The sequence below is a fragment of the Flavobacterium araucananum genome, from assembly GCF_002222055.1.
In the GTDB taxonomy this organism is placed as follows: Bacteria; Bacteroidota; Bacteroidia; order Flavobacteriales; family Flavobacteriaceae; genus Flavobacterium; species Flavobacterium araucananum.
On record NZ_MUGS01000044.1, the window covers coordinates 1 to 115343 of the forward strand.

The 115343-nt window shown below is 35.2% G+C and carries 87 protein-coding genes and 1 tRNA gene; 24 read left to right on the forward strand and 64 right to left on the reverse strand.

The annotated features are described in order from the left end of the window. Positions 1-16 precede the first annotated feature (16 nt). Positions 17-89 (reverse strand) — tRNA-Met (locus tag B0A64_RS18405). A gap of 116 nt (positions 90-205) precedes the next feature. Between B0A64_RS18405 and era the strand changes: the two genes are divergently transcribed. From era to B0A64_RS18425, 4 genes are all read left to right on the forward strand, one after another. Continuing rightward, entirely contained in the window at positions 206-1087 is an 882-nt protein-coding gene (gene era / locus B0A64_RS18410; protein WP_089480967.1) for a GTPase Era, read from the forward strand. 28 nt (positions 1088-1115) lie between these two features. Next, on the forward strand, positions 1116-2114 hold the full coding sequence (locus B0A64_RS18415; protein ID WP_089480968.1) for a hypothetical protein: 999 nt from the start codon (positions 1116-1118) through the stop codon (positions 2112-2114). A 368-nt stretch (positions 2115-2482) separates the two neighbouring features. Beyond that, positions 2483-3793 carry a ribosome biogenesis GTPase Der gene (gene der, locus B0A64_RS18420; RefSeq protein ID WP_089480969.1) on the forward strand — a complete coding sequence of 437 codons (1311 nt, stop codon included), beginning with the start codon at positions 2483-2485 and terminating at the stop codon, positions 3791-3793. Positions 3794-3947: 154 nt separating this feature from the next. Further along, on the forward strand, positions 3948-6701 hold the full coding sequence (locus B0A64_RS18425; RefSeq protein WP_089480970.1) for an outer membrane beta-barrel protein: 2754 nt from the start codon (positions 3948-3950) through the stop codon (positions 6699-6701). Between the two features lie 258 nt (positions 6702-6959). Here the strand turns inward: B0A64_RS18425 and B0A64_RS18430 are convergent, their stop codons facing one another. From B0A64_RS18430 to B0A64_RS18460, 7 genes are all read right to left on the reverse strand, one after another. Continuing rightward, complete coding sequence (locus B0A64_RS18430) at positions 6960-9506, reverse strand: TonB-dependent receptor (RefSeq protein WP_089480971.1); 2547 nt, start codon at positions 9504-9506, stop codon at positions 6960-6962. A gap of 250 nt (positions 9507-9756) precedes the next feature. Then, positions 9757-10170, reverse strand: coding sequence for an RrF2 family transcriptional regulator (locus B0A64_RS18435; protein WP_041517419.1), 414 nt, complete (start codon positions 10168-10170; stop codon positions 9757-9759). Between the two features lie 111 nt (positions 10171-10281). After that, a complete protein-coding gene (locus B0A64_RS18440) occupies positions 10282-11106 on the reverse strand; it encodes a TPM domain-containing protein (RefSeq protein ID WP_089480972.1) in 825 nt (274 codons plus the stop codon). A 3-nt stretch (positions 11107-11109) separates the two neighbouring features. After that, positions 11110-11547 (reverse strand): TPM domain-containing protein, encoded by a 438-nt coding sequence (locus tag B0A64_RS18445; protein ID WP_089480973.1) that lies wholly within the window; start codon positions 11545-11547, stop codon positions 11110-11112. Between the two features lie 80 nt (positions 11548-11627). Then, entirely contained in the window at positions 11628-12209 is a 582-nt protein-coding gene (locus B0A64_RS18450; protein WP_089480974.1) for a LemA family protein, read from the reverse strand. A 41-nt stretch (positions 12210-12250) separates the two neighbouring features. After that, positions 12251-12583 (reverse strand): MerR family transcriptional regulator, encoded by a 333-nt coding sequence (locus B0A64_RS18455; RefSeq protein WP_059115957.1) that lies wholly within the window; start codon positions 12581-12583, stop codon positions 12251-12253. Positions 12584-12630: 47 nt separating this feature from the next. Beyond that, complete coding sequence (locus tag B0A64_RS18460) at positions 12631-13608, reverse strand: M23 family metallopeptidase (RefSeq protein WP_089480975.1); 978 nt, start codon at positions 13606-13608, stop codon at positions 12631-12633. Positions 13609-13879: 271 nt separating this feature from the next. Between B0A64_RS18460 and alaS the strand changes: the two genes are divergently transcribed. Together alaS and B0A64_RS18470 are read left to right on the forward strand one after the other, a co-directional pair. Then, positions 13880-16528 (forward strand): alanine--tRNA ligase, encoded by a 2649-nt coding sequence (alaS, locus tag B0A64_RS18465; RefSeq protein WP_089480976.1) that lies wholly within the window; start codon positions 13880-13882, stop codon positions 16526-16528. Positions 16529-16663: 135 nt separating this feature from the next. Further along, positions 16664-17041: a GxxExxY protein gene (locus B0A64_RS18470; RefSeq protein WP_089480977.1), complete on the forward strand. Its 378-nt coding sequence runs from the start codon at positions 16664-16666 to the stop codon at positions 17039-17041. 164 nt (positions 17042-17205) lie between these two features. Here the strand turns inward: B0A64_RS18470 and B0A64_RS18475 are convergent, their stop codons facing one another. Beyond that, positions 17206-18951, reverse strand: a complete 1746-nt coding sequence (locus B0A64_RS18475; RefSeq protein ID WP_089480978.1) for an ABC transporter ATP-binding protein — start codon at positions 18949-18951, stop codon at positions 17206-17208. A 377-nt stretch (positions 18952-19328) separates the two neighbouring features. Between B0A64_RS18475 and B0A64_RS18480 the strand changes: the two genes are divergently transcribed. Further along, positions 19329-20108, forward strand: a complete 780-nt coding sequence (locus B0A64_RS18480) for a hypothetical protein (protein WP_089480979.1) — start codon at positions 19329-19331, stop codon at positions 20106-20108. 124 nt (positions 20109-20232) lie between these two features. Here the strand turns inward: B0A64_RS18480 and B0A64_RS18485 are convergent, their stop codons facing one another. Next, a complete protein-coding gene (locus tag B0A64_RS18485) occupies positions 20233-21372 on the reverse strand; it encodes a M12 family metallopeptidase (protein ID WP_089480980.1) in 1140 nt (379 codons plus the stop codon). Positions 21373-21528: 156 nt separating this feature from the next. Between B0A64_RS18485 and B0A64_RS18490 the strand changes: the two genes are divergently transcribed. The 5 genes from B0A64_RS18490 to B0A64_RS18510 all read left to right on the forward strand — a co-directional run bounded on the left by B0A64_RS18490 (position 21529) and on the right by B0A64_RS18510 (position 31971). Next, the gene (locus B0A64_RS18490) at positions 21529-22317 is read left to right on the forward strand and encodes a hypothetical protein (RefSeq protein WP_089480981.1); all 789 of its coding nucleotides are present in this window, start codon (positions 21529-21531) and stop codon (positions 22315-22317) included. 94 nt (positions 22318-22411) lie between these two features. Beyond that, positions 22412-23368 (forward strand): GSCFA domain-containing protein, encoded by a 957-nt coding sequence (locus B0A64_RS18495; RefSeq protein WP_089480982.1) that lies wholly within the window; start codon positions 22412-22414, stop codon positions 23366-23368. 383 nt (positions 23369-23751) lie between these two features. Continuing rightward, a complete protein-coding gene (locus B0A64_RS18500; RefSeq protein WP_089480983.1) occupies positions 23752-28842 on the forward strand; it encodes a translocation/assembly module TamB domain-containing protein in 5091 nt (1696 codons plus the stop codon). Further along, positions 28826-31144 (forward strand): translocation and assembly module lipoprotein TamL, encoded by a 2319-nt coding sequence (gene tamL / locus B0A64_RS18505; protein WP_089480984.1) that lies wholly within the window; start codon positions 28826-28828, stop codon positions 31142-31144. The genes B0A64_RS18500 and tamL overlap by 17 nt, the downstream gene beginning before the upstream one ends. A 197-nt stretch (positions 31145-31341) precedes the next feature. Further along, complete coding sequence (locus B0A64_RS18510; RefSeq protein ID WP_089480985.1) at positions 31342-31971, forward strand: DUF4230 domain-containing protein; 630 nt, start codon at positions 31342-31344, stop codon at positions 31969-31971. Between the two features lie 217 nt (positions 31972-32188). On the opposite strand, the gene B0A64_RS18515 is transcribed toward B0A64_RS18510, so the two are convergent. Further along, positions 32189-33946: an aromatic amino acid hydroxylase gene (locus tag B0A64_RS18515; protein ID WP_089480986.1), complete on the reverse strand. Its 1758-nt coding sequence runs from the start codon at positions 33944-33946 to the stop codon at positions 32189-32191. 329 nt (positions 33947-34275) lie between these two features. Here B0A64_RS18515 and B0A64_RS18520 point away from each other — a divergent pair, with 329 nt between their 5' ends. After that, positions 34276-35256, forward strand: a complete 981-nt coding sequence (locus tag B0A64_RS18520; protein ID WP_165769846.1) for a DKNYY domain-containing protein — start codon at positions 34276-34278, stop codon at positions 35254-35256. Positions 35257-35260: 4 nt separating this feature from the next. On the opposite strand, the gene B0A64_RS18525 is transcribed toward B0A64_RS18520, so the two are convergent. Continuing rightward, positions 35261-35641 carry a group III truncated hemoglobin gene (locus B0A64_RS18525; RefSeq protein WP_089480988.1) on the reverse strand — a complete coding sequence of 127 codons (381 nt, stop codon included), beginning with the start codon at positions 35639-35641 and terminating at the stop codon, positions 35261-35263. Positions 35642-36051: 410 nt separating this feature from the next. Here B0A64_RS18525 and B0A64_RS18530 point away from each other — a divergent pair, with 410 nt between their 5' ends. Continuing rightward, positions 36052-38193, forward strand: coding sequence for an RICIN domain-containing protein (locus B0A64_RS18530; RefSeq protein ID WP_089480989.1), 2142 nt, complete (start codon positions 36052-36054; stop codon positions 38191-38193). A gap of 82 nt (positions 38194-38275) precedes the next feature. Here the strand turns inward: B0A64_RS18530 and ilvA are convergent, their stop codons facing one another. Continuing rightward, positions 38276-39520 carry a threonine ammonia-lyase IlvA gene (gene ilvA / locus B0A64_RS18535; protein ID WP_089481049.1) on the reverse strand — a complete coding sequence of 415 codons (1245 nt, stop codon included), beginning with the start codon at positions 39518-39520 and terminating at the stop codon, positions 38276-38278. Between the two features lie 195 nt (positions 39521-39715). Then, positions 39716-41143, reverse strand: a complete 1428-nt coding sequence (locus B0A64_RS18540) for an L-serine ammonia-lyase (protein ID WP_089480990.1) — start codon at positions 41141-41143, stop codon at positions 39716-39718. Between the two features lie 319 nt (positions 41144-41462). Between B0A64_RS18540 and B0A64_RS18545 the strand changes: the two genes are divergently transcribed. Genes B0A64_RS18545 through B0A64_RS18555 form a run of 3 tightly spaced genes read left to right on the forward strand, consistent with a single transcriptional unit; the run spans position 41463 to position 44779 of the window. Beyond that, complete coding sequence (locus B0A64_RS18545; protein WP_089480991.1) at positions 41463-43610, forward strand: cation:proton antiporter; 2148 nt, start codon at positions 41463-41465, stop codon at positions 43608-43610. A gap of 28 nt (positions 43611-43638) precedes the next feature. Beyond that, positions 43639-44382, forward strand: a complete 744-nt coding sequence (locus B0A64_RS18550) for a DUF2625 domain-containing protein (protein WP_208863551.1) — start codon at positions 43639-43641, stop codon at positions 44380-44382. Positions 44383-44416: 34 nt separating this feature from the next. Continuing rightward, positions 44417-44779, forward strand: coding sequence for a VOC family protein (locus B0A64_RS18555; RefSeq protein WP_089480992.1), 363 nt, complete (start codon positions 44417-44419; stop codon positions 44777-44779). Between the two features lie 117 nt (positions 44780-44896). On the opposite strand, the gene B0A64_RS18560 is transcribed toward B0A64_RS18555, so the two are convergent. From B0A64_RS18560 to B0A64_RS18575, 4 genes are all read right to left on the reverse strand, one after another. After that, positions 44897-45577 (reverse strand): 2'-5' RNA ligase family protein, encoded by a 681-nt coding sequence (locus B0A64_RS18560; RefSeq protein WP_089480993.1) that lies wholly within the window; start codon positions 45575-45577, stop codon positions 44897-44899. A 63-nt stretch (positions 45578-45640) separates the two neighbouring features. Further along, positions 45641-45946, reverse strand: coding sequence for an SRPBCC family protein (locus B0A64_RS18565; protein WP_244285448.1), 306 nt, complete (start codon positions 45944-45946; stop codon positions 45641-45643). 45 nt (positions 45947-45991) lie between these two features. Next, positions 45992-46942: a polysaccharide deacetylase family protein gene (locus B0A64_RS18570; RefSeq protein WP_089480994.1), complete on the reverse strand. Its 951-nt coding sequence runs from the start codon at positions 46940-46942 to the stop codon at positions 45992-45994. Between the two features lie 4 nt (positions 46943-46946). Beyond that, a complete protein-coding gene (locus B0A64_RS18575; protein WP_089480995.1) occupies positions 46947-47339 on the reverse strand; it encodes a DoxX family membrane protein in 393 nt (130 codons plus the stop codon). Between the two features lie 86 nt (positions 47340-47425). On the opposite strand from B0A64_RS18575, the gene B0A64_RS18580 reads away from it, so the two are divergent. After that, positions 47426-48259 carry a helix-turn-helix domain-containing protein gene (locus B0A64_RS18580; protein ID WP_089480996.1) on the forward strand — a complete coding sequence of 278 codons (834 nt, stop codon included), beginning with the start codon at positions 47426-47428 and terminating at the stop codon, positions 48257-48259. 15 nt (positions 48260-48274) lie between these two features. Here B0A64_RS18580 and B0A64_RS18585 read toward each other — a convergent pair whose 3' ends face one another. From B0A64_RS18585 to B0A64_RS18640, 12 genes are all read right to left on the reverse strand, one after another. Continuing rightward, positions 48275-48856: an LOG family protein gene (locus B0A64_RS18585; protein WP_089480997.1), complete on the reverse strand. Its 582-nt coding sequence runs from the start codon at positions 48854-48856 to the stop codon at positions 48275-48277. 75 nt (positions 48857-48931) lie between these two features. Continuing rightward, positions 48932-49471 carry a GNAT family N-acetyltransferase gene (locus B0A64_RS18590; RefSeq protein WP_089480998.1) on the reverse strand — a complete coding sequence of 180 codons (540 nt, stop codon included), beginning with the start codon at positions 49469-49471 and terminating at the stop codon, positions 48932-48934. 68 nt (positions 49472-49539) lie between these two features. After that, a complete protein-coding gene (locus B0A64_RS18595) occupies positions 49540-50664 on the reverse strand; it encodes a lactonase family protein (protein WP_394338355.1) in 1125 nt (374 codons plus the stop codon). Positions 50665-50837: 173 nt separating this feature from the next. Continuing rightward, a complete protein-coding gene (locus B0A64_RS18600; protein WP_089481000.1) occupies positions 50838-51935 on the reverse strand; it encodes an MBL fold metallo-hydrolase in 1098 nt (365 codons plus the stop codon). A gap of 112 nt (positions 51936-52047) precedes the next feature. Then, positions 52048-53094, reverse strand: a complete 1047-nt coding sequence (locus B0A64_RS18605; RefSeq protein WP_089481001.1) for a serine hydrolase domain-containing protein — start codon at positions 53092-53094, stop codon at positions 52048-52050. 170 nt (positions 53095-53264) lie between these two features. Continuing rightward, positions 53265-53633 carry a nuclear transport factor 2 family protein gene (locus B0A64_RS18610; protein ID WP_089481002.1) on the reverse strand — a complete coding sequence of 123 codons (369 nt, stop codon included), beginning with the start codon at positions 53631-53633 and terminating at the stop codon, positions 53265-53267. Positions 53634-53813: 180 nt separating this feature from the next. After that, a complete protein-coding gene (locus B0A64_RS18615; RefSeq protein WP_089481003.1) occupies positions 53814-54494 on the reverse strand; it encodes an aspartate/glutamate racemase family protein in 681 nt (226 codons plus the stop codon). A gap of 34 nt (positions 54495-54528) precedes the next feature. Then, complete coding sequence (locus tag B0A64_RS18620; protein WP_089481004.1) at positions 54529-54945, reverse strand: hypothetical protein; 417 nt, start codon at positions 54943-54945, stop codon at positions 54529-54531. Positions 54946-54991: 46 nt separating this feature from the next. Continuing rightward, entirely contained in the window at positions 54992-55906 is a 915-nt protein-coding gene (locus tag B0A64_RS18625) for a helix-turn-helix domain-containing protein (protein WP_089481005.1), read from the reverse strand. Between the two features lie 12 nt (positions 55907-55918). Then, the gene (locus tag B0A64_RS18630) at positions 55919-56815 is read right to left on the reverse strand and encodes an NAD(P)H-binding protein (RefSeq protein WP_089481006.1); all 897 of its coding nucleotides are present in this window, start codon (positions 56813-56815) and stop codon (positions 55919-55921) included. Positions 56816-57634: 819 nt separating this feature from the next. After that, entirely contained in the window at positions 57635-57976 is a 342-nt protein-coding gene (locus B0A64_RS18635) for a nuclear transport factor 2 family protein (RefSeq protein ID WP_089481007.1), read from the reverse strand. 18 nt (positions 57977-57994) lie between these two features. Continuing rightward, positions 57995-58774, reverse strand: a complete 780-nt coding sequence (locus B0A64_RS18640; protein ID WP_208863552.1) for a hypothetical protein — start codon at positions 58772-58774, stop codon at positions 57995-57997. A 232-nt stretch (positions 58775-59006) separates the two neighbouring features. Here B0A64_RS18640 and B0A64_RS18645 point away from each other — a divergent pair, with 232 nt between their 5' ends. After that, a complete protein-coding gene (locus tag B0A64_RS18645; protein ID WP_089481008.1) occupies positions 59007-61514 on the forward strand; it encodes a M14 family zinc carboxypeptidase in 2508 nt (835 codons plus the stop codon). Positions 61515-61569: 55 nt separating this feature from the next. On the opposite strand, the gene B0A64_RS18650 is transcribed toward B0A64_RS18645, so the two are convergent. From B0A64_RS18650 to truA, 9 genes are all read right to left on the reverse strand, one after another. Next, positions 61570-61974: a hypothetical protein gene (locus B0A64_RS18650; protein ID WP_089481009.1), complete on the reverse strand. Its 405-nt coding sequence runs from the start codon at positions 61972-61974 to the stop codon at positions 61570-61572. 75 nt (positions 61975-62049) lie between these two features. Further along, entirely contained in the window at positions 62050-62481 is a 432-nt protein-coding gene (locus B0A64_RS18655; protein ID WP_089481010.1) for a GNAT family N-acetyltransferase, read from the reverse strand. 133 nt (positions 62482-62614) lie between these two features. Next, positions 62615-63259 (reverse strand): suppressor of fused domain protein, encoded by a 645-nt coding sequence (locus B0A64_RS18660; protein WP_089481011.1) that lies wholly within the window; start codon positions 63257-63259, stop codon positions 62615-62617. Between the two features lie 143 nt (positions 63260-63402). Further along, positions 63403-64080 (reverse strand): carbonic anhydrase, encoded by a 678-nt coding sequence (locus B0A64_RS18665; RefSeq protein ID WP_089481012.1) that lies wholly within the window; start codon positions 64078-64080, stop codon positions 63403-63405. Positions 64081-64439: 359 nt separating this feature from the next. Continuing rightward, positions 64440-65186, reverse strand: coding sequence for a DUF2314 domain-containing protein (locus B0A64_RS18670; protein ID WP_089481013.1), 747 nt, complete (start codon positions 65184-65186; stop codon positions 64440-64442). A gap of 212 nt (positions 65187-65398) precedes the next feature. Next, entirely contained in the window at positions 65399-66787 is a 1389-nt protein-coding gene (gene lpdA, locus B0A64_RS18675; protein WP_089481014.1) for a dihydrolipoyl dehydrogenase, read from the reverse strand. A gap of 395 nt (positions 66788-67182) precedes the next feature. Further along, positions 67183-67767 carry an NUMOD4 domain-containing protein gene (locus B0A64_RS18680; RefSeq protein WP_089481051.1) on the reverse strand — a complete coding sequence of 195 codons (585 nt, stop codon included), beginning with the start codon at positions 67765-67767 and terminating at the stop codon, positions 67183-67185. A gap of 143 nt (positions 67768-67910) precedes the next feature. Further along, positions 67911-69665 (reverse strand): ABC transporter ATP-binding protein, encoded by a 1755-nt coding sequence (locus B0A64_RS18685; protein WP_089481015.1) that lies wholly within the window; start codon positions 69663-69665, stop codon positions 67911-67913. 149 nt (positions 69666-69814) lie between these two features. Then, positions 69815-70555, reverse strand: coding sequence for a tRNA pseudouridine(38-40) synthase TruA (truA, locus tag B0A64_RS18695; protein ID WP_089481017.1), 741 nt, complete (start codon positions 70553-70555; stop codon positions 69815-69817). A gap of 591 nt (positions 70556-71146) precedes the next feature. On the opposite strand from truA, the gene B0A64_RS18700 reads away from it, so the two are divergent. Together B0A64_RS18700 and B0A64_RS18705 are read left to right on the forward strand one after the other, a co-directional pair. Continuing rightward, positions 71147-73063, forward strand: coding sequence for an SPFH domain-containing protein (locus B0A64_RS18700; protein WP_089481018.1), 1917 nt, complete (start codon positions 71147-71149; stop codon positions 73061-73063). Between the two features lie 366 nt (positions 73064-73429). Then, positions 73430-73924, forward strand: a complete 495-nt coding sequence (locus tag B0A64_RS18705) for a metallophosphoesterase family protein (RefSeq protein ID WP_089481019.1) — start codon at positions 73430-73432, stop codon at positions 73922-73924. 7 nt (positions 73925-73931) lie between these two features. Here the strand turns inward: B0A64_RS18705 and B0A64_RS18710 are convergent, their stop codons facing one another. From B0A64_RS18710 to B0A64_RS18720, 3 genes are all read right to left on the reverse strand, one after another. Further along, positions 73932-74858, reverse strand: coding sequence for a sensor histidine kinase (locus B0A64_RS18710; RefSeq protein WP_089481020.1), 927 nt, complete (start codon positions 74856-74858; stop codon positions 73932-73934). A 45-nt stretch (positions 74859-74903) separates the two neighbouring features. Next, positions 74904-75569, reverse strand: coding sequence for a response regulator transcription factor (locus B0A64_RS18715; protein WP_089481021.1), 666 nt, complete (start codon positions 75567-75569; stop codon positions 74904-74906). A gap of 162 nt (positions 75570-75731) precedes the next feature. After that, positions 75732-76145, reverse strand: a complete 414-nt coding sequence (locus B0A64_RS18720) for a DUF4293 domain-containing protein (RefSeq protein WP_089481022.1) — start codon at positions 76143-76145, stop codon at positions 75732-75734. 183 nt (positions 76146-76328) lie between these two features. Between B0A64_RS18720 and rho the strand changes: the two genes are divergently transcribed. Next, positions 76329-78206 (forward strand): transcription termination factor Rho, encoded by a 1878-nt coding sequence (gene rho / locus B0A64_RS18725; RefSeq protein ID WP_089481023.1) that lies wholly within the window; start codon positions 76329-76331, stop codon positions 78204-78206. 209 nt (positions 78207-78415) lie between these two features. Here the strand turns inward: rho and B0A64_RS18730 are convergent, their stop codons facing one another. From B0A64_RS18730 to B0A64_RS18750, 5 genes are all read right to left on the reverse strand, one after another. Further along, a complete protein-coding gene (locus B0A64_RS18730) occupies positions 78416-79432 on the reverse strand; it encodes a M28 family peptidase (protein WP_089481024.1) in 1017 nt (338 codons plus the stop codon). Between the two features lie 56 nt (positions 79433-79488). After that, entirely contained in the window at positions 79489-80262 is a 774-nt protein-coding gene (locus B0A64_RS18735) for a dienelactone hydrolase family protein (protein WP_089481025.1), read from the reverse strand. Positions 80263-80362: 100 nt separating this feature from the next. Beyond that, entirely contained in the window at positions 80363-82564 is a 2202-nt protein-coding gene (locus tag B0A64_RS18740) for a penicillin acylase family protein (protein ID WP_089481026.1), read from the reverse strand. A gap of 2 nt (positions 82565-82566) precedes the next feature. Continuing rightward, entirely contained in the window at positions 82567-83430 is an 864-nt protein-coding gene (locus B0A64_RS18745) for a cyanophycinase (RefSeq protein ID WP_089481027.1), read from the reverse strand. A gap of 78 nt (positions 83431-83508) precedes the next feature. After that, complete coding sequence (locus B0A64_RS18750; RefSeq protein WP_089481028.1) at positions 83509-83961, reverse strand: Lrp/AsnC family transcriptional regulator; 453 nt, start codon at positions 83959-83961, stop codon at positions 83509-83511. A gap of 1703 nt (positions 83962-85664) precedes the next feature. Between B0A64_RS18750 and rocD the strand changes: the two genes are divergently transcribed. Continuing rightward, a complete protein-coding gene (gene rocD / locus B0A64_RS18760) occupies positions 85665-86918 on the forward strand; it encodes an ornithine--oxo-acid transaminase (protein ID WP_089481030.1) in 1254 nt (417 codons plus the stop codon). A gap of 260 nt (positions 86919-87178) precedes the next feature. Further along, on the forward strand, positions 87179-87640 hold the full coding sequence (locus B0A64_RS18765; RefSeq protein WP_089481031.1) for a DUF1810 domain-containing protein: 462 nt from the start codon (positions 87179-87181) through the stop codon (positions 87638-87640). Between the two features lie 96 nt (positions 87641-87736). Here B0A64_RS18765 and B0A64_RS18770 read toward each other — a convergent pair whose 3' ends face one another. The 17 genes from B0A64_RS18770 to B0A64_RS18850 form a co-directional block, all read right to left on the reverse strand. Then, the gene (locus B0A64_RS18770; protein WP_089481032.1) at positions 87737-89131 is read right to left on the reverse strand and encodes a RagB/SusD family nutrient uptake outer membrane protein; all 1395 of its coding nucleotides are present in this window, start codon (positions 89129-89131) and stop codon (positions 87737-87739) included. A 10-nt stretch (positions 89132-89141) separates the two neighbouring features. Continuing rightward, the gene (locus B0A64_RS18775) at positions 89142-92141 is read right to left on the reverse strand and encodes a SusC/RagA family TonB-linked outer membrane protein (protein ID WP_089481033.1); all 3000 of its coding nucleotides are present in this window, start codon (positions 92139-92141) and stop codon (positions 89142-89144) included. Between the two features lie 399 nt (positions 92142-92540). Next, a complete protein-coding gene (locus B0A64_RS18780) occupies positions 92541-94478 on the reverse strand; it encodes a family 2A encapsulin nanocompartment cargo protein cysteine desulfurase (RefSeq protein ID WP_089481034.1) in 1938 nt (645 codons plus the stop codon). Beyond that, entirely contained in the window at positions 94462-95382 is a 921-nt protein-coding gene (locus tag B0A64_RS18785; protein ID WP_089481035.1) for a family 2A encapsulin nanocompartment shell protein, read from the reverse strand. Before B0A64_RS18785 ends, B0A64_RS18780 begins: the two co-directional genes overlap by 17 nt. A gap of 133 nt (positions 95383-95515) precedes the next feature. Beyond that, positions 95516-96436: a cysteine synthase A gene (cysK, locus tag B0A64_RS18790; RefSeq protein WP_089481036.1), complete on the reverse strand. Its 921-nt coding sequence runs from the start codon at positions 96434-96436 to the stop codon at positions 95516-95518. Positions 96437-96581: 145 nt separating this feature from the next. Next, positions 96582-97406, reverse strand: coding sequence for a serine O-acetyltransferase (locus B0A64_RS18795; RefSeq protein WP_089481037.1), 825 nt, complete (start codon positions 97404-97406; stop codon positions 96582-96584). A 609-nt stretch (positions 97407-98015) separates the two neighbouring features. Further along, the gene (locus tag B0A64_RS18800) at positions 98016-99668 is read right to left on the reverse strand and encodes an arylsulfatase (RefSeq protein ID WP_089481038.1); all 1653 of its coding nucleotides are present in this window, start codon (positions 99666-99668) and stop codon (positions 98016-98018) included. A 56-nt stretch (positions 99669-99724) separates the two neighbouring features. Then, positions 99725-100987 carry a YeiH family protein gene (locus tag B0A64_RS18805; RefSeq protein WP_089481039.1) on the reverse strand — a complete coding sequence of 421 codons (1263 nt, stop codon included), beginning with the start codon at positions 100985-100987 and terminating at the stop codon, positions 99725-99727. Between the two features lie 241 nt (positions 100988-101228). Continuing rightward, positions 101229-102845, reverse strand: a complete 1617-nt coding sequence (locus B0A64_RS18810) for a sulfatase-like hydrolase/transferase (RefSeq protein WP_089481040.1) — start codon at positions 102843-102845, stop codon at positions 101229-101231. 5 nt (positions 102846-102850) lie between these two features. Further along, positions 102851-103570 (reverse strand): rhodanese-like domain-containing protein, encoded by a 720-nt coding sequence (locus tag B0A64_RS18815; protein ID WP_089481041.1) that lies wholly within the window; start codon positions 103568-103570, stop codon positions 102851-102853. 96 nt (positions 103571-103666) lie between these two features. Beyond that, on the reverse strand, positions 103667-104737 hold the full coding sequence (locus tag B0A64_RS18820) for a sterol desaturase family protein (RefSeq protein WP_089481042.1): 1071 nt from the start codon (positions 104735-104737) through the stop codon (positions 103667-103669). Between the two features lie 273 nt (positions 104738-105010). Further along, on the reverse strand, positions 105011-105604 hold the full coding sequence (locus B0A64_RS18825; protein WP_089481043.1) for a DUF1214 domain-containing protein: 594 nt from the start codon (positions 105602-105604) through the stop codon (positions 105011-105013). A 247-nt stretch (positions 105605-105851) separates the two neighbouring features. Then, a complete protein-coding gene (locus tag B0A64_RS18830) occupies positions 105852-106403 on the reverse strand; it encodes a DUF1254 domain-containing protein (RefSeq protein WP_089481044.1) in 552 nt (183 codons plus the stop codon). A gap of 191 nt (positions 106404-106594) precedes the next feature. Continuing rightward, a complete protein-coding gene (locus B0A64_RS18835; RefSeq protein WP_089481045.1) occupies positions 106595-108541 on the reverse strand; it encodes an arylsulfatase in 1947 nt (648 codons plus the stop codon). A 247-nt stretch (positions 108542-108788) separates the two neighbouring features. Continuing rightward, the gene (locus B0A64_RS18840) at positions 108789-110357 is read right to left on the reverse strand and encodes an arylsulfatase (RefSeq protein WP_089481046.1); all 1569 of its coding nucleotides are present in this window, start codon (positions 110355-110357) and stop codon (positions 108789-108791) included. A gap of 4 nt (positions 110358-110361) precedes the next feature. After that, positions 110362-111834, reverse strand: a complete 1473-nt coding sequence (locus tag B0A64_RS18845; protein WP_089481047.1) for a RagB/SusD family nutrient uptake outer membrane protein — start codon at positions 111832-111834, stop codon at positions 110362-110364. A gap of 16 nt (positions 111835-111850) precedes the next feature. Further along, entirely contained in the window at positions 111851-114982 is a 3132-nt protein-coding gene (locus tag B0A64_RS18850) for a SusC/RagA family TonB-linked outer membrane protein (RefSeq protein ID WP_089481048.1), read from the reverse strand. Positions 114983-115343 lie beyond the last annotated feature (361 nt).

Genomic DNA, 115343 nt, shown 5'->3' on the forward strand with positions numbered 1-115343 from the left:
TCTTTGTCCCATGTAGTAGCGGGAACAGGACTCGAACCTGTGACCTTCGGGTTATGAGCCCGACGAGCTGCCTACTGCTCTATCCCGCGATGTTTCGGGTGCAAAGATACGCCGATTTTCTAGAAATCCAACGAAAACTTTAAAAAATGTTTTATTTTCTGTATTGAGTTGATATGACTACCTTTGCAAATTAAATAATACACAAATGTCACATAAAGCAGGTTTTGTAAACATCATCGGGAATCCAAACGTTGGAAAATCAACATTGATGAACGCCTTTGTTGGAGAAAGATTATCAATCATTACATCAAAAGCACAAACAACTCGTCACCGTATTCTTGGAATCGTGAATGGCGAAGATTTTCAACTTATATTATCGGATACTCCCGGAATCATCAAACCAGCCTATGAAATGCAGGAATCGATGATGAACTTTGTAAAATCGGCTTTTGAAGATGCTGATATCTTGGTTTATATGGTCGAAATAGGAGAGCAGGACTTAAAAGATGAAGCTTTCTTTAATAAAATTATCCACGCCAAAATTCCGGTTTTGTTGTTGTTGAATAAAATCGACAACTCAAATCAGGAACAATTAGAAGAACAAGTAGCATTCTGGACAGCAAAAGTGCCAAATGCTGAAATTTTCCCAATCTCGGCTTTACAGAATTTTAATGTACCGGAAGTTTTTGGACGTATCATTGCATTACTTCCAGAATCTCCTGCATATTATCCAAAAGATCAATTGACAGACAAGCCGGAACGTTTTTTCGTAAACGAAACAATCCGTGAAAAAATCTTGTTGAACTACAGTAAGGAGATTCCGTATGCAGTTGAAATTGTTACAGAAGAGTTTTTTGAAGATGACGCTATTATCAGAATCCGTTCGATCATTATGGTAGAACGCGAAACTCAAAAAGGAATCATCATTGGGCATAAAGGTGCAGCTTTGAAAAAAGTAGGTATGGAAGCCCGTGCCGATCTGGAGAAATTCTTCGGAAAACAAATTCACATTGAACTAGTTGTAAAAGTGAACAAAAACTGGAGAAGCAACGCTAATATGTTGAAACGTTTTGGATATAATCAATAATTTTTTTCAAAAGATTAAAAAGTAATTTATGCAAGTTTCGACGAAGTATTCAATACCAATATGTTGCGGACTTATATTGATTGTGGGTATAAATTACTTTTTTAGTTCAAAAGAGAAAACGGTTGTATCTAAACCTGTTCTTAAAAAGACAGAGTTGATTCAAAAAAAAGAATCAGTTCCTTTTGACACAACAGCCTGCTCTGATGCTGATGTCAAATTGTTTTTAAGCAAATTCATAAAACAATTTAGCACCAATAAAGCTTCAAATATTAATCAATTCGTAAATAAAACTAATGGATTAGCAATATTTGTTAAAGATGGATATTATCCTATTTTAAGCTTTTCTGATCGAATTGATGATTGGATTGAATGGTTTAATTTTAAAATCTATGAGAATGTAGAATTTGGAAAATTTCCTAAATATCTGGGCGATGGAGAATTTGAAAAGACCGGTTTTTATTATGCGAACTATCAAAATAAATTTCGTCTGGATGATTTTGATGATACGTACAGTAATCGGTCGAATGAAGATAAAAAACCATTTCGTCAACTCGAAAAAATATGTAATTACAGAGCCGATGTAATGTCTATAGATAAAAGCAGGGTTTTGACATTGTATTTTAGTATTTACAAAAACAATAAATATTTGGTTGGGATTACTCAGGATGCTGTAGAGGATGTTTTATACACAGATCAGGAAAAAGAGTTTGTGCCTATAGATACAGAAGAGCAAGTCGAAGAGTTTTTATTAAACAATAGAAAGTTTTGTGACGTAGAGAATAAGGCATATATTGATTTTGATAAAAAAGAACTTATATATTATGATTTTGGCGATAAACCTTTTCAGTTTAGTAACTATAAGATAGGTCCTGTAGCTGTTATTTCAGGAAAAATCAAAATTCGCGATATTAAGTTTTTTAATTCAGATGAAGAGGAAGGATTTACTTTGAAATTATCTAATAAAGGTGATTTTAGTTCTTACAGAATGGGGGCAAGACCTCAATATATTTATGAAAAGTGTAAATAATTGAAAAACAATTATTGAAAATCAAGAAGGTTAAAGGTTTGTAATCAGGTTAATAAAAGGATTTTTAGATAATACAAAATTGTGATTTTTGATATTGACTGAAGTTCTTGTAACCCTGAAGCCCTAGCCCTGATAGAAGTGAAAATCCTTTTGTGACGCTTTTTTAGCGGAACAAAAGATTGAAACGAATAGCAGGAAATAGCTCCTGAAAAATATAAAAACATAGGTACTTAGAAACTTAGCAACTTAGCCACTTTTTTAACTACCTTTGCAAAAAATTAAAATAAAGCATTTTGGATTACAAGTGATTAGGTTTTTAGGAAACTAAAAATCTGAAATCTAAAATCTGAAATCTAAAATTTACAAAAATGAATAACATTGTTGCGATAGTAGGAAGACCTAATGTAGGGAAATCAACCCTTTTTAATAGGCTGATACAAAGAAGAGAAGCTATTGTAGATTCGGTTTCTGGAGTTACCAGAGATAGAAACTACGGTAAAAGCGAGTGGAACGGAAAAGAATTTTCGGTGATTGATACCGGCGGATACGTTCGCGGTTCTGATGACGTTTTTGAAGGAGAAATCCGCAAACAAGTAGAATTAGCTATTGATGAGGCTGATGTTATTATTTTTGTGGTTGATGTTGAGGAAGGAATTACACCTATGGATGACATCGTTGCCCGTTTATTGCGCAAAGTGACTAAGCCAGTTTTATTGGCCGTTAATAAGGTAGATAATGCCATGCGTGAGAAAGATGCGATTGAGTTTTATAACCTTGGTTTAGGAGAATATTATACGTTTGCAAGTATTTCAGGAAGTGGAACAGGAGATTTATTAGATGCTTTGATCGAATCTTTTCCGGTAAAACCAGAACCAGTTCAGGAAGAAGTAGTTTTACCTCGTTTTGCTGTTGTAGGACGTCCTAATGCTGGTAAATCTAGTTTTATCAATGCCTTAATTGGCAAAGAACGTTTCATGGTTACAGATATTGCAGGAACTACACGTGATGCAATTGATACAAAATTTGACCGTTTTGGTTTTGAATTTAATTTGGTTGATACTGCGGGAATCCGTCGTAAAGCCAAAGTAAAGGAAGATTTAGAGTTTTACTCCGTAATGCGTTCTGTTCGTGCAATTGAGCATGCAGATATCTGTATCTTGATTATTGATGCTACCCGTGGATTTGAAGGTCAGGATCAAAGTATTTTTTGGTTGGCAGAGAAAAACCGTAAAGGTGTTGTAATCCTGGTAAACAAATGGGATTTGGTCGAAAAAGATACTATGTCGACCCGTGATTACGAAGCTAAAATCAGAGAAGAATTAATGCCTTTTACTGATGTGCCTATTTTGTTCGTTTCGGCTTTAACCAAACAACGTTTATTAAAAGCATTAGAAGCTACCGTTCAGGTTTTCGAAAATAGAAAACAAAGAATCCCAACCTCTAAGTTTAATGAATTTATGTTAAAGGTGATCGAAGCATATCCGCCACCGGCAACAAAAGGAAAATATGTAAAAATTAAATATTGCATGCAGTTACCAACCCTAACACCTCAGTTTGTGTTTTTTGCTAATATGCCACAATACGTTAAAGAACCATATAAGAGATATCTTGAAAATAAGATTAGAGAAAATTGGGACTTTTCAGGAGTACCAATCGATATCTATATCAGAGAAAAATAAAATTAAAAGTCCTCATAATGAGGACTTTTTTTATGCCCTTTTTTAATTGTAGTTTTTTAGGCTGAGGTTAGTGGCATGCTATTTGAATAAATGTTGGATTTACAATAAACCTTTTGGCTCTTTTAGAGTCTTACTGTTTCTAACGAACCATCTTATGACCAAATTTTTCTCTTTTTTAGTGCTTTTCCTTTTTTGTTATTCGGCGGCCAATGCCCAGAATGACATTGTTCTTAGAGGAACCGTTGTGGATATTAATACACAACTTCCGATGGAAATGGCAACCGTTTATTTTTCTACTGTCAAAGATTCTACAGTAATAGAATATGCAACGACGGATAAAAATGGTGTCTTTAGAATAAATACTAAAAAGATAGATAAACCCGTTTTTCTGAAAGTAAATTATATGGGATATCAGCCCTTGGTTGAAGAACAAAAAGGACTTATGGAAAGCAAGGATTTTGGTAAATTATATTTGCTCGAAAGCGTAAATGCTTTAGATAATGTAGTAATCAAAAGTGAAGCTCCACCCATTACAATCAAAAAAGATACTTTAGAATTTAATGCCTCTTCGTATAAAGTTCGTCCCGATGCAAATGTCGAGGCTTTGCTGAAACAATTGCCAGGTGTTGATGTTGATAATGATGGTAAAGTTACCGTGAACGGAAGGGAAGTTACACAGTTTTTAGTAAACGGTAAAACTTTTTTTGATAGAGATGGTGCTTTGATCTTAAAAAATTTGCCCGCAGAAATTATAAAAAAAGTTCAGGTTTCAGATTTTAAAACCAAGAAAGAAGAACTCGCAAAGCAGGAATCGACATCAGATTATTCGAGTATAAATCTAACCATTGACGAAAAGAAAAATAAAGGATTTTTTGGTAAAGTACTTGGCGGATATGGCTCTGATGATCGATACGAAAGTAGCCTGATCATGAATTTTTTTAAAGATCAGCAAAAAATAAGTATTCTGGCTTCGTCTAATAACATCAATTCTACAGGATTTTCGATGGATGATGTATTTGATAATATGAGCGGAGGAAGAAATAGCAAGACAAGCAGTCAAAGCTCAGGAGGAGGCAAAGGAATTACACAATCTAATCTGGCAGGAATTAACTATTCTGATGCCTGGACTAAAGATTTTGATGTTTCGAGTAGTTATAATTTTTCAAACACCATTAATAATAACGAAAGCAAGTCGAACCAGACTAATTTTTTGCCAACAGGAAATATTTTAACTTCATCAGATTCTAAAACCAGAAATGAAAACACAGGTAACAAAGTAAACTTAGAATTAGAATATAAAATTAATCCAAGTACACGACTTTTTATTACGCCAAGATTCAATCAAACGCGATCAAACAGTACATCAAACTCTTCGACATCTTCTGAGGATGAAAATGGGCAGGCTTTGAACGAAAGTACTTCAGAATCAAAAAATGAAAACACAAGTACCAATTTTGCCAATACGATCAATTTTAATAAAACATTCGAAAAAAAGGCCCGTAATCTAAGTTTTGTTTTTGATAACAACAATACAAGAAGCGATGCAAATGCGCTTAACCTCTCAGAAACTATTTTCTATCAGGATAACAAACCAAATGATGAGAGAAATCAAAACAGTAAAAATAATACCAGCTCAGATATTTACTCGGCAGATCTTGAGTATACAGAACCTATCACAGATTCGTTACGAATAAGATTTGGTTCAGATTTTAACTGGACAAAAACCATAAACGATCAAAAAACATATAATTTTGATTCGAATACTGATTCTTATTCAGACTTAAACGAATCGCTGACAAACTATATTACTTCTACTCAGAATTCTGTTAGTCCGAAAATGGGGATTACTTTGCAAAAAAATAAATACACAATTAACCTGAATACAAAGACGTCTATTGTTGATTATGACAATCACTCTTTGTATTTAGGCAATTCGACTGATTTGAATAAAAAATATGCTTTGCCTTTTGCAAGTGCTCAAATGCGATATAAATTTAGTCGCTCTAAAAATCTGACTTTAAAATACGATTATTCAAACGCACTTCCCAGCGCAACCCAACTATTGCCGGTTTTAAATTTGACAAACCCATTGAATACCGTGATCGGGAACCCAAATCTAAATCCTATCGAAAAGAATAGTGCAGGTATCGATTTTAAAAACTTTGATTTTCGTACCAGATCAGGTTACAGTATGTTTGTAAAAGCAGATTACTATAACAACGATGTGGTTTCGACTTCAATTTATGACGATAGCGGGAAAAGAACAACCACTTATGCCAATATATCAGGAACTTATATTGCGTCTGTTGGCGGAAATTGGAACCAATCTATAAAAAAAGATGCACATGTTTTAAGATACGGTTTAGGGATAAATGGTAGTTACTCTTTTGATAAAGGGTTTACCAATGCCGTTTTGTACAATGCAAAGTCAGCAGCAATAACCCCCAAACTTTACCTGACTTATGAGTATGGAGAATTGCTTAGCGTTTCGCCGTCCTATAGTTTAACTTACAATGAAACCCAATACGAGAACTACACGCGCGACGCAAGTTCAAATGTAGTACACAGAATCAATTTGCAAACGACAAGTTACTGGCCTGCAAATTTTATTTTTGGAAATGATTTCGGATATACCTACAACTCTAATATTTCTGATGATTTCAAGAAAGATTTCTACCTCTGGAATACCAGTTTGTCGTATGGTTTTTTTGATAAAAAAGTATATGCAAAAATAAAAGTTTACGATGTTCTAAACCAGAATCAGAGTGCTACAAGAACGATCTCGGCAACTTCGATACGCGATGAAGAAAACACCGTTCTTAAGCGTTATGTAATGTTTTCAGTAGCCTATAAAATTGGAAATTTTGCCGGTACCGAAAAAGGAGGGAAGAGAAGGCAAAGAGAGTAAAAAAGGTTCAAAGATGCAGAGTTACAAAGGCGCAAAGGTTTTAACGTAGAGGCGCACAGCAGTACGTCTTTTATTATTATTATTATTGAATTTCAAAATTGAATGGGCTCCTGTTTAGCTGGAAGAAAAAAAAGAAGAGTTTGCAATGGCTTTCGCAAATTTTAATAATCTCACATCTCAGAAAAAAATCTGCAATAAAAAAACGAGATAGATTTAAAAACCTATCTCGTTTAATGTATTTAGATTAACGAATTGTATTTACAACGAATATTTTAAAGTTATACCATAAGTTCTTTGATCACCTATAACGCCAGCATATTGACCTGTATTTCCACCTGCAGGCAATAATTGCTCGTAGTAATCTTTATTCAGAAGGTTACGTCCCCAAAAGTGAATCGATAAACCCTGAGAAGCACGGAAACCTAAACGAGCATTAAAAATAGCATAACCGGGAACAACTAGGTATTTTGAAGCCGATGGGCTTGATGAAAATTCAGAACGAGCATAAGAATCAAGAGCTATAAAAGCTTTTCCTGAGTTTCCAAAGAATTTTGCATGATTAGAAAGTTCACCTCCTAAAGATCCTGCCCATTTTGAAGCACCTGGTAATTCAGTTCCTGAAACATCCTTGAACGCTACCGGAGCTCCGGTTTCTTCTAATGGAAGTGGTGCATTTGTAAATTTTACATACTTACCATCTGTATAAGTGGCAGCACCATTTATAGTCAAATGCTCACTTACAACAAAACTTGCATCAAGTTCAGCACCTCGTACACGTACTTTATCAGCATTGGCAAGATATCCACGATTTACACCCAACTCAGCAGCCTGAACGTTCGTTTGAAAATCTTTGATGTCTGTATTAAAGAAAGTCAGGTTAAAAACGGAGTTTTTAAAAGGCGACGTTTTTACTCCAATTTCATAATGGTTTACTTTTTCCGGCTTGATTACCGCAAGATCAAGTAAAGGCAATCCTTTTGAATCTGTTGGAAGTCCTGCAACATTTACACCAACCGGTTTGTAACTTTTTGCATAAGTAGCATAAGCATTAATTCTGTCCGAAGCTTTATAAGACACCGTAATGTTTCCTGAAAAATCAGTATTATCAGTACTGGAGTCAAAAGCCTGATCAGAATAAACCAATTTTTTTAAAGCAAGCAATGCCGGATCAGTAGTTTGAAGTCCTCCGTATGTAGTACGCGCATAATGTGCATCTTTTTTGTCGAAATTATATCTCAAACCCGGTAAAATATGCAAACGATCCGTCACAGCCCAATCAATTTGACCAAATACCGCAGCACTTGATGATCTTATATTTGCATCAGTTTTAATTCCGTATCCTTCAAAAAGACCCGGAGTTTTCCATAAGGCACTGGTAGTACTTTGTGCAAATCTCCACTGTGCATTACCGGATTCTTCTGTACCATCTGTTTGAGAAGTCTGGTCGATAAAAAACGCGCCTACTACACCACTTATTTTAGAGGTAAGCTGACCTGCATAACGTACTTCTTGTGTAAATTGTGTTTGTCTTGTTGGGTTTTGAGATAATGCCAATACCTGTAGTCCTGTAAAATCTCTGTCATTTGATGGATCCCAGTTCCAAAAACGCCAAGCAGTTGTTGAGGTAAGTGTTCCTGAACCAATTTTGGTATCAATGTTTAGAGAGATACCACCCATATCCTGTCCCGAACGCCATGGAGTATCATGATCGATTTTACGGTCAAAAGCATTTAAACTAGGCAGTTGATAATTGAAATCTTTAATAATAGCATCAAACTGGCGATAAGCAGGTCTTTGTGTAGGAGCAACCCCTGCAACAACCTGTGCATACCCGTCCGGACGTTGTGTTGTAATATCTGCAGCCAAAATAATATTGGTATTTACAGTAGGTGTCCAAAGTAACTGACCTCTAATTCCCTGATTGTTCAATGTATTTGTAGGTCTTCCTGTTGCAACATTATCAATTAAACCATCACGTTGTGTACCTGAAAAGGATAAACGACCTGCAACTTTTTTTCCTAAAGCTCCCGTTACAGATGCTTTGGCTTGCAAGAAATTATAGTTTCCGTAACTTACTTCAAAATCTGCACCTGAGGTAAAACTAGGCTTACGGGTAGTAATATTAAACGCTCCTGAAGTGGTGTTTTTACCAAACAATGAACCTTGTGGTCCGCGCAATACCTCGATTTGTTCAACATCAATAAAGTCTAATGTAGTTGCTGCCGGACGAGCATAATAAACACCATCTACATAAAAACCAACTCCGGGATCGATACCGTCATTAGTAAGCCCAAAAGGAGAACCAAGACTACGAATGTTGATTCCTGTATTTCTTGGGTTTGAGGAATAAAGCTGTACGGACGGAACCAGTTCCTTGATACGGTTAACATTAAAAGCTCCTGTTTGTTCTGCTTGTTTACCAGTAATAACGGATATCGCAATAGGCACATCCTGAACTTTTTCGATTCGGCGTCGGGAAGAAACTACAACTTCTATAAGTTCGTTTTCTTCCTTAATTGTTAATTGTAGCGGGGTCGATGGTAGAGCAGTAAGTTCTACTTCTGTAGTTTTGTATCCTACATATTGAATCAAAAGTGTTACAGGAAGTTTCCCTTTACTGTCGATACTAAATTTTCCGTTATTATCTGTAGTAGTGTTAGAAGTCGTTCCTTTTATAACAACGTTTGCAGCTTCTAGTGGTATGTTTTCGCTGGTTTTAACTACACCTTCGATGTTTTGTGCAAATGATATTGAGAAAGTTAAAACAGATAGAATTGTAAATATATTTTTTATAGAATTTTTCATTTTTATAGTAAGTATATGTGATTAGTAGAATTTAAATTAAATTTTTTTTACCAGCACATACACATCATAGAAGAATTGTTTTTTACGGTTGTGAATTGACTATTTTGATTTTTTTGCAAAAGGTTTTTAGATACACCCGATCGATTGTAATTTACTTTCATGTGGTTAAAATTTTGTAAATTGGTTTGTTGATTTTTTTTGCAAATATATGTAAATTCTATAGATTTACTAGGAATTAGAAAATATTTTTTTATTTCTTTACCAGTGAGGCGATTGTGATGCCTTGCATCGCTTTAAGAGTTTCATCTCGAATGATCATTAAGCCATGTCTTAAGCTGCATTCTTCCTCAGTTTTACAATCTGAGCATGGTTCGTAGAAGTTTAACGAAGCACAGGGTAAAAGCGCAATTGCACCGTCGAATAAACGGTGAATTTCTGCCAGAGTAATATCATTTTTGGAGCGTATCAAATAATATCCGCCAAATTTTCCTTGCTTACTACTCACAAAACGTCCACGTTTTAGATCTAATAGAATTTGTTCTAAAAACTTTTTAGGAATATTGGCGCCATCAGCAATTTCTATCGTTCTGGAAATGTGATTTTCGTCTTGTTCTGCTAAATAAAGTAAGGCCTTAAGGGCGTATTTTGCTTTATGTGATAACATCTGTTTTTTAATTATTAATTGTAAATTATGAATTATAAATTTTTAGTTTAGAATGTAAAACTAAACAAAACCTGAAACAAAAAAATGAAAACTGCGACTGAAAACTGAAACTTACCAGCCTCCGCTGGAACCTCCGCCAGAGAATCCGCCACCACCAAAACCACCGCCAAAGCCACCGCCTCCGCCAGATGATCCGCCGCCAAAACCTCCGCCAAATCCGCTTCCGCCACTTCTGCCAAGACTACTTAACAGGATTACGTCAAGAAGGCTTGGACCACCGCCGCTATTGTTGCCAGAATTGCCTCCACCGCCTTTGTTTCGAGACAGTAAAATTAATACAATTACAACAATTACAATAAAGGGCAGTATCGGAAAATTATTTCCTTTGGTTTGCTTGCGTTCCCCTTTAAACTTGCCTTTAAAAACATCAATTATAGCATCTGTTCCTTTGTCAAGCCCATTGTAAAAACTTCCTGCTTTAAATTCAGGAATAATAATATTTCTGATTATTGTTCCGCCAATTCCGGCAGTCAGACGATCTTCGACTCCGTATCCGGGATTTATGGCTATTTTTTTCTCATTTTTTGCGAGTAAAATAATAACGCCATTGTCATCTTGTTTTGTTCCGCCAATTCCCCAGGTTTGTCCCCATTTTGTGGCCAGTTGGCTAACATCTTCACCTTTTAAGCTTTCGATCGTGATCACGACAATTTGAGTTGTGGTAGAATCGGAATATCGAATTAGCTTTTCTTCCAGTTGTGCTTTTTCAGACGCACTTAGAATGTTGGCATAATCGTATACTGAAGTTTGTAGACTTGGTTTCTCCGGAATTGTAAATTGTGCAAAAATACAATTGGTGGTAAGAAATGCTAGTAGCAAAAAAGTAAACTGAAAAATTCTTTTAGAATTTGAAATTTTATTTTTGGAAATTTTCATTGTTTATCCTTTTGATATTTCGTTTGATAATTCGTTGGTATCACCTTCAAACCACGGAAAATTAGTTTTTAATTGATTACCGGCACTTAAAATTCCGTCAACGATTCCTTGCTTGAAGTTTCCGGATTTAAATTGTGTTACCATTTTCTCTTTGGTCGAATCCCAAAAATCTGCGGCTACCACATCATTTATGCCTTTGTCTCCGCAAATGGCAAAAGTTTTATCCGCCACTGCAAAGTAAAATAAAACCCCATTTTGAAGTTGGGTTTCGTGCATTTTTAATTCATGAAAAACTTCTAAAGCCCTGTCAAAAGGAACTTTAGAAGTTGTTTGTTCTATATGTACTCTAATTTCGCCAGAAGTATTTTTTTCGGCTACGCGAATAGCTTCAACAATATCTTGTTCTTCTTCTTTGGATAAAAAATCTTCTACTTTTGACATTGAAATAATTTTAGAGTTTAGATTGTTGATTTTAGATTTCAGTTTTATCTGAAATCTAAAATCATTAATCGGAAATATTTTTAGAATTTTACTTCAACCGGTTTATCAGCACCTGCAACAGCCTCAAAGTATGGTTTTTCTTTATAATCTAAGAACCATTTGTTTGGGATAGCAAGTACATATCCGTTGTAATCTTGTACAGCTTCGTTAAAACGGGTTCTTGCTGTCAAAATTTGATTTTCTGTACTAGCCAACTCATCCTGTAATTTTAGAAAATTTTCGTTTGCTTTTAGGGTTGGGTATTGCTCAACAGAAACTAATAATCTTGACAAAGAAGAAGATACTCCACTTTGTGCCTGGTTAAATTGAGACAGTTGTTCCGGAGTTACATTGCTTGGATCGATTGTTACAGAAGTAGCTTTTGCACGAGCTTCGATAACCGCCGTTAAAGTTGATTTTTCGAAATCAGCAGCCCCTTTTACGGTGTTTACTAAATTCCCGATAAGGTCATTTCTTCTTTGGTAAGTCGTACTCACATTTCCCCATTCTTTGTTAACTGCCTGACTTTTTTGCAAACCGGTATTTTTAATTCCAATTGACCAAAAAGCAATAATAGCGATTAATACTACTATAATTCCTACGGGGATTAACCATTTTTTCATATTCGTTTTAATTTAAGTTTGTTTTTAATGTAATAAATATACTATAATTCGTTCTTAATTTCGTTCAACTGTGTTTTTATGGTCTCTAATTTACGTATTATTTCGAATTTATCTAATGTTTTCTTTTGTCCCTCTTTCAAATGTGTTCTGGCACCATCAAGTGTAAAACCTCTTTCCTTGACCAGGTGATAAATTAACTGTAGGTTGGTAATATCATCCGGAGTAAACATTCTGTTGCCTTTGGCATTCTTTTTAGGTTTTAAAATATCAAATTCGCTATCCCAAAACCTTATCAATGATGCATTGACATTAAAAGCCCTGGCAACTTCGCCAATACTATAATACCTTTTATCCTTTGAAAGCTCAATATGCATGATTTTTAATTTTCTATTTTATTCCAAAAATACGACTTTTTGGAGTATTAATCTAATGACTGATTTTCCTGATTTGCCATTTGCGAAATCAATACATATTCTACCGCAGAAATATTTCCGTAATAAAAGTTCAGCGGATTTACAACTTTTCCGTCTTTGTGTACTTCATAATGACAATGCGGACCCTCAGATCTACCGGTACTTCCTACGTATCCAATTACATCACCGCGTTTTACATGTTGTCCCGCCCTGCAATTGTATTTGCTTAAATGGGCATACAAACTTTCGTATCCAAAACCATGACTGATTACCACATGATTTCCAAATCCCGAGGCAGAGTTATCTGCTCTTTCTACAACGCCATCGCCCGTAGCATAAACAGGAGAACCGGTATTAGCAGCAAAATCCATACCGTTATGCATTTTTCGCACTTTTGTAAAAGGATCTGTTCGATATCCAAAACCGGAAGCCATTCGTTTTAAATTCTCATTACGAACAGGCTGAATGGCAGGAATTGCCAATAGTAAGTTTCCTTTTACACTCGCCAATTTCAAAATTTCATCTAATGATTTTGACTGAATTGCTAATTCTTTCGATAATCTGTCAATTCTTTTCGTAGTATTTAATACCAGTTGCGAATTGTTATAACCTTCTAAATCTTTATACCGTTTAGAATCTCTAAAACCTGCTTTACGAATCGAATCCGGAATTTCGGTTTTATTAAAATAAACCCTGTAAATATTGTTATCCCTATTTTCTAATGCCGCGGTTACATCATCAATTTCGTCCATTTTCTTGTTCAGAATAGAATATTGTAACTTCAAATTCTCAAGTTCCCGGGTTTGTAACCGATCTTTTGGCGTTTCAAAGTAAGGAGTGTTGATTAAAAGTACAAAAACCAAAAAACCAAAGAGTGCAGCAGCCAGCAAAAACAGTAATGCGTAACCGATTTTGATTCTTTTTCTGGTTTTTATTTTCGTATAAGCCAGATTTTCTGAGTCGTAATAATATTTTACTTTCGCCATATTTTAAAATACCCTATTTTTGCAGCTTGTAAAATTAGTTAGTCGAACAAATTTAATAAATGTTTCAGTTGTTCTAAGTTTTTTTTCAAGAATAAAATACAATTAGATAATGTGTCAATTTGATAATTAGATAATGTATTTAAAGTGAAATTTATTGTCTGGAATAGTAAGTTTCTACTTAAAAAAATAACATTAACATATTTTCAGATGAAGTAAATTATCTAATTGACAGATTATCAAATTATCACATTATTACATTTCTAATTATAACATGAAATCACAAGACGTACGTAAACAATTTTTAGACTTTTTTAAAAGCAACGGGCACTTAATCGTTCCGTCGGCTCCTATTGTACTTAAAGACGATCCAACCCTAATGTTCAACAACTCGGGAATGGCCCAGTTCAAAGAATATTTTTTAGGAAACGGAACGCCAAAAAGCAAAAGAATAGCCGATACGCAAAAATGTCTTCGTGTTTCAGGAAAACATAATGATCTTGAGGATGTAGGTTTTGATACGTATCACCATACGATGTTCGAAATGTTGGGGAACTGGTCTTTTGGAGATTATTTCAAAAAAGAAGCAATCAATTGGGCTTGGCAACTTTTGACCGAAGTTTATAAAATCCCGAAAGAGAATCTTTATGTTTCTGTTTTTGAAGGAAGCAAGGAAGATAATGTTCCTTTTGATCAGGAAGCTTGGGATATCTGGAAAACATTGATTGATGAAGACCGAATTATCCTTGGAAATAAAAAAGATAATTTCTGGGAAATGGGAGATCAGGGACCCTGCGGACCTTGTTCTGAAATTCACGTAGATTTACGTTCAGATGAAGAAAAAGCTTTAGTTTCTGGTAAAAGTTTAGTAAACAATGATCACCCGCAAGTTGTTGAAATCTGGAATAATGTATTTATGGAATTCAACCGTAAAGCTGATGGTTCTCTGGAAAAACTTCCGGCACAACACGTAGATACCGGAATGGGTTTTGAGCGTTTGTGTATGGCTTTGCAAGGAAAAACATCAAATTATGATACAGATGTTTTTACACCACTTATCGAAAAAGTAGAACAAATTACAGGTTTAAAATATACTCCAAACGATGTCACTCTGAGCGGAGTCGAAGAGTCAGAAGAACAAAATAAAACCAATATTGCGATTCGTGTAGTAGTAGATCACGTTCGTGCGGTTGCGTTTGCAATTGCCGATGGTCAATTACCATCAAACACAGGAGCAGGTTATGTAATACGCAGAATTTTGCGTCGTGCAATTCGTTACGGATTTACATTTTTGAATACCAAAGAGCCTTTTATTAATAAATTGGTAGAAGTTCTGGCAAACCAAATGGGAGAATTTTTCCCGGAAATCAAATCGCAACAACAGTTGGTTACCAATGTAATTCGCGAAGAAGAAGCTTCTTTTTTAAGAACGCTGGATCAGGGATTACAATTGTTGGATAATGTAATTGCTCAAACTAAGGGATCAGAAGTTTCTGGTGCAAAAGCATTTGAATTATACGATACTTTTGGTTTTCCTAAAGACTTAACCGCTTTGATCCTGAAAGAAAAAGGAATGTCTTTAAACGAAGCAGAATTTGATGCATCGATGCAGGAACAAAAAAATCGTTCACGCGCAGCATCAGAAGTTTCAACAGAAGACTGGTCAGTTTTGATTCCTGGAAATGTAGAAACTTTCGTTGGTTATGATAAAACAGAAAATGATGTAAAAATTACCAGAATTCGTAAAGTTGATTCTAAAAAAGATGGGATTTTATATCAAATCGTTTTAGATAATACCCCATTTTATCCAGAAGGAGGAGGACAAGTGGGTGATAAAGGAACATTGGTTTCTGCAAACGAAACGATCGAAATTATTGATACGAAGAAAGAGAACAATTTGATTTTGCATTTTGCAAAACAATTGCCGGAAAATATTGAAGCTGGTTTTGTGGCAAAAGTAAATGCTGATTTAAGAGGTTCAACTTCTAAAAATCACTCTGCTACGCATTTAATGCATTTGGCTTTGAGAAACCTTCTGGGAACTCACGTAGAGCAAAAAGGTTCATTGGTAAACCCGAACTATTTACGTTTTGACTTTTCGCATTTTTCTAAAGTTTCTGATGATGAATTACGTCAGGTAGAAGCAAATGTGAATGCACAAATTGAAGCACAATTGCAATTAGTAGAACACAGAAATATCCCAATTAAAGAAGCATTAGACAAAGGTGCAATGGCTTTATTTGGAGAGAAATACGGCGATAATGTCCGTATGATTGAATTTGGTGAAAGTAAAGAACTTTGCGGAGGAATTCATGTGAAAAACACAGCAGAAATCTGGTATTTCAAAATCATCTCTGAAGGTGCAGTAGCGGCTGGAATTCGTCGTATTGAAGCCATTACAGGCGATGCGGTAAAAGATTTCTATCAAAATCAGGAAAATACTTTATCTGAAATAAAAGAAACATTAAAAAATCCACAGGATATTTTAAAATCAGTAGCTTCTTTACAGGATGATAATGTTAAATTGAAAAAGCAAATCGAGCAATTACTAAAAGAAAGAGTAAATGCATTAAAAACAGAATTAGAGAAGGATTTCCAGGAAGTAAACGGAGTAAATTTCCTTGCTAAACAGGTAGATTTAAGCATGGCTTCGACTAAAGATTTAGCTTCGGCTTTAGGAAGTTCAAAACCAGATTCGTTTGTGTTTTTAGCTTCGATAGAAGATGGTTTGCCAAATATTCATTGTTATATCGCTAAAGAATTAGTAGCTGGGAAAAGCTTAAATGCAAACGCTGTTATCAAAGAATTAGGAAAATATATTGAAGGAAACGGGGGAGGACAGCCTTTCTTCGCATCCGGAAAAGGAAAAAATGCTACAGGAATTACTGAAACGTTAGTTCACGCTGTTGATTTTGTAAAATAACGGCTTAAGAATTTTTACAAAACGTTCTTTTTATATTTCGCGCAAAGACGAAGAGTCGCAAAGTTTTTAAAAGCTTTGCGACTTTTTTTATTTTATCGAAATTAAATTTGTAAGTTTATACTTAATTTTGCAAGTATGAATGAAAATGAAATTTCAGCTATCGTAGTTGATATCTGTTATAAAATGCATGTGAAACTTGGTCCCGGTTTATTAGAATCGGTTTATGAAGCAATTTTACATTATGAATTAACTAAAAAAGGATTATTCGTCGAAAGACAAAAAACGCTTCCAGTTATCTGGGATGAAATTAAACTCGATATTGGTTTTCGAACTGATTTAATAATTGAGAACAAATTGATTTTAGAAATTAAATCAATTGAAAAAATAACAGAGGTTCATGCAAAGCAAGTTATGACATACTTAAAAATCACAAAAATGAAATTAGGCTTGCTGATAAATTTTAATGTGCCTTTAATCAAGTTTGGTATTACAAGAATTGTTAATAATCTTTAAGTTAGCTCAATATTAAAAAACATTATAAAAGATACAGAATCAAATACTTTTCGACTTTGCACGATTTTTTTCTTTTTATTATATTGAGATAGAAACTTATTTATAAAAGAAAGCCGCAAAGCTTTTAAAAACTTTGCGACTCTGCGTCTTTGCGCGATTAAATATTACTTTCTTTCCCCAATTTGCTGACGCCACATCGCATAATACAAACCTTTCTCTACAATCAAATCTTCATGTTTCCCTGATTCAATAATCTTACCTTGTTCAAGTACAAATATTTTATCAGCATGCAGAATAGTAGATAATCGGTGTGCGATTAAAACTGTAATTCTGTTTTGGTCAGATATATTTCTAATCGTAGTATTAATTTCTTCTTCGGTAATAGAATCCAATGCAGAAGTAGCTTCATCGAAAATCAATAAATTTGGATTTCTTAAAATAGCGCGAGCAATTGATAAACGTTGTTTTTCGCCACCGGAAACTTTTATTCCGCCTTCACCAATTGTAGTGTTTAGGCCATCTTCGGCGCGTTGTAACAATTTCTCGCAACTTGCACGTTTTAAGGCATCGTATAAATCTTCGTCTGTTGCATTTGGTCTTACAAACAATAAATTTTCGCGAATCGTTCCTGAGAACAACTGAGCATCTTGCGTAACGAATCCTAATTGTTTTCTTAAATCAAGCAAATCAATATCAGTAGAATCAATTTCGTTGTATAGTACCTGACCTTCAGCCGGTGTATACAATCCCACTAATAATTTTACCAGAGTTGTTTTTCCGGAACCCGAAGGTCCAACAAAAGCAACGGTTTCGCCTTGTTTAATTTCAAAATTAATGTTTTCTACCGCTTTAAATTTTGCTGTTTTATGTTGAAAACTTACATTATTAAAAAGCAAAGATCGAATAGCTCCAACATGTTTTGGATTTTTTGGACGAAATTCTTTTGGTGCACTTAATAAAGTTTTAAAGTTTTCCATCGAAACTTTAGTTTCATTCAGTGCAATAATAAAATTCCCTAACTCTTGTAGAGGGCCAAAAATAAAGAAAGTAAAAAATACCATGGTTAATAAATCACCAACGATTATTTTTTGTCCAAACAAGAAATAGTATAACGTAAATACCACACAAGTTCTTAAAAAGTGAACGGTTGTTCCCTGAATAAAACTCAAACTTCTGATAAAACGAATTTTCTCCAATTCAAGTTGCAGAATTTTAAACGTGTTTAGATTTAGACGCTTTTCTTCCTGATACGTTAATCCCAGACTTTTTACAAGTTCAATGTTTCTTAAACTCTCAGTCGTAGAACCTGCCAAAGCATTGGTTTGATTGACAATTTTTCTAGAAACGATTTTTATTTTTTTACCCAGATACGAACTAATTAAGGCAATAATAGGAGCAGTAACCAAAAAGATAAGCGAAATGCGATAATCGATTCTGGCAACGTAAACAATTACAAATATGAAACCAATGATGGTTTGAAAGATTAATGAAATCGAAAGTGTAATTAATTTTTCAGAGTCAGAACGTACTTTAGTCAGCTTACTTAAAGTTTCGCCACTTCGTTGATCTTCAAATTCAGCATAAGGCAAATCGAGGGATTTTTTGATTCCGTCCGTATACATTTGGGCTCCTGTGCGCTGAATTACGACATTGGTAAAATAATCCTGAAAGTTTTTGGTAATTCTGGAGATCATTGCGGCACCAAGAGAAAGCCCGAGCCAGAATGATAACGATTTTATAAAACCAATTTCGTTTCCTTCGTATTTATGCAGACCAACACCGCAATCCTGCATTAATTTACCCGTAATTATTGAGTCTGATAAGCTGAAACAAATGTTTATAGAGGCCATAATCAAAGCAAAAAGCAACAGCATTTTATGTTTGATTATATAAGAATATAATAATTTCATGTGTGAGTTTAATTTATAGAAGATGCAAAAGTAATGAATAGTTTGCCTTTGTAAAGATGGTTTTTGTTATTAAAAATGTAATTTTTTTTACAGCAGAAATTATTGGTATGTTTTTTTAAGTCTTGAATGTTTGAATTTTTCAGGAAACGTATTTCTTAACATTGAAACAGTAAATTAAAGTAAGAAAAAAACTAATATAATATGAGGTATTTTGCTTTTGGATATTTTTTTTCTAAGATAATTAGTAGTTATTTTATTTGTAATCAACACATTAGTGATTATTGTAAATTGCATTATTTGTTTTATTGTGGAATCCCGTAAGGTTTTGATTTGGGGTTGTATTACGTTTGCATTGATAACAAATTTAACCAATCAAAATGAAAAAAATTTTATGCCTTTTTAGTGCTTTATCAATGGTACTAATCTCTTCTTGTTCTAGTGATGATTCATCATCTGATAACGCATCTGGAACATTATTACCTACAAAAATTACTGAAACAACTGTTGAAAACGGAAAATCAGGAAGTCTTACTTACACATTTACTTACGACGGTAATAAATTGAAAGAAGTTGGAGCTACTGATGCTTCAAGATCTGTTTATACTTATACAGGAGATGTTATAACAAAAGTGGAGTCTTATAAATCAGGTATTTTGCAAGTTACAGACGTTTATACGTATGAAGCTGGAAAATTAGCTACTAGAATTACTGTAAGAGAAGCAAATAAAACTACTCAGGATAAACTGACTTTCGTTTATAATGCAAATGGTACGGTTACTACAAAATCTTCTTCGATAGAAAATAAAATAGAAACTAAATACGACACTACTACTACTTATACTTTTTCGAACGGGAATCTTGTTACTACAGAATACCTTGACGGTGTAAAAGAAAAAATTACAAGTACATTTGATGATAAGAAAAGCCCTTTTACTAATATTACAGGAGCAAAATTGTTGTTAGATTTAGATAATAATTTTGATTTTTCTTCAGTAAATAATACAGTTACAAACGTTACTACAAATTATGATGGTGACGGAAAACTGACTCAAACAGCAACTGTAACGACTACTAACAAATACAATGGCAGTAATTTCCTTACTGAGGTATTTTCAGGAGATGCAAAAGATTCTGAAAAACTTGAGATTGCTTACTAATTAATTTTAAGTAATAATCGAAAATCCCCAATCATCTTAACAGTTGATTTGGGGATTTTTTTAATAGAAAAAATTGACTTTTTGTTAGATAAAAAGATTTTGTTTTTTTTGAAACTTTTATCCCTTAAAACTTACCTGATTTAGAAGACCATTTTATAGTTTCATTGAATATTAAGACAAGACTACCGTCATCTTTTAGGTGTAATTTTGCTCCGGGAAATTCTGAAGTATTACTGGTCCATGTTGTGACTAAAGGTGAGCCAATTGAAGTAGAACTTTTGCCTTTTATTACAATGTTTCCATTGTTTTCTAAATAACATGAAGACATTTTATCATATCTTTTATTTCCTACCTGCCATATCAAATTATCATTTGTATCAAGGATAGACAGAGTACCACTATAAAAAGCTAGTCTATATTTTCCATTAGGCGATTTGATAGCTTGTGTCCATGGTATATAATCAAGTCTTTCTTCAGGTTCTACAATTGATCTAATAGTGAAGGGATACCAATTATTTATAGAATGCATGTCAACCGATGATAATCCATACGTTGCACTTACACCCACACCATTGGTTGTAAGAGATGAAGGTATAAGATAATGCATGATAGAAAGAGGATCATATTCGCTATAATTAGTACTACTTTCTTTCTTGATGACCCATCGATCTGTTTCTTCATTTGACCACCCCATAAGTTCGCTATAATATTTATAAACCTTTGGTAAATTCCATTTAATATTTGCAGAAGGATTTTGTGTCTCATGATGTAAGCCTAATGCATGTCCAAATTCATGTAATATTGTTTGAGCTGCCCATTCTTCTTTTGCAACTTTTAGAGTTCCTAAGCGCATTGTTTGAGAAGATGTTTCACTACCAGGGCTTTTTCCCAATTGCGACCAAGCACCAGGGCTGCCCACATCAAAACCAATTCGAATATGGGCATATTGATCTTTAGAGACATATTCAAATTTTAGATTTGCGTATTTTATCCATTCAGCTGCATATTTTTTTACTATTTCATGTTGCCAGCTTTCGCCATCTAAGAATTTAATTTTTATAATCTGACCAGTTTCCCATCTGGGCCAATTTATAATCGCTGCACTTGATTTTGAAGTTACATTCTTTTGTGAATTTTTTAAATCAAATGTACAGATTTCTGTTTCGTCGGCAGAAGAGAATGAGTTTTGTGTAGTTTCGTTATTCTTATCACAAGAGAAAAAAATAAATGTAAAAGCGGCAATTACGAATTTTAGTTTTTTCATTTTATATCGATTAAGTTAGCTTGCAATTTACATGTAAAAAGACTACAGAAAAAGGATAAATCTTTAATATGTCTTAAAGTGTTGTAATTAAAACTTATTGTGGATACGGTGCTTTTGGAAAAAGATTTCTTTTGTGTAAGACCTAAAACAGATATTATGAAAAAGAATTTATTTTATTATTTACCGTTACTGCTTTTGCTTTTGAATTCTTGCTCTAGTGAGGAGAATAATGATTATCCTAATTTAATTTTACCAAAAAAAATAATATATAAAGATCAAAATAATAAGATTTATGAAACTACAACTTTTACTTATGATGGTAATAAAATTGTAAGTGTTGTTAATTCAGATTTATATATTGATTTTACTTATGATGGCAATCGAATAGTAAAATCAATTCAATACCGCAATTATGGCGAAAGCTATACTGAAAAATTATATAGTTACTCAAATGATAAATTACATAAAGTAAATTTATCTTATTCTGATAGAGAACGTGAATATATATACACTTATAATAATGACATAATTACAAAGCAAATTCACAACGTGGATAATAAAATTGGATCAGATGAAAATACTGAAGATGTATTTATTGTCTTGAATGGGAATATAGTTAAATCAAAATGTAATTTTGGAAACGGGTATGATGTTATTAGTAATTCTTATTATGAGTATGATACAAAAAACAATGCTTTTAAAAATGTTACAGGATTGAATTTACTGATCGATCAATTTAATTTTGGTGATGAAATAAGTTCTCCTTCAGTAAATAATATAACAAGATACAAAGTTTATTATATTCAAGGTTCAAAATCAACAATTGTATTTGAGCCTTCCGGGAATGTTATGAAATATGAATATAATTTGGAAGGGTATCCAATAAAAAAAACAACTTACGATTATGCTGATCAAATAATTGAAATAATAGAATATACCTATTAAGCAAATATTCTATTTCTTATAAAAACCAAATACTTCTGTGTTTGGTTTTTTTTATTGGTAAAAATTGGTGAAATTCGTGTTTAAAATAAAAACCATGCAATTCAGAACCCAGATTCCAATTTCTAAAGCCAATAATCCTATTGATTACAATTCGAAATTAATTTCGATTGGTTCTTGTTTTGCAGAAAATATGGCAGAGAAATTCGATTATTTTAAGTTTCAAAATACTACGAATCCTTTTGGGATTATTTTTAATCCGGTTTCGATCGAAAAAATAATTAGCCGGGTAGTAAAGCAGGAATGGTATACAGAGAAAGATGTTTTTTTTTATAACGAACGTTGGCACAGTTATGAAGTTCATTCGGATTTAAGCAATTCTGATAGGCAGGAATTGCTGGAAACATTAAATAAAGCTGTTTCAGAAACCTATAATTACTTACAAGAAGCCACTCATATTATCATTACTTATGGAACTTCCTGGATTTATAGAAACATAGAAACTGACGAAATTGTTGCCAATTGCCATAAAGTTCCTCAAAAGCAATTTTTGAAAGAATTAGTATCAGTCGAAATAATTCAGAAAAGCATTCAAAGTACGATTGGTTTAATTGAGACCTTAAACCCAAACATAAACTTCATTTTTACTGTTTCGCCGGTACGACATATAAAAGATGGCTTTGCAGAAAATCAATGGAGTAAATCAAATCTGTTTGCAGCACTTCATTTTAATCTGAAATCTGATATTAACAATCTAAAATTAGAATATTTTCCTTCGTATGAAATCATGATGGATGAACTTCGCGATTATCGTTTTTATGCCGAAGATATGTTGCATCCCAACCAAATTGCGATCGATTATATTTGGAAACTTTTCAGTGAAAGTTATGTTGCAGAAAATAGTATGTTGACGATGCAGGAAGTCGATGAAATTCAAAAGAGCCTTCGCCATCGAAGTTTCAATCCGGAATCTGAGCAACATAAGAAATTCCTAGTTAAACTTCAGCAAAAAATAGCGCTTTTAGCAAGCAAACAGCCGCACATTAAATTTTAAATTGAATAGCCGTTGGTTTTAACCAACGGATTAGAAAAGAAAATCTCTTTGGCTTTAGCCAAATCAACTTTCTATTTCGGCTAAAGCCAATTTAATCATAATTTGCTTTCCGTTGGTTAAAACCAACGACTACTCAAAAAAAGATAAACTTAATTTATTGTTTTTTTTATTGAATTTTTGCGATAGTTAAAAAAGAAAAACTTCGTGTCTTCGCGCCTTCTTGGCAAAATAAAAAGTAAGAAAATAATTATTTGTCCGTAAAATTTTAGAATAATTGCGTGTAATTATGTAAATTGTTAAGGTTTAAAATTCACAATTTTGTAGACTGTAGCAATACACTTTTATAATACCGCAACTTTAATCTAAACGTGTTTTATTGACTTATGAATAAGAAACCAATTCATTTTCTTAAAAAAACACTACGTATACTACTTTGGTGCGTGGTTTCTATCATTGCACTTTTATTGCTTCTAATTGTACTCATACAAGTTCCGTCGATTCAAAATTATGTAAAAGACAAGGCGATTACCTATTTGCATGAAAAGATAAAAACGAAAGTTTCCCTGGATCATATTTCGATTAAATTCCCGAAAGATGTAGTTCTGGAAGGTTTTTATTTTGAAGATCAGAAAAAAGATACTCTACTTGCAGGTAAACGTTTAGAGGTCGATGTCGATTTGTTTAAACTCGTTAGTAGCGAACTGGAGATCAATTCGGTTTCGCTGGAGAATGTTACCGCAAATATTTCGCGAAATAAAGATGGCGCATTCAATTTTGATTATATCATAAAAGCTTTCGAATCAAAAGAACCAAAAGTACAGGATCCGGATAGCAAACCCTTTAAAATATCTGTTGTAAAAGTAAATCTTGATAAAGTTAAATTCAACTTTAAAGATGATTTTTCTAAGAATGATATCAAAGTAAATCTAACGCATTTTGATACCAAATTTAAGGAATTCGACTTGGATAAAATGAATTTCGATATTCCGAATATTAATCTAAACGGATTAAAATTAGTGCTGGACCAGGATGTTGTCGAAAAAATTGCCGAAGTATCGGTAAAAACCGTTGATACTATTTCTAAGCGAAAAGACTTCAATTTAAAACTCGCAAAAATCAGTTTGTCTAAAATTGATATTGCTTACGACAATAAAGATTCGAAACTTGATTCAGGAATTAAATTAGGAAATCTTGATCTTACGGTCAATAAAATAGATCTTAATAATCAGGTATTGGATTTTGACACATTCGAACTAAAAAACCTTAGAGGAAATCTGCGATTAGGTGCAAAAGACAAACAAATTAAAACACCAAGTTTAGATTCAACCGCAATAAAACAAGCGGGCTGGAAAATAAAACTGAATGATGTTGATATACAAGACATCGCTTTTAGATTTGATGATATGCAATCAAAACCGGTTTTAAAAGGAATTGATTACAGCCATCTTGATTTGGATAAATTCAACTTCAAGGCACAAAAACTATATTATGGCAACGATACCATTTCTGGAAATATTAAAGCATTAGCAGTAAATGAAAAAAGCGGATTAGCGGTTGAGTCTTTAAAAACCAATTTTTTTTACGGACCTAAAAATGCATATTTGAATGATCTGTATTTAAAAACACCACAAACACTTTTGCAAAATAAGATTAAACTAGCATATCCGTCGCTTAACGCATTAAAAAAAGATATTGCAAACCTGACTTTGGATGCGAATCTAAATCAGTCTAAAATAGGTTTTAAAGATATTTTGCTTTTTGCCCCTGATTTGCAAAAAACAAATCCGTTTAAAAGTAATCCAAATGCAATTTTGTATTTGAATACACGATTGACCGGAAAAATAAAAGACTTAACTATACCGCAGTTCGAAATGAGCGGAATAGGAACAACAAAAGTTGCGCTTTCAGGAAAAATAACTGGTTTGCCAGATGCTAAAAATGCTTATTATGATTTGGATATCAAGAAGTTGTCAACTACTTCTAAAGATATTTATTCGTTTATTCCCGCAGGAACAATCCCTAAGAATATTCAGTTGCCATCTCAACTGAATTTGCAGGGAAAATTTAAAGGATCACTTCAAAATTTTAAAACAAGTCTGGCTTTAAACAGTAGTTTCGGAAATGCAAAAGTGGATGGTTTATTTGATCAGCGTGTTAAGAAAAAAGAGAAATATGATGCGACCGTTTATTTGTTGGATTTTGATTTAGGGCGATTGATCAAAAATGATTCAATCGGAAAAATTACGCTTAAAGCCAAAGTAAAAGGCAAAGGTTTAGACCCAAAAACAGCTCAGGCACAATTTGACGGACTGGTTCAGAAAGCAGTTTTTAATAGATATACATATCGGGATTTAGCTTTGAAAGGAAATATCGAAAACGGATCCTTTGACGTAAAATCAGGAATGAAAGATCCTAATTTGCATTTTGATCTTGTTGCCAGCGGAAACACAAAAGACAAATATCCGTCAATACAATTAAAATTAAACCTGGATATTGCCGATTTAGAAAAGCTAAATCTTCATGCCGGACCAATGAAGTTACGAGGTAACATCGACGCAGATGTTGCAAATAGCAATCCTGATTTTCTAAACGGAAAAGTGTTTCTTTCGAACATTCAGATTTTGCAGGACGCAGAACCTATTGTGCTGGATTCTATAAGAGTTGTAGCTTTTGCAGATAACAATAGAAATAATATTAAAATTTCGTCTCAGTTTTTAAAGGCAGAAGTAGACGGAAAATATAAACTGACCACACTAACGGCGGCAATAAAAAAATCATTGTCAAAATACATGGATCTAAAAAATCCAAAGGTAAATGGAGAGTCTGATGAGCAACGTTTGGCTTTTACGCTAAAAATTGATAATGACCCGATTCTTTTTAAACTGGTTCCAAAATTAACAGGTTTAGAGCCTGTTACGATTACCGGAAAATATAATAATACAACAGATTCACTAGAAGTAAAAGGAACGATTCCGAGGATTGTGTATGCAGATAATACTATTGCCGACGGAAAAATAAATATCGAAGCAAAGGAAAATGCATTAGAATATTTGGTTTCTGTAGCGACCATCGAAAGTGGTTCTCTCAAAATTCCGTTTACGAGTTTATCAGGAAAAGTCGAAAATAATCTTTTGACGTATGCACTTGAAGTAAAAGATGTAAAAGACAAACAACAGTATTTTATTGCCGGAGAATTTAAAACTGAAGATTCTAAAAACATTTTCAAAATTGACGCAGAAAATTTTGTGCTTAATTATGATAAATGGAGTATTGATCCTGAAAATGCAATTGAATTTGGAGCGAAAAGGCTTTATATCAATAAATTTTATTTAGCAAATTCAGGAAACGAATTAAAAATTCAGTCTCAGGGAGATCAGGATAATGCACCATTAAAAGTTGATTTTGTAAACTTCAAAATCGAGACGATTATGAACATTGTAAAAAAAGATAAACTCTTAATGCAAGGTTTGATTAATGGAAATGCGGTGGTCGAAAACGTAATGATGAAACCAACTTTTACTTCTGATTTAAAAATAGATCAATTTGCGTTTAGAGGAGAACCGGTTGGAGATATTGCGATAAAAGTAGATAATAAAACCAATAATTTATTGGCGGCAAATGTTATCCTGAGCGGAGAAGGAAATGACCTGAATCTTACAGGGAATTATAAAATTGACGATAGTAATCTGGATTTTAATTTAGATATAAACAAACTGAACATTAAAAGTATTCAGGGTTTTAGTATGGGTAATATTACTGATGGAACCGGATTTTTGGCGGGGAACTTTAAAATTACGGGAAAAGCATCTGAACCAAAAGTCAACGGAGAATTAAACTTTAAAGAGACCGGTTTCAGAGTAACGAAACTCAATTCTTTTTTTAAAACCCAAGACGAAAAAATCACGCTTCAAAATGAAGTAATTACATTCGATAAATTTACTTTTCATGATGAAAATGATAACGAATTAACCATAAACGGAACGATAAAATCAGCTGATTATACCAATTTTGATTTTGGTTTAACGGTTGTGGCAGACGATTTCAGAGCCATACATTCTAAAGAAGCAGACAATGATTTGTTTTATGGAGATTTGATCCTGGACACCAAACTAAACATTAAAGGAACTCTTGAGAATCCTGTTGTTGGCGGAAATATAAAAATAAACAAAGACACCAAGTTTACGGTTGTTTTACCACAATCTGATCCTTCGATCGCAGATAGAGAAGGTATTGTAGAGTTTGTCGATGAAGATAATATGTATCTGAAACAAACAGTTGCAATGGAGGACAAACTAAATCAATCTCAGCTTATTGGTATGGATGTTAGTGTTGAAATCAATATAGATAAAGAAGCTGAACTTACCTTGGTGATCGACAAAGGAAACGGGGATTATCTGAACCTAAAAGGGGAAGCGCAACTTACAGGAGGAATAGATCCGTCCGGAAAAACGACTTTAACCGGTAAATATGAGTTTTCTGAAGGAGCTTATGAAATGAACTTTAATATGATTCGACGCAAATTCGATATTCAAAAAGGAAGTTCTATCACCTGGAATGGTGAGCCTACAATGGCGAGTTTAAACATCACGGCTGTTTATAAAGTAAGTACCGCACCAATAGATTTATTGGGGAACCAATTGCCAACAGACAACCCTACGGTTAGAAATACATACAAACAAAAAATTCCGTTTCAGACCTTATTGAAAATGAATGGGGAACTTTTGAAACCGGAAATTACTTTTGATATTGTGCTGCCTGACGGAAATTATGATGTCTCTACAGATGTTGTCTCGCTTACACAAACAAAGCTGGAACAATTGCGACAAGAACCGGCAGAATTAAACAAACAGGTTTTTGCTCTTTTATTATTGAACAGATTTATTGGTGAAAATCCTTTTTCGAGCGAGAGTGGCGGAACAAGTGCAGAATCTCTGGCAAGACAAAGTGTGAGTAAAATACTTTCGCAACAATTAAATGATCTTGCGGGAGAATTAATTACAGGGGTACAGTTAGAATTTGATCTGGAATCGACAGATGATTATACTACAGGGACAATGCAAAACAGAACCGATTTGAATGTTGGTGTTTCTAAAAAACTATTAGACGACAGACTAAAAGTAACTGTAGGAAGCAGTTTTGCAGTCGAAGGGCAGGAACGAGCCAATGAAGAAAGTACCAATATTGCAGGAGATGTGGCATTAGATTATCAACTAACCAAGGACGGGCGATATATGGTTCGTGCGTATCGAAAAAATGAATATCAGGTTGCAGTAGAAGGACAGGTTGTAGAGACGGGAGTTGCTTTTATTATTACCATGAGTTACAACAAATTCAGAGAGCTTTTTCATCGTAGTGCAGCCGAAAAAGAAATGATCAAAGAAGAAAAGCTACGCAAAGAAAAAAGAAAACTCAAAGAAAAAGAAGAGAAGAAAAAAGAAGAAAATCAAATAGAAGGAAATGAGCAAAAGACATAGCAATATAAAGATCAGATATGTAAAATATTTTATAGCGCTATCCTTGTTTTTTACTTTTGGATGCAGCAATACAAAATATTTACCGGAAGGAGATTTATTGTACACAGGAGGTTCTGTAACAGTAAAGGATTCTATTATCAAAAAGAAAGACAGAAAAGCGCTGGAGAAAGAACTGGAAGATTTATTGCGTCCTAAACCTAACAAACAAATACTGGGGTTACGACCTAAATTATGGATTTACAATCTTGCCGGTGAACCCAAAAAGAAAAAAGGAATTCGCTATTGGCTGCGCAATAAAGTGGGTGAGCCCCCAGTACTTTTCAGCAAAGTCGATCTGGATTATAATGCATCGGTTTTACGAAATTTTACAGAGAATCGTGGTTATTTTAAAACCCGTGTCAGCGCTGATTCGACTGTGAGAAACAAAAGAGTCACAGCAGAATATACGGTTATACCCAAAAAGCAATACATTATTAAAAGTGTCACTTTTCCTGATGATTCCCTGGCAATGTCAAGGATAATTGGACGATCAAGCCGAAGAAGTTTATTGAAAGTTGGAAAGCCGTATGATCTCGAAATTATAAAAGCAGAAAGAGAAAGAATTGATGCAAGGCTTAAAGAACGAGGATATTTTTACTTTAACCCTGATTATATTTTAGCACAGGTCGACAGTAGTAAAGGCGATCATGAAGTAAAAGTGAGGTTGGTAATAAAAGCTGATACACCGCCAAAAGCCCTAACGGCTTATAAGATTAATAAAATAGTGGTATATCCAAATTTCACTATTTCAAAAGACAGTACAAAATACACCAAAAAAGATATTGTTCAGTATAAAGACTTTACAATTATTGATACCGCAAATACGTTTAAACCAAGAGTTTTTGACAGGGCAATCTATTTCAAAAAAGGGGATTTGTACAGTCGAAAAGATCATAATCTGACTTTAAATCGTTTTGTGAACCTTGGAACTTTTAGCTTTGTAAAAAATGAATTTAAACCATCTGACAGCTTAAAAAACACGTTAGATTCATATTACTACCTGACACTTTTGCCTAAAAAATTTATTCGTGTTGAAGTTTTAGGGAAAACAAATTCAGCAAGTTATACCGGAACAGAAATTAATGTAAATTGGAACAACCGGAACTTATTTCGTGGTGCCGAATTGTTTACGGTATCTGTTTTTGGTGGTGCCGATTTTCAGCTTTCAGGAACAAATAATGGGAAGAATATTTATAAGTTGGGAGCAGAAACAAGTCTGACCTGGCCAAGATTTATCGTTCCGTTTTTTCATGTCGAAGGTTCCAGCGAATATGTTCCAAGAACCAAAGCAACATTGCGATATGAATTTCAAAACAGGACACAATTGTATGCTTTAAATTCGTTTAAAACCTCTTTTGGTTACCAATGGAAAGAGAATATTAGAAAAGAACATCAATTCAATATTATTGATATTACTTATGTGAGCCCAAATAATGTTACGGCAGAATATAAACAAGATATTCTTGCAGATGCTTCACTAGGAAAAGTCATTGAAAAACAATTGATTTTTGGACCAACCTATTCGTATACCTACACCAACACCATGCAAAAACGTAAAAAAAATACGTTCTATTTTAATGGCGAATTAGATTTGGCTGGAAATATAACAGGTTTGGTTACGGGTGCAAATGCCAAAAAGAACGATACCATAAAAATATTTGATGTTCCGTTTAGTCAATTTGTAAAAGTTAAAGCAGACTTTAGACATTATTTAAAATTGAGTAAAGAAAGCGAGTGGGCGAGCAGAATTATTGTTGGTGCAGGACTTCCTTACGGGAATTCAGGTGCTTTGCCAACATCCAAACAATTTGTTGTGGGAGGAACCAATAGTATTCGTGCCTTTAGAGCAAGATCTCTGGGACCTGGAAGTTACCTTAATAAAGAAACAGATAATTCGTATTTACCGGATCAATCAGGAGATTTAAAATTAGAGTTTAGTACAGAATACAGGGCAAAACTATTTAGTATTGTTCGAGGTGCCGTATTTATTGATGCTGGAAACGTCTGGCTTTTAAATGCGGATAAGGATAAACCCGGAGGAGAAATCACTAAAGATTTTATGAAAGATATTGCAGTGGGGGCAGGAGCGGGATTACGTTTTGATTTGTCTTTTCTGGTCTTAAGAACCGATTTGGCATTTCCGCTAAGAAAACCTTATTTACCACAAGGCGAAAGATGGGTAATAGACGATATTAATTTTGGAAGCGGACCGTGGAGAAAAGATAATCTGATATTGAACATCGCAATTGGATATCCATTTTAGTTTTGCCACGAATTTCACGAATTTACACTAATATATATTTTGCGCATAATATTCAATTTCACAAATTTATAATTCGGAAAATTCGAATTATAGATTCCTAACATTAGTGTAAATTCGTGAAATTCGTGGCGGAAAAAAAACTTCTTGGCGAAAAAAACTAAAAAAAAAGAAGTAAATTGCTCTAATAAAATAATAGAATGCAAAATTTAATAAAAAGAATAATAGTTTTAGCTGCGGTCGTACTTATTATAGTTTTGGCTTTTAAATACTGCGAGTTCAAAAAAGACGACGATTCTACAATCGATTATAACACCAACCTGATTCAGCAACAAATCCTGAATGTTGGTAAATTGGTCGTTACCGAAGGACATTTTTCAGAAGTCATAACCTATAAAAACCAACAGAAATATTTGATGGATATGGTTTCTTTTGAGAAAAAAGCATTGGTTGTAGTCAATGCAAATGTTACCGTTGCATACGATTTGCATAAAATGAAGTATGATATCGACGAAAAAAATAAAACAATCACCATTCTTAATATCCCAAAAGAAGAAATTACAATCAATCCCGATATTCAGTTTTATGACGTAGAGCAAAGTAAACTGAATCCGTTTACGGGAGAAGATTACAATAAAATCAACAAATCTGTAAAGGCAAATTTGGCTAAGAAAATCGAAAAATCGACCTTGAAGACAAATGCCCAAAACAGATTAATAAGCGAATTGTCTAAGATTTTAATTCTAACCAATTCAATGGGTTGGAAATTACAATACGAAGGAAAAACAATCGAATCTGATAAAGATTTTAATGAGGATTTGAAGTTGTAAGTTGAGGAAGGTTCAAAGGTTCAGAGAGGCAAAGGTTCAAAGGTTTTGTTTCTCGCAGATTTAGCAGATTTTAATATCGCAAAGGCTCAAAGTTTTTTATTTAAAAATAATCCAAGAAAGATTAAAAAAATAAAAATCTGCTCAATCTGCCAAATCTGCGAGAAAAATTCACACAGTATAAAAAACTTTGCGACTTAGTGCCTTCGAGGCAAATGTCTTAAACCGCTTCTTTATCAAAAATCAAATCCAGACCACCAACTATTAAATGTGCTACTTCTGGACGTTTTACTTTCAATTGATCCAGATAAACCAATACTTGCTGCAAAAGTTGCTCGTCATTTGATTCTTTCAAAAGCTCTGCAATTTCAATCGTTAGCAACCAATCGTTAGAGTGGTTTTTTTGAAGTTTTTCAAAGACAGATTTTAGTTCATTTTTAGAATCTTTATTCTCTCTAATCATACGAACGGTTTGATAAAGAACTTCAAGATCATCACGTTCGTCTGAATGTTTTGCTTTTATGGTAGTTGTTTTGGGTACTGTGTCGATCAAATCAAAACTATTAACATCGGCAGGTCCGGAAAAAGCAGAAACTACTTTTTTACCAATCGCCATATCATAATTTCCCCATTCAGGCTGAAACAAAATCGTTTCGCCATGTGTTACAGTACAATTTCTAAAACTAATCAGGATAATTTCTCCGTGTAAGTTTCGTGAACCCGTAATAATTTCACCCTCAACAATAATATTACCTTCAAACTCTAATCTTACAGTTTCATTTTCAACTATGCTGTACGCTTGCAAGTCTTTAGGGCTCATATCTTCGATTGCTAAATTAAAGCCTTTTAGTTTCCCAATCGGACTTCCAAATCCTTCCGGATGTGTCAAAGTTCCGTGACCAACCAATTCTTTTTCGCGATACGATAAAGCCGTTTTTCCGGTGGTTTGTATGTAAACCGGCTTTCCTTCGTCTTGAATAACATTTGTAAAAAACCCTGAAATTTGTAAACCGGTACTCAGTTCAATTGTTCCTAAAGCATTTGAATGTATTAGTTTTTGAATCCCTGAAAGTCCTCCGGTTCTTAAAGCCATTTTATTAGCAAATTCTTCTAAAATTAAGCTTAAATAAGCAAAATTAGGCGTTACATATAGTTGAGGTTGCAATTGTGTGATATCAAAATTTTGATTGGCAGCCGAGATATCATAAGGAATTTTCTTTACGTTATCTGTCATACACCACGCACTTTCCCCGATAGATGAAAGTAATCCGGCGCCATATATTTTTGGATTTTCAACCGTTCCAATCAAGCCATATTCAACCGTCCACCAATGCAGATTTCGAATTTGCGCCATTTCAGATAATTCACCCATATTATTCTGTAAATCGGCAACCGCTTTTTCGGCTTCGTCTATTTTTTCCTGTGGTGTATCTTCGGCTTCTTTTAAGATTGAAAGCAATCGAATCGCTTCATACATCTGATAATCTTTGTGGGAGGAGATTGCTTTACAGCCAATTTCACCAAACCTGCGTAAATATTCGGCATATTCAGGATTGGCAATAATAGGAGCGTGTCCGGCACCTTCGTGAATAATATCCGGTGCAGGAGTATATTCTATGTGTTCTAACTGGCGAATATCTGATGCGATCACCAAAACATTGTACGCCTGAAATTCCATAAAGGCATTTGGCGGAATAAATCCGTCAACGGCAACAGCAGCCCAACCAATTTCAGTCAGGATTCTGTTCATACCATACATACTTGGTATAGCATCAATTTCGATTCCCGTTTTGCGCAAACCGTCTAAATAAGAATGATGAGCAACTTTTGATAAATAATCTACATTTTTGCGCATTACATAACGCCAAACCGCTTGATTTATAGGAGTATAATCGCTATAATCCTGAGGTTTAATAAATTGCTTTAAATGTTTAGGCAATCGCTCTAATAATGGATTTGTTTCAATACTTGCATTCATTTCGAAAACGTTGTAGATTAGAATGTAAAATTACGAATTTAGACCGCTAAAATAATTTTTTTTACGATAGATTTTTAATAATAAGATCGTTTTATTACACAATCTTTAATTTAATTCTGTCCTGCCAAAATTCAGAATCAACCTTATTTTTTGTTTTTTATATAAAATGCAACTACAAAATAATAATAAAAATAGTTAGTTTTACAATTAGTATCATTTGGACTCATACAAACATGAAAATTTTCTTTATCGTTTTAGCAATAGTTATTTTAGGCTTTTTAAGCATTCGGTTTTTTCTATTTAAAATAGGGAAACCGGTAAATCTAAAAGTGTCAAATTCATATTTTCATCATTACAGAAAAAATCTAATTGTTTATTCGCCTATGGGCAATTGGTTTGAATTAGGATATTTTGAATCTGAGGCAGATGTTGCTACTTTTCAACCTATTAATGAAGATTTTGGAAAAGATAAAAATACTATTTTCTGGAAAGGAAAAAAACAATGGGTTGATTATGATACTTTTAAAATCGATGCTTCTGTCATCAAAGACAAAAATCATGTGTACAATAGCAATGGTAAGAAATTTGACGTGCTCGAAATTATTGAGGATGCTGATCCAAAAACATATCAGTTATTAGATCCATCGATTAAAGATTACCAAAAATATAATTGGTTTAAAGATGTAAATGCTGTTTACTATAAAAATAAAAGAGTAGAAGGCGATCCTGCTACTTTCAAACCTTTGAATGATGCAATTGCTGTTGATGCCAATTTTATTTATGCTATTATTACTTATAGAGGTGAAGGTCTTGAAGTGATGGAAGTAAATGACGTTGTCCGCAAACATAAAAGGATAGATGGAGAAATTCATTCTATAAACGAAACGTATGCTCAGATTGGCAATTCTATTGTTTCTGCTTTTACGAAAGCTGAATTTGAACTTAACACATTTGACACGATTGCAACAGTAAAAAAGATAGATTATTGGAAAATAATTGTGAATGATGTTTTAATCAACAAAGGCATAATAGTCCCTGAAATTGATGTAAAAACTTTTGAAATATTAGATTACAATTTCTCAAAAGACAAGAACCACGTTTATTATGATTGCAAAAAAATAAAGGAAGCCAATTATTCAAGTTTCAAAATTATTTCAGAAGAATATTCGAAAGATAGTAAGCATGTTTATTTTAAGGATGTTATTATAAAAGAAGCAAATCCTGAAACGTTTAAAGTGACCTCGCAATATGGTATTTGGGAAGATGGAGAAAATCAATTCAAAAATGGAGAGATTTTATCTTCAAAATAAAAATCTATTTCTCTAAATTTCTAAAATATTCAATTTTATAATTGAACATATAAGCCATATTTGCAGCGCGTATTTTAGCTTCTTCGGCTATTGTGCCAACAAATAAACCATCAACCGTTGAGGTAAAAATTTCCATCCAATGGTCAAAATGCAGTTGATTTACAGGCAATTGTTTGTGCGGAGGGAATGGGCTTCCGGAATACGTGTGCTCTTCTAAAAGAATGGTTTGCCAAAAACGATACATTTTTTCCAAATGTTCCGGCCATCTTCCTAACATCCTTTCGTTGAATATTGGACCAAGTAAATCGTCCTTTTGTACTTTATCATAAAAAGTATTTACTAAAAGTTTTATATCGTCCAGTTTCGAAATATCTTGAAGTGCCATTTTTTTATATTTAAAATCAACTGCAAAAATACAATTTAAGAACCTTCTTAAGTACTGATAATTATCATTTTCTAAATATTCATTTTCTAAATATTCATTTTCTAAAGCCTATTATAAAAGCAGCGCTATTAATGTACCAGAGCATTGGAAATTAAGACTTGTATGTTTTTTTAGAAAGCAATAAAAAATAAAGTAAGATTTTTAGTAAATTAAAAGAATTTAAGACGTTGTTAATCAGTTATTTGAAAAATATATAGATAAGTTTTTGTAAAGGTGAAATTTTGATATGATGTGTATTTGTAAAGCTTTAAAATTATCAATTCAGAGAAAATTAACATAATATTGATGTGAATTAGTAAAATTAATCTTAAAAAATAAGAAAAATTTAATTATCAAAACCTCAAAAAAAGATGAAAAAAACTACCCAAAATCGAACCACACCATTAAATGTTACTATAATGATGTATGTCATTATTATGATTTCGTTTGCTAAGATGAATGCTCAAACGGTTACTCCATGGATTACCAGCGGAGATCAGACAAGATTATTGCAACAACAGACCACTGTTAATTTCGGTTCTAATTCAGGAACGAATCCTTCGACGATAACGATTAATGCCGGAACAACTTATCAAACCATGGACGGATTTGGTTATACCCTTACCGAAGGAAGTTGCGAAGTGATTAGCGGAATGGCAGCAACTCAGCAAAATCAATTGTTAAATGATTTGTACAATCCTGCCACAGGTCTAAATGCCAATGTGGTTCGTATTAGTATAGGGGCTTCTGATTTAAGCAGCTCTTCGTACAGTTATAATGAAACTTCGGGAGATGTTAATATGAATAATTTTAGTCTTAACGGACCAGATTTGACATATTTAGTTCCAATCCTAAAAAAAATTCTGCTTATTAATCCAAATATAAAAATATTGGCAACCCCTTGGTCAGCTCCACGCTGGATGAAAACCAATAATTCGTGGGTTGGTGGTAGTCTGCAAACACAATATTACGCTGCCTACGCAAGATATTTTGTAAAATATTTTGCAGCAATGCAGGCGCAGGGAATCTCAATTTGGGGTATCACACCTCAAAACGAACCAGAAAATCCAAATAATGAACCAAGCATGTTGATGAATTCTACAGAACAAAAGAATTTTATAAACACTCAACTTGGACCTCAAATGGCAACTGCGGGTTATGGAAATATAAAAATCATAGCTTTTGATCATAATTGTGATAATACTGCTTATCCTATAGATGTCTTAAATAACAGCAGCTATGTAGATGGAGCAGCGTTTCATTTGTATTTAGGAAATATTTCGGCAATGTCTACAGTTCGAAATGCAACCAATAAAAATGTTTATTTTACAGAACAATACACTAGTTCTGGTGGCAGTTTTGGTGGAGATTTTGGCTGGCACATGCAAAACGTAGTGATTGGAAGTACAAATAACTGGGCAAAAACTGTGCTGGAATGGAATGCAGCAAATAATTCCAGCTTAGGGCCACGCACTCCTGGCGGATGTACAACCTGTTTGGGCGCGGTTACGGTGAACAACAGTACGAGTTATACTAAAAATGTGGCGTATTATATTATTGGGCAAATATCAAAATTTGTAAAACCGGGTGCCGTAAGAATTGCTTCTTCCAGCACAAGTGGTACTATACTTTCTACAGGATTTAAAAATCCTGACGGATCTATTGCACTGGTGGTTTATAATTCAGGATCTGCAAATACAATTAGAATCGTTTCCGGAGCAGCTGCATTCGATTACTCAGTTCCGGCTTCGTCAGCCGTTACATTCAATTGGGCATCAGGAACGCCATCATCATCATTTCCGGGATACTATAATATTATATCAAGAAATAGTAACAAAGGATTGGATGTGGCAGACAATTCGACAACAAGCGGAGGCAGAATTCAGCAATATGATATTACCAATGGAGGCGGAAATAACCAACGCTGGAAATTTGTTTCTGACGGAAGCGGTAATTATTACATCATCGTAAAATCGACCGGAATGTACTTGGCAACTGAAAACAATAGTACTGCTGATGGCATAAAAGTACAGCAAAGAACATTCTCTGCTTCGAATGAATTTAAATGGACGGTTACAAGTCTTGGTGGAGGGTATTATAAAATCATTAATCTAAATAGTGGAAAATCATTAGATGTAGAAAATGTTTCGACTGCAAATGGTGCCAATATTCAGGTTTGGGCGTATACAGGAGGATTAAATCAGCAATGGCAGTTGGTACAAGTCGAAACTTCGACAGCAAAGAAAGTAGCCGTAGAAGAAGTTAACACCACCAATGATTTTTCTCTTTACATCAATTCTACAAATGATTATTTAAAAATTAATACACCAAACTCAGGTTTGGGACAAGTAGAAGTTTACTCGGTTACCGGTCAAAGTATTTTAAAAAGAAACATTGATTTTATAAATGGAAATGAAGCCGAAATAGAAATTTCTAAATTACCAAAAGGACTTTATGTTGTTAAGGTTATTGACAGTAAGAGATCGTATTCTAAAAAAGTGCTGAAGCAATAAGCTGGAAATCGGAAATTCAATTAGTAATTTTATTTTTGATTTTAAAAGGCTGTCTGATTTAATTCAGGCAGCCTTTTTGTTTTTATCCTATCAATTGGGTAAATAAATCCTGATTGTCGTTCAGGTATTGAAACTCAAAACCATTTTGGGTCATATTCATTTTAATCGCCAGAATATCATTTTTATTTTTAAGTTCTAATCCAACCACAACAGAACCTACTTCGCGACTATTTTTCTTGGCAAACTGAAAATAAGTGATGTCATCATCCGGCCCTAAAATATTGTTTACAAATTCTTTTAAAGCTCCCGGACGTTGCGGGAACTGAATCATGAAGTAATGCATCAAACCTTCGTAAAGTAAAGAACGTTCTTTTATTTCGGCAGTTCTTTCGATATCATTATTGCTTCCGCTCACTATGCAAACAACATTTTTGCCTTTAATTTTGTCTGCATAAAAATCTAAAGCAGCAATTGTCAAAGCTCCCGCAGGTTCAACAACCATTGCTTCTTCATTGTATAAACGCAAAATTGTGGTGCAAACTTTTCCTTCAGGAACCAGAATAATGTCTTCGAGATTGTATCGGCAGATTTCAAAAGTTTTGTCGCCAACTTGTTTTACAGCAGCTCCATCTACAAATTTATCGATTGTTTTTAAGGCAGTGTTTTTATTTTCTTCGATAGACGTTTTCATTGATGGCGCCCCTTTTGGTTCAACACCAATGATTTTAGTAGTAGGGCTTAAATGCTTAAATACTTCAGATAAGCCGGAAGCCAGTCCGCCACCACCAATAGGCACAAAAACATAATCGATAGGTTCTTTATAGCTTTCAAGAATTTCTAAACCTACCGTTCCCTGACCCGCAATTACTTTTTCGTCATCAAAAGGATGAATGAAAATTTTATGATTTTTGATGGCATCTGCTGTAGCCGATGCATAAGCATCATCAAATGTGTCTCCCGTTAGTACAATTTCTACAAATGATTTTCCAAACAACTGAACCTGTTTTACTTTTTGCTTTGGAGTTGTTTTAGGCATATAAATTTTGCCCTGTATTTGCAAAAGATGACAAGAGTATGCAACACCCTGAGCATGGTTTCCGGCACTTGCACAAACAATTCCAATAGCTTTTTCTTTTTCGTTCAACGAAGAAATCTTGTTATAAGCACCTCTGATTTTATACGAACGTACAATTTGTAAATCTTCTCTTTTTAATAAAATAGTAGATTCAAATTCTTCCGAAAGATTCAGATTTTGTGTAAGCGGAGTAGCGGCAACTACATTTTCGAGTTGCTTTTTGGCAGCAAGTACTTCGTTAAATAGATCCATAATTTTTAAATTGTTTGTTGCCACAGATTAATGAATTTAAAAAGACTTTTAATCTGTGAGAATCTGTGAAATCTGTGGCAAAAAATATAATGTTTGTTTTTTTGCCACGAATTCCACAAACTTTCTCTAATTTTTATTGCTTTCAGCTAAAAGATTAATTCGTGAACATTCGTGAAATTCGTGGCAACTTTTTTTTTAACAATCCGCCATATTTACAGCAATTGCCAATCCGCCTTCAGAGGTTTCTTTGTATTTAGAATTCATGTCTTTTGCCGTTTGCCACATCGTATTGATAACTTTATCGAGTGGTACTTTTGCATTTTTAGAATCAGTTTCAAGAGCTAATTCTGCAGCATTTATAGCCTTGATGGCGCCCATTGTATTTCTTTCGATACACGGAATCTGAACTAAACCGCCAATTGGGTCACAGGTTAAACCTAAATGATGCTCCATAGCGATTTCGGCAGCCATTAAAACCTGAGCAGGAGTTCCGCCCATTAATTCGCAAAGTGCTGCTGCTGCCATTGATGACGAAACACCAATTTCGGCCTGACAACCGCCCATTGCAGCAGATATAGTGGAACCTTTTTTGAAAATACTTCCAATTTCGCCTGCAACCATCAAAAATTGTTTGATTTCTTTTTCGCCTGCATTATGGTTTTCAATAACCAGATAATACATTAAAACAGCCGGAATTACACCAGCACTTCCGTTTGTAGGAGCCGTAACAACACGACCTAAAGAAGCATTTACCTCATTTACGGCAAGTGCAAAACAACTTACCCATTTCAGGATCTGACGAAATTTTACTTCGGTTTTTCTAATCTCTTCCAACCACGTCTGAGGGTTCGAATAGTTTGATAAACCTATTAAGTTTTGGTGCATATCAAAAGCCCTTCTGCGAACATTTAATCCGCCCGGAAGTATACCTCCGGTATGGCAGCCAATATACATACATTCTAACATTGTGTTCCAGATTCGCATTAATTCAGTGTGAATTTCCGGCTCTGAACGCATCGATTTTTCGTTTTCGTAAACAATTTCAGAGATTGTTTTGTTCTCAGAAACCGTATAATTTAACAGCTCAACAGCATTTTGAATGGGGAAGGGGAATGCACATTTTATTTCCTCTTTGATCTTGGCATTTGTACGTTCTTCTTTTACGACAAAGCCACCACCAATAGAATAAAAAGTAGATTCGTATTCAGAATCATCCGCTTTAAAGGCTGTAAATTTTAATCCGTTTGCATGAAAAGGTAGAAACTCTTTATTGAAAACAATATCCTGAAGAAAATAAAACGGAATTTTGTATTCGTTTGCCAGGACAATCTCATTGGTGTCTTCGATCGTTTTAATGATTCCGGCAATATTATTGACCGGAATATATTCAGGATCTTGCCCGCTTAAACCTAACATTACAGATAAATCAGTAGCGTGGCCTTTTCCGGTTAAAGAAAGGGATCCGTATAAATCGACTTTTACTCGTTTTATTTGTTCTAAAATTGATTCGTTTTTTAACTCTTCTAAAAAACGTTCTGCGGCTCTCCAAGGCCCTAAAGTATGCGAACTTGAGGGACCAACGCCAATTTTAAGCATATCAAAAACAGAGATACATTCTTCCATTGTGCAATATTTATTAAGACAAAGATAATTGAATAATGCAATGAACATTTATTTTCGTTTGTTAATGTTGCAGTTTTGTTAAAAAAAATATTAAATTTTAATAATTTGACAACGAAACAAATTTTATTGCTTAATATGCGGTTTTCGTGAGAAGTTCGCATTTTTTTTAGGTATTTTTGTAATGAAGCAATCACTAAAGAATCCGATTTTTTTTAGCTTTAGAATAAATCGGTCAACCATAACTTCTGAGATCTCATTTTAATTGAAATACCACTTTTTGCGAAAAATTAAAATACCACAAAGAAGATAAAATTACATTATGATAGAATTTTTCAAGCATTTTTTACAAGAATTCGAATTACCACTTACAAACCCAGTATTGATTTTTTCGTTAATACTTTTCATTATTCTCTTGTCGCCTATTTTACTTAAAAAAATAAATATTCCGGGGATTATCGGTCTTATTATTTCGGGCGTAATCATTGGGCCACATGGACTTAATATTCTGGCAAAAAACTCAGCAGTAGATTTATTTTCGACAATCGGACTTTTGTATATTATGTTTATTGCAGGTCTGGAACTGGATATGAATGAATTTAAGGCCAACAGAAATAAGAGTTTACTATTTGGTTTTTTTACTTTTATTTTTCCTTTATCGATTGGATTTCCGGTTTGTTTCTATTTATTAAACTACGATTTTAATGCCAGTTTCTTAACCGCAAGTATGTTTGCAACCCACACTTTAGTAGCATACCCAATTGTGAGCAAACTGGGTATCGCAAAAAATCAGGCAGTTGCTATAACGGTTGGAGGAACTATCTTGACAGATACAGCTGTTTTGATTATTCTGGCGGTAATTATGGGAAGCAGTCAGGGAAATCTGAATCAGGCTTTCTGGATAAAACTAACGGTTTCATTGGCAATTTTCTCCGCTATTATGTTTTTGGTGATCCCAAGGATTGCAAAATGGTTCTTTAAAAAACTCGAAAGCGAGAAACACGCTCATTATATTTTTGTGCTTTCTGTAGTTTTCTTCGCTGCATTTCTTGCCGAAGTAGCAGGAGTAGAGCCTATTATTGGAGCTTTCGTTGCCGGTTTAGCGCTAAATCCTCTAATTCCGCATTCATCTGCTTTGATGAACAGAATTGAGTTTATCGGGAATTCATTATTTATCCCTTTTTTCCTGATTTCTGTAGGGATGCTGGTAGATATTAGTGTAATTTTAAGCGGACCAACAGCATTGATCGTTGCAGGAACTTTGAGTGTTGTTGCTATTTTTGGAAAATGGATTGCAGCCTTTTTTACTCAGATTGTTTTTAAATATACAAAGACAGAAAGACAACTTATTTTTGGATTAAGCAGTGCACACGCAGCGGCAACTCTGGCCGTTATTCTGGTGGGATTTAAAGCTAAGATCCTGGACGAAAATATCTTAAACGGTACGATCATCTTAATTTTAATTACTTGTATTGTGGCTTCTTTTGCTACTGAAAAAGCAGCTAAAAAAATTGCGATTTGCGAAGAAGAAGTGTCACATGAAGAAGCAAATAGCGACCAGATTTTAGACGAACATATCATGATCCCGTTAGCCAAAACTTCGGCAACAGCCACTTTATTAGATTTTGCGCTTTTGATAAAAGATAAAAAATCAGCTAATCCGGTAACCTTGTTAACGATTGTTCCGAATAACGATCAGGCCGAAAAAAATATTTTAAAATATCGAAAAGCAGTGGATAAATTTGTCATTCAGGCATCGGCTTCAGAAGTTAAGATCAATACGATTGCCAGAATTGATCATAATCCGGCGAGCGGAATTGCCAGGACTTCAAAAGAAATCATGTCGGATATTGTGATTGTAGGATGGCCTAGAAAAACAGGTTTTCTGGATAAAATTTTTGGAGAAAACGTAGATTCAATTATCAACAATGTCGATAAAAGTTTATTCATTTGCAGATTTCAAAAAACATTTATAGAAGAAAAAAGACTGGTTTTTATATGTCCGCCATTTTCTGAAAGAGGAGTAGGATTTCATCTTTTGCTACAAAAAATCTGCCGTTTGTCGCAGGAATTAAGTATTCCGATTGTGATTTATGGTGAATATAAAACGCACCAAACGATTCAACAAATTGCTACAAATTTAAAATTAAATCCAAAATTAGGCTTTAAAAGCATTATGGATTGGGATGATTTTGAAGCTATTTCAGACGAGATTAAACCAACCGATTTGATCGTTTTTAATTTATCCCGAAAAGGTTCTGTTTCATACCAATCTATTTTTGATAAATTGCCTCAGAAATTCGAAAAATCATTCAGTGAAAACAATCTGATTTTGGTTTATGCACAAGACGACCGCAAAGGAACTTCGATGGATGCTTACGAAGATTTTACGGCAACTCCATTGACAAAAGGTCTTGAAGCCATTGAACAAATTGGTAGAGGTTTGGGGAATATTTTGAAGAAAAACTAGTATAAAATAATTATTTACAATTGAATTAATGACACTCAAGTTTCCCTTAATTACATTGCTATTTTTAACTTTTACAATAACGGCACAAAACAAAATGAAAACCGCTGAAGAACTTATTGACAAAAAAGACCCCGCTTGGGCAACTGTCGAAGACTGGATTAAAACGGCAAAAAACAAAGTAGAAGTTTTACCCGTTGATGCTGTAAAAGCAAAAGACGCCTTATATAAAACACAAGTTACAACCCATTCGCCAATGGGAGCAATTATTTTTATGACAGGAGGTCTTTTAGTCGATGATGGCTGGATTCGAATCCTGGGTTCCGGAAATTCAAAATTTGACCGTACACTTCCGGACTGGAACAAAGGAAAATCATTTAAAGAATTTGGCGAAACGCCATCCTTTTTCTTAATTGCAGATGACGCAATTGGAGGTTTTTATCTTTTGAACGGTGGTGGATTAGGAGCTGATTTAGGGAAGGTTTATTATTTTTCTCCTGATAATCTGGAATATGAACAACTCGATATTACGTATTCTGAATTTTTGGAATTTTGTTTTAATAATGATTTAGATAAGTTTTATCAAGGCAACAGATGGAAGGGGTGGAGAGAAGAGGTTTCAAAATTAAAAGGGGATGAAGTTTTTAATTTTTTCCCGTTTCTCTGGACAGATGAAGGAAGTGATATTAATAAAAGTTCCAGAAAAATAATTCCCATTCAGGAACAATATAGTTTAAATCTGGACTTGAGAAAGCAACTTGGTTTTGATAAATAAAACTTGGTTTTGAGATTTGATAAATTTGAAAATTATGAAACACAAAGCAACATCAATCAGACCTTTTATTGGAGCTAAAGATTTTGAGATCTCCAGAAGTTTTTATCGCGATCTGGGCTTTGAAGAAGGCGTTTTAGAACCCAACTTTTCTGTTTTTAAAACCGGAGATTTGGCTTTTTATCTTCAGGATTATTATGATAAAAGCTGGAACGAAAACACTATGATTTTTCTGGAAGTCGAGGATGTTGACTACTACTATAAGGAACTTTTGAAACTCAATCTAACAGAGAAATACGGTGTAAAATTAACGCCAACACGCCATCTTGATTGGGGAAGTGAATGTTTTTTGCACGACCCATCCGGTGTATTATGGCATTTTGGGAAGTTTAATAAATAATTTTTTGTCACGAATTTCGCAAATGAACACGAATTTTGTTCAAATTGACATAAAATTTAAGCGTATTTCAATTAATGGAAATTAGTGAAATTCGTGGCAAAAAAAGGTAAAAACAAATCATATCATAAACTTTGCTAAATGAATTGTATTACTTTCACGCTGATACCAATCATTATAAACTAATTCCAGATTTTCGACGGTGAATTCTCCAAAATTATAATCGCGAAATTTTTCGACAACTTGTATTAATTTGGCAGAATCCTGAATTTTTTCCTGAAATCTTAAAACAGTAGAATGTGCTGTTGCAATGGCATAACGGCTATCGATACTTTGTTGTAAAGCTGATTTTCTAAAATTCTCTCTCAGTTTATTTCTAAAATTATCCAAAGATTTATTGGTTGGAAAACCTTGAATCATTACCGCAGAAGGCGAAGCTGTAACGCCTCGAAATTCAATTTTAATTTTATCTAAATGCACCAGACTTTGCTGAATTACATCTGTATAGTCCCTAATATTGATTTTGTCTAAAGTAAAATCCTTATAACAGGAAATAATCGACATTACGGTAATATGCAGGTCTGAATCCGGATAATAATACTGATTGGGATCAATTGCTTTTAACTCTTCTAGAAACAACTGAATATTTGCTTTAATACTTTCGCTTGGGCGAATGAGCAACGTGATTCCAAATCGGGAATCTGATGCATCATTTATTTGTGTATCAACGTTATAATTCCCTGCTAAAATTGCTTCAGAAGATGTTTTGTAAAGTTGCTTATAATGTTCCGTTAAATCCATATCAAATTAGTGTTTTTTTTACAGGTTTGGCGGCGAACTTGAAATATGAAACAGGAAACGTTTCTATGCCAATCCTTTTGGGAATCTATCCAGAACCAAATTCAATTGAATGTTATGCTCCAAATATGCTTTTGCTCCAGCTAAAACTAACGTAAAACCTTCTGTTGAATTGCGTACCTGATCGATTATTTTGTCTGAATCTCCTTTTAAACCGGAATTGGTAATGCTTACAAAAGTTTCATTTTCGTTTAGCGCAGTAAAAACCCATTCGACTATAGTCGTTTCATCAGGATTTCCCCATTCGATTACAATCTTTTTATTTTCCTGCAATACAGTAGTCGTTGCTGTTAGTAAAATAACATATTCCATACAAGTTTTTACCTGTATGGAATTTAAAATCTAAAAAGAACATTGTTATTCTCTTATAGTTGTTTTATCGTTCAGCGCCATTTCGGCAATTTCATCTTTACGTTTAAAGCTCACACCTTTATGTTGTTGCATGTATCGAACAAGATTGTTTGCTGCTTTTACCATTTGTGGAGTTCCGCCAATACGATCGTGAAAACTAATCGACATTTGTCTGCGTTGTGTTTCACTTTCTGCATACAATTGGTCAAATTCCATTTTGACCTGATTTAAAAACTGATCAGCCGAAAAGTTTTTTCCCTCGATCAAAACGATATCATTACATCGGAGCGTATAGGGAACTACGGCAAAATCTTTATTTTTTACCTGAATAATAAAAGGTTCATCTCGGCTTATATCGTCGATATGATATTTAAACCCAAGTTCCTGCAGGATATTGAGCGTGTTTGTGCCGCGGCGCAGCCAGTTTGCATTATAACCAACAGCGGTAAATCCTGTTACATTTTTGATGGCATCGACACCATCTTTTATAAATTTCTTTTCTTCGTCGTAGGGCATTGTATATTGAGTGCTCCAATTCATGCCGTGCGCTGCAGCTTCGTGTCCTCGTTGTACAATTTCTTTGGCGAGTTCCGGATTTTTCAAAACGGCGGTTCCTACCATGTGCGAAGTCACTTTTATGCCCAGTTTATCCCAATTGTCCAGCATACGCGGAATCCCTTCTTTATAACCGTAATTATACCACGTTGCAGCAGGCAAATCGATATATCCTTTTTGGATGTTTTGAGGAAACGGACTTTCGGCATTTTCCGGTTGTCCGCCAGCTTCAAATTGCATCGAAATCGAAACTACTAATCGTGAACCATCTGCCCATTTTGCTTTTTGGGGCGTTAAAAATGATTCTGTTTTTGATACTTCAGAGAATGTTTCTATTGGATTGATCATTCCCACCATTCCAATAATTCCTGTTTGTTTTATAAAATTTCTTCTGGAACTCATGTTCTTATTTTTTAATTAATAAATCAATTGCCCAACTATTCGAATCAATAAAATGTAGTAATAAGGCAAAAAAAGCAATATGAATTAATTGCGAAGGAACTGCTTCCCAGTTCTCTATCATAGCGGTCCCAAATAATAAAGCCAGCATGACAAATCCTCCGGCTATCAGGGAAGGTTTTGTAAATAAACCTAATAAAAGTAGTAAACCAATACTAAATTCTGCTATTGGTAAAATGTAGCTAAAAGGTGTTACGATGAATTTAGGCAGCATAGAATTTTTGAAACTGCCAATCATCCAATTGCTAAAAGTGGTTAATTTAGGGAGCCGCACAAGCCCGTGCCCAAACATGCTTATGGCAATAGCAAGACGTACTAATAAAAAGGAGGTTGTTTCCATATTTTGTATGATTTTATAATACAAAGTTGAGAAGAATGCCTTTTTTAAATTTGTACAATCATTGGAATAATTTGTATTTTTGAATTATGGAAATTAGAAACTTATACCATCCTTTCGAGCTTCAGTTTTTAGAAGTTCTTGAATATGAACCTAAGGAGCGCAAGAACACGTTTTTTGAAATGGTTTTTATTCTGGAAGGAAAAGGAGTTCAGATTATTAACGATCATAGATTGCCTTATGCCTGCGACAAACTGTTTTTAATTTTCCCGCAGGATACACACAGTTTTGAAGTTATCGAAAAGACTAAGTTTTTCTTTATCAGGTTTCAGGACAGTTATCTTAAAACGCAAAGCAACAATTGGATTCAGAAATTAGAATTTATTTTTCATAACCACAATCATCTGCCGGGTTGTATTTTGAAAACCGTTTCGGATAAACCTTTGTTACGAGCCATGATCGAAGCTTTGATTCGAGAAGAGAACACTAATTTTCCGCAGCAGCAAGAAGTAATCAGGCAAATTTTGAATACTATAATAACCATTGCTGCCAGAAATATATCGCTTATTGCACCGCTGGCAGTTGCTCCGGCGAATGCAGAACCAAGTTTGGATTTACTTAATTATGTGCACCAGAATATTTATCGACCGGAAGCCTTAAAAGCACAAAAAATGGCAATGGAATTTAATATCTCACCTACTTATATCAGTGAATATTTTAAGACTAAAACCGGACAAAGTATCCAACAATATACGATTGCCTACAAAATTAAACTCATCGAAACGAGATTAAAATTTACCAATATGCAAATCAATGAGATCGTTTATGAATTTGGTTTTAGCGATGCAAGTCACTTGAATCGGTTGTTTAAAAAATATACAGGATTGAATCCAAGTGACTATAAAAAACAGTTTAAAAAATAGAATAATCAGGTAGTTTTAAACTTTTTTGGTATCAATCCATTTTCCAACGGTTGGCGGAACATAATTTTTCATTTGATTCAATAAATCATCAATATCATCACTTACCAAAAGCATTTGTTGATTAACATCTTTCAATAAACCTTTTTCGACCATAACTTTGGTTAATTCGATCAGAGAATCATAAAATCCATTAATGTTCAATATAGCGATTGGTTTTTTGTGTAAGCCTAATTGTGCCCAGGTCAGCATTTCAAAAAGTTCTTCGAGTGTTCCAAAACCACCAGGAAGAGCAATTACACCATCGCATAAATCATTCATTTTGGTTTTTCTTTCGTGCATACTTTCCACCAAAATTAATTCGGTTAAACCAAGATGTGCAATTTCTTTTGATCTTAAAAAGTTGGGTAGAACCCCAATTGCTTTTCCGCCATTGTTTAAAACTCCATCAGCTACAGCACCCATCAAACCTACGTTTGCTCCGCCATAAACCAGTTCTATATTTTGTTTGGCAAGTGTTTGCCCAAGTAAAGTCGCTTGTTCTTTGTAAATTTCTTCGGTACCAAAACTTGATCCGCAAAAAACGGTTATTCTTTTCATTGTTTAATTTTTAAAAGTAAAATGCATATTAATTATGAATTATGAATTATGAATTATGAATTATGAATGGATTTTTTATAATTCATAATTTTCAGCCTTCAACTCATATTCAAAATGCGGGATATCAACGCCATTGCTGGTAACATTCATTTCGGCAACTTTTAAACCGCCCAGTTTTGCTACTGCTTTTTGCGAACGAATATTATCTGCACCAATATGAAATAATATCGAATCGACATGTTGAAAAGCATAATCTATCAATAGTTTTTTATTGGATTTATTGTATAATCCGCCCCAAAATTTTCGGGCAATAAAGGTAAAACCAATTGCAATGCTGGATCTCTCCGGATTGTAATCATAATAACGGGTGTTGCCAACAATTTCATTTGTTTTTTTATCTAAAATCAAAAAGGCACTTTTTGAGTTGATGGCCGCATCAAAAAAAGAGCGGAAAACTTCTATTTTATATCGGTCTTTCATGGGGTGTTGTTCCCAAATCAAGGGGTCTGAAGCGACTTTATAAAGGGCATCAAAATCACTTTCCTGCAACGGAACTAATTTTGTAATTTCGTCTTCGAGAAGCGCAGGTTGTAAGTTAAATTCAGAATTATTCATTTTTCAGAGTTTTTATAGTTTTTGTTTGCCATGAATTGCACGAATGGCCACGAATTTAAAATAAAAATTTAAATCCTTTTGATCTGCACACAGGAAACATTCTCCATTTTAATTTCATTTCCCACTTTTTTAAGCAATCCTGTTTTTGTATTTCTTTCAAAGACTATTACGTTTCCGGAAATGACATTGGTTGCAATTAGAAATTTTCCACTTTCATCAATGGCAAAAATTCTCGGATGATTTCCTAAAGTCGATTGATAGCCAATATTTTTCAAGAGACCATTTTTGGCAATAGAAAAAATAGCGATATTGTTTTCTTTTCCGCGATTTGTAGCGTACAAAAATTTTCCGTCCGGCGAAATATGAATATCTGAACTTTCAAAACCCGTTGTTATAGTATCGGGATGCGTATTTATGCGCTGGATTTGTTTTAAGGTTCCGTTTTGGTATTGATAAACACTTATGGATCCAGTCATTTCTTCGATGCAATACCCGAATTTTTCATTAGGATGAAAAGTAAAATGCCTGGGTCCGGCTTCTAAATCGGTTTTTGTAAACGGAATATTCGTTTCTGTAAGAGGTTGCTTTAAAGTTTCATCAAAATGATAACAGCGAATTTTATCAGCACCTAAATCAGGCAGAAACAAGTAATCGTTTTGAGGCGAAAATACGGTCGAATGCACGTGTGATTTTGTTTGTCGTTCTTTATTTACGCTCCCGTCTGCATACTGAAAATTTTGTGTAAGCGAATCAATCTGACCATTTTCGAGTAATGGATGAACGGAGACACTACCTTCAGTATAATTACCATTTACAAGCCATTTGCCGTTTTTATGAACAGACAGATAAACCGGATTTTCTCCACCACTGGATTGTTTGTTTAAAAAAGTAAGGGTTTTATTTTTGGGATTAAATTCAAAACTACTCACACTTCCTGCATTTGGCGTTTTGGTATCCGTACAGGCATAAACATATTTTCCGTTGGGTGATAAAGTCAGATACGATGGATTGATACTATTCGTTGCCGAAGTTACTTTGGTCAGGTTACCCTTTGACAGATCCAATTGATAAACCTGAATAGATTCTGCCGCTTTATCACGGTTATACGATCCTAAAAATACATAGGTCTCTTGTGCAAACATATTGAATGTGAACAAAAAAGCAATCGCAAAAAAAGTTGTTTTTAGTTTCAAAGGTTTATTTTTTAGTTTCGGTTTTCAGTTGCAGTCCCAGTTGCAGTCGCAGTCGCAGTCCCAGTTTTCAGTTATTCAATCTATAATCTTTCCTCTTTATTCTATACTCTTTACTCTTTATTCTATAATCTTTATTCTATACTCTTTAATCTTTATTCTTTCCTCTTAATTCTTTATTCCACCCCATTCCACCATTGTTCAAATTTCTGGTTTTCGTTTTTAAGTTCGACTAGTTGCCCAATCATTGGTGTAATTAGCGGAATTGGGTTTGCTGAGGCTGCGTTTAATTCAGTTACTTTTTTTAGAGGTTCGTCCCAAGAATGAAGTGACAGTGAAAATTTTGAAGAATGAACCGGAAACACTCTTTTTGCTTTTATATCTGTCATGGCTTTTATAACATCTTCGGGTAGATTATGAATGTATTTCCAGGCAGGATTATATTGTCCGTTATCGATAAGTGCAATATCAAAAGGACCAAATTTAGTACCTATTTCTGCATAATGAGTATCGTAACCGCTATCACCGCCAAGGTACATTTTAAAATTTTTGGTTTCCAGCACAAAAGACATCCAAAGGGTATTGCAGCGTTTAAAACTTCTGCCGGAAAAATGTCGTGACGGAGTGGTATAAAGTGTTAAGTTCTGATCGAGTTCTATTTTTTCATGCCAGTCTTTTTCTATGATGTTTTCAGTTGCAAATCCCCAAAATTCAAAATGAGAACCTACACCAAGGGCACAGATTATTTTTTTTGTTTTAGGCTTTAATTTCAGGATTGTTTTATAATCCAGATGGTCATAATGATCGTGTGTAATCAGTAAATAATCAATTTCCGGCAGATCATCGACAGTATAAATATCAGTTCCTTTAAACGATTTTGTAGTACCTGGAACAGGTGAGGCGTTGCCGCTAAAAACGGGATCGATTAAAAAACGTTTTCCCTCAAGCTGAATGTAATATGACGAATGTCCAAACCAAACCAGAATATCCTGATCGATAGAAAGTTCGAGTAAATTGGTTTTTTGGGACGGAATCAGGTCTGTTGGAATTTTTCGTTTTACTTTTTTAAACAAAAAATCAGAAATTACCGTAAAGTAGCTGTAGCCTTCTGCAAGTTCTGGTGTAGCAGAGCTGTTTTCGAATTTTCCGTTCTTGAATTGTGGTGATTTTTGTATTAAGGCTAATCGTGCTCCGGAAGGTTTTTTACCAAATTGCGGATGCTGTAAAAAGAGAATAAGGCTTGCAACTAAAAGTAGTATAAGGGTAATAATCATGATAATTTTTAATTTGAGGAATGTGTTTTTTTTGTTTCATCATCGACAGCATTAATAAAATCAGCAACACTGTTTTGGGTTTTGGTAGTTTTATTCTTTGCCAATGTCTTTTTTATTTTTGAGTTAACAAATCGCTTTTCAATAAAATATTTTTAATTTTAAATTCTGAAGCATAGAACAAATCCGGATTCTCGTTCATTTGATTTTCTAAAACAATCAGACTTACATCGCTTTCCGGAAAATACAAATTTACAGAAGAAAATCCATCGCCCAGACCTGTGTGACCTATATATTTGAAGGTGTCTTTTTCGATAATCCGAATCCCGTAACCGTAACCTTCTTTTTCTTTACCAAAGAAATTATGTTGCGACAAAACATTATATTTTAGCATTAACTGATACGTTTCAGGTTTCAGAATTTTTGCTTTATGAAGATTATTATTCCAAATTGCCAAATCCTTTACAGTCGAAACAATCCCATCTCCGCCTAAAGTTTCGGGTGTAATCTGAGAATCTTTTTTTACTTCAAAAATACCTTTAGAATTATAATGCCCTGAAACCAGATTTGAAGCTTTTGCGGGAGAATAGGCAAAGGTATTTTTCATGTTTAACTTACTGAAAAGTGCATTGGCTACTACAGAATAACTTTTTTGGGTTGTAAATTCGACAATTTTACCCAACAAATTAAAACTTAGATTCCCGTATTTAAAATCAGTTCCGGGTCTAAAAGCCAATGGTTTTTGCAAATCAACGATGCCGTGTGTATGGTTTAAAAGTTGATGAACCGTTATAGAATCTGCCCAGGTTTGGGTAAGTTCCGGCAAATATTTTTTGATGGGTGCGTTAAGATCGATTTTTCCTTTTTCGACTTCCAGCAAAATCAAAACAGCAGTAATTAGTTTGCTATTTGACATGATTTCGAATTGGCTATCGATTGTCAAAGGTTTTTTAGAATTAAAATTGGCAAACCCTTCTACTTTAGAATATAAGGTTTTTCCGTTTTTAGAAATCAGGACAACACCATTAAAAACCGGCTCGGTATTTTTAAGCAGACTATCAATCTGAAAAGAATAATTGTCTTTTTTTTGAGCAAAAGAATTACAATTTGAAAATATAAAAACTAAAGGCAGGAAGTAGCAAAATCTGGAAATAAAATTCATTTTTTTTAAAGGTTTTTTTTAAGTTTTCAGTCCCGGTCTCAGTTTTCAGTCTCGGTCTCGGTCTCAGTATTCAGTCTCAGTCTCAGTTTTCAGTCTGGGTTGTAAGCTGCGACTGCGACTGAATACTGCGACTGAATACTGCGACTGAATACTGAAAACTGTATACAAATCTAGAACATTCCGTTTTCGTTAATGGGTTCTCTTGGTATAGGTTGTCCTAAATCCCAGAATTCGACAATTTTATCCAGTTTAAATTTAAGAATATGCACAACGGCAAAACCCAGATCAACAGGAGTTTGTTTTAAATGAGAATGTACGGCAACCAGATTTCCATCTTCGAGGATATGGTGAATTTTAAAAACTTTATTCGGGTTTGTTCTCGTAGATTCTTCCATTGCCAGCATCAAAGTATCGGCATCACCTTTGAAATAAGCATTATGATGTTTAAATTTTTTACTTACATACAGTCGAAACGCTTCATGTGAATGCCCTTTTGCAGCGAGATTTAAAAAATTTTGGGCTATTTCTTTCCTGGTCATAATCTTAAAATTTAAAAGCTAACTAAGTTATAAAATAAGTATGTAGCAAAATCAAAAATTAACCAATAATTTCAGAATTATTAACACATCAAAACATCGATTTTATAAATGCAAATTGGCGTTTGGCTAATTAAAAATCACATCGTTTTTTAGGCAATAATAATTCTGAAGACCTTAATCTTACCCCAGCATAAAGTTTACAATAGCTTCAGAATGTATTTTTGTGGTATCAAAAACAGGAATAGAAAAATGGGATTGATCCATCAATAACGGAATTTCGGTACAACCCAAAATAATACCCTGAGCACCGCGCGCAATGAGTTCGTTGGCAATGTTGATATAATTTTGCTTAGAATCCGGATTGACGATCCCTCTGCCTAGTTCTTCTTTGAGCACGTGTTGCATATAATCGCGGGTTTCCTGTTTTTCAGGAATAAGAACCTCTAAGCCAAAACTTTTGAGGTGATCTTTATAAAAATCCATTTCCATTGTAAACTGAGTTCCTAAAAGACCAACAGTTTTAATTTTTTCCTGCGTTATGGCTTTTGCAGTTTCGGTCCCGATGTGAATCAACGGTAATCCAATTTCTTTTTCGATTTCGTCAGCATACATGTGTGCCGTATTGGCGCACAATACAAGGGCATCGACACCGCTTTTCTTTAAACTCAGGCAGGCATTCAATAAGATTTCGTATGATTGTTTCCAGCTCTTTTCCTGTAAATCGCCAAAATTTATAGAATAAATCAGGCACTCTGCAAATTGCAGTCCGCCTAGCTTTTTATTTACGCCTTCGTTAATTAATTTATAATAATCAATTGTCGAAATCCAGCTGATTCCGCCTACAAGTCCAACTTTTTTCATTGTTATTTTGAGATCTGTTGTTGTAAAAATGCCTTTATAATTTCTTTTTCTGAACCAGTTTGCTTGCCAGAAAAGCTGTTGGCAAATAAGCAAAAATTAAATCTATTGCAGAAAACCAGACAGGCGAAGGAAGTGTATATACATTTACAATACCACCTAATAAAAAGAAAGCGCCAATTAGTAAGGCCAATTTTGTTTGGTGACTGGCAGCAATTAATACAGTTGTCAAAGCGCCTGCAAAAGTCCCGATGGCATGTGCTAAAAATGGAAAAATAAAATGTTTGGGTTCAAACAAATGCATCGTCGCTTTTAATCCTTCCATTGTGGTAACGTCAGCACCGTTTGGAGGCGGAATCACGGAACTACTCATTAAGATAATTGCCATATTGACAACGCTTCCAACAAAAAGACCAATAATAACGGCGAGCGTATTCTTGAAAATAGAATTCATAATTTTTATTTTAGAAGAACGAATTTACTAAAATTATGACTTGTATTTAGTTAAAAGATTGTCTGAATTCTATTGGAGAAACATTTGTTTTGGTTTTAAATAATTTGCTAAAAGATTGATGATGTTCAAAACCCAGATCAAAAGCAATTTCGCTTATTGACAAGTTTGTTGTTGAGAGTTTTTCTTTGGCTTTTTCGATCAATTTATCGTGTATGTGTTGTTGTGTGCTTTGACCGGTAAGCGATTTTAGTAATCCACTTAGATAATTGGGCGTAACATTCAACGTTTCGGCAATATAATGCACGCTTGGCAACCCTTTTACAGACAATGACTGACTGCCAAAATAGGCTTCGAGTAAGATTTCTAAACGTGCCAGAATCTCATGATTGCTTATTTTTCTGGTAATAAACTGGCGGTTATAAAAACGTTCAGCATAGGTAAGCAGCAATTCGATTTGAGCAATAATTACGTCCTGACTAAATTTGTCGATATTCGATTGGTATTCTTGCTGAATATTTTTCATGATGCCAATAATCATTTTCTCTTCTTTGTCTGAAAGATGCAAAGCTTCATAAACCGAATAACCAAAATACTCGTATTGTTTGATTTTTTTTGCCAGTGGCGTATTCCACAAAAAATCAGGATGAACAATTAATGCCCATCCTGTATGTTGCAACTCCGCATTGCCCTCTATAGAAAAAACCTGACCGGGCGAAATAAACAACAAAACACCTTCGTTAAAATCATATTCCTGCTGGCCGTATCGCATCTTGGCATTTGGGCTGCGTTTTAAGGCAATCGAATAAAAATCAAGCAGCAAACTTTTGGGTTCATCTTCGTTTAAGCGTTTAAGATCTTCAAAATTATAAACGCTTACCAAAGGATGTTCAGGTTTTGGCAAATCTCTAAATTCGTGAAATTCGCTTATTGTTTTTATGCGGTGTGGTTGATTATTTGCCATAGCCTAAGGTACTTATTTCTGGTTAAAGATTGCAGCAAATTCCGGAGCATAATCTGCCAGTTTTACTTTGCCCATAACCGCTGGTTTGTTTCGTGAGTAATCTTCGCCCAATAAACCATTGTAAAGTCCGGCGTACATCTCGACCAATCCCTGCGCAATTTTAGGCTGCATACCCACATTTACCAAACCGTTTAAGGTTTCGTCATCGCTGATTAAAACCCATTTTAAATCTGGTTTTCCTATGGCTTCTCCCAAAATTCGGGCAGTTTCGTCGCCTGTAACTTCTTCGCTTACGACATAACGAACATTTTTCCCGTCTGGCTCAGTAATTAATTCTTCGGCAATTGCTGTGGCAATATCATTAGGAGAAACAAACGGAATCATCCTGTCGGCACCATAATTTGCAGCAATTATTCCCTGAAATTTAATCATTGGTATATAAGCCAGTAAATTATAAAAGAAAGAAGTTGGACGCATAAATGTAATCGAAACATCCTGAAGTTTGTTCAAAACACCTTCGATCTCATTGTAACGCTGAATAATTCCTGAGTTTTGTTCCAGATGTGCGCCAATACTGCTTAAAAACACCACACGTTTCACGGCTGATTTCTGGATTGCCTGCGCATAATTATTCCCAATTTTTCGGGTAAAAGCGTCCAGATCAAGATTGGGGTCAAAATAATTGGCACGCGGGATCATACAATAAACCGCGTCTGCGCCTGTAAAAATTTGGGTCAAAAAAGCGACATCTTCTACAGAGCCAATGGCTGCGTGAGCTCCCAAAGATTCAATTTCGGCTTTTTTATTATCGCTACTGCTAATTACCGTAACCTGATGCCCTTCTTGCACTAACTTCTGTGTCAATGGCTTGCTGATGTTCCCTAAAGAACCTGTAATTATAATTTTCATCTCTATAAATTTTATAGTACAAAGTTGCGCAACATTCAAACAACACATTTAGCCAAAACTATTATTATCGCAGTCTAATTTTTATTTTCAGGAGCAGAAGAAATATTTTCAAAAGACCTTTTGTCCCGCTGTCCGCTTTATCTTTTTCTTTTTGCTATCGCTTAAAGAAAAAGGATGCCGCTGCCATCGGGGCTAGAGTAGCGGTTTATATTTTTATAAGAACTTTTTTTTCCAAAAGAATCGATGGCAAACCTAACAGGTTTTAAAAACCTGTCAGGTTTCTTTGTCAACACCCAAATAGAATGATATAAAGCAGTTTAAAACCGTAAAATTAGTGCGCATTGAGATTAAACGATCATTGCGAAGTAATAAAATCAATAAGCAATGTAAAAACCTTACAAGATACAGCGGTTTTTGGTATCTTCGCAGTCCTAAACGTTAAACCATGATATTAAAAAAACTTTAGCCCGTGTGATATGGTGATGGTATTGGAAACAACCGCAACGCTCTTGCAGCGTAGGACACCTAAACCATGCGGGCTTTTTTTTTAAGAACATTATAATTTATTAACCCGTTGGGTATAATTAATTTTAACACATAGAAACATAGCTTTTGGATCTATAAAAAAGGCGTTTCACTTGTTTAAAATGCACATAGCCTAGCTATGTGAAAGAAATGTATTTCTTTTTGCATTCCTTTTGACTAAAAAAAGCTATGTTTCTATGTGTTAAATATATATTTTTTGACCCAAGCGAAGCAAACAGACGAAGTAATTACACCCAACGGGTTAATTTATTAAAATCAATTAAAAGAGAAATTTTACGTTTTTATCAAATCCATTCTGCTTATTTTTTGATCCTTTATTTCAAAAATAACTACTTGTTCTTTTTTTTCAGGACTTCCGTTTCGACCCGAAACATATTCATGAACTATTGCTTTATTATCAAAAAAGATGGTTTTTATAATTCCGGCATTCAAATCAGGAGATTGCTCAAAAAGGTTGCGAAACATTTCTTCACATTCTTTATAGCCATTAATTGCGAGTGTATTTTCGGGAAAACTGTATATTTTAATAGGCTCAGTATACAAAGACATCATACTTTTTAGGTCTCTGGTATTAAAAGCTAACATTTGCAAATCGATAATTTCTTCTATATTCATTTTATATTCAAATTCGTTTTATTCAATTCGTTTTACCACATTATCAAGATCATCAACGACTAGTTTAAAGATGATTTTATCGTTGGGGAAATGTTTTTGCATGTCGTTTCGCAGCTCAACAAAAGACAAGTAAGAAGCTAAATCATTATGGATCGATTCGTTGCAGGAAATAGATATTTCGTAGCTTTTATCGGTTTTCTCCAGGTAAATATATTTAGTAATGCTTTCGTCAAAAAAGTTTTCTTTCTTAAAAGCGTCGGCAATTTTATCAGCTTCATTTTCATTAATATTGCTTTGATAAGCAATTTCATGATTCATAGTGCCATATTTTTTTGTAGACTCGGTAAGTCTTCCGTTGGCGGCTTCGTTCAAAAACGAAACTCCTAAAAGCACCGCAACCGTAACAATGCAACCCAGAAGAGAAATTCCTGCCGTTCGCCACCCGCCAAACTCTTGGCCGCCATTTTTTTTATGCTCGTTTATTTTTTCTTCCTGAAAACGTTTTGCCAAATAACTGGCAACCGACATGTAAATAATTGGAAATATAATGTTTGGAATATTTATATTTTCCGGAATTAAAAAGATTAAACCAAAAATGAAGATGGTGGAAAGTACGGTAATAATCCAGGTCTTTTTTACTTTATCAAAATCGTTAAAAACGCTAAAGTTTTCGGCAATAAAATACCCTGCAACCAATGGTCCTCCTAAAAAAGTCCCTATCCGAATTGCATTTTCAGAATAGATTTTTTCTGTTGGCACTTCTTCAAAAACCGATTTTTCGATTACTGCTTCTTCCATCGTTACTGTTATTTAAAGTTTTATGAAACGAAAATACAAATTATAACCACAACATTCTGCGGATTTTTTTACTTTAAAAATTAGAAATGTAAATTGAATATAATGATCCAAAAAGTTATTTCTGTAATAAATAATTCAAACATTGAGACTAAAAAAGGAATATTTTTTGCGATTTTTAGATTGGTACAAAGTTAATTGTTATTTTTAACGACCTTTCAAATTTAACTTACTTATGAAGAAAACATTTCTCGCGACAGTATTGCTGTTAACCGTTTCTTTTTCGGGTTTTGCACAACTAAAAACACCATCAGAATTTATTCCCAATTACGGAAAACAAATTAGCTATTATCATCAGGTCGAAGATTATTTTAATTATCTGACGGAACAATCGCAATCCATCAAAAAACAAAAATACGGAGCAACAAACGAGCAACGGGATCTTAATGTTTACTATATCTCTACGCCTGAAAATCTGGCAAATCTGGAACAAATCAGGAATAATAATTTGGCCGCAATTGGACTATCTGATAAAAAAAATCCGGCAGTCGAAGATAAAATTATTGTTTGGCTAAGTTTTAATGTACACGGAAATGAATTTGCAGGAACCGAAAGCGCGCTAACGGTTGCTTACGAACTTTTGAATCCGTCGAATGAAGCGGCAAAAGAATGGCTAAAAAATACAATCGTAATTCTGGATCCTTGCATAAATCCTGATGGATACTCTAGATACGGGAATTGGTTAAGAGAAATCTCGGGCAAAAAAACACATCCGGGATTGTATGATCGCGAGCACATGGAAGTCTGGCCGGGCGGGAGATACAATCATTACCTTTTTGACCTGAACAGGGATTGGGCGTGGCAAACGCAAATAGAATCGCAACAACGCATAAAATTGTACAATCAATGGATGCCGCAGGTACATACAGATGTGCATGAAATGAGCTATAATTCTCCTTACTTTTTTCCGCCCGCAGCAGAACCTTTGCATGAGTTTATAGAACAATACCAAAAAGATTTTTATAATGTTTTGGGTAAAAATATCTCTCAAAAATTCGACAAACAAAACTGGACATACACGACTCGCGAACGATTTGATTTATTTTATCCCAGTTATGGCGATACATATCCTACCTACAACGGTGCAGTGGGCTTAACGCTGGAGCAGGGCGGGATAGGAGCCGGGCGCGAAGTTACGATGGAAAACGGTGCAAATGTTACCATAAAAGATCGATTGACACATCATGCAACTGCAGTTCTGACGGTGGTCGAAAGTGCCGCTTCGCAAAAAGACGTTTTGATAAAAGGTTTCAGGGATTTTCATACCAATGCCAGAAAAAAAGCAAAAGGGGTTTATAATACTTATGTCCTGAAAAGCAATCCTAAAATAGAACAACTGACAGCGTTATTGAAGAAAAATGATATTGAATTTGCTTATGCAGATGCTTCTGCAAATGAATCGGGTTTTCATTATCAAAGCAAGAAAAACGAAAGTTTTAAGATAGATCCCAACGATTTGATCATAAAAGCAGATCAGCCAAGATCTGTTCTGGCTCAGGTTTTGTTTGAACCCAATCAAAAATTAAATGATAGTTTATCGTATGATATTACAGCCTGGGCTTTGCCTCTGGCGTATGGTATCGAAGGTTATGCGGTAAAAAATAATCTTGTGATAAAAACGAAAACCAAAATCGAAGTACCGGAAAAAAATATTCCGGCAAGTGTTTATGCTTTTTATGTACCCTGGAATAACAGGGTTTCGGCTCAGGTAGTTTCCCTATTGCATCAGGCAGGAATAAAAGTGAGATCGGCAATGAAAAAAGCAGTTTTTGGTACCGTTTCCATCGAACCAGGCGGCTTGATTATAAGCAGGGCCGATAATCCTAAAATTGCTGATTTTGAAAAAACAGTAAGCGATATCATCAAGATCAAAACCGATTATAGTTTTATAACCACTGGTTTTTCGACCAATTCTAAAGATATTGGCGGGGAGAATTTTGTACTTCTAAAAGCGCCAAAAATTTTAATGTTGTCCGGCAAAGGAGTGGTTTCTACAGAGTTTGGTGCGACGTGGTTTTATCTGGACGAAACAATTGGTTATCCGGTAAGTATTGTCGAGACGGCTAATTTTGGTCGTGTCAAATTGTACAACTACAATACGTTGATTCTCTCAGAGGGACAGTATGATTTTGCCGATGATCAGAAAAAACAAATCGATGAATGGGTAAAAAATGGCGGAAAAGTAATTGCAATGAGCAGTGCTATTTCGCTGTTTCAGGATCGCGAAGGGTATGCTTTGAGTTTATTTGCAAGTAAGGAGGACAAAGAAAAAGCAGAGAAAGAGGACAAAGAGACCGAACTTAAAAAACGCTTTCTGGATTTTGAAGGTTCAGAGCGAAGAGGGATTTCAGGCTCTATTCCGGGTGCGATAATCGAGAATAAATTAGATAAAACCTATCCTATGGCTTTTGGGTTGGGTAATACTTATTTTAGCCTTAAAAGCAACGAAAGATCATTTTCGCTACTTAAAAATGCCATAAATGTAGCTTATATTCCTAAAGGATATTTAAGTTATGGTTTTGTGGGTAACGATATCAGGAAAAAACTAAACGAAACGGTGAGTTTTGCCGTCGATAAAAAAGGCGACGGAACGGTAATTTATATGATGGATAATCCGCTTTTTAGAGGTTTCTGGGAAAACGGAATTCTGCTATTCAGTAATTCGCTGTTTTTAGTCAATTAGAAAAACAAATCAATAGAAATCTGCTTTTCAGTTCTTGTCCTGAAAAGCAGTTTTTTTATTTTATACGAGTGTAACTAGATCCAAAACAGTCTGCACATTCATCGCTCAGGTACAAATTATTTCCTTCGATTTTAAAAGATTTTGGGATAAAATATTTATCAGGATTATCGCTTACAATCATTGGTCTGTCTTCTCCAAAAATAGATTTTTGAGTTTTTATCGCAAAGGTATTCTCATGAGTCAGTTTGCCGTTGCTATATTCTTTAAGCGTAGAACCAGAAAATTCAATATAAATAACAGCATTCAACGATTCAGGAGTATCGGTTGATCCCGTAATTCCGCCGGAAGTTTGCACTAAACTCCATTTGCCTTCTAATGATTTCTTAATAGATGTATCAGAATCATCGCTATTGCAGGACATAAATAATATTAAAGCAAGTATTAAGTAAAGTTTTTTCATGGTTTAAAATATTACATTGGTTTAATTAATAGATGTAAATTTAGTTAAATGGTTGCTTTATAATTGCTTAAATAATTATTGTATAGGTTCATCCAGCTTAAATAAAATAAATTCTCCGTGTCCGGATGCTCCTCTTTCTTTTTCTATAAATCCTTTTTTTATATAAAAAGCTACGGCTTTGGTATTATTTTCTAAGCATTTTAAAGTAACCGGAAAATGGGTTTCCTTAATTGCAGACTTTAGCAATAATGTTCCCAAACCTTTATCCTGATAAGTTTGGTCTACATATAAATTATGAATAAAATTATTGGGCATCCAGATCGAAATAAATCCTACAGGAACATCCAGATCAATTGCTACAAGAACCAATTCTCCTTTTGTATCTCTTTCAAAATCTTCTAATTTAAATTCTGAAGGATCAAGCCATGAAAACGTCGTTTGTCTTTCTTTAAGGTATAATGTTCTTAAAGTTGGATAATCACTATTTTTAATTTCTCTTATTTCCATACTTATTTAAAATCAGGTTAAAAGGGATTTTTTAGATTTCTATTTCAGTTCTAAAGGCTATCACGGCATCTCCTTTTATTTGAATGGGACATTTGTAGCGTGTCTGCAAATGGGTAAACAGGCAAAATTGATACTACTTCCTTGTTAGATCCGTAATGAGCAAAGGATTGTTTTCTTTGAGCTTATTGTATAATTCTTCGGCAGTTTCCGGATTTTCTTTTAGATAGTCAAATTCGGCCGTAGTGATGCCAACAATTTGCAAAAAAGAAACTTCGCCGTGTGGGGTTTGTATTTTTTCCAGTTCAGGATCTGCAACAATCAGCAAAGCTGTAATATCAGTCTCGGTATCAAGACGAATTGGTCCGTTTGCAGGCATATAATGAAACTCTTCGAACCAGTTACCGCTGTTAAACACATATTTGGCAATATTTTGCAACAAGGCAATAGGCCAGCTTGGGGTTTCGCTATCATCCTTAAACGGTTTTAGCCTGAAGGTAAGTTCGAATCCCCATTTGCTAAATTCGCTTTCCAGTTTTTCTTCGTCATAATATAATTCCGAAAAGCCATAAGTGATATAGTGATAATGGTCTGTTAGTTTTTTACTTTCATAAACACTTATTCCGTCAAGCGGATCTTCTCCGCCAAGCATATAATTTATTGGAGGCATAAAATGTTTGGGTTCCTGATTGGGATAAAGGCGTTCGAATTCCTTATCAATTGATAGCCAGCCCACTGCATCTTCGTCTGTAAATTGTTTTTTGTATTCGTCTAATGTCATGTTTCCTTTTATAAATAATTGATATATAAAAGTATCATTTTTTGTTAAAGTGTGCCGCTAAAAATTAAAAAATATGAAGGCACAAAAAAATCCGATACAGTTTGCATATCGGATTTCTTTAGAAGAATATTTTTGGTTCGAAATTATAACTGTGTTACTTTTCCGGTATGAACATCATATCGCATCGAAACAATTTTAGTTTTATATTCTTTCAAAATCGAATTCTCTTGTATGAGTTTTGTCGAGTGTTTGATATTGGCATCAATTGCACCCAGATAATTGTTTACTTTGGGCTTTACTTTATCGGCTTCGATTTCTTCATTTTCCAATGAAATAGTTTCTACGATATTATCGATATGATTAAAATGCTTTTTGTAGGCTCCGTCTTTATCATTAATGTAGGCTTTTATAGCACCACATTCTGTGTGTCCCAACACTACAATTAATTTTGTATCCAAATGCTCTACAGCATATTCGATACTGCCCATATCAATATCTGATATTAGATTACCGGCATTTCGTATTACAAACAAATCGCCAATACCCTGATCAAAAACAATTTCTGGAGATACCCTGCTGTCTGAGCATGTTATGATTACGGCAAAAGGTTTTTGTCCGTCCTGATTCTTTAATACAGATTCTTTGTTTTGGTGGGGATGTATAGAGGTTTGATCTAAAAAACGTTGATTACCGGCAGTTAATTTTTCTAAAGCACTCAGGTTTTTACTTTCCTTGACAGGATTGTTTTTCTGAGGCGTATCTTTTCTACATCCAAGGATAGAGAAAAAGATCAACAATAAAATTGCAATTTTTACTTTCATAATTCAAATATTTAAGTTAAAATTCTATTATATCTTAATAGAAGTGCAAAATTACATGTCTTTTTTCATCGAGATAGCCACGAAAAGTTTTTTCTGTATAAAAAAGGTTTAATTTTCAGGTAGTTAGAATGATTTACGGATGTTTTCAATTTTCTTGATTTGATCATTGTCGTATAATTATTTTAAAACACAGTATTTTAGTTGTCTAAAATATTTTAACACATAGACACATAGAATTAGGTTACTCAAAAAAAAGGCGTTTCACTTGTTCAAAATAAGCATAGTGGTCTTTGTGAGAGAAATGTGTTCAAAAAAAAAATCCGACTTGCTTTCACAAATCGGATTTCTAAGGTATGTTTTTAAAAAACTTCAATCAAATGTTGCCATTTGAGTTGCTCTGCAAAGTCCTGAGCCGTTTTGTTGTTGTGTGTTTTGGCATTTACATCAGCACCGGATTCTATAAGAGCTTTTACAATTGTGCTATTACCTGCAATTGCTTCGCGGTGCAGGAAAGTATATCCTGATTCGTCCTGCGCGACAAGTTCATTAGGGTTTGCTTTTACAAACTCAACCAGACTATCCTTCATGTTTTTGCTCATTGGGTGTTCGATCAGGTTCTCCGGTTTTTCTTTTTGCTCATAGGCAACCAGAATATCATTAAAATCACCAAAGTTTAATCCCCAGGCTTCGTCATGTTCTTCTCGCTCAGTTTCGCTCATTTCTGATCGCATGGCATGTATCGTAAAACCACCATAGGTTTTGTCCTGACTGGCAAACAGCCAATCGCTAATCTGGTTTACCGGAATCTCGACATAATCGCCATTGCTTACATTTGTTAACTCATCCGGATCGTTTACCAAGGTGCCTTTTATCTTTTCGCCATCAAAATTAATGTCGTTTATCCACATGTGTTCTACTACAGTATCATTGTCTATTTCCTGAGTAAAGGCCAATTTTACGCAAGCAACATCAAGTGCAGGAACTACACGGCGATATTCCCAGGAGATTTCTCTCCAGAAATATTTAAAAGTTTCCTGAGCTTTTTTGAATGCTTCGATCATTTTTGGACTTTCTCCGTCTGCAAAAAATAGGGGTGTATTTTCCATCCTTTATATTTTAAATAACTAATTTTTATAACGTAAATATAGTTTTTTTGCTACAAAATGAAAAACAGTTTCCGTTGATTTTAAGATTTTTTTATGGTGTCAAGGGCTGTATATAAACAAAAATCCGATCTGTTTTCACAAATCGGATTTTTTTAAATTGAAAATTATATATAACCTCTAAAAGATGCATCTGTCGCGCATCTCTACAACTATTACAAGTGAATTACCTCGCCATAAGCATCAGCTACAGCTTCCATAACAGCCTCGCTCATGGTTGGGTGAGGGTGAATAGATTTAAGGATTTCATGACCTGTAGTTTCTAGTTTACGAGCTACAACTGCCTCAGCAATCATATCTGTAACGCCAGCACCAATCATGTGGCATCCTAACCATTCTCCGTATTTAGCATCAAAGATTACTTTTACGAATCCGTCAGCAGCACCGGCAGCTTTTGCTTTTCCTGAAGCCGAGAATGGGAATTTACCAATTTTTAATTCGTATCCTTTTTCTTTAGCTTGTTTCTCTGTCAAACCTACAGAAGCAATTTCTGGAGTTGCATAAGTACAACCCGGAACGTTTCCGTAATCGATTGGGTCTACGTGTAAACCTGCAATTTTTTCGACACAGTTAATTCCTTCTGCAGAGGCTACGTGAGCCAAAGCTTGCCCTGGAGTAACGTCTCCAATTGCATAGTAACCCGGAATATTAGTTGCGTTAAAAGCGTTTACTAAGATTTTATCTCTGTCTACAGCAATTCCAACTTCTTCAAGACCTATGTTTTCGATGTTTGTTTTAATTCCAACTGCCGATAGTACGATGTCTGCTTCAAGAATTTCTTCTCCTTTTGCTGTTTTTACGGTCGCTTTTACTCCGGTTCCGGTAGTATCAATTTTCTCAACAGAGGAGTTGGTCATAATTTTTACACCTGCTTTTTTCATTGAGCGCTCCATTTGTTTCGAGATATCCTCGTCTTCAACAGGAACAATGTTTGGCATAAATTCTACAATAGTAACATCAGTTCCCATTGAGTTGTAGAAATGTGCAAATTCAACTCCAATAGCACCTGAACCTACGATAATCATCGATTTTGGTTGCGTTGGTAATGTCATTGCCTGACGGTATCCTATTACTTTTACACCATCCTGAGGTAAGTTTGGTAACTCACGAGAGCGGGCTCCTGTAGCAATGATAATATGGTCAGCGCTATATTCAGTAACTTTATTGTCTTTGTCTGTAACGTCAAGTTTTTTACCTGGTTTTAGTTTTCCAAAACCTTCAATAACGTCAATTTTGTTTTTCTTCATCAGGAACTGAACTCCTTTGCTCATTCCGTCAGCAACATTACGGCTACGTTGAACTACAGCTGGGAAATCTTTATCAAATTCAGAAACTTTTAATCCGTAATCAGAAGCGTGTTTTAAGTAATCAAAAACCTGAGCTGATTTTAGTAATGCTTTTGTTGGGATACATCCCCAGTTTAAACATACACCACCAAGGTTTTCTTTTTCAACTACAGCTACTTTAAAGCCTAATTGTGAAGCTCTAATCGCTGTTACATATCCGCCAGGACCACTTCCTAAAACAATAACGTCGTATTTCATTTTTTTGGTTTTTAGTATTTAATATCGAAAAAGAAGTTTTATAATTCCGAAACTCAATTTCGATTTCTCACGTTTATTTTGTGATTGCGAATTTAAGGAATTATTTTAAAAAATGCCTTAAATTTTATTTTTACCCACACCAATTTTGATCTTTTCACAGAGATCAGTCTAATTGTGAATTGTAAATTGTGAATTATGAATTGAAAAATTAGATTTGAAGGTTAAATCTTTAGTACAAATCTTTGTCTCTGTCAAAAAAAAAAATAACCACAGATTACAAGATTAAAAGGATTAAAAAAATCTGTGTTAATCTTGTAATGTGTGGCTAAATAAATTTTTGGCTTATAAAGATCTCAGTTTTTTAAATCTTAAATCTTAAATCTGCAATCTAAAATCTAAACCTTAACATGTCCCCAATTTTCGCCGCTGGCGATACGTCTTATTTGCATTTCGCTTACGCCAAATTGTTTGGCGATCATTTTAAGACGTGTTTTTTGTTCCGGTCGGGCCAGGATTTTCTTGATTAACATGACTTTGGTAGTTGTTAATTTTCTTCCGTCGGCCTTTAAGTTGTGTTCTATAAGATTCTTTTTTGCCTGGATAACGCGTGGGCTTTTACGACTATGGGCCATCATTTCGGCTTTTGTAGCCCAACGCAAATTATTTACATCATCATTACTTCGGTTGTAATCCAAATGAAGTACATAAGTTTGTTCTTCAGATGTTTTTGTGATAAAGTATTGGGCAACTAATTTGTATAAAAAGAGATATTTATTAACGATCTTGTCGTCTTTTTTTACTTTAAATCTAAAAGTTGGATAACCATCGCTTAAACCGCCTTTTAAAAGACGTCCGTCTTTGATATCATCGGAAAAACTTATTAGGCGACCTTTATTTGAAATTGCATATCTAAGTTGTAATGAGGCGTTTATTTCTATTTCTTTGAACTCTTCGTTAGGATAAAATCTATTTTGTGGCATTTTCTTTTTCATTTGAATTTTGTCTCTCAAAGATAAATAATTCAAAAAAAAGTAATACTATGCTTTGGGGCGCGAAGCACTAGTTTTATGATTCCTATAACGCTAATTTAACTTTTTTAAGAACTTTTTTAGCATTTCAAAATCTAATTCGCCACAGCAAATTGCGAGTCATAGAGGTTTTTATAGAAACCATCGGTTTTATTAAGCAATTCGTGGTGCGTTCCCTGTTCTACAATCAGGCCTTTATCCATTACCACAATTTTATCCGCATTTACAATAGTAGCCAATCGATGCGCAATGATAATCGAAGTTCTTCCTTTGGTAATCGTTTCGGTAGCGCGCTGGATCAATTCTTCAGAGTAGGTATCAATTGATGATGTCGCCTCATCCAAAATCAAAATACTTGGATTACTTACATACGAACGTAAAAAAGCGATCAACTGGCGTTGTCCTGACGAAAGCATCACCCCACGTTCCTTTACATCAAAATCATAATTATCCGGCAAACTCATAATAAAGTCGTGTACACCAATCTTTTTGGCAGCATCCAGAACTTTCTCCCGTGTTATTTGAGGATTGTGCAAAGTAATATTGTTGTAGATCGTATCTGCAAACAAAAAAACATCCTGCAAAACCACTGCAATTTGTTTTCTTAAGGAAGCCAAAGTATAGTTTTCGATATTATGACCATCAATAAAGATCGTACCGCTATTGATCTCATAAAAACGATTGAGCAAATTGATAATAGTCGATTTTCCGGCTCCTGTAGAACCTACAATGGCAATAGTTTGTCCGGAAGCCACAGAGAGATCGATTCCTTTTATGACTTCTTCCTCCGGAATATAGCTAAAACGCACTTGATTAAATTCTATTCTTCCGTCAAAAACCGGCGCTTCAAGGGTTCCCGTATCCTGAATATGATCCTGAGTGTCTATAATATCAAATACACGATTGGCAGCGATCATCCCCAATTGCATCTCGTTAAATTTATCTGCAATCTGACGCAGCGGGTTAAACAACATCCCTATAAACATCGTATACGAAAATAAATCTCCAAAAGTTGTAAAATGATCTCCGTTCAGAATTTTAAAACCGCCATAAACCACTACTAATCCCAGAGTAATAGAAGAGATAATATCGGCAATTGGAAAAAATATCGAGTTGTATAAAATCGTTTTAATCCAGGCAACTCTGTGTTTATCATTGATTACCCTGAAATTTTCGGCTTCGATTTTCTCCCTGTTAAAGAGTTGTACAATCTTCATTCCCGTAACACGCTCTTGTACAAACGAGTTCATGTTGGCGATTTGTGTACGGACTTCTTCAAACGCAACTTGCATTTTGCGCTGAAAAACACGGGTAATAACAACCAAAATAGGCATGGCAACCACCACAATCCAGGTTAGTTTCCAGTTCATGTAAAACATAAAAAGCAAGACCACCAGCATTTTCATCAAATCGCTTATGATCATAAACAAACCCTGACTAAAAATACGGGCAATCGATTCAATATCAGATACAGATCTGGTCACCAATTGTCCTACCGGAACCAGATCAAAATACTTCATTCTAAAACTCAGGATATGCTTAAAAAGTTTGGTTCGAATATCTTTTACAATATCCTGCCCGAGCCAGTTTGCCCAATACACAAAATAAAACTGAGAGAAAACTTCAAACAAAAGAACCACCCCCATTAAAACAATATACATCAATAACCCCTCTTTATCGTGTGTCTTGATATAGCCGTCGACCGTTTGTTTTAACAAATAGGGGCGAAGGGCTGCAAAAATCGATAAAGAAACGGCAAAGAGAATAACGCCGTAATAGCGCCATTTATAAGGTTTGGTATATTTTAAGATTCGTTTGAATAATCCGGTATCAAATGCTTTTGCTTTCATTTTTATTTTTTGGAGCTATTCCTGCTTTTCATTTCAAGTTTTTCTCAAAAATATGTTTTTGTACTGTTTTTATCGAAGCTTCCGTTGGTCGCTTCATAAAAACACAAAAACAATATTTTTATCAAAAAAGCTTTTCACTGCAATCAGGGCTATTTTATGATGTAATCGTAATAAATTTCGGTTAAATACAATCCGTGTGCCGGAACCGAAAATCCGGCTTTTTCTCTGCTTTTACTCGCGATAATATCTTCAAGATCTGTTAGAGAAATTTTATGCAGACCAATGTTGATCAAAGTACCTACTATTGCGCGAACCATGTTTCGTAAAAACCGATTGGCCGATATGGTAAAAACCAGTTTGTTGTTTTCGATTTTCCAATATGCCTCAAAAATCGTGCAATCAAATGTGTTTACATCTGTATTTACCTTCGAGAAACATTGAAAATCGGTATGATTGAGTAAAATTTGTGCGGCTTCGTTCATCAAAGCTACATCTAATTTTTGATTAAAATACCAACTCAATTCCTCCAAAAACGGATTTTTAACAGTATTGATATGGTATTCATACGTTCTTTTTGTAGCGTCAAAACGGCAATGTGCATCGTCATGAACCACAATGATATCAAAAATGGCTATGTCTTTAGGCAAATAAGAGTTGAGTTTGTGCACCAAAACCGGAATGTCGATCGCGGTATCAAAATCAAAATGTGCATACATTTCCTGTGCATGAACACCCGTATCAGTTCGTCCCGCACCCATTGCATTTATAGGAGCATTTAATAAAACCGAAAGTGCTTTGTTTAAAGTTTCCTGAACAGATGATGCGTTGGGCTGAAATTGCCAACCATGATAATGCGTTCCGTTATAGGCGAATTGAATAAAATATCTCAAGGTGAAGGTTCATAGGTTCTGAGGTGCAAAGGTACAAAGTTTTTCTTTATAGGTTCAAAGTTACAGAGGTACAGAGGTTCAAAGGTACAAAGGTTTCTTTGTAGGCTCAAAGCAACAAAGTTTTTCTTTATAGGTTAAACGTTGTATAGGTACAGAGGTTCATAGGTTTTTTATAATGGTATTGTAGAGTCGCACAGCAGTGCGTCTCACGTTTCATAGATTTAAATAAACAAAACGATAAAGAATATAACATTGACAGACCTAACAGGTTTTAAAAACCTGTTAGGTCTCTATTGATCATAAAAAACCTTTGTAGCTTTGAACCTCTGCACCTTTGTATCTCAATAAAAAAACCTTTGTACCTTTGTACCTCAGAACCTCTGTAACTTCTTCAAAAAACTGTTAATACTAAAAATACCAATCATAGTTTAGCCAGCAAAAAATCGTGTCAGAAATTGACAATTCCAACGATTTAATCAAAGGGGTTTTTTAACAGTATTTAATTAAAATTAACAAAAGTTAATTTTAAGATTTTTTCATTTTAATAGGAAATATTTCTGTTATGTTTGTAGTCTAATATAACCAAAAATTATGAATGAAATTACTTCTTATTGGTGGATAATTTTAATCTTATTCTCCATAATCTTTTACAAATTTATTTTACGTGTTTTCTTCGGAATGGTAATGGTTCCTGAGGATAAAATTGGTTTAGTGACCAAAAAATTCGTTTTGTTCGGTGCAGATAAATCACTTCCTGATGGTCGTATTATTGCGACAAAAGGAGAAGCAGGTTATCAGGCAAAAACGCTTGCTCCGGGTTTATACTGGGCAATGTGGATCTGGCAGTATTCTATAGACATGTCAGGATTTACCGTTATTCCGGAAGGCAAGATTGGATTGGTTTTAAGTAAGGACGGGCAGGAAATCCCAACCGGACGAATCTTAGCCCGAAAAGTAGATAGTGATAACTTTCAGGATGCTACTTTTTTCTTGGACAATGGCGGACAAAAAGGACGTCAGACGGCTTTTATTACCACAGGATCGTATCGTATTAATACGTTTTTGTTCGAAATTGTTATGGCAGACCAAATCAAGATTTACGAGAACATGATTGGTATTGTAACCGCTCTGGACGGAGAACCAATTCCGCAAGGACAAATTGCCGGTAAATTTGTCGAAGGGCATAACAACTTTCAGGATTTTGACAAGTTTCTGGATACCGGCGGAAACCGTGGATTACAGCCTCAGGTAATGTTGGCAGGATCGTACTACATTAATACCTGGGGAGTACAGATAGAACAAAACCCAATGACCGATGTGCCTATTGGATATGTAGGTGTTGTGATTTCGTATATTGGTGAGGACGGACAAGATGTGACCGGAGATACTTTTAAACACGGAAATATAGTTTCGAAAGGACAACGTGGTGTTTGGATGGAACCTCTTGGACCCGGAAAATATGCTTTGAATAAATATACAACAAAGCTGGAAGCTGTGCCTACAACAAACCTGGTTCTAAACTGGGCAAATGCCAGAAGCGAATCGCATGATTTAGATAAAAATCTTTCTACGATTACCGTGCGTTCAAAAGATGGTTTCCCGTTTAATCTTGACGTGGCACAAATTATTCATGTTCCGGCAGCCGAAGCGCCAAAAGTAATTGCTCGTTTTGGAAGCATGAACAACTTGGTTTCTCAGGTTTTAGAACCTACAATTGGTAACTATTTTAGGAATTCAGCGCAGGATAGCGATGTTATATCTTTCTTGTCTACAAGAAAAGAACGTCAGGAATCAGCTAAAAATCATATCAAACTAGTACTTGACGAATACAATGTAAATGCAGTTGATACTTTGATTGGAGATATTGTTCCGCCAGATTCGTTGATGAAAACCTTAACAGATAGAAAGTTAGCCGAAGAAGAGCAAAAAACCTATCAAACCCAAAGAATGGCGCAGGAACAACGTCAGGGGATGGAAAAAGAAACGGCGATTGCAGACATGCAAAAAGAAATTGTTCGTGCTTCGCAAAGTGTCGAAATTGCACAGCGTACAGCAGATGCAACAGTTAAAAAAGCCGAAGGGGATGCAACCAGTTTAAAACTGAATGTAAACGCTGAAGCCGAAGCAACAAAAATGCGTGCCAATGCTGAGGCCGAAGCTACAAAAGCAAGAGCAGGAGCACAGGCCGAAGCTACGAAGCTAAACGCCAGTGCCGAAGCAGAAAGAATCTCTAAAACAGGTTTGGCAGAAGCAGAGAAAATTATGGCAATTGGTAAATCGACTGCAGAATCCTACCAACTTCAGGTGAGTGCGATGGGCGGTGATAATTTTACCCGATATAAAGTAACCGAAGAAATTGGAAAAGGTAATATCAAGGTAATTCCTGATGTCTTAATTTCCGGAAACGGTGGTTCTGATGGTTCAATCAGTGGTCTCTTAGGGTTAAAGCTAATGGAAATGATGGATACCAAAGATTCTAAAGATGGTAAAAGTCCTAAAAAACAGTAACTGTAATAATATTTAGATTTTCTAACAGGTTTTTAAATTCTGTTAGGGCTGAATTCTAGATGTGGGATTAATAACAATAATAAATAATAATACCTAACAGGTTTTGAAAACCAGTTAGGATAGGATAAAAAATCCGATTTGTGAAAATAGATCGGATTTTTTTATGTTTAAAAATAAACAAACCCACAGTAAAGACGTATTGTTGTGCGCCACTGAAAAAAAACTCAGAACCTTAGCACCTCAGAACCTTAACGCCTTTTAAGAAAAACCTATGAACCTTTGCTACTTTGGACCTTTGCACCTGTTTTTAGAAAAAAACCTTTGTACCTTTGCGCCTCTAAAACTTTGAACCTTCTCAAAAAAATAATGAAAAAAATCCTCCTCCTTTCTGATACCCACAGTCATATTGATGATACTATTTTAAAATATGTTAATCAGGCAGATGAAGTTTGGCATGCCGGTGATATTGGAGATCTAAATGTGACCGATACTATAAAAAAGCTAAAACCATTGCGTTGTGTTTATGGAAATATCGATGACGCACAAGCAAGATTAGAATTTCCTTTGCACAATAGATTTTTATGCGAAAATGTTTCTGTCTGGATCACGCATATTGGTGGTTATCCCGGAAAATACAATCCGGCAATTAGAGAAGAAATGGCTGCCAATCCGCCTAAATTATTTATTTGCGGACATTCGCATATTTTGAAAGTAATATTTGATAAAAAGAATAATTTATTGCACATGAATCCGGGTGCGGCAGGAAAGAGCGGGTTTCATCAGGTACGAACCATGTTGCGATTTGTAATAGATGATGATAAGATAAAAGATCTGGAAATTATTGAAATTGGCAAAAAATAAGCTTTAATTAGTGTGGTAGCGGAATCTTAATTTTTATGGTAGTTCCTCCGCTGGCATTTGAAACAATAGATAAGTTTCCTTTGTATTTTTTAATTCGGGCCCTAATTCGGTTCAGACCAAAACCTTCTGCTTCATTTAATTTGTCCGTTTTAAAACCTTTTCCATTATCCTGAATCAGAATCGTAAATTGACTGTTGTGTTCAGATAATGAAATTTGGGCTTTTTGGGCATCACTATGTTTTATAATGTTGTTAAACAACTCAGATACAATAAAGTAAACTTTCATCTCAAATTTTTCGACATATCTTTTATCGGTTGCAATCGAACTCGAAAATTTAAAATCAATACTCGAATTAGAGTTTCTTTCGCATAAATCCTCTAAAGCATAAATCAAACCAAAACGGACGAGAAGAGTAGGAACGAGGTCATGCGACATGTCCCGCAAAAGGTCATGCGCTTGTGCCAGTATAATTTTTGCTTTCTTGATTTCTTCAGAGTTTACATTGTTTTGTGCTGTATAAGTATTTAAATGTAAACCTACCGAAGATAAAAGAGAATTGATATTGTCATGTAAAAAAGAGGCTATTTTTTTGCGTTCGACTTCCTGGCTGTCAATACTGGCATTAATAACGTTGAGTAATATTTTTTGCTTGATATCTTTTCGTTTAATCTTTTGTTTTAATTTATTATTCTGATAAAAGAAATAAAATAAAAAAAACAGTATGATAACCATTACAATCAACAAACTGATTACTTTTTTGTTTTGCAACTGAGGAGGGTTTGAAGTGTGAGAAACGTTGATCGCAGTTGGTTTTGTTGCTAATAAAACACTTGATTCTTTTAAGGCTTCAGGTAGGTTTTGCTGACCAAACAAATGATTTTCACTTATAGCAGTGAAAAAAAGAAGGATTATAAAAACTCTGATAAAAGCCATAAATTAATTAATTTTAGTAAACACATTCCAATTCTTTAAATAAGACTAAGGTTTTATCAGATTATTTTTCATGGCATATTTTACAAGACCAATGGTGTTTTTGATTTGTAATTTTTTCATGATATTTTTTCGATGTGTTTCAACGGTATGAGCGCTAATAAAAAGTTCTTCGCTTATTTCTTTGGTACTATATTCAAGCGAAATCAGGATAATAATTTCAATTTCACGAGAACTTAAAATAGGATTTTCAAGATCGTAAAGAGATTGGTTTAATTTGGGATTCTTATGTATAAAACTATTAAAGATTTTCTCTCTCACGGCATCACAAAAATATTCCTGCCCCTGATATACAGCTTCTATGGCTTCGATGATATTTTCGCCTGCACATTTTTTAGTAAGATAGCCTTTGGCACCTAATTTCATTACTTCTTTGATAAGTTTCAGGTCATCGTAACTCGATAAAATAATTATTTTACAGGGATGCTCTTTTTCATGAAATTCTTTCAATACTTCGATACCATCTTTTTTGGGCATACTGATATCCAATATCAAAATATCAGCATGGTTAGTACTGACATCATCATAAACAGTAGTTCCGTCTAATGAATTGCCTGCGACTTCAAAATTGCTTACGGTTTGCAATAAATTGGTAAGACCATCAATAAGTACCTGATGATCATCTGCAAGGTGGATCCTTATTTTGTTTGCCATAACTATATTGGAACTAAAAAAACAAATTTATGAAAAAATTATCTTACAAAGTTGTTTTTGGGATGGTTTTAGTCATTTTAAAATAATGGTAAAAAAAGACACAAAAAAACCCGAATTATAAAATTCGGGTTCTCTTCGCACAAAAAAATTAAGTTTATAGGTTTATCTCAAACGGTCTGCAGATTTTACAAGATCTTCATCCTTCTTGATGGCCTTATTAGCTAAAACTAATAATACGATAGCAACAATTGGTAGAAACATCCCAATACCTTTCTCCGAAACAGCAACTGTTTCTCCAGATAAATTTAGAGAGCGATATACAAACAATCCTAATAAAATTAAATTTAATATTATGTTCAGTCTGCCCATTACAAACTGATTTTGTCTTTTTTTATATGAAATGATACTAATAATAGTGAGCATAGTACTTAATCCCAACAAAATCGTGTAAAACTGATCTTGCATAAAGAAAAAGGGTTTGCCATTGTTTAATGTCCAAAGCGGAATAAAAAACAGTATTACCCCTGTTATTAAAAAGGTAAGAATTAAATATACAGTTTGAATTCGTTGTATCATGGTCTAAAATTGTTTTACAAAAATATATTTTCTTTTTTTAAAATACTATTGTATGATTAAATTTTATTCGTATTATTGCATCATAATACCGTAAGCACTTCATACTGCGGTCAATTGAAAACAATTATCTACCTATTCTTTTTACAGTATTTCCTTTAAAATAATTAAATTCATAGAATATTCATGTTTGATATTTCTGCATTAAAAGAAATGAAGCTTTCTGAGCTTCAAGAAATAGCTAAGTTAGCTAAAACTATAAAGTTTAATGGTGTCAAAAAAGAGGCCTTAATTAGCCAGATTTTAGCGCATCAGGAAACCACTGTAGCACCACCTGTTAGTGCTGTAACTCAAACAGAAGCGGATAAAGCTGATGATAAACCTAAAAGAGCAAGAATTGTTCCTGTAAAAAAGGCGGCTATCAGTAAAAATGCTCCAATCTTAGAATTTGATACAGTAGAGGAAACACCAGAAAAAATAGAAACTCCGGTAGTTGCAAAACAAACTCCGGCAGCCAAAATAACTCCTAAGTCAAAACAAACTCCCGTTGTTAAGCAAGTTGAAGAAGCGAACCAGGTTGAAGAAACTCCCGAAGTTCAGGAAACATCAGAGCCTGTCGAAGGAGAGAAAAAAGGACCCAAAATCGTAAAATTCAGTAAATCAGCTTACGAGAAAAAAGTCGCTTTGCAAAAAGAAAAAGAAGCCACAAAAGAAGTAATTCAGGAAGGCGAAGCTGTAGCAGAAACTTTGACTGCTGAAAAAACAGAAGCACCGGTTCCGGTTAAAAAGGTTAATCCAAACCAGGTTAAAAACCCGAACCAGAACCCAAATCAAAACGTAAACCCAAATCAGAACGCAAATCCAAATGGTAACGGAAATGTAAGTAATGGGAATCAAAATCCAAATCATAAAAATAAAAAGAATAATTTCAGAGATTCAGACTTTGAGTTTGACGGAATTATCGAAAGTGAAGGTGTTCTTGAAATGATGCCGGATGGTTATGGTTTTTTACGTTCATCAGATTATAATTATTTAGCGTCTCCGGATGATATTTATTTATCTACTTCTCAAATCAGATTATTTGGTCTTAAAACCGGAGATACTGTAAAAGGAGTGGTTCGTCCTCCTAAAGAAGGCGAGAAGTTTTTTCCATTAGTTCGTGTACTTAAAATCAATGGTCACGATCCGCAAGTTGTTCGCGACAGAGTTTCTTTTGAACACCTGACACCTGTTTTTCCTTCTGAAAAATTTAAATTGGCCGAAAAAGGCAGTTCCGTTTCAACTCGTATTATCGATTTATTTTCTCCAATAGGAAAAGGACAACGTGGTATGATTGTCGCTCAGCCTAAAACGGGTAAAACAATGTTGCTTAAAGACATTGCAAATGCAATCGCAGCAAATCATCCTGAAGTTTACCTAATCGTTCTTTTGATCGATGAGCGCCCTGAGGAGGTTACAGATATGCAACGCAGTGTACGTGGAGAAGTTATTGCTTCGACATTTGACAGAGAACCGCAGGAACACGTAAAAATTGCCAATATCGTTCTTGAAAAAGCAAAACGTTTGGTAGAATGTGGTCACGATGTTGTAATTCTTTTAGATTCGATTACACGTTTGGCAAGAGCCTACAATACAGTACAGCCTGCATCCGGAAAAGTTTTAAGTGGTGGTGTGGATGCAAATGCATTACAAAAACCAAAACGTTTCTTTGGTGCCGCCAGAAATGTAGAAAATGGTGGTTCATTGAGTATTATAGCTACAGCATTGACAGAGACAGGTTCTAAAATGGATGAGGTTATCTTTGAAGAATTTAAAGGTACCGGTAACATGGAGCTTCAGTTGGATCGTAAAATTGCAAACAAACGTATTTTCCCTGCTATCGATCTTACATCGTCAAGCACACGTCGTGATGATTTATTGTTAGACGAGAAAACGTTGCAAAGAATGTGGATTATGCGTAAATATCTATCAGATATGAACCCTGTAGAATCTATGGATTTTGTAAACGACCGTTTCAAGAAAACCAGAAACAACGAAGAGTTTTTGATTTCTATGAATGATTAGAGGAAGGTTCAAAGATACAAAGGTTTAGAGGGACAAAGGTTCAAAGGTTTTAAAACTTAATTTGAGACTTCTAAATTTTAAAATATATAAACAAAAAAAAGGATGAGTTAAAACTCATCCTTTTTTTGTGATTTAACGTTTGGGAAAACCTCTAAACTAAACCTCTGAACCTTTGCGCCTTTGTGGCTTTGAACCTTTGCAGCTTAAACCTATTTTTTATCCACTACCGGTCTGTTCTCTCTATTGGCTAAATCCCACGCGATAGAGAAGGCTAATTGTGTTCTTTTGGTCAAAGCATCATATTCGATTTTTTGAGGCTCATCGCCTTTTTGGTGGTAGTCTTCGTGAACTCCGTTGAAGAAGAAAACTGCCGGAATACCATGTTTTGCAAAGTTATAATGATCTGAACGCTCATAAAAGTGATTAGGATCTTTTGGATCATTAAATTTAAAATCTAAATCTAATTTGATGTATTTCTCATTTTGAGCCACTACAATGTTGTGTAAATCTGTCGAAAGTCTGTCGGCTCCAATTACATACACATAATTGTTGGTTTTCTCATGTTCTACATCACGGCGACCAATCATATCAATGTTGATATCTGTAATGGTATTAGCAATGGGAAATAATGGATTTTCAGAATAATAACGAGAACCATGCAATCCGTGCTCTTCGCCTGTTACGTGCAAAAACAGGATAGAACGTTTGGGTCCGTGACCGTCTTTTTTAGCTTTTGCAAATGCTTTTGCCATTTCTATTACGGCTACAGTTCCGGAACCATCATCATCGGCACCATTATAAACTTCGCCATTTTTTATTCCCACGTGATCGTAATGTGCAGAGATTACTAACACTTCATCAGGTTTTGTAGATCCTTCGATGTATGCCCAAATATTTTCTGAATCCGGTAAGTTTTCATTTCTTCTGGCATTCAGGAAAGAAGCGGGAATATGTTGGTAATAATCTGTTGCTCCTTTAGGAAACGAAACACCATTTTTTTTGTATTGCTCGATCATATAAACGCCAGCCTTTTTTTGTCCTTTAGATCCGGTCTCACGGCCCTCCATTTCGTCAGATGCTACAACGTACAACATTGTTTTTAAATCTTTTTCAGAAATGAGTTTTATGTATTTGCTGGGGTCTGAATTGTCTTTTGATGCAGCCGACTGAAGGTTTTTGCATGAAAAGGCAGTACCAATTAATAAGAGAATTACAATTTTTTTCATATTGTGTTTAATGTAAATTTAAGAGTGTATAGAATGCGCGTATCAATAGTAAGATACTATTTTTTTAATACTTCGTTTAAGAAAAGTTGTAAATGCTCGAAGGATCTTTTTGCTGCAACGGCATTGTATGCTGCCCCTTTTGAGTTATCACTTCCAGCTTCCGGATTTGTAAAAGAGTGAACAGCATTGGCATAATAAATCATTTGCCAATCGGCTTTTGAGTCACGCATTTCCTGTTGGAAAGCAGTAATTTCTGCTGCAGATTCAAACGGATCATCTGCACCGTGACATACCAAAACTTTTGTTGTAATTGGCGTTACAGCCCGGCTTGCATCTTTGCCTAAACCCCCATGAAATGAGGCAACACCTTTTAAATTCAAATGTCCGCGGGCGGCTTCAAGTACTCCGGTTCCTCCAAAACAATAGCCTATAGCGACAATATTATCAGCATTTGCTCCGGACTTTATTAATTCCTGCAAAGCGGCATTGATACGTTTTTGGTATACTTCGTAATTTTTTTTATAATAACCTGCTTGTTTTCCGGCTTCGGTAGTGTTAGTAGGATAGTTTCCTTCGCCATAAATATCAGCAATGAAAACATTATAGCCTGATTTAGATAAGTTTTCGGCAATATCTTTGGAGGCTTTATCAATTCCCAGCCATGCCGGCAACAGTAAAATACCCGGATTTTGGCTGCTTTTTTTGGCCGATTTTGCAAATAATCCGTTTAACGCCTGAGTGCCATCTGTATATTTTACAGCTTTTAATTGTGCATTTATAGTGTTAGAAAACAGTATAATAGCAAATAAGAGAAGGGCTGAATTTTTCATAGTTTTACAATTTTAAACAAATATCAGAAATATTATGTTAGAAAAAAACCTCGAAAGACATTTCTTCCAAGGTTTCTGTATGGTATTTGTACGATAAAAATTATTCGCCGGGATGGTATGTCTTTTCCGCATTTTCAATAACATCTTCTTTATAAAATAAGACATCTTTAAACTGTCCTTTTTGGTACATTTCTGCCTGATCATTAAAATGTTTAGATTCGGGATCGCCGCTGTTTCCGCCTGCTAATAATGATTTGGCTCTCACTTTTATTCCAAATTCTACAGCACAAACAAAACTGTTTCCGTTGTAACCGTATCGTTTTTTAGAATCTTGCTGGTAGCTGCTTTTAAACGAGGGTAAACTTCCCCATGAACCGGGACCAAAAGTAATTGGTAAACTGGGTTTAGAATCGTCATATTTTAAATCAAGGTCTCCACCGGAACGCTGAAAACGATTTACCTCACCCCAGGCAACTTTCCAGGTTCCCCATTTTGATTTTAGATCTTTTAGTACTTCTTGTAATTGTGGTATAAGTTGCTGTGTGGTTGCAGTTGCAGCAAAACTTTTAGTATTTTCTACCTGATCCGGTTCTCCTTCATCAATGTAGGCTTTTAAGATAATAGGATCTAATTTATAAGCCCACTCAACTGCCAGTGTTGTGGCAACGGAGTTTTCCTTGGCATAATAATCCCATTTTTTCAGGATCGAAATCGGTTCAGTCAATTCAGCATATTCCGGATCTGTAGGTTTAATATTTTTCTCGAAAACAGTAAGTAGACTTGGAATCAGAATTTCGAAAATCGATAATTTAGTATCATATCCGTCAGCAATTACTTTGTCTAAAGTATAGTTGTCATCATTGCTAAAAATACGTACAGCATTTATACCTCTGAAATTTTCTCCATCTGGTGCCATATAAGGTAAGTAATCTTCTTTTTTGGGGCTATTTTCTCCTGCAACGGTATATGGTGTAGAGTTACAGTTTTGGAGCCAGCCATTTGTAGGGTTGTAGATATGAACCGTTTCGTCGACTTCATGCAGACCTTTCCATTGTGTCGATGAAACAGATCCGTCTACAACTTTTGACCAATTGAGACTTTTATCTCGTATGGGAATAAAATTCCCGTGCCAATAGGCAATGTTTCCCTTGCTGTCTGCATAAACAGTATTATTTGAGGTATTCGCTTTTAGATTCATCGCTTTTTTATAGTCCTCAAAACTAGTTGCTTTTGTTCTCACCCAACTTTGTATCAAACTGGTCATAGAGCGATTGTTGGATTTCAGGCTAATCCATTTTCCGTCTCGTTTTGCCATAACAGGACCGTTATTGGTAAAATAAGTTTTGAATTTTTTTGCAATGAGTTTTCCGTCTTCCGTATATTTAATCGTAATCTCTTTTTGGATAACGGGCAATAATTTTTTATCGAATTCGTAGAACAGTTTGTTATTTTTGGTAATGATTTTCTCGGCATACATATCAGCAACATCAACGTTTGATGAGGTGTGCATCCAGCCGCAGTTTTCATTAAAACCCTGATAAATAAAAAATTGTCCCCAGGTTACAGCTCCATAAACATTTAAGCCTTCTTCGCTGGTGATCTGAACTTCGGGTCTGAAATAAAATGTGGTGTGCGGATTGATATACAAAATGGCATTTCCGTCAATGGTTTTCGAGGGCGAAAAAGCAAAACCATTCGATCCTGTCTGCACATTTTTCTCTCGTTCAACATACGCTACTTTATCAGTGTTTCCGGAATAAAAAGCTTTTAATTCTCCAGTCGAAAGATCGGCTGTACTTATGGCACCAATGCTTCCGTCTGTCCACAGCAACGGAAACCAAGGCTCAAAATGTGTCAGAAGTGCGGGTTTTACCTCAGGATGTTTGTAGAGATAAAAATTGATTGCATCAGCATAACTGTTCAAAAGTTTTTGGAGCCAGACAGGTGCTTTTTTATAATCTGATTTTGCTTCTTCTGGATCAATTAAAAGACGAATTTCTAAATCATTGTATAAAACCGATTGCCCTTTTAATTCAGAAAGACGTCCTAGTTTTTCGATATAATTCATCTCTATTCGCTTAAAATCGTCTTCACATTGCGCATATAACAGACCAAAAACAGCATCAGCATCGGTTTTCCCGTATATGTGCGGAATTCCCCATTTATCCCGAATAATGTCGACTTTTTGTGCTAATTTCTCCAGACGATTAATTTCCTGTAATGTACCTTTTTGTGCCGAAATCTGAATACTAACACAACAAAAGATAAAGGTTAGTTTTATAATTTTAGTGTAATCGAACATGCTTATTTGATATTAAATTTTTGTCCTGCGGTATAAATGCTCATCTGTAGATTCTCGATCGAAATGAGATTGTTTTTTTGAGCCTTCAATATTCCTTTGGGATTTCGAACGACAATAACTTCACTTTCTCCGGCAACTTCAATTTGATTGTTTCGAACTATAATCGCAGTGCTTTCATCAATTCCTATTCCGGTCAAAGCAGGAAATTCGACTAATGCCGAAAGCAGTCGATTGTAACGGTTTCTCTTTAAAAAATGCTGATCGATTATAGCAGTTTTTAATAATCCCAAACCTTCTGTAGTTTCAAGATTATCATATCGAATATTATCAAAAGTTCCGGAGTATTGTTTCTGTAATTTCTGATTTCCGGTGATCATTTTCTCAGACATTACAGCTGCTCCGGCACTTGTTCCGGAAATGGTACTTCCGTTTTCGTATGCTTTTTGTATGGCTGTTTTTACAGGAGTGTTTTGAACCACATTCATAAAACGAACCTGATCGCCACCACTTATAAAAATTAGTTTTGCTTTTTGCAGAGAATCCGTCAATACCTTATTTTGTGCCGTTGCGGCAGTAAAATTGAGCATTACAATCGGATTTGGTGTAAGTTTTACCATTTGTGTTTTAAAGTAAACAAACGAACTGTCAGGTTCTTCGCTTGACATGGGTAAAACCACGATATAATCCTTTTTTGATAAATCAGCAACATTTAAAACTTGTTTCATCAATGCATCAGATCGATCTCCGCCACCAATAATGAATAATTTTCCTTTGGGTGTTTGTGCTTGCAAAAAGCCGCTAAACGATAGGGACAGAACGACTATAATCCGGGCAATAGAAAATCTGAGAATAAGATGTTTTTTCATGTATTTAGATTTAAATAATAGCTGATAACGCAAAAAAAATCATGATTTTATTACATAACATATGTGCTTAAAAACTCATTACAATGTAATATTTCGTTTAAAAGCACAACCCAATTCAATAATAGAATCCGTTTTTGCAATGCCCGGAATACTATCGATTTTTTCGTAAAGAATTCTTCGCATGTGTTCGTGATTTTTTGCAATAATTTTGATGTACAATGTGAAAGAACCCGTTACATAATAACATTCTGTAATTTCAGGGATTTCTTTTAGCGCCTCGATTATTCGATCAGAATCAGAATCTTTATTCAGGGTTATTCCTGTAAAAGAAGCCCAGTCATAGCCAATTTTCTTCTCTTGAATAATGGGTTTTATCCCACCAATAACACCTTGCTCGATCATGCGATTAATGCGTTGATGCACCATCGTATTTGATATTTTTAAATTAGCCGCAATTGCAGAAAATGCCATTCTGCCATCTTTTTCCAGTTCTTTAATGATGCTAATATCAAATTCGTCTAATATGTCCATTATTTTAAATTGAGTTATTTTTGATGTTTATTGTGTTATAGATGTTGTCCTTACGGGACATTTTTAAGGGAATGTCATTAAATTAAGGAAAATTAAATAAAGCGGTTGCACCCATTTTTCCGTTTCTTTAGTGAAGTTTTCATTCATTTTGTAATGTTTACTATATGTCGTTCCTATGGAACTTTATGTTGATTTTCATTTCCAATCGACGGATTAAAATCCGTTGCTACAAGATAGGTGATTCCTAAGGAATTTTTGAGAGCCTTCGGCTCGGATTATTTTGTAAAGATGGATTTTAATCCGTCTAAAACGATACAAATATCCAAATTTACAAAAAAACAAATATCTCGTTTAACGGTTTCGCGTGAGAGACAGAAGCCAATGACATTGCCCGTAGGGACTACATATATCTTCTTTTTATTTATTCAAACCAAAGAACATAATATTCTATTTATAAAAGTAATGCCCATTTTTCCGTTTCTTTAATGAAGTTTTCATTCATTTTGTAACGTTTACTATATGTCGTTCCTATGGAACTTTATGTTAATTTTCATTTTCAATCAACGGATTAAAATCCGTTGCTGCAAGATAGGTGATTCCTACGGAATTTTTAAGAGTCTTCGGCTCGGATTATTTTGTAGAGATGGATTTTAATCCGTCTAAAACGATACAAATATCCAAATTTACAAAAAAACAAATATCCCGTTTAACGGTTTCGCGTGAGAGACAGAAGCCAATGACATTGCCCGTAGGGACTACATATATCTCCTCTTTATTCATTCAAACCAAAGAACATAATATTCTATTTATAAAAGTAATGCCCATTTTTCCGTTTCTTTAGTGAAGTTTTCATTCATTTTGTAACGTTTACTATATGTCGTTCCTATGGAACTTTATGTTGATTTTTATTTTCAATCAACGGATTAAAATCCGTTGCTACAAGATAGGTGATTCCTACGGAATTTTTGAGAGCCTTCGGCTCGGATTATTTTGTAGAGATGGATTTTAATCCGTCTAAAACGATACAAATATCCAAATTTACAAAAAAACAAATATCTCGTTTAACGGTTTCGCGTGAGAGATAGAAGCCAATGACATTGCCCGTAGGGACTACATATATCTCCTCTTTATTCATTCAAACCAAAGAACATAATATTCTATTTATAAAAGTAATGCCCATTTTTCCGTTTCTTTAATGAAGTTTTCATTCATTTTGTAACGTTTACTATATGTCGTTCCTATGGAACTTTATGTTGATTTTTATTTTCAATCAACGGATTAAAATCCGTTGCTACAAGATAGGTGATTCCTACGGAATTTTTGAGAGCCTTCGGCTCGGATTATTTTGCAGGGATGGATTTTAATCCGTCTAAAACGATACAAATATCCAAATTTACAAAAAAACAAATATCTCGTTAACGGTTTCGCGTGAGAGACAGAAGCCAATGACATTACCCGTAGGGACTACATATATCTTCTCTTTATTCATTCAAACCAAAGAACATAATATTCTATTTATAAAAGTAATTATTTTTTTTAATAAAACAGGATAAAACTCTTTTCGAAATAAGTAGAATTGATTTTATTAAGACTACAAAATGATATTTTTGACTTGTAAACAGGTGTAAAAAGTCAAAATAATACTTTTAAGTCCTGATAATAAATAAAATTTAATACTTTTGCACTTTAAAAGAAAATAGATCATGATACAAGCTGACCAATCACTTTCGTCAAAATCAGAAGTTTTGATTGAAAAAGAAAATAAATACGGTGCTCATAACTATCACCCGCTTCCGGTTGTACTGGAAAGAGGAGAAGGGGTTTATGTTTGGGATGTAGACGGAAAAAAATACTATGATTTTTTATCTGCTTATTCTGCGGTAAACCAGGGGCATTGTCATCCTAAAATTGTAAAAGCAATGGTGGATCAGGCGCAAAAACTGACGCTGACTTCACGTGCTTTTTATAATGACAAATTGGGAGATTATGAAGAGTTTGTTACCAGGTATTTTGGTTTTGATAAGGTTTTACCAATGAATACTGGTGCCGAAGCTGTCGAAACGGCGCTTAAAATATGCAGAAAATGGGCTTATGAAGTAAAAGGTATTCCGGAAAATCAGGCGCAGGTTATTGTTTGCGAAAATAATTTTCATGGTAGAACCACTACAATCATTTCATTTTCTAATGATGAAGGTGCGCGTAAAAACTTTGGTCCTTTTACAGATGGTTTTATAAAAATTGAGTACGATAATCTAGAAGCTCTTGAAAAAGTTTTAGAATCGTCAAAAAATATAGCGGGATTTTTGGTAGAGCCAATTCAGGGCGAAGCTGGTGTTTATGTGCCTTCTGAAGGATATCTGGCAAAAGCGAAAGCATTGTGTGAGCAACATAATGTTTTGTTTATTGCAGATGAGGTTCAAACCGGAATCGCACGTACTGGAAAATTATTAGCGGTACATCATGAAAATGTGCAACCGGATATTTTAATTTTAGGAAAAGCTATTTCTGGCGGAGTTTATCCTGTATCGGCAGTTTTATGCAATAACGAAATTATGAATGTTATTAAACCGGGGCAACACGGATCTACTTTTGGTGGAAATCCTGTAGCTGCTGCTGTTGCAATTGCTGCCCTTGAAGTAATTAAAGAGGAGAATCTTGCCGAAAATGCAGAACGTTTAGGAATAATTTTAAGAAAAGGTCTAAACGAAATTGCAGAAAGAAATAATCTAATTACGTTGGTTCGTGGTAAAGGTTTGCTAAATGCGATTGTAATTAATTGTGGTGAGGATTCAGATCTGGCTTGGGAAATTTGCCTGAAATTTAGGGATAACGGATTATTGGCAAAACCAACTCACGGTAATAAAATCAGATTAGCGCCACCATTGGTAATGACCGAAGCTCAAATTGAGGAATGTCTGGAGATTATCGAGAAATCATTGAACGATTTTAGAGACTAAAAAATTGTAATCAGGGATAAGATTTAAAAAAGTTGCAAGAGCGTTCTTGCAACTTTTTTTGTTTTAAGGCGGCTGTCATAAATTATATAATAAACAAGATTAATTGTATAAATTTTTTCATCAGGTTCAGCCGTAGTTTTGAATGTCTTTAAAAATGAAATTATACAAATCTTTAAAACAGGTTTTTATTTCAATTTAAAGTAACGAAATAACAAAGACCGTAAATGGTTTACTAACTTTTATAAAAATAATCTACTATAATGGCTTACTCAAATAATGATCTGACACGTTTTTTAGAGGCACAAAATCAACTCTATCTAACTGCTTTTTCTGAAATAAAAAAAGGAAAAAAAGAAACACATTGGATGTGGTTTATTTTTCCTCAAATAAAAGGATTGGGAACAAGTAATATTTCAAAATTCTATGCGATTGCTGACTTAAAAGAGGCTGCTGAATTTCTGGATCATCCTGTTTTAGCAAAACATTTGATAGAGATTTCAAAAATGTTGCTGACTTTTAAAAGAAAATCAGCCGAGGGGATTTTGGGAGATTTAGGAGCTCGCAAATTATGTTCGTCTATGACGTTGTTTTCTCAGGTTGAGGGTGCTCATCCTATCTTTCAGGAAATATTAGATACGTTTTTTATGGGCTATTCAGATCAGCGTACTTTGTCTATTACCGCTTCACAAGTAGTGTCGTCAGCTGTTGCAGCATTATCATAAATTCTATTAAAAATTAAAAAACCATTCGCCGCAGCGAATGGTTTTTTGTTTGTAGATGATTTTTTAAGTCGCTAAAAGCGCCTAATTATCATTTTGTTAATTACTATATCCCGGATTCTGAGTGATTTTTTTGTTTGCATCAGTTTCTTTTAATGGGATAGGGAATACCAGGCTGTTGGCATCAAAAAGAAGCAAATCAGACCCGTCTCCATCTGTACTGATGTCAATCGAGCGTTTTGTTCTTTTTATATCATGAATTAAAAATCCTTCCATTCCTAGTTCTAACTCGCGTTCTAATAAAATATCGTCCAGCGTAACGGTCAACAAATCATCTGCTTTTGCTCTGGTTCTAATAATATTGATATCATCAAGTGGCGAGTTACCAATGGCAGTTCCTTCTCTAAAATTGGCTTCGGCTCTTATTAAATACATTTCGGCAAGGCGAATAATTCCCACATTGGCAAACTGATCTGTAAATTTTGAAGTCAATATTCTTCCGTTTGCCTCATTTTCATAATTAAAAGTTGCTCTGTCATCCGGATCGCTAAATTTTTCTAAATAATGATCTCTGATAGAAAAATCTCCGCCACGACCTCCGTTATTTTCAGACTCATAAAAGGTATTTACATCATTTACTCCGGTTTGTTTTGTTATTTGTATGGCAAATACATCTTCGGTCTGATCTGTATCGTGATTAAAAGCGCCCGCATAGGTTGTCGATAACCCATGGCCGCTGTTCTCGATTACATCATTGGCCGCATCTCTTGCCTGAGCATAATTGCCTTGTTGCAAATATACTCTGGCCAATAATGCCTTTGCCGCATATTTATCAGCATAAAAACTGTTTTCGGCTGGTAGGTTTGCGTAAGCAAGATTTAAACCATCAAGGATTACTTTATAAACTTCATCAACGGTACTTCTTTCTTTTGAGAGGTCAACGCTGAAATCATAAATTGCATTGGGTCTGATCACAACTCCCAATTGCGAATTTGCCTGACCACTAACGTATGGTTTTGCAAAAAAACGAACCAGATCAAAATAAGCAAGAGAGCGCAGGAAGCTGGCTTCACCAATCATTACTTTTTGTTTTGCCGGATCTTTTACCTTGTCGATGTTCTCGATTACGGTATTCGAAGCATTAATTATTTCGTAACATCTGGCATAAGTACCTTCGATAATCACATTGTCAGACAACATGGTCTTGATGTACATTTGTCTTAATTCGCCAAAAGTTCCCCTCCATCTAAAATCGGTTGTATTTAGTGCACCACTAACGCCTAATAAATCTGCATAGAGTAAAATTCTTCCGCCGTATGCATTACCATTTGCTGCCAGGGCATAAGTTCCGGTAAGCACATTCGATACACCGCCTTCTGTGCTTAAAGTTATAGAAGCATCTTCGGTTTGTTTAGGATCTATATTTAATTCATTTTCGCAACTTGCAAAAAAGGCTGCGAAAAATAGATATAATATTATTTTATTTGCTTTCATCTTGTTCGTTTTAAAAATTAATATTTACTCCCATAGCAATTGTTCTCGCTGGCGGAGCTGAGTAGAAATCTTCTCCGGCTCTTGGGCTCGTTCTGCTAATATCATCTCTTCTTGCTTCCGGGTCAGTACCTTTGTAACCGGTAAAAGTAAGTAAATTAACAGCTGTAATATAAACTCTCAAATTGCTCATTCCCATGTCTTTTACTGTTTGTTTTGGTAAAGAATATCCTAAGGTTACATTTCTTAAACGAACAAAATCTGACTTGCCTAAATAACGTGTTGATTCCTGTGTTCCGTTCGAGCCTTCGAATCTGGCTTGTGGTACATCTGTAATATCACCTGGTTTTTGCCAACGATTTAACTGGTCTGCTGTTTGATTGTCAAAATAATCAGCAGCGGTAGATTGGTATCTTCCTGCCGAATTGTAAATGCTGGCGCCCCATTCTCCTTGAAAAGTAAAGGTAAAATCGATGCCTTTATAGTTTATCGTGTTTGTTAAACCGGACATTAAGGTTGGAAATGGATTTCCGGCAATAACTCTTTTTGCCTCACTATAATCATTTGTAGTGCTTCGGTCAATAGTTCCATCAGCATTTTTGGTATTTTTTACAAAAAGAGCATCTCCATTTTGCGAATCAACTCCTGCATATTCGACTAAGTAGAACGAAGAAATATTTTCGCCAACTCTGTTTATCGTATAATCTGTAATAATATCGGTGTTGTTGTTTGGTAGTGATTTTACTTTAGATTGATTGGTTGTTAGATTGAAACTGGTGCTCCATTTAAATTCTTCTGTTTCGATATTTTTAGTATTCAAAGTAAACTCAAAACCATCACTTCTAATTTTTCCGATATTTTTATTAATCGTAGCTTCACCTGAACTCAGCGGCAAAGGCACTTCAAAAAGTAATCCGTCAGTATCTTTTTTGTAATAATCGACTTCAAGCGAAATTTTGTTCAGGAACCCTATCTCAATACCAACATCTGTCTGAGTTGATTTTTCCCAGGTAAGATCGTTGTTTCCTGCCTGATCAAACGTAAGACCTGATTTTAGGTTATAAGGATTTGGTCTGTATAGTTGGCGCGAAGCAAAATTTCCAATTTCAGCATTTCCTAATTTTCCCCAGCTTCCTTTTACTTTAAGATAACTCAAAACAGGATTGTCTTTCAGAAAGCTTTCTTCAGAAATTACCCAACCTGCAGAGAATGCAGGAAAAATTCCGAATCGGTTATTTTTTCCAAAACGGGAAGAACCATCACGACGTACACTTGCTTTAAACAAATATTTGCCGGCATAACTATAATTTAATCGTCCAAATTGAGATACAAAGGTATAATCAGTTTCGCTACCGTGACCTTCGTTAACTTCGGCTCCGCCATCTACAGTCTGAAAATTGTCGTTAGGGAAATAAATACTGTTTACATCCTGATATCTTCTGTTGTATTTATTAAACTCCATACCTGCAACGGCATTTATGCTATGTTTTTCTGCAAAAGTTTTGTCGAAAGTAAAATAGTTACTAAAAACGTAGTTTTCGGTATTTACAGAAGTCGCAAAAACAGAACCATCAGTAGCCATAAACGGAGCATTTTTTCCTTGCCAATAATCTTCTGTCTGGCTTAAAAGGTCATAAGAGAAATCAGAATTAAATTTTAAAGCGGATAGAATTTTTAATTCTCCAAAAACTTTTCCGGTAACTCTTCTCATAATTGTTTTCCAGAAAGTATTGTCTTTTGCCAAAAGGTAATTGGCATATTCTGTATTTGGGTTTGCAGTTCCGTCTTCTAATCTGGCTTGCGAAATTGGCGCTTGGGCAACAGCTTGCAAGGGTGTTGTAAAGGAGTTATCATCCTGAACCCTGTCGATTAATGATCTTGAAAAACCAATATTCATTCCGGCTGTAAAACGCTCCGATACTTTGTGTGACAGGTTGCTTCTTGCGGTTAACCTTTCTAAGCTATTACTATCCACAATTCCGATTGTTTTGTTGTAAGAACCGGAGAAAAAGTATTTTGTTTTATCATCGCCACCGGAAACAGAGAAATCAGCATCTGTAGTGTAACCGGTTTTCAAGGCCTCGTTTTGCCAGTTTGTGTTTACCGCTCCGTTTCTCCAATCTGTTCCTTGCGATAAAAACTCTAATTCGTCTTCTACAGATTGCAGATCGTTAACATTTGTTCCGGCTTCCTGTAGCAACTCAACATATTGTTTTGCGTTTAGCCATTTCTTTTTATGAGTAGCTTCGCTAACCCCCTGAGAAAAATTGATCGAGAAAGTACCTTTACCGTCTTTTCCTTTTTTGGTGGTAATAATTACAACGCCGTTTGCACCACGAGCCCCATAAATAGCCGCCGAAGAGGCATCTTTTAAGACATCTATAGATTCAATTTCGCTCGTACTTAAAGTTAGTAATGGATTGGTTGGTGCACCATTGCTGGATTCATCGTCAGAAATTAACGGAATCCCATCCAGTACATACAAGGGCTGAGATCCTGCACTAATACTTGCCGCTCCACGAACTCTAATGTTTATTCCGCCCTCGACTTTACCGTTTGTTTGCGTAATCTGTACTCCTGCCAATTTACCAACCAAAGCATTCTGAAGGTTAGAAACCGGTATTTGCTGAATATCTTTTGCGGTTACACGGGCAATATTATCTGTTAAATTCTTTTTGGTTTGTGTTCCGTAACCTACCACCAGAACTGCTTCAAGCTCGTTTTGAGTTTCTACCAATTCTATGTCCATTGCGTTTGAGGCAGGTATTTGTAGTGTAGCAAGACTTACATAACTCACAATCAAAATATCTCCTTTATTTGCTGTTATTTTAAATTTTCCGTCAAAATCAGTCTGAGTGGTGACTTTTGTTCGTTTCACAACGATATTTACTCCGGGAATAGGGACTTTTTTTGCATCGGTAACAATACCGGATATAGATCCTTCTTGTGCACTGGCTATTTGCACAAACAATACCAACAAAAGCCACAAAAAATGCTTTACGTTAATTTTCATTTTAAAAAAAGTTTAGGATTAGTTCTCTCAAATATCTTAAATATATGTTAATGATCCTTGTTTTTTTAACATTAATAATCACAAGATCAATTATTTTTGTAGTATTTGTAACATTAGTAGGCAAATAAATCGCTATTTCTAAAAATAAATATTTTTTTTTACCTATAATGTAATTGTTTTGCGTTTTATGCTGGATTTATAATAATGTTTTAACATTTATACGGCTTGTATTGCAGGTGTTTATTTGTATTGTTTGATTATCATGCAAAATAAAGTTCATTTTTAACTAAAAAAAGCGACTGTTCAAGAACAATCGCTTTTGGTTATAATTACTTAAAATATCAAAAAAAGTAATTATGTGGGGGAGAAGATTTACAAAAATACTTCTCCCGAATTATTTTAGAATCTAACTTTTTTAAGTTCCCATAAAGTTTTTATAAAAGTATCGACATCCTGAGTGGTATTATAAAAAGCCAAAGACGGACGAACAGTAGTTTCGACTCCCATTCTTCGCAAAATAGGCTGTGCACAATGATGTCCGGTTCTTACTGCAACCCCTTCTTTATTTAAAGCCTGGCCAACCTGATCGTTTGTATAACCTTGTAAATTAAAAGAAAGTACGCTTGCTTTATTGGCAGCTGTACCAATCAATCGAACACCCGGAATTTCTTTTAGCAACTTTGTCGCATATTCCAGCAATTGATGCTCGTATTGCCCAATAGCATCGATACCTAGTTTTGTAACATAATCGATGGCAGCTCCAAGACCAATGGCATCAGCAATATTGCCTGTTCCGGCTTCGAAACGATTGGGTGCTTTGTGGTATTTGATTTCTTCAAAAGTTACATCCTGAATCATGTTTCCGCCAGCCTGATACGGTTCCATTTCGTTTAGCAAATCTTCTTTTCCATACAAAGCGCCAATTCCGGTTGGGCCAAAAAGTTTATGTCCGGAAAAAACAAGCCAATCCGGATTTAAATCCTGAACATCGACTTTCATGTGCGAAACAGATTGTGCTCCGTCGATTAAAACTTTTGCACCGGCAGCATGTGCCATTTCAACCATTCTTTTTGCAGGAGTAACCGTTCCTAATGCATTCGAAACTTGGGTAAAAGCAACCAGGCGGGTTTTCGAATTTAGCAGTTTTGCATATTCATCCAGTAAAATTTGTCCATCGTCATCTACAGGAATTACACGAAGTTTTAAACCTTTTTTATCTGCCAGTCGTTTCCAGGGAACAATATTTGCATGATGCTCCAGATTACTGACAATGATTTCGTCTCCGGCAACCAAATTATGATCGCCCCAGCTTTGTGCCACAAGATTAATACCTTCTGTAGCACCGCGAACAAATACAATTTCGTTTACAGATGAAGCATTCAGAAATGCTTTTACTTTTTCGCGGGCCGCTTCATAAGCATCAGATGCGCGAGCTGCCAGTTCATGTGCAGCACGGTGAATATTCGAATTTTCGTGTTCGTAAAAATAAGCGATACGATCAATAACCGATTGTGGTTTTTGAGTTGTGGCAGCATTATCAAACCAGACCAAAGGTTTACCATTTACTGTTTCTCTTAAAATGGGAAAATCTTTTTTTATGAGATTAGCATCAAAATGAGAACCTGTCAATAGACTAAATTCTTGCAGTTCAAAAGTATTTCCTACTTGCAAATTGGGATTTCTTTGATCTAAAGCAAACGGATTTTGTTCTAAAAAATAATACGAATTTGTTGTTTCATTTCCGTTTAACGGAAAATCAATACGTTTTGTAAATTGTGTATCAACAAAAGCTAACGCAGCTTTTAATTCGGTTTCAAAAGAAGAACTCTCCGTTTGAAAAGGCAGATACTGATTGTTTAAGGGCAATTTCGAAAAAAACGTTTCTTCATTCAATTGCGCTGTTCCGCCATTTTTAAAATTTGTATCGTGAAATCCTGTTTGCGGATTGTTGACATTCACATTATTTCCGTGTGGAATTCCTAACGGAGAAACTTCACCTTGAGGGTCAAATCCCGCTCCGGCATTAGGATATAAAGCCGAAGCTCCTGAACCGTAATTGGCAACAGTTGGCGATGCTCCAAAACCGCTAAATGCAGGCAGGCCGGAAGGCGTAGTTGCTACATTTTGTGATTGAAGTGGTGTCGCGTTGTTCCTGCTTAAGTTCCCGGCATTCAACAAAGTTTCTGCAATTTTTGTAGCACGAGGATGTTCCTTGTGATCCGGACTTAACGAGACTTCCTTAGGAAACTCATTAGGCAATGTCTTGAACAATTCGTTGGCCAAAAGCTGCAAATCATCAATGTTGGGTAAACCGTCGTTGTTAATATTTATACTCATGGTACTTTGCTATTTCTACATCTTCAAGAACAGCGATGGCGTCATCTACTAATATGGCCAATGAACAATAAAGAGACACTAAATAAGATGCAATTGCTTTTTCATTTATTCCCATAAAACGAACAGATAATCCAGGTGATTGCTCGCCTTGTAATCCCGGTTGAATTAACCCAATAACACCCTGACGACTTTCGCCTGTGCGCAATAAGATAATTTTTGATTTTCCGTCTTTTATAGGCAATTTATCTGATGGAATTAGCGGAATACCTCTCCAGGTCAAAAACTGAGATCCAAACAAAGAGGTTGTAGGTGGCGGAACACCACGACGGGTACATTCGCGACCAAAAGCAGCAATGGCTAAAGGATGCAACAGGAAAAACCCCGGTTCTTTCCATACTTTTGTCAATAATTCGTCTAAATCGTCCGGAGTTGGTGCACCCGTTCTGGTTTTAATAATTTGCGATGGTGCAACATTGCTTAATAAACCGTAATCTTTATTGTTGATTAATTCGCTTTCCTGACGTTCTTTGATCGTTTCGATCGCCAGACGAAGTTGTTCAGAAATTTGGTTGTATGGTTTGCTGTACAAGTCAGAAACACGAGTGTGTACGTCTACAATAGTTTGAACAGCCGCAAGATTATATTCTCTTGGATTATCGATATAATCGACAAAAGTATTTGGTAAAACTCTTTCGTCACGTGCAGAACAATCTACTTCGATATGGCTTCCGTCTTTTACTTTATTCAAACGAAATACACCGGATTCTACAGGTGTCCAATGCAAAAGATGCGTTAACCAACGAGGTGAAATTGTCCCAATTTGAGGAACCGTACGTGTTGCAATCGCTAATTGTCTTGCTGCAACATCTCCTAATGCTGTCTGTTGTTGTTTTGTTTCAGCCATGGCTTAGTGGTTTTAATGTTAATTATTTTTGGTTAAAAATGCTTCTAAGTAAATTTATATTAAAAATAAAAAAATAGGAAATAAAAGCGGTTTATTTTACTGTGAAATAAATGATAATTTGTTGAATTACAGTTTATGAAAGCGGATCAAATAAGGCATCGACTGAAAGATATCTTTCGCCCGTATCATAATTAAAAGTCAATACAACGGCATCTTTTGGGATTTTATGGATTTCTTTTGAGATCGCTGCCAATGATGCGCCTGTCGAAATACCGGCAAAAATGCCTTCTTCTTTTGTTAGTCTTTTAGCAAAATAAAAAGCGTCTTCTTTTTCTACGGGAATCACCAGATCGACGTAATCCCTATTGAAAACTTCGGGAATAAATCCGGCTCCAATACCCTGAATAGGGTGTGGGGCAGGAGAACCTCCGCTTAAAACCGGCGATAATGCAGGCTCGACAGCATAGGTTTTAAGATTAGGGAAATGTTGCTTCAAAATTTTTGAAACTCCCGTAATGTGTCCGCCCGTTCCAACTCCCGTGATGAGGTAATCGATGCCTTCCGGAAAATCTTTTAAAATTTCCTGAGCGGTTGTTTTCTCATGAATTTCGACATTTGCAGGATTTGTAAATTGTGACGGTAAAAATGAATTAGGGGTCAAAAGTGCCAGTTCTTTTGCCTTTTCTACAGCTCCCGAAGTTCCTTTTTCTCTGGGTGTCAAAACAAATTGGGCACCATACGCATTCATAATTTTACGCCTTTCGATACTCATCGATTCCGGCATAACCAGAATAACTTTGTATCCTTTTACCGCAGCAACCAATGAAAGCCCGATTCCCGTATTTCCCGAAGTAGGTTCTATAATGATCGAATCCGGATTTAAAAGCCCTTTTTGCTCTGCATCTTCAATCATCGCCAATGCAATTCTGTCTTTGATGCTTGCCCCCGGATTAGACTTTTCTATTTTTATCCAAACCTGACGATCAGAGAAAATTTTGTTCAGTTTTACGTGAGGTGTGTTTCCTATGGTTTCTAATATATTTTGATATTTCATGATGTTTTTTTATAAAGCCTATAAGTGATGTAAGTTCATTTTAGTTGTAAACTATTGCAATCTATTTTTATTAAATAGGCTAGATTAACCACTTTAAAAACTCTTTTATATGCTCTTAATATTACTTATCTGATTTAAATTCATCTTAAATCGTATAAAAAATAGGTTCAGGAAACGGATTGTTGTCCTTTACTTTGATTTCATTTTTATGATACACGACAGAGTTTGACGGAACGGTGTAGGTAAGCCAGACATTGCCTCCAATAATTGAATCCCTGCCCACTACGGTTTGACCGCCCAGAATAGTGCTGTTAGAATAAATAATAACATTATTCTCGATTGTAGGATGCCTTTTTATAAAAGCTTCCTCTTTTTTTACACTCAAAGCACCAAGCGTAACGCCTTGATATATTTGTACATTATCGCCAATAATGGTAGTTTCGCCTATAACAATTCCGGTTCCGTGATCAATGGCAAAATCATTGCCTATTTGTGCGCCGGGATGAATCTCAATGCTGGTTTTAATATGCGCATATTCTGAAAAAGTTCGTGCCAAAAGTTTTAGATCCTGTTTCCATATTTGATGCGAAAAACGATAAATTGCTATTGCAAAAAAACCGGGATAAGCATAAAGTACTTCTTCTATAGATTTGGCAGCAGGATCTTTAGTAAAAATAGTATCGGCATCGTTCAACGTTTTTTTATACAAATCCGGCAATGCTTCAAAAAATAGTTTAGTTTGCTCGAAACTGTCGTCTTTCCTGGAAGAATAGTCAATTATGATTTCATTAAATTGCTTTTCTAAAACTTCAAATTTGTTTTTGATAATGGATAAATCTCCAAAACGTTTTGAAGTATTCGAAAATAAAACAGAGAATAAATCTTCAATAAATTGATGAATTACCTTTTTTTGAGGAAGGATCAATAGACTCTGGTGGTTATTTGCTATTTCTTGATAAAATGAATTCATAATTGGTTATTGTTTGGGATGATTTGTTTTTATGCGTGATAATCCCTTTTGATGCAATAAAATGCAGCAAAATGATTCTGTAGTATTCAGTAAAAGACCTTTGAAGGGTAGATGAATTCGTTATTTTAATTCAGATGCTATAAATGAAAGCCAATTATAAACGAAAAGGGTATGGGGAAATTAACAACAGAAGCACATATAACAAAAAGTGTTACAAGTATATTTTTCAGGAAGAATATAAGATGTTATGCTTGCAGTTGTTTTCAAGATGTAGTTCTTTTAATTTTAAACTCTACTAATTCTATAGACAAAGTTAAATTTAATATGGTAAAAACCAAATGTTTTTTAATTTTTATTTAATAAAGTAGGAGGGAAAGACTTATAGAGTGTTTGTTTAAGGTGTTTAATATTTTGATTTTCAATAGTTTGAAGCTTTATTTGGAGCAAATAAAAAAGACAGAAAAATAAGTGTTAAAAACTACGATCTGAGTATAAGAATAAAAAGGAAACACGAATTGAACGAATTGACACTAGTTTTAATGCCTAACTTAAGTTTGCAAAATTAATTCGACAAACTAATCTGTGTCAATTCGTGCAACTCGTGTTCCATTATTTTTTTAGCGGAGCTCCGCCGGGCATTACCTCCGTTTTTAATTTGAATTTACTGTATTCTACCACTCCGGTTTTATCTGCCCAATCAAAATAAGCAGCCGAAAGTTTGTTTACAATTCCGGGATTTTGTTGTGCGACATTGGTTGTTTCGCCACGATCAATATCAATGTTATAAAGTTCCCATTCGTATGAAGGGTAGATCGAGACTAATTTCCATTTTCCCTCTCTTACGGCTCTGTTTCCGGCTCTTTCCCAAAACAAAGGTGCGCCTCTGTTTACTTCAGAAACATTATCGAATAAAACGGGCAACAAACTTTTTCCCGGTAACGGATTTGAGTTTACGCCATTATATTCTTTTGGATATTCTATTCCTGCCAATTCATAAAAAGTAGGAGCAAGGTCAATAATATGTCCGGTTCCTTTATCGATTCTTCCTGCTTTTATTTTTGATGGAAACCAGGCAATAAACGGAGAACTGAAGCCACCTTCGTGCATATTATTTTTATATTGTTGCAATGGCGTATTAGACAAATAGGCCCAGTTTTGTTCCTGATAATCAAACGATCCGGATGTTCCTACAGGTCCGTCATTGCGAACCAAACCTCTCCCTAACGGATTGTAAGTATTAAAACCGCCTTGCGCACCATTGTCTGAAATAAAAATAATAAGCGTGTTTTTATCTTTCTTTAAAGCTTTTAATTTTTCCAGAACTTTCCCCACATTTTGGTCCATATTATCGACCATTGCGGCATAAACTTCCATTTTGGCTTTCCAGAATTGTTTTTCATCATACGATAATTTGCTCCATTCCGGGACTTCAGGATCTCTTGCAGAGACTGTTTGATCTGCCGGTAAAATTCCGTTTGCCTTTAGTTTTGCGATTCTTTTTTCTCGTAGAATGTCCCAGCCTTCATCAAATTTTCCTCGATATTTGGCAATGTCAATTGGTTTTGCCTGCAACGGCCAGTGTGGCGCTGTAAAGGCTAAGTATAAAAAGAAGGGTTTGTTTTCTTTGTTTTGTTCGTCTAAAAAAGTCACTGCATTATTTCCGATTTCATCTGTAAAATAATACGAATCATCTTTTGGATGCAGTTCTTCATTATTGCGAATTAGTTTTACAGGATAAGGTGTTTTTCCAAATGGTAAAGGTTTGGTATCAAAATAATTCGATGCACCTTTTAAGATTCCGTAAAATTTATCAAAACCTCTCTGATTGGGCCATTGCGACTGATCTTCAGAACCTACGTGCCACTTTCCTGAAAGCAAAGTGCTGTAACCGCCCGAACGGAAAACTTCTCCTAAGGTCAAAGATTCTTTGTTTAGATATCCCTGATAAGCCGGCAAACCTAAGTTGACATCAAAAAATCCCATTCCGGCTTTGTGCTGATATTGTCCCGTTAACAAAGAACCGCGGGTTGGGGCACAAATAGAATTGTTATAAAATTCACGTAAGCGTAAACCTTCGTTGGCCAATTTGTCCAGATTAGGGGTTTTAATTTCTGAACCATAATTTCCTAAATCAGAATAGCCCATATCATCAACCAAAATCAAAATAATATTGGGTTTTGAAGTTTCCGGAACCGTTTTGTTTTGTGCATTTAAGACAACTACAGACAGTAGAAGATTTAATGTAATAATTGTTTTTTTCATTGTAACTGATATTGTGTGTATGCTAAAAGTTAGGTTTCTATGTGTTAAAAAAAAGCTTATTTACTAAACAGTAAAAAGGCAATAATGAGCGTAACATATACATTGAATAATTGTGCGATCAAAAAAGCATACAACGGTTTTCTAGTATCATTGCCAAGCAAATCTTTGAATTTGGTTTCGAGACCAATACTCGTAAATGCCAGGGCAAACCATATACCCTGAAGGTTTTTTAGGCTGTCTTTTACTCCATCCCGAACTTCCGGGCTAAGTATAAAAGAAAACAGTAACGATGCAGCAATAAAGCCAATGACAAACTTTGGGAAACGCTCCCAAATAACGCTCAATGTAGGTTTTGCTTCTATAACTTCGGCTGATTTGTTGTGGGTATAAGTCCAATAAACAGATATTGCAAAAGCGGCAATGCCCAACAATACATTCTGGGAGAATTTTACAATTGTACTAATTTTCAAGGCCGTTTCGCCAACCAAAGATCCAGATGCTACAACGGCACCAGAGGTATCGATACTGCCGCCTAACCAGGCTCCGGTAACTTCTTCGGGAAAGTTGAAATATTTGGCAATCATAGGCATAAAAATCATCATAGGAATTGCGGTTACCAGAACAATCGAAATAACATACGACAGTTTTTTTGAGTCGCCTTTGATCGCTCCAGAGGTCGCAATAGCGGCAGAAACGCCACAAATCGAAACGGCACTCGCAATCATCATGGTCAATTCGTCGTCGACTTTTAGTTTTTTGCACAACCAGAAAGCAAAGTACCAAACGGATAAAACCACTACCAAAGCCTGTATTAATCCTAAAGAACCTGCTTTTAAGATGTCCGAAAAGATAACACTGGTTCCCAATAAAACCAATCCTATCTTGACAAATACTTCTGTAGAAAGTGCTGATCGAAACCAGTCCGGAAGTTTAAAAAAATTACCAATGGCTAAACCTATTATTAAACTAAAAATTACAGCTTCGAGATTCAATCCTTTTACGGCTGTATTTCCTGCAGTGATCAGGGCAAGAATGGTTAAGATATAAACTATGGGAAAACCCAATAAAAAGTTTTTTACTGATTTCCCAATCAAAAAAGCGCCCAGAGTTCCTATAGCAATTAGATATATAAATTGTAATCCGAGGATTTTCAGGTTTTCGAAATCAAATACATCATGGAATAAATTTGTTCCGGTTGACCATTTGAATACAGGAATTTCGGGAAGAAATACAAACAGGGAAATCCCAATTATTATAAATCCCAGAATAACGACGGTCCAGTCTTCGTGAATGCTGAATTGTTTGGTTGGGGCTGACATTTGAATTTTATTAATTTGTTTTCCTAACAGGTTTTTAAAACCTGCTAGGTATTTATATTGGTTTATTAAAAGTTTTTTTTTTGAATAGCCTCCAACTTCAGTTGAAGGTTATCGTTTTCTAATTGATATTGGCTTTAGCCTAAGCTTTATATTTGGCTAAAGCATTAAAGATTATTAAATCTGATCTCTTTAAAACTAAATACCTAACAGGTTTTTAAAACCTGTTAGGATATCAGAAGGATTACAAATCGACAAAGTATTTTTGTTTGCCAAAATCAAATTCATAATGCGTTAGGTTGGGCCATAATGGTTTTACCAATCCTTTTTCCCAGTTTTGCAAAGCAATGTGTAGTTCTTTTACTTTATCCGGGTTTTTGGCAGCCAGATCTGTGGTTTCAGATTTATCTGTCGCTAAATTATAGAGCCATTCTTCATGGGTTTTTCCACTAATGATTAATTTCCAATCACCACTTCTAATGGCTTTTGCATCGCCGGAACGCCAGTATAAAGTTTTGTGTGCTTCTTTATTTTCGTTGACGGTACGAACCAGATCTACACCATCATAGACCCTGTCTTTTGGCAAATCAGAATGTATCGCGGCAGCAATTGTACTAAAAATATCCAGAGTACTTACGGGAGTTTTATAAATGGTATGCGGTTTTATTTTTCCTTTCCATGACAAGGCAAAGGGTACATTGACGCCGCCTTCAAAATGAGAAAACTTTCCGGCTTTCAGAGGTGCATTTGTCGTCGCAAAAGTATAATCGGCACCACCGTTGTCGCTGGCAAAAAAGATAAGGGTATTATCTTCCAGACCTTCTTTTTTTACTTTTGCCCTGATTCGTCCAACGGCATCGTCCAGGGCGCTAATCATGGCAAAATATACCCGTTTGTTTTCGTCTTTTACATTTGGGAAACGATCGTAGTATTTTTTACGAACCTGAAATGGTGTGTGCGGCGCATTAAACGGAACGTAAAGTAAAAATGGTTTTGTTTTATTTTTATCAATAAAAGCTTCGGCTTCGTCAGCAAATGTTTCGGTCAGATACGCTTTATTGTGAATAATAGTAGTATCACGACGAATTTGTCCAATGCCAACACGACCATTTCCCCAAATCATTTTATCGGTAAAATCTTTGTGATGGTGGTTGATAATATCCGGATTATCATCTTCGGGCGTATAGAGCGAAAATGCCTGATAAAATCCGTAATGATAATCGAAACCACGGTCTAAAGGAAAAAAACCTTTGTTGTGCCCCAAATGCCATTTTCCGATAATTGCGGTGCTGTAACCTTGTTTTTTGGCAAGATCAGCAAACGTAATTTCAGATTGTGGCAAACCTTGCGTGGCGATCGAGGCTTCGTTTGGATAATTTATTTTGTCATTTAATCTCCAATTATTGGTATTGATCAAATACTTGAAACCATAATATTCGAGGTTGTTTTTTGGATATCGGTCTCCGGGCTGAAATTCATGACCAAATCGTTCCTGATAACGCCCCGTTAAGATACCGGCACGCGAAGGCGAACAAATAGAAGCCGAAACATAACCGTCCTGAAAAGTAACTCCTGAGGCTGCCAGGGAATCTATTTGTGGTGTTGGGGTCGACTTGCCTCCGTATAACGAGATATCATATTTTCCTAAATCATCGGCAAGAATAATAATGATATTTGGTTTTTTGAAAGAACTGTCTGTCGCAACTTTTTCAGCCAGAAATGCTGCTTTTCCTTCCAGTAATTTTTGGTTCGGTTTTATCAATGTTCCATCTGTATTGATAGGCCAGAATAAAAATAATGCCAGTAGAAAAAGTAGCACAACGATCGGGAGAATGATCTTTTTTGTTTTGGATAAAGCCATAATTTTTATTTTAAAGCCAAAGCGACATCAACATCGTTTTTCAAATCGCCCAAACCGTCTTTTTTGAAAACAATTTTGCCTTTTTGATATAAGATCAAAGTAGGGAAGACCTTTACCGTTTTTAAGTCGGCAATGACCTGTGGACTTTCTTCTAATTCTATTTGAACAATTTTTAGCTTTTCGCCGTATTGGGTTCTCAGGTTTTCTAAAATTGGTTTTACGGTTTTGCAGGTAGCGCAATATTTTGAGCCAATGTCTACCAAAACATACTCATTATCGGCAATAATTTTTTTGTATTCAGGAAGTGTTAATTTACTTTTTAAGTTGGTGTAAAAAGATTTTCCTCCACCAATCCAGGCAGCAATTCCGCCTTCTAAAATATATACTTCAGAGAAGCCTTTTTTGATTAATTCTGTCGATAAAAGTCCGCTTCGATAAGCTGCAATAGAATAAATAAAGACAGGTTGCGACGGATTTAAAGCGGCTACAGCTTTCTCGTAGTTTTCTGATTTAAGGTTAAAATTCAAAGCACCTTCGATATGGTTTAAGGCAAATTCTTCAGGACCTCTGGCATCAATTATTTGTGGATTTTTCTGCGCTTTAATTTTCGAATAAAAAGCATCCAGTAATACAATGCTACTGGCGCCTTTGTCTTGCGAAAAACCAGTAAGTGTAAAAAGCAGGATCAGGGTTGTAATCCCGCTTTTAAATATTTTATTTTTCATGATTTTAATTTTAAAGTATACCAATCTTCCATTAAAGTTTTGAAGTTTCAGGATCTGACAATAAGCTGACAAATCTGATTTTTTCTCCTCCTGACTTTACGATTGAGCCTGTTCGTATAAAGCCGGACTTGCCGTAACATTTTGGGTGTTTACTTTTATTGGTACTGCCAGAACTCCTTGGGCAAGAGCGCTTCCTTCTTTTTTAGATTTAAATATTGGCCACAAAAATTGTGCGTACCATTCTTCTTGTTTGTACGATTTCATTCCGTATGATTTAGGGAATTTACGGGTGATCAAACCTGTTCCAAAAATGATATCCCAGATAAAAAACATGTTTCCAAAGTTTCCTTTAAAATGTCCAACACCATCACCACTTGTATCTGCATGATGGGCATGATGTGTTGCAGGAGTAGAAATAAGGCGTTCTAAAACCCATGCAATCGGGTGTAAAGCTCTGTATTTGTAAAATGGTTTGTCCCACGCAATACTGGAGTGTGCGCCAAGAGTGATAAAACTTTTTATAACCAGGACAAACAAAGCCGGTAATCCTAAACCTAAATAAGTCAAAGTAGCTGTTAGGTAAATTTGAGAAAAGAAAACAGTATAGATAAAGTTTTGTCTGGATGCCATTGCCATTCCCATATACGGTGCGGAATGGTGTGTTCTGTGAAAACGCCATAAAAACGGTACCTGATGGTGCAAACGATGGTACCAATATTGGGTTAAATCATCGGCAATTGCGATAAGGAAAAATCCGCCCCAAAACGGAACCCATGAAAGCGAATTTGCCAAATTTGGAATTAAATAAGGTAATGCTGTTAAGCTAAAAAAAGCAATTACCGGTGGCAAAAGTACTTTTGGTGCCAGGAAACAAACGATATCAATTTTGCGTTCTTCACCTGTCCAGTCATCATCATATAAACCTGCGGCAAATTCTATAACTCCCAAAATTAGCATGAAAGCAATTAAACCCCAGGTACGGATGTGTTCGAAAGCGGGTTTTGCAAATTCTAAAAAGGACGGCAAAGTAAGATGCGACTCTGCTATAACGCCATTTGACAGCTTAAAATAAAGAAATATTGCCACTACAGGCAGTGAATATATCAGCAAACTGATGCTCAAATCTCTTGTTAATCTACTTCTTGAATTGTGATTTATGATTGCCATGATTTTTTATTTTAAAAATTTACTAATTAGTGCTAAACCTCCCGCCAAAATGACCAGCGGAACTAAAAAAACAATCGCTCCAACGATGATTTTTTTTCCTATAATTTCAAAGTCTATTCTCTTCATGATTTATAATTTTATGTTTATAAGGGTATTGAAAATCAATGCATTTTGTAAAATGTAAAAATAAATAAAATAAACTTCTATTTCTATAGATTTAGTAGAGTTTTATTTATAAGATTTTTCAAAATTTGTTATAATACGTCTTGATTGTTATTTTATTTTTTGAATGGTTGGAAGCGCTTCTACGGTTAGATTGTCCCGAAGTTGATCTGATGGTAAATACAAACGAATGATTAAACTTGCCTTACTGACATTATTAACAGGCAACCAATTTTCTTTTTTCTCAGAGCCGGAGAGGTTAATTTTATACGAGGTACTGTCTGCCTCATATTTTACGGTTTCCAGATTATAGCTGTAGGTGTTGATTGGGTTTTTAATCAGGAAACCATTTTCGTCGTAGGCTGTAATACTCCAATATTTTGCCTCTAATTTTTTCCCGCTAATTACATAATCAGCTTTTGGATCTATCGTGTTTCCCTCGCTGTCTGTATTAGTGCTCAGGTAGATGACTTCTTTTTTGGTCAGGGCATAAGGTCCATAAACGGCAACTTGTGCAATTGTTAGTAAATCGGCAGAGTTAAGGTCTTTGTCTTTATCAACCGTTTGCCAATTGCCAATAATGCGTTGCGAATCGCTTTTTCCGGATTTGATGTTGTAGACACCAACGGCACTCCCAAATACGATTGCCAGAATGATCAATGCTACTGCAAGACCTATCTTTCTTATTTTTTGATTTAAAGCCATTTTTATTTGATTTTAAGTTGAATGTTTTGTTTTTTTCAGGAGCTAATCCCGCTATTCGTTTCAATCTTTTGTGTCTCTAAAGAAGCGCCACAAAAGGATTTCCACTTCTATCGGGGCTAGGATATTCTTTGTCGAATTACTAGCGGAGATCTCTCTTTTTTTTCGAATTAAAATAAAAAAATCCGTTTAAATCAGCGTCTTTGCAAAGCAAATCCGTGTCATCTGCGTCCCATGATAAAGCTCACGCTTACTTCCCTAATTTCTCTACCGTAACACCGTGCTGCAATTGGGCCAATGTTTTTACCGGATAGGCTTTTGAAACTAAATAGCGAAACAAAATCAATCCTTTGGTTGTTGGGCTGTAGATGATTTTCTCTTTCGGAATATTTTTCAAAACCTCGGCTGTACTTCCTTCCGGTGCTAAATAGTATTCGAATTTTGCTTTTATTTTTTCTTCGTTTTCTACAAAAAAGTTAGTGGTGTTTTCCTGATAGGCAGAGATGGACCAATAGGTTGAATCGGGAACGATACCTGAAATTTTCAATACATTTTCGTTCAGGTCATAATTGATTGTCGAATACAAAAAATCAGGATTTGGTAACGGAATTACTTTGCTGTTTTCAGCATTGGGCTGCTCTCCAAATTGGGGAGTATTGATAGCGCCCAGACTTTTTTCGGCAAATTTATGTTGCACATAATAGGGTGTTGCCCAAATGGTCAGGTAATAAAAGCTTACTGCAATTACTACAAGAATCAAGGCAAAAACGCCTTTTTTGAGGAGTGGTTTTGTTGCTGCCATAATTTTACTTTTTTAATATCAGAACCACTAAAAATGCCTTTTGCAGCATGTTTAATAGCTTTGAAGGGTTATTATTTATTTTTTTATGGATTTTCTGCAAGGTTTTCATAACCTTGTGGGCATGTTGAAATCTATATCTGAGAATTAAACCTGCAAGGTTTTGAAAACCTTGCAGGTTGTGACAATCAATATTAATTAGAACTTCCGGTTTTTGCAGCGTTTTCTGTATTTCCGGGTTTGGTAACTTGTTTTACTAAATCCTGAAGTGTTTTGCCTTTATCTGCGCCGGTGTTGTGTATTCTTCTGTTGTACACATCCTGCCAGTCGATTAGTGGGTAAACGTTGTTTTCTTTGGCTTGCTCATCAAACAATTTTTGAAGCTCTGCCAATTTTTCAGGATACTTTTTAGCAAGGTTGTTACGCTCGTTAAAATCTTCGTTTAGGTTGTATAACTCCCAAACATCTGTATCAAAATTGCTCTCGGCTGGTTTTTCATTTTTGCCTAGTGCTTTTTTAACAGCAAATGAATCCGGCAAATGGGCTGCTCCGGCTTTCCAGCCCTCTTTATAAATCGCTCTGTTTCCAAAAATGTAGTAGTACTGAACTTTATGCAATGATTCTGCCTTGGCATCATTTAAAGAAGCATATAAAGAAGATCCCTGAATAATATCCTGTTTTACGTTTTTGATATATTCCGGAGCTTTAATTCCGGCAATATCCAATGTAGTAGGCAATAAATCGGTTACGTGGCTGTATTGATTTCTGATTCCGCCTTTTTCTTTAATGCCTTTTGGATAAAAAACAATCAATGGGTTGTGTGTTCCGCCTTCGGATTGTGCATCTTGTTTCCAGTTCTTAAACGGTACATTTGTAGCTTGTGCCCATCCTAAAGGATAATTGGTATTTAGACCTTTTGGCGTACCAATTTCGTCAATATTGGCTAAGTTTTTCTTCAGGTTTTCGTCGTCAGAACCTCCTTGCGAAAACAAACTCTGGTTAATGGTTCCTTCTGTAGTTCCTTCTTTACTGGCTCCGTTATCGCCAATTGCTACAAAAATTACGGTATTATCCAGTTGATTGGTTTCTTTTAGATAATTAACCACTCTTCCTACTTCATAATCTGTATAGGTCAGGAATCCGGCATAAACTTCCATAAAACGGGCATATACTTTCTTTTGGTCCGGAGTTAGTTTTTTCCAGTCTGTAATTAACGGATTGCGTTCCGGTAATACAGCATTGGCAGGAATCACACCTAATTTCTTTTGGTTTGCAATTACTTTTTCGCGGTAAGCATCCCAGCCGTCATCAAATTTGCCTTTGTACGGATCACTCCATTTTGTAGCTACCTGATGAGGTGCGTGTGCTGCGCCTGGTGCATAATACAAAAAGAACGGTTTTCCGGGTGCTGCTTTTTGTTGTTTCTGAATAAAACTAATCGCTTTATCTGTAATTAATTCGTTCAAATGCCTTCCGTCAGATTTGATATGTACCTGATCTTCTACTAAATCAGGATTGTACTGATCTGTTTGTGAACCTAAGAATCCGTAAAAATGGTCGAAACCTTTTCCGGTTGGCCATCTGTCAAACGGTCCTGCATCTGTAGCATCTTCATCCGGAGTTACCCCATATTTACCAACGGCAAAGGTATTGTAGCCGTTATCGCGTAAAATTTCGGCAATTGTTCCTTTGTCCGCTGGAATTCTGCCATCCCAGCCCGGGAAACCTGCGGATAAAATCGTGTGCGAAAATCCGCTTACGTGTACTCTTCCTGAATTTCTACCGGTTAAAAGAGCCGCACGGGTTGGCGCACAAATAGCGGTTGTATGAAAATTGGTGTATCGTAAACCATTATTGGCAAGAGCATCAAAAGTGGGTGTTTCTATCAGACCTCCAAAAGCACTTGAAGCTCCAAATCCTACATCATCCAGTAAAATCCAGATAACATTGGGGGCACCCACAGGGGCTTTTACCGGATCTGGCCAATATTCTTTAGAATCTGCCAGAGTTTTACCAATAACTCCTTTAAAATTTGCATCTTGTTTTTCCTGGGCAAAACCAATTTGAGCAACAAGCAATGCGGTAATCAAAAGCCCTTTTTGCGAGCTTTTGATTGTACTGCTAAATTTGAAATTTTTCATTAGATTAAATTTTTAATTATTTAATGCGTAATCACTGTTTAACTCTGCTATTTCAACTCGTTGTGTGCAATTTTTTAACACATAGAAACATAGATTTTATATACTCAAAAAAGGCGTTTCACTTACTTTAAATACACATAGCTATGTGTAAGTGATGTATCATTTATTTTAATCTTCTTTAAAAAAAGGAAAAACCTATGTTTCTATGTGTTTAAATAAAATATTTATGAATTTTACACCCAACGAATTATTTTATTTTATTCCAATCTTCAACACCTACTTTTACAGACCATTGCTGGTGTAATTCAATTAGGGTTTGGAGCAGTTTTGGTTCTGATTTTGCTACATTTTTTGTTTCTGTTCGGTCAGTAGCAAGATTGTACAATTCCCAAGGCTCATTGTTTTCGGCTACAGCCTTCCAATTACCTTTTCTTACTGCTTTGCTGCCTTCATGTTCCCAAAACAAGGCTTCATGTGTGTTGGATTGTTGTCCTTCAAATTCTTTTTTTAAACTAATTCCTTCTAAGGGTGTAAGACTTTTTCCTTGAAAGTTCTCCGGATATTCAATACCGGCATACTCCAGACAAGTGGGCAAAATATCAATCACATGACTTACTCTGTTACTGACTATTCCGGCTTTAATATGCTTGGGATAATAAGCAATAAAAGGAGAAGCAATTCCGCCTTCGTTCGTATTCTTTTTGAATAATTGAAAAGGCGTGTTGCTCACGTTTCCCCAAGGACTTTCGTAACTGTCAATTGATGCAACTGAGCCTGGCGTTCCGTTTTTTTGAGTAACATAATTCCAGTTTTTTACATCATCGGCACTTCCTCCATTATCCGAAAGAAAAAGTATCAGGGTATTATCTTCTTCTCCCAACAATTTGACTTTCTGGAGGATTTCTCCAATTCCTGCATCCATTCGATCGATCATAGCGGCGTAAATTGCCATTCGCGTATCCCATTTTTCTTTTTCTTCGGCGCTTAATTTTTCCCAATCGGGTACTTTTTCAAAACGATTGGATAAATCCCAATTTTTATCAATGATTGCCAGTTCTTTTAATTTTTTAAAACGGCTTGCTCTCAATTTATCCCAACCTTCAAGGTATTTGCCTTTGTATTTTGCAATATCTTCCGGCAAAGCCTGAATGGGCCAATGTGGGGCATTATAAGCAACATAAAGAAAAAAAGGTTTTTGCTGATTGTGCTGTTTTTCTAAAGAACTAATAGCAAAATTGGTAATTTCCTGAGTGAGATAAGTAGCAGTATCTGTGCGAATAATTTCTTTATCTCCTTTCAAAAAAGTAACTTTTCTTCCGTCGTTGTATAAAGGTTGCGAGTTAAAATAACTGCTTCCGTTGTTTTGTAATGTAAAAGAATCATCAAATCCTCTGTTAACCGCCCAGGCTGATGGTACTAAACCAACATGCCATTTTCCAGAAACTATAGTACTGTATCCTGCCTTTTTTAGTGCTTGCCCAATCGTGATGCAATGCTCGTTTAAATATCCCTGATAAGCCGGAAATCCTTTGTCCTGAACCATGTCTCCAACGCCCGCCTGATGCGGATACAAACCCGTGAGCAATGAGGCACGAGAAGGACAGCAACGTCCTGCATTGTAAAATTGCTTTATAATAAGCCCGTTTTTGGCGAGCTTATTCAGGTTTGGGGTATTAATTTCTGAACCAAAGGCACCAATATCTGAGAAGCCTAGATCATCTGCCAAAATGACGATGATATTAGGTTGCTTTTTCTGTGCCAATAGCTCAGATTGTGCAACAATCAATAGGGCGAGGATGAACAGTTTTTTAATCATTTTATTAATAACCCGGATTTTGTGGCAACCCAACCGGGTCAATATTTCGTTCGCTTTGCGGAATTGGATATAAATTATTTCTTTCTGAAACAGAGTTTTTTGCTGTTACTTTTTTTACTTCGGTAACCAGTGTTCCCCAACGTACCAGATCGTACCAGCGTTGTCCTTCCTGTACAAATTCTTTTTTGCGTTCTTCCTGAATCGCAGCTCTAAAAGTAGTTTGTGTTAAGCCGGCGAGATCTACTGTTGCATCTGGTGTTGCAATTGGTTTTGCAAAAGCTCTTCGTCGTACCTGATTGATTAATTCATAAGCTTCCGGAGTGGGTGCTCCCTGCTCATTTATTGCTTCTGCCAGAGACAGTAGAATATCGGCATACCGAATAATGGGAAAATTAATGGCTACGTTACCCGGTGTTGCCAAATTGGTAAAATCTATATATTTTTTAAAGATTGGTTTTGGAAAAGTATAGGTGTTTGCCGTTCCTGCAATAGGTACTGTTTTGGCATAACTTACATCTCTTCGGGTATCTCCGGCAGCATAAATATCATAAAATAAGGCTACGTCTGAGATAATATCCGCTGGTTCTGTAGCGGTATATCCTATAAACGATGTCGATTGAAAAGTACTTCCGCTTGATCCGTTTCCGGCTTGGTTTGCCTCAAACTGAACAGAGAAAATATGTTCTTTTCCGTTCTTTTTGGTTTTGTTAAAGATATCGGCAAAACTTTCAAAAAGGGCATATCCGTAACCACCATTGATGACTTCTCTGGCTTTTAAAATGGCATTGGGATAATCTTTTCTCGTTAGGTAAACTTTGGCTAAAATTGCTTTTGCTGCTCCGGATGTTGCACGTCCGGCGTCTGTTGAAGCATAAGTTGACGGCAAACTTTCGGCATCTTTCAGATCTGTAATAATTTGCGTGTATACTTCATCTACGGTAGCTCTTTTTGATTTTAAACTTTCTAATTGTATAGAAGTTGGTTCGTGCAAAACAATAGGAACTCCGCCCCAAAGACGAACCGCCTGAAAGTATAATAATGCCCTAATGAATTTTGCCTCAAGGATCAATCTGCTTTTTATGGCATCTGTACCTGTTACTTTTGGGATATTATCAATAGAAACATTGGCTCTGTTGATTCCTGCATAAATTTGTCTCCAGGCTACCTGAACACGATCAGAAGTAGCATCATGAGTCAAACTGCTCAGAGCTCTTACCTGCGGATTGGTGGCTGATACTCCGGCTGCGGCATAATCAGATCCCATATCTGTCAGGAAATAAAGGTTTCTGCCAAATAAACTTTGTTCTCCCGGATCCAGACTTAAAGAAGCATAAACAGCAGATACGCTTGCTATGGCATCATCCTGGGTTTTAAAGTAATTATCTTCGGTTACAAAAGAGGTAGGTGTTACCTCCAGATCTGTGCAGGATGCAAATAAACCGGCACTTAGTAGTATTGTTAGTATAATCTTTTTCATTGTGTATGTTTTTTACTTAGAAAGTTACGTTCAGACCGGAAGTGAATGTTCTGGAATTTGGATAAGAACCAAAATCAATTCCCGGATATAAGTTATTTTGTTCGTATGAACTTACTTCTGGATCATAACCAGTATATTTTGTCCATGTAATTAAGTTTTCGGCAGAGACATAGAATTTAACGCTCTTTGCTCCAAGTCTTTGAGAAAGGCTTTTAGGTAAAGTATATCCCAGTGTAATTAATTTTAGCCTTACAAAAGAAGCATCTTCTACATAACGCTCTGATACTATACCAAGTGGCGAGCTTGTCGCTCTTGGTATTTCATTACTTGGATTAGTTGGTGTCCAGCGATCTTCAAGCGTTACATTGGCATTTGTTCCTAAAGTAGAGATCTCTAATTGTTGGTTTAAAGCATTGAATATTTTACCACCGTAAGATCCCTGAAAAGAGAAATTAAGGTCAAAATCATGATACGAAATTGTGTTGCTGAAACTTGCCACAAATTTAGGCTGTGAGCTTCCCAGGTTGCCTTTGTCAAGAGCAGATATCACACCATCTCCATTGGTATCTACATATTTTCTGTCTCCTATTTTTGTGTTGGCCAAACTGTTTATTTTGGGTTGTGTATTAATTTCTTCCTGAGTCTGGAATATTCCGTTTGTTCTGTATCCCCAAAAAGTTCCAAGGGGTAAACCTACTTTTACCGTTACAGGTTGTTGTTGCAATAAAGATCCGTTGGGTACTACCGGAAAAAACTGATCTACTCCATTTCCTATTGAGACTACTTTGTTTTTGTTGGCAGAGAAGACAATGTTAGAATTCCAGGAGAAATTTTCTGTTTTGATGTTTTCAGTGACCAAACCAACTTCAACACCTTTATTCTCCACACCTCCAATATTTTGTAGTACGCTGGCATAACCGGAAGTAAGCGGTACCGGAACACTGATCAATAAGTCGTTTGTTTTTTTGTAGTAGACATCAAATACAAAGTTTATTTTTCGGTCTAATAAGGATAGGTCTAAACCAACATTATATTGATTTGTTTTTTCCCATTTCAAATCCGGATTTGCCAATCGGGTAGGAGCAAGTCCGGTGTATAATGTTCCTCCAAAAGAATAATTTACAGAACCCATTTGAGCCAGAGAAAGGTAATTTCCTATTTCCTGATTTCCGGTTGTTCCCGCAGTAATTCTCAATTTAGCTTCGGTTACACCTTTAAGGTTTTTAGCAAAATCTTCGTCGGTAATATTCCATGAAAATCCTGCCGAAGGAAAATAACCCCAAAGCGATTCTGATCCAAATCTTGACGAACCATCTGCACGGGCAGATAAGGTAAAGTTGTATTTTCCTTTATAAGAATAGTTTATTCTCGTTAACCATGATTTTAAAACACTTTCGAAAGCATCACTATACGGTTTTACCGGAACACCATCTTGCAAAGCATTATAGGTATTGGCATCATTTACAAAAGTTTGCGCTCCTGCATTAACCACCTCACCTTGCGTATATTGAAGTGTATATCCTCCCAGAGCCGAAAACTTATGATTTTCGCCAAAAGTAGTATTGTAATTCAGCGTGTTTTCATTCAATACAGAACTCACCAATCGATCCCCAACCGAAGCCAGTCCTTTTGTACCTGCGCCGGTTGTAGTCGTTGCCGGGGCATAATAATTTTGTTTGGTATTGATGACATCTCCACTAACCGATACTTTTGCAGTAAGTTTTTTGGTGATCTTGTACTCACCAAATAAACTGGTCAGAATTCTGTTAATTTTAGTTTCATTTGTGGTACTTACCAAATCATTAATAGGGTTTGGTATAACGCCATTAGTAGCAGTTGCATACGGATTATTGGTTAAATTATAACTTCCGTCTGCATTTTTAATAGGGACTACAGGCGGCTGATACAAAGCAACAACCAATGGGTTTGGTGATCTTCCGGCAGCAGAACCGCCATTGGTTCCTGTACCATTAGAAATTGAATTACTGTAGTTGGCATTTATGCCAAATTTAAAATTCTGAGAATAGTTTCTTTCATAATTGGCACGAAGCGAAATTCTTTTAAAATCAGAAGCAATTACGATTCCGTCCTGTTGAAAATAACCTGCAGAAATAGCATATCTGGAACGCTCGTCTCCACCGGAAAAAGACAACTGATGATTTTGAATTGGTGCAGCAGTTCTAAAAAGAGCCGACTGCCAGTCGTATCCTCCGGAAGTTTTTAAGGCTTCGATTTGCGCAGCAGTAAAAGAGGGTGCCTGACCAATACTTGCCTGAACATCATTACGCAGGCTTGCCCATTGACTGGCATTCATTAAGTTTAATTTTTTTGAAACATCCTGAAATCCAAAATAGCCCTGATACGAAATATTATCTTGCCCTTTAACCCCTTTTTTGGTAGTAATGATGACAACTCCATTGGCACCACGAGATCCGTAAATAGCGGTTGCCGATGCATCTTTCAGAACTTCAATCGACTCAATATCGCCGGGATTTATGGTCGATAGTACATTGACTGTCGCACCCGCATTTGTAACTCCGGCAGTACTGTTGTTATTGTCGTTGTAAATCAGGATGCCATCTACAACATAAAGCGGCTCATTTCCTGCCGTGATAGAGTTTCCTCCTCTAATACGAACGCTCGAAGAGGCTCCGGGACGTCCCGAACTTTGTGTGACTACCACACCTGCGATTGCACCTCGCAACAAGTTATCTGCCGATGAAGTAACCTGAGTTAAATTAGCTTTTGGAACCGAAGCTACAGATCCTGTAATGTCTTTTCGCTTTTGGGAACCGTAACCTACAACTACCAATTCGTCTAATTCCTGACGTTCTTCTTTTAAATTGATCGTTACAGGATTTTTTTCAACAATTATTTCAGCTTTTTTGTACCCTATATATGTTACAATTAAAGTATAAGGAAACTTTTGTCCGGTTTGAAAATAGAATTTTCCTTCGGCATCCGTCTGAACGCCGTGAGTTGTACCTTTTATAATAACCGAAGCACCAATAATGGGTTGGTTTGTAACATCGTCTACAACAGTTCCGTCTAGTTTAGACTGTATAAGAGGTGTCGTATTTTGAGCATTAATTCCTGCCGATAGGAGCAAGAGAAACAGGAATGAGTATATTTTTAAATTTTTTTTCATTTCTTTGTACTGGTTTTAAGTAATTAACAAGGCGCCTTGAAAGTTGATTTTTCAACTCTCTGCCGGTATTCTTGATTTAGTGATAAATGTTCTTTAAGCCTCGCCATTTCTGTTGCCGCAGAAATGGCTTTTTTTATTTACAGCAACAGCTTTGCATCTTTTTCATTTTAGTTTTTTTAGTTATTGGTTGTTTTCTTTTTAATTTGCAGATATAGTTTCAACGATCTTTTTGAACCTAATTAAGGTATCAAACAGACTTTTGTAATTTCAGTAAATAATCTTGTGATGTTTTTTTTAAAGGTTCGTTTTTAAATCAATTCGATGTAAAAGGAGAATCGAATATAAACGAAAAAAATTGCTG

Coding starts and splice junctions, on each gene's coding strand:
- cysK (WP_089481036.1), bottom strand. CDS start 96,436: ATGAAATATCAAAATATATTAGAAACCATAGGAAACACACCTCACGTA.
- B0A64_RS18765 (WP_089481031.1), top strand. CDS start 87,179: ATGGCTTACTCAAATAATGATCTGACACGTTTTTTAGAGGCACAAAAT.
- B0A64_RS18645 (WP_089481008.1), top strand. CDS start 59,007: ATGAAGAAAACATTTCTCGCGACAGTATTGCTGTTAACCGTTTCTTTT.
- B0A64_RS18815 (WP_089481041.1), bottom strand. CDS start 103,570: ATGAAAAATAAAATATTTAAAAGCGGGATTACAACCCTGATCCTGCTT.
- B0A64_RS18530 (WP_089480989.1), top strand. CDS start 36,052: ATGAAAAAAACTACCCAAAATCGAACCACACCATTAAATGTTACTATA.
- B0A64_RS18640 (WP_208863552.1), bottom strand. CDS start 58,774: ATGGAAGAAGCAGTAATCGAAAAATCGGTTTTTGAAGAAGTGCCAACA.
- B0A64_RS18555 (WP_089480992.1), top strand. CDS start 44,417: ATGAAACACAAAGCAACATCAATCAGACCTTTTATTGGAGCTAAAGAT.
- B0A64_RS18550 (WP_208863551.1), top strand. CDS start 43,639: ATGACACTCAAGTTTCCCTTAATTACATTGCTATTTTTAACTTTTACA.
- B0A64_RS18585 (WP_089480997.1), bottom strand. CDS start 48,856: ATGAAAAGAATAACCGTTTTTTGCGGATCAAGTTTTGGTACCGAAGAA.
- B0A64_RS18445 (WP_089480973.1), bottom strand. CDS start 11,547: ATGTCAAAAGTAGAAGATTTTTTATCCAAAGAAGAAGAACAAGATATT.
- B0A64_RS18630 (WP_089481006.1), bottom strand. CDS start 56,815: ATGAAAATTATAATTACAGGTTCTTTAGGGAACATCAGCAAGCCATTG.
- B0A64_RS18635 (WP_089481007.1), bottom strand. CDS start 57,976: ATGAATATAGAAGAAATTATCGATTTGCAAATGTTAGCTTTTAATACC.
- B0A64_RS18560 (WP_089480993.1), bottom strand. CDS start 45,577: ATGGATTTAACGGAACATTATAAGCAACTTTACAAAACATCTTCTGAA.
- B0A64_RS18490 (WP_089480981.1), top strand. CDS start 21,529: ATGAAAAAGAATTTATTTTATTATTTACCGTTACTGCTTTTGCTTTTG.
- B0A64_RS18495 (WP_089480982.1), top strand. CDS start 22,412: ATGCAATTCAGAACCCAGATTCCAATTTCTAAAGCCAATAATCCTATT.
- rocD (WP_089481030.1), top strand. CDS start 85,665: ATGATACAAGCTGACCAATCACTTTCGTCAAAATCAGAAGTTTTGATT.
- B0A64_RS18835 (WP_089481045.1), bottom strand. CDS start 108,541: ATGAAAAATTTCAAATTTAGCAGTACAATCAAAAGCTCGCAAAAAGGG.
- B0A64_RS18685 (WP_089481015.1), bottom strand. CDS start 69,665: ATGAAAGCAAAAGCATTTGATACCGGATTATTCAAACGAATCTTAAAA.
- B0A64_RS18565 (WP_244285448.1), bottom strand. CDS start 45,946: ATGGAATATGTTATTTTACTAACAGCAACGACTACTGTATTGCAGGAA.
- B0A64_RS18475 (WP_089480978.1), bottom strand. CDS start 18,951: ATGAAATTATTATATTCTTATATAATCAAACATAAAATGCTGTTGCTT.
- B0A64_RS18805 (WP_089481039.1), bottom strand. CDS start 100,987: ATGTCAGCCCCAACCAAACAATTCAGCATTCACGAAGACTGGACCGTC.
- B0A64_RS18665 (WP_089481012.1), bottom strand. CDS start 64,080: ATGAAAGTAAAAATTGCAATTTTATTGTTGATCTTTTTCTCTATCCTT.
- B0A64_RS18510 (WP_089480985.1), top strand. CDS start 31,342: ATGCAAAATTTAATAAAAAGAATAATAGTTTTAGCTGCGGTCGTACTT.
- B0A64_RS18540 (WP_089480990.1), bottom strand. CDS start 41,143: ATGGAAGAATGTATCTCTGTTTTTGATATGCTTAAAATTGGCGTTGGT.
- B0A64_RS18480 (WP_089480979.1), top strand. CDS start 19,329: ATGAAAAAAATTTTATGCCTTTTTAGTGCTTTATCAATGGTACTAATC.
- alaS (WP_089480976.1), top strand. CDS start 13,880: ATGAAATCACAAGACGTACGTAAACAATTTTTAGACTTTTTTAAAAGC.
- B0A64_RS18680 (WP_089481051.1), bottom strand. CDS start 67,767: ATGCCACAAAATAGATTTTATCCTAACGAAGAGTTCAAAGAAATAGAA.
- B0A64_RS18485 (WP_089480980.1), bottom strand. CDS start 21,372: ATGAAAAAACTAAAATTCGTAATTGCCGCTTTTACATTTATTTTTTTC.
- B0A64_RS18775 (WP_089481033.1), bottom strand. CDS start 92,141: ATGAAAATTAACGTAAAGCATTTTTTGTGGCTTTTGTTGGTATTGTTT.
- B0A64_RS18440 (WP_089480972.1), bottom strand. CDS start 11,106: ATGAAAATTTCCAAAAATAAAATTTCAAATTCTAAAAGAATTTTTCAG.
- B0A64_RS18615 (WP_089481003.1), bottom strand. CDS start 54,494: ATGAAAAAAGTTGGACTTGTAGGCGGAATCAGCTGGATTTCGACAATT.
- B0A64_RS18575 (WP_089480995.1), bottom strand. CDS start 47,339: ATGGAAACAACCTCCTTTTTATTAGTACGTCTTGCTATTGCCATAAGC.
- B0A64_RS18795 (WP_089481037.1), bottom strand. CDS start 97,406: ATGAATTCATTTTATCAAGAAATAGCAAATAACCACCAGAGTCTATTG.
- B0A64_RS18545 (WP_089480991.1), top strand. CDS start 41,463: ATGATAGAATTTTTCAAGCATTTTTTACAAGAATTCGAATTACCACTT.
- B0A64_RS18525 (WP_089480988.1), bottom strand. CDS start 35,641: ATGGCACTTCAAGATATTTCGAAACTGGACGATATAAAACTTTTAGTA.
- B0A64_RS18720 (WP_089481022.1), bottom strand. CDS start 76,145: ATGATACAACGAATTCAAACTGTATATTTAATTCTTACCTTTTTAATA.
- B0A64_RS18670 (WP_089481013.1), bottom strand. CDS start 65,186: ATGGAAAATACACCCCTATTTTTTGCAGACGGAGAAAGTCCAAAAATG.
- B0A64_RS18745 (WP_089481027.1), bottom strand. CDS start 83,430: ATGAAAAAACATCTTATTCTCAGATTTTCTATTGCCCGGATTATAGTC.
- B0A64_RS18455 (WP_059115957.1), bottom strand. CDS start 12,583: ATGCATATTGAGCTTTCAAAGGATAAAAGGTATTATAGTATTGGCGAA.
- B0A64_RS18740 (WP_089481026.1), bottom strand. CDS start 82,564: ATGTTCGATTACACTAAAATTATAAAACTAACCTTTATCTTTTGTTGT.
- B0A64_RS18715 (WP_089481021.1), bottom strand. CDS start 75,569: ATGGCAAACAAAATAAGGATCCACCTTGCAGATGATCATCAGGTACTT.
- B0A64_RS18425 (WP_089480970.1), top strand. CDS start 3,948: ATGACCAAATTTTTCTCTTTTTTAGTGCTTTTCCTTTTTTGTTATTCG.
- B0A64_RS18500 (WP_089480983.1), top strand. CDS start 23,752: ATGAATAAGAAACCAATTCATTTTCTTAAAAAAACACTACGTATACTA.
- B0A64_RS18655 (WP_089481010.1), bottom strand. CDS start 62,481: ATGGAAATAAGAGAAATTAAAAATAGTGATTATCCAACTTTAAGAACA.
- B0A64_RS18600 (WP_089481000.1), bottom strand. CDS start 51,935: ATGATTATTACCCTTATACTACTTTTAGTTGCAAGCCTTATTCTCTTT.
- B0A64_RS18825 (WP_089481043.1), bottom strand. CDS start 105,604: ATGGCTTTAAATCAAAAAATAAGAAAGATAGGTCTTGCAGTAGCATTG.
- tamL (WP_089480984.1), top strand. CDS start 28,826: ATGAGCAAAAGACATAGCAATATAAAGATCAGATATGTAAAATATTTT.
- B0A64_RS18750 (WP_089481028.1), bottom strand. CDS start 83,961: ATGGACATATTAGACGAATTTGATATTAGCATCATTAAAGAACTGGAA.
- B0A64_RS18840 (WP_089481046.1), bottom strand. CDS start 110,357: ATGATTAAAAAACTGTTCATCCTCGCCCTATTGATTGTTGCACAATCT.
- B0A64_RS18700 (WP_089481018.1), top strand. CDS start 71,147: ATGAATGAAATTACTTCTTATTGGTGGATAATTTTAATCTTATTCTCC.
- B0A64_RS18620 (WP_089481004.1), bottom strand. CDS start 54,945: ATGAATTCTATTTTCAAGAATACGCTCGCCGTTATTATTGGTCTTTTT.
- B0A64_RS18570 (WP_089480994.1), bottom strand. CDS start 46,942: ATGAGTTCCAGAAGAAATTTTATAAAACAAACAGGAATTATTGGAATG.
- B0A64_RS18515 (WP_089480986.1), bottom strand. CDS start 33,946: ATGAATGCAAGTATTGAAACAAATCCATTATTAGAGCGATTGCCTAAA.
- B0A64_RS18730 (WP_089481024.1), bottom strand. CDS start 79,432: ATGAAAAAAATTGTAATTCTCTTATTAATTGGTACTGCCTTTTCATGC.
- rho (WP_089481023.1), top strand. CDS start 76,329: ATGTTTGATATTTCTGCATTAAAAGAAATGAAGCTTTCTGAGCTTCAA.
- B0A64_RS18580 (WP_089480996.1), top strand. CDS start 47,426: ATGGAAATTAGAAACTTATACCATCCTTTCGAGCTTCAGTTTTTAGAA.
- B0A64_RS18820 (WP_089481042.1), bottom strand. CDS start 104,737: ATGGCAATCATAAATCACAATTCAAGAAGTAGATTAACAAGAGATTTG.
- B0A64_RS18785 (WP_089481035.1), bottom strand. CDS start 95,382: ATGGCTGAAACAAAACAACAACAGACAGCATTAGGAGATGTTGCAGCA.
- B0A64_RS18845 (WP_089481047.1), bottom strand. CDS start 111,834: ATGAAAAAGATTATACTAACAATACTACTAAGTGCCGGTTTATTTGCA.
- B0A64_RS18770 (WP_089481032.1), bottom strand. CDS start 89,131: ATGAAAGCAAATAAAATAATATTATATCTATTTTTCGCAGCCTTTTTT.
- B0A64_RS18435 (WP_041517419.1), bottom strand. CDS start 10,170: ATGTTATCACATAAAGCAAAATACGCCCTTAAGGCCTTACTTTATTTA.
- B0A64_RS18830 (WP_089481044.1), bottom strand. CDS start 106,403: ATGGCAGCAACAAAACCACTCCTCAAAAAAGGCGTTTTTGCCTTGATT.
- B0A64_RS18460 (WP_089480975.1), bottom strand. CDS start 13,608: ATGGCGAAAGTAAAATATTATTACGACTCAGAAAATCTGGCTTATACG.
- B0A64_RS18660 (WP_089481011.1), bottom strand. CDS start 63,259: ATGACATTAGACGAATACAAAAAACAATTTACAGACGAAGATGCAGTG.
- B0A64_RS18800 (WP_089481038.1), bottom strand. CDS start 99,668: ATGAAAAAAACAATTATTACATTAAATCTTCTACTGTCTGTAGTTGTC.
- B0A64_RS18605 (WP_089481001.1), bottom strand. CDS start 53,094: ATGAATTTTATTTCCAGATTTTGCTACTTCCTGCCTTTAGTTTTTATA.
- B0A64_RS18610 (WP_089481002.1), bottom strand. CDS start 53,633: ATGACCAGGAAAGAAATAGCCCAAAATTTTTTAAATCTCGCTGCAAAA.
- B0A64_RS18590 (WP_089480998.1), bottom strand. CDS start 49,471: ATGAATAATTCTGAATTTAACTTACAACCTGCGCTTCTCGAAGACGAA.
- B0A64_RS18430 (WP_089480971.1), bottom strand. CDS start 9,506: ATGAAAAATTCTATAAAAAATATATTTACAATTCTATCTGTTTTAACT.
- B0A64_RS18625 (WP_089481005.1), bottom strand. CDS start 55,906: ATGGCAAATAATCAACCACACCGCATAAAAACAATAAGCGAATTTCAC.
- B0A64_RS18415 (WP_089480968.1), top strand. CDS start 1,116: ATGCAAGTTTCGACGAAGTATTCAATACCAATATGTTGCGGACTTATA.
- B0A64_RS18470 (WP_089480977.1), top strand. CDS start 16,664: ATGAATGAAAATGAAATTTCAGCTATCGTAGTTGATATCTGTTATAAA.
- B0A64_RS18705 (WP_089481019.1), top strand. CDS start 73,430: ATGAAAAAAATCCTCCTCCTTTCTGATACCCACAGTCATATTGATGAT.
- B0A64_RS18780 (WP_089481034.1), bottom strand. CDS start 94,478: ATGAGTATAAATATTAACAACGACGGTTTACCCAACATTGATGATTTG.
- lpdA (WP_089481014.1), bottom strand. CDS start 66,787: ATGAAATACGACGTTATTGTTTTAGGAAGTGGTCCTGGCGGATATGTA.
- B0A64_RS18735 (WP_089481025.1), bottom strand. CDS start 80,262: ATGAAAAATTCAGCCCTTCTCTTATTTGCTATTATACTGTTTTCTAAC.
- B0A64_RS18450 (WP_089480974.1), bottom strand. CDS start 12,209: ATGAAAAAATGGTTAATCCCCGTAGGAATTATAGTAGTATTAATCGCT.
- B0A64_RS18650 (WP_089481009.1), bottom strand. CDS start 61,974: ATGAAAAAACTTTACTTAATACTTGCTTTAATATTATTTATGTCCTGC.
- B0A64_RS18810 (WP_089481040.1), bottom strand. CDS start 102,845: ATGGCTTTATCCAAAACAAAAAAGATCATTCTCCCGATCGTTGTGCTA.
- der (WP_089480969.1), top strand. CDS start 2,483: ATGAATAACATTGTTGCGATAGTAGGAAGACCTAATGTAGGGAAATCA.
- B0A64_RS18850 (WP_089481048.1), bottom strand. CDS start 114,982: ATGAAAAAAAATTTAAAAATATACTCATTCCTGTTTCTCTTGCTCCTA.
- era (WP_089480967.1), top strand. CDS start 206: ATGTCACATAAAGCAGGTTTTGTAAACATCATCGGGAATCCAAACGTT.
- B0A64_RS18710 (WP_089481020.1), bottom strand. CDS start 74,858: ATGGCTTTTATCAGAGTTTTTATAATCCTTCTTTTTTTCACTGCTATA.
- ilvA (WP_089481049.1), bottom strand. CDS start 39,520: ATGGATCTATTTAACGAAGTACTTGCTGCCAAAAAGCAACTCGAAAAT.